The sequence below is a fragment of the Nonomuraea jiangxiensis genome, from assembly GCF_900099965.1.
Lineage (GTDB): Bacteria > Actinomycetota > Actinomycetes > Streptosporangiales > Streptosporangiaceae > Nonomuraea > Nonomuraea jiangxiensis.
In genome coordinates, this window is record NZ_FNDJ01000007.1 from 94,995 (window position 1) to 210,337 (window position 115,343).

At 70.6% G+C, this 115,343-nt stretch carries 98 protein-coding genes (1 of these 98 only partly in view); 47 read left to right on the forward strand and 51 right to left on the reverse strand.

From position 1 onward, the window contains the following. Window positions 1–594 precede the first annotated feature (594 nt). The 3 genes from BLS95_RS16950 to sigE form a co-directional block, all read right to left on the reverse strand. Window positions 595–1,683: a S1C family serine protease gene (locus tag BLS95_RS16950; protein ID WP_176993231.1), complete on the reverse strand. Its 1,089-nt coding sequence runs from the start codon at window positions 1,681–1,683 to the stop codon at window positions 595–597. A 1,283-nt stretch (window positions 1,684–2,966) separates the two neighbouring features. Further along, entirely contained in the window at window positions 2,967–3,491 is a 525-nt protein-coding gene (locus BLS95_RS16955) for an anti-sigma factor family protein (protein WP_090932241.1), read from the reverse strand. Window position 3,492: 1 nt separating this feature from the next. Further along, window positions 3,493–4,125, reverse strand: coding sequence for an RNA polymerase sigma factor SigE (gene sigE / locus BLS95_RS16960; protein WP_090932243.1), 633 nt, complete (start codon window positions 4,123–4,125; stop codon window positions 3,493–3,495). A 185-nt stretch (window positions 4,126–4,310) separates the two neighbouring features. Here sigE and BLS95_RS16965 point away from each other — a divergent pair, with 185 nt between their 5' ends. Beyond that, on the forward strand, window positions 4,311–4,949 hold the full coding sequence (locus BLS95_RS16965) for an O-methyltransferase (protein ID WP_090932245.1): 639 nt from the start codon (window positions 4,311–4,313) through the stop codon (window positions 4,947–4,949). A gap of 125 nt (window positions 4,950–5,074) precedes the next feature. Here the strand turns inward: BLS95_RS16965 and BLS95_RS16970 are convergent, their stop codons facing one another. Both BLS95_RS16970 and BLS95_RS16975 read right to left on the reverse strand, forming a co-directional pair. Continuing rightward, window positions 5,075–6,484 carry a leucyl aminopeptidase gene (locus BLS95_RS16970; protein ID WP_176993232.1) on the reverse strand — a complete coding sequence of 470 codons (1,410 nt, stop codon included), beginning with the start codon at window positions 6,482–6,484 and terminating at the stop codon, window positions 5,075–5,077. Between the two features lie 79 nt (window positions 6,485–6,563). Continuing rightward, window positions 6,564–6,731, reverse strand: a complete 168-nt coding sequence (locus BLS95_RS16975; protein WP_020545024.1) for a DUF3117 domain-containing protein — start codon at window positions 6,729–6,731, stop codon at window positions 6,564–6,566. Window positions 6,732–6,891: 160 nt separating this feature from the next. Here BLS95_RS16975 and BLS95_RS16980 point away from each other — a divergent pair, with 160 nt between their 5' ends. The 3 genes from BLS95_RS16980 to BLS95_RS16990 are packed head-to-tail and all read left to right on the forward strand — an operon-like array spanning window position 6,892 to window position 10,759. After that, the gene (locus tag BLS95_RS16980; RefSeq protein WP_218135814.1) at window positions 6,892–7,689 is read left to right on the forward strand and encodes a PaaX family transcriptional regulator; all 798 of its coding nucleotides are present in this window, start codon (window positions 6,892–6,894) and stop codon (window positions 7,687–7,689) included. Beyond that, window positions 7,686–8,462, forward strand: a complete 777-nt coding sequence (locus BLS95_RS16985; RefSeq protein WP_090932249.1) for an enoyl-CoA hydratase-related protein — start codon at window positions 7,686–7,688, stop codon at window positions 8,460–8,462. The genes BLS95_RS16980 and BLS95_RS16985 overlap by 4 nt, the downstream gene beginning before the upstream one ends. A gap of 38 nt (window positions 8,463–8,500) precedes the next feature. Beyond that, on the forward strand, window positions 8,501–10,759 hold the full coding sequence (locus tag BLS95_RS16990) for a polysaccharide lyase 8 family protein (protein WP_090932251.1): 2,259 nt from the start codon (window positions 8,501–8,503) through the stop codon (window positions 10,757–10,759). On the opposite strand, the gene BLS95_RS16995 is transcribed toward BLS95_RS16990, so the two are convergent. The 6 genes from BLS95_RS16995 to BLS95_RS17020 form a co-directional block, all read right to left on the reverse strand. Beyond that, window positions 10,719–11,270 (reverse strand): DNA-3-methyladenine glycosylase I, encoded by a 552-nt coding sequence (locus tag BLS95_RS16995; protein WP_090932254.1) that lies wholly within the window; start codon window positions 11,268–11,270, stop codon window positions 10,719–10,721. The genes BLS95_RS16990 and BLS95_RS16995 overlap by 41 nt on opposite strands. Further along, a complete protein-coding gene (locus tag BLS95_RS17000) occupies window positions 11,267–11,941 on the reverse strand; it encodes a hypothetical protein (protein WP_090932256.1) in 675 nt (224 codons plus the stop codon). The genes BLS95_RS16995 and BLS95_RS17000 overlap by 4 nt, the downstream gene beginning before the upstream one ends. 114 nt (window positions 11,942–12,055) lie before the next feature. Next, entirely contained in the window at window positions 12,056–12,640 is a 585-nt protein-coding gene (locus BLS95_RS17005; RefSeq protein ID WP_090932258.1) for an LOG family protein, read from the reverse strand. A gap of 10 nt (window positions 12,641–12,650) precedes the next feature. Next, on the reverse strand, window positions 12,651–13,448 hold the full coding sequence (locus tag BLS95_RS17010; RefSeq protein WP_090932260.1) for an LOG family protein: 798 nt from the start codon (window positions 13,446–13,448) through the stop codon (window positions 12,651–12,653). A gap of 214 nt (window positions 13,449–13,662) precedes the next feature. After that, the gene (dapE, locus tag BLS95_RS17015) at window positions 13,663–14,718 is read right to left on the reverse strand and encodes a succinyl-diaminopimelate desuccinylase (protein WP_090932262.1); all 1,056 of its coding nucleotides are present in this window, start codon (window positions 14,716–14,718) and stop codon (window positions 13,663–13,665) included. Continuing rightward, entirely contained in the window at window positions 14,718–15,551 is an 834-nt protein-coding gene (locus BLS95_RS17020) for a 2,3,4,5-tetrahydropyridine-2,6-dicarboxylate N-succinyltransferase (protein WP_090932264.1), read from the reverse strand. The genes dapE and BLS95_RS17020 overlap by 1 nt, the downstream gene beginning before the upstream one ends. A gap of 43 nt (window positions 15,552–15,594) precedes the next feature. Here BLS95_RS17020 and BLS95_RS17025 point away from each other — a divergent pair, with 43 nt between their 5' ends. After that, window positions 15,595–16,404, forward strand: coding sequence for a hypothetical protein (locus BLS95_RS17025; RefSeq protein ID WP_090932266.1), 810 nt, complete (start codon window positions 15,595–15,597; stop codon window positions 16,402–16,404). 14 nt (window positions 16,405–16,418) lie between these two features. Here BLS95_RS17025 and BLS95_RS17030 read toward each other — a convergent pair whose 3' ends face one another. The 3 genes from BLS95_RS17030 to fdxA form a co-directional block, all read right to left on the reverse strand. Next, window positions 16,419–17,078, reverse strand: a complete 660-nt coding sequence (locus BLS95_RS17030; RefSeq protein ID WP_245765102.1) for a DUF4178 domain-containing protein — start codon at window positions 17,076–17,078, stop codon at window positions 16,419–16,421. A 109-nt stretch (window positions 17,079–17,187) separates the two neighbouring features. After that, window positions 17,188–18,258, reverse strand: a complete 1,071-nt coding sequence (gene dapC / locus BLS95_RS17035) for a succinyldiaminopimelate transaminase (protein WP_090932268.1) — start codon at window positions 18,256–18,258, stop codon at window positions 17,188–17,190. Window positions 18,259–18,352: 94 nt separating this feature from the next. Continuing rightward, a complete protein-coding gene (gene fdxA, locus BLS95_RS17040; RefSeq protein WP_090932270.1) occupies window positions 18,353–18,679 on the reverse strand; it encodes a ferredoxin in 327 nt (108 codons plus the stop codon). 106 nt (window positions 18,680–18,785) lie between these two features. Here fdxA and BLS95_RS59825 point away from each other — a divergent pair, with 106 nt between their 5' ends. The 8 genes from BLS95_RS59825 (at window position 18,786) to BLS95_RS17080 (ending at window position 31,328) form a co-directional block, all read left to right on the forward strand. Next, complete coding sequence (locus BLS95_RS59825) at window positions 18,786–19,016, forward strand: putative acetyltransferase (protein ID WP_090932272.1); 231 nt, start codon at window positions 18,786–18,788, stop codon at window positions 19,014–19,016. Between the two features lie 17 nt (window positions 19,017–19,033). Then, window positions 19,034–20,104, forward strand: a complete 1,071-nt coding sequence (locus tag BLS95_RS17050; RefSeq protein WP_245765103.1) for an ABC transporter substrate-binding protein — start codon at window positions 19,034–19,036, stop codon at window positions 20,102–20,104. 112 nt (window positions 20,105–20,216) lie between these two features. Then, the gene (locus BLS95_RS17055; RefSeq protein WP_090932274.1) at window positions 20,217–20,993 is read left to right on the forward strand and encodes a class I SAM-dependent methyltransferase; all 777 of its coding nucleotides are present in this window, start codon (window positions 20,217–20,219) and stop codon (window positions 20,991–20,993) included. A 112-nt stretch (window positions 20,994–21,105) separates the two neighbouring features. Further along, a complete protein-coding gene (locus BLS95_RS17060) occupies window positions 21,106–23,481 on the forward strand; it encodes a hypothetical protein (protein ID WP_143043746.1) in 2,376 nt (791 codons plus the stop codon). 4 nt (window positions 23,482–23,485) lie between these two features. Continuing rightward, window positions 23,486–25,333 (forward strand): UvrD-helicase domain-containing protein, encoded by a 1,848-nt coding sequence (locus BLS95_RS17065; protein ID WP_090932279.1) that lies wholly within the window; start codon window positions 23,486–23,488, stop codon window positions 25,331–25,333. Window positions 25,334–25,381: 48 nt separating this feature from the next. Next, complete coding sequence (locus tag BLS95_RS17070; RefSeq protein WP_090932281.1) at window positions 25,382–27,226, forward strand: sigma factor-like helix-turn-helix DNA-binding protein; 1,845 nt, start codon at window positions 25,382–25,384, stop codon at window positions 27,224–27,226. A gap of 60 nt (window positions 27,227–27,286) precedes the next feature. Continuing rightward, window positions 27,287–28,648 carry a cysteine--tRNA ligase gene (cysS, locus tag BLS95_RS17075; RefSeq protein ID WP_090932283.1) on the forward strand — a complete coding sequence of 454 codons (1,362 nt, stop codon included), beginning with the start codon at window positions 27,287–27,289 and terminating at the stop codon, window positions 28,646–28,648. Between the two features lie 193 nt (window positions 28,649–28,841). Further along, window positions 28,842–31,328, forward strand: coding sequence for a penicillin acylase family protein (locus BLS95_RS17080; protein WP_090932749.1), 2,487 nt, complete (start codon window positions 28,842–28,844; stop codon window positions 31,326–31,328). Between the two features lie 84 nt (window positions 31,329–31,412). Here the strand turns inward: BLS95_RS17080 and BLS95_RS17085 are convergent, their stop codons facing one another. After that, window positions 31,413–31,835, reverse strand: a complete 423-nt coding sequence (locus tag BLS95_RS17085; protein ID WP_090932285.1) for a hypothetical protein — start codon at window positions 31,833–31,835, stop codon at window positions 31,413–31,415. 11 nt (window positions 31,836–31,846) lie between these two features. On the opposite strand from BLS95_RS17085, the gene BLS95_RS17090 reads away from it, so the two are divergent. Continuing rightward, the gene (locus BLS95_RS17090; RefSeq protein WP_143043747.1) at window positions 31,847–32,863 is read left to right on the forward strand and encodes a hypothetical protein; all 1,017 of its coding nucleotides are present in this window, start codon (window positions 31,847–31,849) and stop codon (window positions 32,861–32,863) included. Window positions 32,864–32,946: 83 nt separating this feature from the next. Here the strand turns inward: BLS95_RS17090 and BLS95_RS17095 are convergent, their stop codons facing one another. From BLS95_RS17095 to mshB, 3 genes are read right to left on the reverse strand one after another with little or no spacing between them, the layout of a single operon-like run. After that, the gene (locus BLS95_RS17095; RefSeq protein ID WP_176993233.1) at window positions 32,947–33,441 is read right to left on the reverse strand and encodes a flavin reductase family protein; all 495 of its coding nucleotides are present in this window, start codon (window positions 33,439–33,441) and stop codon (window positions 32,947–32,949) included. A gap of 17 nt (window positions 33,442–33,458) precedes the next feature. Further along, a complete protein-coding gene (locus BLS95_RS17100) occupies window positions 33,459–33,872 on the reverse strand; it encodes a DUF6113 family protein (RefSeq protein WP_090932289.1) in 414 nt (137 codons plus the stop codon). Window positions 33,873–33,883: 11 nt separating this feature from the next. Beyond that, entirely contained in the window at window positions 33,884–34,789 is a 906-nt protein-coding gene (gene mshB, locus BLS95_RS17105; protein WP_090932291.1) for an N-acetyl-1-D-myo-inositol-2-amino-2-deoxy-alpha-D-glucopyranoside deacetylase, read from the reverse strand. Window positions 34,790–34,832: 43 nt separating this feature from the next. On the opposite strand from mshB, the gene BLS95_RS17110 reads away from it, so the two are divergent. After that, window positions 34,833–36,920 (forward strand): S9 family peptidase, encoded by a 2,088-nt coding sequence (locus BLS95_RS17110; RefSeq protein WP_090932293.1) that lies wholly within the window; start codon window positions 34,833–34,835, stop codon window positions 36,918–36,920. Window positions 36,921–37,419: 499 nt separating this feature from the next. Continuing rightward, complete coding sequence (locus BLS95_RS17120; protein ID WP_143043748.1) at window positions 37,420–39,012, forward strand: alpha/beta fold hydrolase; 1,593 nt, start codon at window positions 37,420–37,422, stop codon at window positions 39,010–39,012. A 428-nt stretch (window positions 39,013–39,440) separates the two neighbouring features. On the opposite strand, the gene BLS95_RS17125 is transcribed toward BLS95_RS17120, so the two are convergent. Continuing rightward, complete coding sequence (locus tag BLS95_RS17125) at window positions 39,441–41,201, reverse strand: ABC transporter ATP-binding protein (RefSeq protein WP_090932299.1); 1,761 nt, start codon at window positions 41,199–41,201, stop codon at window positions 39,441–39,443. Between the two features lie 3 nt (window positions 41,202–41,204). Beyond that, window positions 41,205–42,893: an ABC transporter ATP-binding protein gene (locus BLS95_RS17130; protein ID WP_090932301.1), complete on the reverse strand. Its 1,689-nt coding sequence runs from the start codon at window positions 42,891–42,893 to the stop codon at window positions 41,205–41,207. 407 nt (window positions 42,894–43,300) lie between these two features. Between BLS95_RS17130 and BLS95_RS17135 the strand changes: the two genes are divergently transcribed. After that, window positions 43,301–43,921, forward strand: a complete 621-nt coding sequence (locus tag BLS95_RS17135; RefSeq protein WP_090932303.1) for a phosphotransferase — start codon at window positions 43,301–43,303, stop codon at window positions 43,919–43,921. A gap of 73 nt (window positions 43,922–43,994) precedes the next feature. Here the strand turns inward: BLS95_RS17135 and BLS95_RS17140 are convergent, their stop codons facing one another. Genes BLS95_RS17140 through BLS95_RS17155 form a run of 4 tightly spaced genes read right to left on the reverse strand, consistent with a single transcriptional unit; the run spans window position 43,995 to window position 47,902 of the window. Further along, window positions 43,995–44,654, reverse strand: a complete 660-nt coding sequence (locus BLS95_RS17140) for a phosphotransferase (RefSeq protein ID WP_090932754.1) — start codon at window positions 44,652–44,654, stop codon at window positions 43,995–43,997. A 10-nt stretch (window positions 44,655–44,664) separates the two neighbouring features. Then, window positions 44,665–45,246, reverse strand: coding sequence for a DUF305 domain-containing protein (locus BLS95_RS17145; RefSeq protein WP_090932305.1), 582 nt, complete (start codon window positions 45,244–45,246; stop codon window positions 44,665–44,667). 56 nt (window positions 45,247–45,302) lie between these two features. After that, on the reverse strand, window positions 45,303–46,148 hold the full coding sequence (locus tag BLS95_RS17150; RefSeq protein WP_176993234.1) for a DUF1996 domain-containing protein: 846 nt from the start codon (window positions 46,146–46,148) through the stop codon (window positions 45,303–45,305). Between the two features lie 17 nt (window positions 46,149–46,165). Next, window positions 46,166–47,902, reverse strand: a complete 1,737-nt coding sequence (locus BLS95_RS17155) for a discoidin domain-containing protein (RefSeq protein WP_090932309.1) — start codon at window positions 47,900–47,902, stop codon at window positions 46,166–46,168. A gap of 404 nt (window positions 47,903–48,306) precedes the next feature. On the opposite strand from BLS95_RS17155, the gene BLS95_RS17160 reads away from it, so the two are divergent. After that, on the forward strand, window positions 48,307–49,776 hold the full coding sequence (locus tag BLS95_RS17160) for an AAA family ATPase (RefSeq protein WP_090932311.1): 1,470 nt from the start codon (window positions 48,307–48,309) through the stop codon (window positions 49,774–49,776). A gap of 38 nt (window positions 49,777–49,814) precedes the next feature. On the opposite strand, the gene BLS95_RS17165 is transcribed toward BLS95_RS17160, so the two are convergent. After that, complete coding sequence (locus tag BLS95_RS17165; RefSeq protein WP_090932313.1) at window positions 49,815–50,447, reverse strand: TetR/AcrR family transcriptional regulator; 633 nt, start codon at window positions 50,445–50,447, stop codon at window positions 49,815–49,817. Between the two features lie 78 nt (window positions 50,448–50,525). Here BLS95_RS17165 and BLS95_RS17170 point away from each other — a divergent pair, with 78 nt between their 5' ends. Together BLS95_RS17170 and BLS95_RS17175 are read left to right on the forward strand one after the other, a co-directional pair. Next, window positions 50,526–51,935 carry a DHA2 family efflux MFS transporter permease subunit gene (locus BLS95_RS17170; protein ID WP_090932316.1) on the forward strand — a complete coding sequence of 470 codons (1,410 nt, stop codon included), beginning with the start codon at window positions 50,526–50,528 and terminating at the stop codon, window positions 51,933–51,935. After that, entirely contained in the window at window positions 51,932–52,747 is an 816-nt protein-coding gene (locus BLS95_RS17175; protein WP_090932317.1) for an SDR family NAD(P)-dependent oxidoreductase, read from the forward strand. The genes BLS95_RS17170 and BLS95_RS17175 overlap by 4 nt, the downstream gene beginning before the upstream one ends. An 11-nt stretch (window positions 52,748–52,758) precedes the next feature. Here the strand turns inward: BLS95_RS17175 and BLS95_RS17180 are convergent, their stop codons facing one another. Beyond that, window positions 52,759–53,913 (reverse strand): RtcB family protein, encoded by a 1,155-nt coding sequence (locus BLS95_RS17180; RefSeq protein ID WP_090932319.1) that lies wholly within the window; start codon window positions 53,911–53,913, stop codon window positions 52,759–52,761. Window positions 53,914–54,425: 512 nt separating this feature from the next. Between BLS95_RS17180 and BLS95_RS17190 the strand changes: the two genes are divergently transcribed. Then, window positions 54,426–55,727, forward strand: a complete 1,302-nt coding sequence (locus BLS95_RS17190; protein WP_090932321.1) for an AAA family ATPase — start codon at window positions 54,426–54,428, stop codon at window positions 55,725–55,727. Continuing rightward, window positions 55,724–56,434 carry an HNH endonuclease family protein gene (locus tag BLS95_RS17195; protein WP_245765104.1) on the forward strand — a complete coding sequence of 237 codons (711 nt, stop codon included), beginning with the start codon at window positions 55,724–55,726 and terminating at the stop codon, window positions 56,432–56,434. The genes BLS95_RS17190 and BLS95_RS17195 overlap by 4 nt, the downstream gene beginning before the upstream one ends. 438 nt (window positions 56,435–56,872) lie before the next feature. Here BLS95_RS17195 and BLS95_RS17200 read toward each other — a convergent pair whose 3' ends face one another. Genes BLS95_RS17200 through BLS95_RS17210 form a run of 3 tightly spaced genes read right to left on the reverse strand, consistent with a single transcriptional unit; the run spans window position 56,873 to window position 60,278 of the window. Then, window positions 56,873–57,613, reverse strand: a complete 741-nt coding sequence (locus BLS95_RS17200; protein WP_090932323.1) for a succinate dehydrogenase/fumarate reductase iron-sulfur subunit — start codon at window positions 57,611–57,613, stop codon at window positions 56,873–56,875. Next, complete coding sequence (locus tag BLS95_RS17205; RefSeq protein ID WP_090932325.1) at window positions 57,610–59,535, reverse strand: fumarate reductase/succinate dehydrogenase flavoprotein subunit; 1,926 nt, start codon at window positions 59,533–59,535, stop codon at window positions 57,610–57,612. The genes BLS95_RS17200 and BLS95_RS17205 overlap by 4 nt, the downstream gene beginning before the upstream one ends. Beyond that, the gene (locus BLS95_RS17210) at window positions 59,532–60,278 is read right to left on the reverse strand and encodes a succinate dehydrogenase cytochrome b subunit (protein WP_090932327.1); all 747 of its coding nucleotides are present in this window, start codon (window positions 60,276–60,278) and stop codon (window positions 59,532–59,534) included. The genes BLS95_RS17205 and BLS95_RS17210 overlap by 4 nt, the downstream gene beginning before the upstream one ends. A 135-nt stretch (window positions 60,279–60,413) precedes the next feature. On the opposite strand from BLS95_RS17210, the gene BLS95_RS17215 reads away from it, so the two are divergent. From BLS95_RS17215 to BLS95_RS17245, 7 genes are all read left to right on the forward strand, one after another. Further along, on the forward strand, window positions 60,414–61,343 hold the full coding sequence (locus BLS95_RS17215; protein WP_090932329.1) for a LysR family transcriptional regulator: 930 nt from the start codon (window positions 60,414–60,416) through the stop codon (window positions 61,341–61,343). Between the two features lie 33 nt (window positions 61,344–61,376). Next, a complete protein-coding gene (locus BLS95_RS17220) occupies window positions 61,377–62,507 on the forward strand; it encodes a PP2C family protein-serine/threonine phosphatase (RefSeq protein WP_090932331.1) in 1,131 nt (376 codons plus the stop codon). Further along, window positions 62,504–63,685 (forward strand): sensor histidine kinase, encoded by a 1,182-nt coding sequence (locus BLS95_RS17225; RefSeq protein WP_090932332.1) that lies wholly within the window; start codon window positions 62,504–62,506, stop codon window positions 63,683–63,685. The genes BLS95_RS17220 and BLS95_RS17225 overlap by 4 nt, the downstream gene beginning before the upstream one ends. Beyond that, complete coding sequence (locus tag BLS95_RS17230) at window positions 63,678–64,127, forward strand: response regulator (RefSeq protein WP_090932334.1); 450 nt, start codon at window positions 63,678–63,680, stop codon at window positions 64,125–64,127. The genes BLS95_RS17225 and BLS95_RS17230 overlap by 8 nt, the downstream gene beginning before the upstream one ends. Before the next feature lie 192 nt (window positions 64,128–64,319). Continuing rightward, a complete protein-coding gene (locus BLS95_RS17235; RefSeq protein ID WP_090932336.1) occupies window positions 64,320–65,108 on the forward strand; it encodes a hypothetical protein in 789 nt (262 codons plus the stop codon). 12 nt (window positions 65,109–65,120) lie between these two features. Then, window positions 65,121–67,025 (forward strand): fumarate reductase/succinate dehydrogenase flavoprotein subunit, encoded by a 1,905-nt coding sequence (locus BLS95_RS17240; RefSeq protein WP_090932338.1) that lies wholly within the window; start codon window positions 65,121–65,123, stop codon window positions 67,023–67,025. Then, window positions 67,022–67,774 carry a succinate dehydrogenase/fumarate reductase iron-sulfur subunit gene (locus BLS95_RS17245; RefSeq protein WP_090932340.1) on the forward strand — a complete coding sequence of 251 codons (753 nt, stop codon included), beginning with the start codon at window positions 67,022–67,024 and terminating at the stop codon, window positions 67,772–67,774. Before BLS95_RS17240 ends, BLS95_RS17245 begins: the two co-directional genes overlap by 4 nt. A 63-nt stretch (window positions 67,775–67,837) precedes the next feature. On the opposite strand, the gene BLS95_RS17250 is transcribed toward BLS95_RS17245, so the two are convergent. The 11 genes from BLS95_RS17250 to BLS95_RS17300 form a co-directional block, all read right to left on the reverse strand. Continuing rightward, entirely contained in the window at window positions 67,838–69,181 is a 1,344-nt protein-coding gene (locus BLS95_RS17250; protein WP_090932342.1) for a hypothetical protein, read from the reverse strand. Window positions 69,182–69,281: 100 nt separating this feature from the next. Beyond that, window positions 69,282–71,039, reverse strand: coding sequence for a hypothetical protein (locus tag BLS95_RS55715; protein ID WP_176993235.1), 1,758 nt, complete (start codon window positions 71,037–71,039; stop codon window positions 69,282–69,284). 62 nt (window positions 71,040–71,101) lie between these two features. Beyond that, window positions 71,102–71,497 (reverse strand): (deoxy)nucleoside triphosphate pyrophosphohydrolase, encoded by a 396-nt coding sequence (locus tag BLS95_RS17260; protein WP_090932346.1) that lies wholly within the window; start codon window positions 71,495–71,497, stop codon window positions 71,102–71,104. Between the two features lie 13 nt (window positions 71,498–71,510). After that, a complete protein-coding gene (locus tag BLS95_RS17265; RefSeq protein WP_090932348.1) occupies window positions 71,511–72,605 on the reverse strand; it encodes a C40 family peptidase in 1,095 nt (364 codons plus the stop codon). Continuing rightward, window positions 72,602–73,225 carry a hypothetical protein gene (locus BLS95_RS17270; RefSeq protein WP_090932350.1) on the reverse strand — a complete coding sequence of 208 codons (624 nt, stop codon included), beginning with the start codon at window positions 73,223–73,225 and terminating at the stop codon, window positions 72,602–72,604. The genes BLS95_RS17265 and BLS95_RS17270 overlap by 4 nt, the downstream gene beginning before the upstream one ends. 3 nt (window positions 73,226–73,228) lie before the next feature. Next, a complete protein-coding gene (locus BLS95_RS17275) occupies window positions 73,229–75,565 on the reverse strand; it encodes a type IV secretion system protein (protein WP_090932352.1) in 2,337 nt (778 codons plus the stop codon). Beyond that, on the reverse strand, window positions 75,562–78,039 hold the full coding sequence (locus BLS95_RS17280; RefSeq protein ID WP_090932354.1) for an ATP-binding protein: 2,478 nt from the start codon (window positions 78,037–78,039) through the stop codon (window positions 75,562–75,564). Before BLS95_RS17280 ends, BLS95_RS17275 begins: the two co-directional genes overlap by 4 nt. Window positions 78,040–78,086: 47 nt before the next feature. After that, window positions 78,087–80,870 carry a conjugal transfer protein gene (locus BLS95_RS17285; protein ID WP_176993236.1) on the reverse strand — a complete coding sequence of 928 codons (2,784 nt, stop codon included), beginning with the start codon at window positions 80,868–80,870 and terminating at the stop codon, window positions 78,087–78,089. A 54-nt stretch (window positions 80,871–80,924) separates the two neighbouring features. Continuing rightward, entirely contained in the window at window positions 80,925–81,176 is a 252-nt protein-coding gene (locus BLS95_RS17290; RefSeq protein WP_245765132.1) for a hypothetical protein, read from the reverse strand. A gap of 81 nt (window positions 81,177–81,257) precedes the next feature. Next, complete coding sequence (locus BLS95_RS17295) at window positions 81,258–82,010, reverse strand: conjugal transfer protein (RefSeq protein ID WP_245765106.1); 753 nt, start codon at window positions 82,008–82,010, stop codon at window positions 81,258–81,260. 611 nt (window positions 82,011–82,621) lie between these two features. Continuing rightward, complete coding sequence (locus BLS95_RS17300; protein ID WP_090932362.1) at window positions 82,622–82,921, reverse strand: hypothetical protein; 300 nt, start codon at window positions 82,919–82,921, stop codon at window positions 82,622–82,624. A gap of 191 nt (window positions 82,922–83,112) precedes the next feature. Here BLS95_RS17300 and BLS95_RS17305 point away from each other — a divergent pair, with 191 nt between their 5' ends. After that, window positions 83,113–83,325, forward strand: a complete 213-nt coding sequence (locus tag BLS95_RS17305) for a hypothetical protein (protein WP_090932364.1) — start codon at window positions 83,113–83,115, stop codon at window positions 83,323–83,325. Window positions 83,326–83,339: 14 nt separating this feature from the next. Here BLS95_RS17305 and ychF read toward each other — a convergent pair whose 3' ends face one another. Continuing rightward, a complete protein-coding gene (gene ychF / locus BLS95_RS17310) occupies window positions 83,340–84,416 on the reverse strand; it encodes a redox-regulated ATPase YchF (protein WP_090932758.1) in 1,077 nt (358 codons plus the stop codon). Window positions 84,417–84,557: 141 nt separating this feature from the next. Here ychF and BLS95_RS17315 point away from each other — a divergent pair, with 141 nt between their 5' ends. Then, window positions 84,558–85,829, forward strand: coding sequence for a DNA recombination protein RmuC (locus tag BLS95_RS17315; RefSeq protein WP_090932366.1), 1,272 nt, complete (start codon window positions 84,558–84,560; stop codon window positions 85,827–85,829). A gap of 16 nt (window positions 85,830–85,845) precedes the next feature. Continuing rightward, the gene (locus BLS95_RS17320) at window positions 85,846–86,358 is read left to right on the forward strand and encodes a DUF6542 domain-containing protein (protein ID WP_090932370.1); all 513 of its coding nucleotides are present in this window, start codon (window positions 85,846–85,848) and stop codon (window positions 86,356–86,358) included. A 13-nt stretch (window positions 86,359–86,371) separates the two neighbouring features. On the opposite strand, the gene BLS95_RS17325 is transcribed toward BLS95_RS17320, so the two are convergent. Beyond that, entirely contained in the window at window positions 86,372–87,337 is a 966-nt protein-coding gene (locus BLS95_RS17325) for a 4-hydroxy-3-methylbut-2-enyl diphosphate reductase (RefSeq protein WP_090932371.1), read from the reverse strand. 101 nt (window positions 87,338–87,438) lie between these two features. On the opposite strand from BLS95_RS17325, the gene BLS95_RS17330 reads away from it, so the two are divergent. Together BLS95_RS17330 and xseA are read left to right on the forward strand one after the other, a co-directional pair. Next, a complete protein-coding gene (locus BLS95_RS17330; protein WP_090932373.1) occupies window positions 87,439–88,452 on the forward strand; it encodes a hypothetical protein in 1,014 nt (337 codons plus the stop codon). A gap of 26 nt (window positions 88,453–88,478) precedes the next feature. After that, window positions 88,479–89,702 carry an exodeoxyribonuclease VII large subunit gene (xseA, locus tag BLS95_RS17335; protein WP_090932375.1) on the forward strand — a complete coding sequence of 408 codons (1,224 nt, stop codon included), beginning with the start codon at window positions 88,479–88,481 and terminating at the stop codon, window positions 89,700–89,702. A 34-nt stretch (window positions 89,703–89,736) separates the two neighbouring features. Here the strand turns inward: xseA and BLS95_RS17340 are convergent, their stop codons facing one another. The 3 genes from BLS95_RS17340 to BLS95_RS17350 are packed head-to-tail and all read right to left on the reverse strand — an operon-like array spanning window position 89,737 to window position 91,161. Beyond that, the gene (locus tag BLS95_RS17340) at window positions 89,737–89,973 is read right to left on the reverse strand and encodes an exodeoxyribonuclease VII small subunit (protein WP_090932377.1); all 237 of its coding nucleotides are present in this window, start codon (window positions 89,971–89,973) and stop codon (window positions 89,737–89,739) included. Window positions 89,974–90,010: 37 nt separating this feature from the next. After that, complete coding sequence (locus BLS95_RS17345; RefSeq protein ID WP_090932379.1) at window positions 90,011–90,541, reverse strand: DUF4245 domain-containing protein; 531 nt, start codon at window positions 90,539–90,541, stop codon at window positions 90,011–90,013. A gap of 11 nt (window positions 90,542–90,552) precedes the next feature. Further along, complete coding sequence (locus BLS95_RS17350) at window positions 90,553–91,161, reverse strand: TetR/AcrR family transcriptional regulator (protein ID WP_090932381.1); 609 nt, start codon at window positions 91,159–91,161, stop codon at window positions 90,553–90,555. A gap of 254 nt (window positions 91,162–91,415) precedes the next feature. Between BLS95_RS17350 and glpX the strand changes: the two genes are divergently transcribed. Then, the gene (gene glpX, locus BLS95_RS17355; protein ID WP_090932383.1) at window positions 91,416–92,453 is read left to right on the forward strand and encodes a class II fructose-bisphosphatase; all 1,038 of its coding nucleotides are present in this window, start codon (window positions 91,416–91,418) and stop codon (window positions 92,451–92,453) included. Window positions 92,454–92,493: 40 nt separating this feature from the next. On the opposite strand, the gene BLS95_RS17360 is transcribed toward glpX, so the two are convergent. After that, the gene (locus tag BLS95_RS17360) at window positions 92,494–93,144 is read right to left on the reverse strand and encodes a DUF1707 SHOCT-like domain-containing protein (RefSeq protein ID WP_143043752.1); all 651 of its coding nucleotides are present in this window, start codon (window positions 93,142–93,144) and stop codon (window positions 92,494–92,496) included. Window positions 93,145–93,333: 189 nt separating this feature from the next. Here BLS95_RS17360 and BLS95_RS17365 point away from each other — a divergent pair, with 189 nt between their 5' ends. Beyond that, window positions 93,334–94,044, forward strand: a complete 711-nt coding sequence (locus BLS95_RS17365; RefSeq protein ID WP_176993237.1) for a DUF998 domain-containing protein — start codon at window positions 93,334–93,336, stop codon at window positions 94,042–94,044. Between the two features lie 75 nt (window positions 94,045–94,119). Beyond that, window positions 94,120–95,277 carry an MFS transporter gene (locus BLS95_RS17370; RefSeq protein WP_090932389.1) on the forward strand — a complete coding sequence of 386 codons (1,158 nt, stop codon included), beginning with the start codon at window positions 94,120–94,122 and terminating at the stop codon, window positions 95,275–95,277. A gap of 29 nt (window positions 95,278–95,306) precedes the next feature. Here BLS95_RS17370 and BLS95_RS17375 read toward each other — a convergent pair whose 3' ends face one another. Further along, window positions 95,307–96,269, reverse strand: coding sequence for a Gfo/Idh/MocA family protein (locus BLS95_RS17375; protein WP_090932391.1), 963 nt, complete (start codon window positions 96,267–96,269; stop codon window positions 95,307–95,309). Between the two features lie 63 nt (window positions 96,270–96,332). Then, on the reverse strand, window positions 96,333–97,751 hold the full coding sequence (pdxR, locus tag BLS95_RS17380; RefSeq protein WP_090932392.1) for a MocR-like pyridoxine biosynthesis transcription factor PdxR: 1,419 nt from the start codon (window positions 97,749–97,751) through the stop codon (window positions 96,333–96,335). Between the two features lie 68 nt (window positions 97,752–97,819). Here pdxR and BLS95_RS17385 point away from each other — a divergent pair, with 68 nt between their 5' ends. Both BLS95_RS17385 and BLS95_RS17390 read left to right on the forward strand, forming a co-directional pair. Then, entirely contained in the window at window positions 97,820–98,695 is an 876-nt protein-coding gene (locus BLS95_RS17385) for a DMT family transporter (RefSeq protein WP_090932395.1), read from the forward strand. Between the two features lie 212 nt (window positions 98,696–98,907). Continuing rightward, on the forward strand, window positions 98,908–100,560 hold the full coding sequence (locus BLS95_RS17390) for a fumarate hydratase (RefSeq protein WP_090932397.1): 1,653 nt from the start codon (window positions 98,908–98,910) through the stop codon (window positions 100,558–100,560). A gap of 1,179 nt (window positions 100,561–101,739) precedes the next feature. Here the strand turns inward: BLS95_RS17390 and BLS95_RS17395 are convergent. Beyond that, window positions 101,740–102,246, reverse strand: coding sequence for a GNAT family N-acetyltransferase (locus BLS95_RS17395; RefSeq protein WP_090932399.1), 507 nt, complete (start codon window positions 102,244–102,246; stop codon window positions 101,740–101,742). Continuing rightward, a complete protein-coding gene (locus BLS95_RS57915; protein WP_090932401.1) occupies window positions 102,243–102,431 on the reverse strand; it encodes a DUF5999 family protein in 189 nt (62 codons plus the stop codon). The genes BLS95_RS17395 and BLS95_RS57915 overlap by 4 nt, the downstream gene beginning before the upstream one ends. A 968-nt stretch (window positions 102,432–103,399) precedes the next feature. Here BLS95_RS57915 and BLS95_RS17405 point away from each other — a divergent pair. The 3 genes from BLS95_RS17405 (at window position 103,400) to BLS95_RS17415 (ending at window position 107,878) form a co-directional block, all read left to right on the forward strand. Further along, window positions 103,400–104,512 carry a serine/threonine-protein kinase gene (locus BLS95_RS17405; protein WP_090932403.1) on the forward strand — a complete coding sequence of 371 codons (1,113 nt, stop codon included), beginning with the start codon at window positions 103,400–103,402 and terminating at the stop codon, window positions 104,510–104,512. Window positions 104,513–104,547: 35 nt separating this feature from the next. Next, on the forward strand, window positions 104,548–106,413 hold the full coding sequence (locus BLS95_RS17410; RefSeq protein WP_090932405.1) for a serine/threonine-protein kinase: 1,866 nt from the start codon (window positions 104,548–104,550) through the stop codon (window positions 106,411–106,413). Window positions 106,414–106,492: 79 nt separating this feature from the next. After that, window positions 106,493–107,878: a class II fumarate hydratase gene (locus tag BLS95_RS17415; protein WP_090932407.1), complete on the forward strand. Its 1,386-nt coding sequence runs from the start codon at window positions 106,493–106,495 to the stop codon at window positions 107,876–107,878. Between the two features lie 68 nt (window positions 107,879–107,946). Here the strand turns inward: BLS95_RS17415 and trpD are convergent, their stop codons facing one another. Then, window positions 107,947–108,996: an anthranilate phosphoribosyltransferase gene (trpD, locus tag BLS95_RS17420; protein ID WP_090932409.1), complete on the reverse strand. Its 1,050-nt coding sequence runs from the start codon at window positions 108,994–108,996 to the stop codon at window positions 107,947–107,949. Window positions 108,997–109,251: 255 nt separating this feature from the next. Here trpD and BLS95_RS17425 point away from each other — a divergent pair, with 255 nt between their 5' ends. The 5 genes in view from BLS95_RS17425 to BLS95_RS17445 are tightly spaced (at most 55 nt apart) and all read left to right on the forward strand, a layout consistent with a single transcriptional unit that may run on beyond the window. After that, window positions 109,252–110,004, forward strand: a complete 753-nt coding sequence (locus tag BLS95_RS17425; RefSeq protein ID WP_176993238.1) for a 3-hydroxybutyrate dehydrogenase — start codon at window positions 109,252–109,254, stop codon at window positions 110,002–110,004. A 28-nt stretch (window positions 110,005–110,032) separates the two neighbouring features. Beyond that, window positions 110,033–111,931 (forward strand): helix-turn-helix domain-containing protein, encoded by a 1,899-nt coding sequence (locus BLS95_RS17430; protein ID WP_090932413.1) that lies wholly within the window; start codon window positions 110,033–110,035, stop codon window positions 111,929–111,931. A 55-nt stretch (window positions 111,932–111,986) separates the two neighbouring features. Further along, complete coding sequence (locus BLS95_RS17435; protein WP_176993239.1) at window positions 111,987–113,261, forward strand: MFS transporter; 1,275 nt, start codon at window positions 111,987–111,989, stop codon at window positions 113,259–113,261. After that, window positions 113,258–114,262: an alpha/beta fold hydrolase gene (locus BLS95_RS17440; protein WP_090932416.1), complete on the forward strand. Its 1,005-nt coding sequence runs from the start codon at window positions 113,258–113,260 to the stop codon at window positions 114,260–114,262. The genes BLS95_RS17435 and BLS95_RS17440 overlap by 4 nt, the downstream gene beginning before the upstream one ends. Beyond that, window positions 114,263–115,343, forward strand: partial view of an alpha/beta hydrolase family protein gene (locus tag BLS95_RS17445; protein ID WP_090932419.1) — the 5' portion only. The gene runs 62 nt beyond the window's last position; the window shows 1,081 of its 1,143 coding nt (coding positions 1–1,081); the start codon lies at window positions 114,263–114,265; its stop codon lies off the right edge, out of view.

The following is a 115,343-nucleotide window of genomic DNA, read 5'->3' on the forward strand; positions in this document are numbered from 1 at the left end:
CTAACCTGCGGGCCACAGCTAACGCTGGCGCAAGGCCAACGCCCAGCCAGGGCTAACGCGGGGGCGGCTAACCAGGCTAACGACCGGCGCAGAGCTAACCCCGGGGGGCCAAGCTAACGGGCGGCGCAGCGCTCACTGGTGGCGCAGCGCTAACCACAGGGCCACAGCTAACGCCTGGCACAGGGCTAACGCGGGCAGAGCTAACGGGCGGGGCAGGGCTAACCCCGGGAGCAGGGCCAGCACGAGGTGCAGCGCTTACGCGGGGCACGGCTAATGCGGGGAGCACGGCTAACCCTCAGGCACGGCTAACCGGCGGGGTCGGCGGGGCGGCCTACGCCTCTCCCGCCTCCAGCAGCCCATCGCTTGGCCGTCCGCCTTGGAGGCCCATGGTTTACCACCCAGGCGGTCGTGCCCGGCCGTTGCGGTGGGGAAGCGGGGAGGTCGGTAAGCGTCACCCTGGAATGTGGGTGACCAGCGACGGTGGGTGGAGCCCACCGTGCTGGCCGTAAAAACTGGAAGCCCTTCACCCCGTGCGAAGCCGCAAGCCCGTGTGAGGCCGTAAGCCTGTGCGGAGTTGTGGGCGTCGTGGAGGGATCAGGTTGGGGACGGGGTTGGGGTGGGGTCCTCGTCGGCGACGACGGTCAGGGTGGCGGTGTGTTCCTGGCCCGCGCGCTGGTACTTGATGATGATTTTGGCGCCCGGGGACTTGCTGCGGATCAGGGCGATCAGTTCGTTCCCGTCCTGCAGCGCCAGCCCGTCCATCTCAAGGATCACGTCGCCCGCCTTCAGCCCGGCCTTGCCCGCCGGCCCCTTGGCGTCCACCGGCTGCTGCCCGCCGGCGGGCTCCGAGGCGATGCGCACGCCTTGGCCCCGGTATTCCCTGTCCAGGACGATGCCGATCTTGGGGCGCTTGGCCTTGCCGGTGGTGATGAGGTCCTCCGCCACCCGCCGCGTCTGGTTGACCGGGATCGCGAAGCCCAGGCCGATGCTGCCGCTCTGGCTGTTGACCGAACGGCTCAGCGTGGCGATGGCCGAGTTGACCCCGACGACCTCACCCCTGCCGTTCACCAGCGGCCCGCCCGAGTTGCCCGGGTTGATGGCGGCGTCGGTCTGGATGGCGCTGATGTAGGCGGGCTCCTCGTTGCTGGCGCCGGTCTCGTCGCCCGCGATGACCGGGCGGTTGAGCGAGCTGACGATGCCGGTGGTCACCGTGCCCGTCAGGCCCAGCGGGGAGCCGATGGCGATGACCGGGTCGCCGACCACGACCTGGTCGGAGTTGCCGAGGGTGGCCACCGGGGTCCCGAACGACTCCTCCGGCTTGATCACGGCCAGGTCGGAGCCCGGGTCGCGGCCGACGATGCGGGCCGTCGTGGTCTTGCGGTTGCTGAACATGACCCGGATCTCACCGCCCTGGGCGGCCACGGCGACCACGTGGTTGTTGGTCACCACGTAACCGTCCTTGATCAGGAAGCCGGATCCCGACGCACCCTCGGTGCTGGTGCTGTTTCCGGCCTCGATCGAGACGACGCTGGGCAGGACGCGCGACGCCACGCCCGCCACCGAGTCGGGGTCCCGGTTGGTCGCGCCCGTGGGCACGGGGCCCAGGCTGTAGTTCGGGTCGTTACCGGAGCTGCTCGGTCTGGTGAGCAGGTAGGTGCCGACACTTCCGAGGATCGAGGCCACGACGGCGATGAGCGCGGCGATCGTGACGAGCGCGCCGGTGCCCGGTGGGCGTCGCCGTTCCGCGACGTGTGTACCACCCAGGCCATGCGGGCCGTGTGACCCCGTGGGCGGTGGCGCCCAGCCCGCTCCCATGCCGAGCGCCTGCTGCGGCGGCGGGGGCGGCGGCAGAGCAGGTCCGCCACGGGAACCTCCGAACGGGCCGCCCAGCGGACCACTGGGCGGCCCGCCGAAAGGACCGCCCGAAGGAGAACCGCCGGACCCGCCGGAAGGGCCGCCAGGCGTCTCAGGGGACGACTGGCCACCGAAAAAGGGACCATCGAAGGGCCGCGCGCCGCCGTCCGGCGAACCGAAGGAAGGACTCTCGAAGGGCCGCGCGCCGCTGTCCGGGGAGCCGAACGGAGGGCCCTCGAAGGGCTTCGCGCCGCCACCGTCGGGGGCCCCGAACGACGGCCGTTCGAAGGACGGCGTGTCAGATGGCGGGCGTTCGAAGGACAGGCTGTCAGACGGCGGGCGTTCGAAGGACGGGCTGTCAGATGACGCGGTGTCAGACGGCGGGCGTTCGAACGACGGGGGGTCGAAGGAGAAGGAGGGGGTGTCAAAGGAGGGGCGCTCGGACGACGGGCTCTCATACGAACGGGCCCCGCCGTCCGGTGGACCGAACGAGGGACCCTCGTAGGAGCGTGGGCCGCCGTCCGGCGAGCCGAACGCCGACCCGCCATAGAGCGGCCCGGACTGCGTCGTGCCGTCGTCGCCTGGCGGGCCGTAGGAGGGACCGGGCTGCGGCGGGTTGCCTGCCGGCTGGAAAGAGCCTGGCTGCGAGGGGCCGCCGGGGATCGGGAAGGCGTCGGTCCGTGGAGGGTTGCCGGGAGCCGGGGAGTCGTTGGGGGCGGGGAAGAAACCGGGCTGGGGCGAGGCGCCGGATGCGTACGGTGGCGGGCCCGCCCCCTCGGAACGGCCCGACGGGTCACCCCACGACGTGCCGAACGAGGCAGGCGGTTCAGGGCGCCGGCCTGGCTGTTCGGAGGAGTGCTCCGCGGGCAGGAAGTCCGGTCGCCCCTGTGGTTCGGGGGAGTCCGACGGCGTGCGTCCTTCGGTGGGCCGCGTCTCGTCGGTCATGTAAGTCTCACCACTCCTTGACTCGGCCACCGCAATCGTCGCCCCTGCGGCATACGAGGGTCATAAAGCATTTGTCAGGAATCGCCTATGACAAATCCCGAACCCAGATCGTATGCCCCGCGCACCGCTGACTACGCCAATCCGAGTGACCCCGGCATACCAGGGCATCAAGGCGTGGCGGTCGAAGGTGCGCTCGTCGGTGAGGTGCGAGCCTGCTGGAACAGCTCCACGGGCGGGGCCGGGTTGGTCTGGCCGACGCCGCTGGCGGCGAAGAAGGTGCCCAGCGCGACCGCGGCCGAGACCACTCCCACCGCGACATAGGTCGTGCGCCTGCGGCTAGCCCGTCCAGGGCCTGAGCCACCACCGGTCGCGTCCCTGCGCGGGCGGTTGTCCAGCGGGGCGATGCTGTGCGGCCCAGGGATGGGCACCCCACCGAACGTGCGGGAGGGAAAAGGGCGCTCCCTCGGCGGCAGCGGCCCTCCCGGCTCCGCCATCCGGAGCAGGGACATCGTCAGGTCGGCAGGCATCGCGGGGCCGTCGAGCGAGCGCAGGCGCGACTTCAGCGCCCGCATCGACTCGACCTCTCGCCTGCAGTCAGCGCAGAAGGTCAGGTGCGCCAGCGCGCGTTCGCGATCGGTGTGACTGAGCTCGCCGTCGACGAGCGCCGAAACGCGTTCTCCAAGATGAGCCATATCAGACTTCCTCCCCACGGATCACGGTCGGGGGGAGTTGGGTATTACGGGGGGCTCGATGTTCGAGCGCCTCCCGCAACTGCGCCCGGCCACGGTGAATACGGCTTCGGACCGTACCCAGCTTGACGCCGAGCGTGGCCGCGATCTCCTCATAGGACAGGCCCTCGATGTCGCACAGCACGATCGCGGCCCGGAACTCGGGGGCCAGCGAATCGAGGGCGGCCTGGATGTCGGGCTCCAAGTGGGCGTCGTCGAACGCCTGCGCCGGTGACGGCTCGCGACCGCGAAGCCGCTCGGCGGCGTCGTCGGCCAGCCCCTCGAAGCGGATGCGCTGCTTGCGCCGCGCCATGTCGAGGAACAGGTTGGTCGTGATCCGGTGCAGCCACCCCTCGAACGTGCCGGGGGTGTAGCTCGACAGCGACCTGAAGACCCGTACGAAGACCTCCTGGGTGAGGTCCTCGGCATCGTGGACGTTGCCGGTCAGCCGGTATGCCAGTCGATACACGCGTGCGGAGTGAGTCCGCACCACTTCCTCCCATGTGGGAGGAGTCCAGTCAGACGACACGGGAGTATCCGCCTGGTGGTCGCTTTCGTCCACCAGAACTCCTCTCTCTGGGACCACCGCTACCGCCATAGTGCCTGGTTTCGTCCCTTCGTGCGCACTGACTGCCTTCCGGACCGGCAAAGCCCGTTTAAACCTGCAACGCCTTAGGACCCTCTTGAGTTCCCGTCCCGGCGTGTCTCCCCTAGGCTGCGATCGGTGCCAATCACGTGTATGACCTTTTGCGACGATCGCACGAAAGTGGGGGGAGGAGGCCGATGACCAGTCCGGTGGAGGCCACTCTGGCCTATGCGGAGCAGTTCCATCAGGAGGATGAGATCCTGCACGCGGCGCGTCAGCGCGCGCTGGAGGTGGGGGCCACGCCTATCCTTCCCGGCGGTGGGGCTGCGCTTTGCTTCCTGGCCACCGCCGTGAACGCCAAATCCGTGGTCGAGATCGGCACGGGATGCGGCGTCTCGGGTCTGTGGCTGCTGCGCGGCATGCGTACGGACGGCACTCTGACGAGCGTCGACGTCGAGCCCGAGCACCAGCGGCTGGCCCGGCTGGCGTTCGCCGAGGCGGGCTTCTCCGGCGGGCGGGTGCGGCTCATCTCCGGCCGGGCGCTCGACGTGCTGCCGCGGCTGTCGGACGGCGGCTACGACATGGTGTTCGCCGACGGCGCGAAGCAGGAATACGCCGACTATCTGGCCGAGGCGGTCCGGCTGCTCCGCGTGGGCGGCATCGTGGCCTTCGACAACATGTTGTGGCACAACCGCGTGGCCGACCCCGCGCAACGCGACTCCGACACGGTCGCGCTGCGCGAGGTGACCAAGCTGGTGCAGTCGGACGACCGGCTGCGCTCGGTGCTCATGCCCCTGGGCGACGGCCTGCTGGCCGCCATCAAGGTCTCCCGCTAGAGCCGAGCCCGCTAGAGCCCGAGCCGCTAGAGCCGAGCCCGCTAGAGCCCGAGCCGCTAGAGCCGGGCTCCGGAGAGCCCGAGCGGGAGAGCCAAGGGGGACTCACGCGGTCGTCACACGGGCCGTCAGGCCCGGGTGAGCCACTCCAGCAGCAGGCGCACGCCGAACCCGGTGGCGCCCTTGCTCTGCGTGCCCTCGTCGGCCATGCTGCGCCCCACCCCGGCGATGTCGAGATGCGCCCACGGCCGCTTGCCCGCGAACTCCCGCAGGAACAGCGCCGCCGTGATCGACCCCGCGCCATACCTGGACCCGGACTCGACGTTGGTCATGTCGGCGATCGACGACTCCAGCGCGGGCACGTAGTCGTCGATCAGCGGCATCCGCCACAGCCGGTCGTCGCTGGCCTGCCCCGCCTCCACGAGCTGCTTGGCCAGCACGTCGTCGGAGGAGTAGACGGCGCCGATGCTGCGGCCGAGCGCGATGCTGATCGCCCCGGTGAGCGTGGCGATGTCCACGACCGCGTCGGGGTCGAGCTCGGCGTCGGCGTACGCGAGCGCGTCCGCCATCACGAGCCGGCCCTCCGCGTCGGTGTTGAGCACCTCGACCGTGCGACCGCCGTAGTGCTTGATGACGTCGCTGGGACGCTGGGAGGTGCCGGAGGGCATGTTCTCGGCGGCGGCGACCAGGCCGGTGACCCGCACCGGCGCCCCCAGCTCGGCCAGCGCGCCGAGCACCGCGATCACCACGGCCCCGCCCGCCATGTCGGTCTTCATCGCCTTCATGCCCTCGTTCGGCTTGAGCGACAACCCGCCCGAGTCGAACGTGATGCCCTTGCCCACCAGCACCACGTGGCGCTCGGCCGGCTCGGCGGGCGTGTAGGAGAGCTGGATGAGGCGGGGCGGGCTGGCCGAGCCCTGCCCGACGGCCAGGATGCCGCCGAACCCGTCGGCCCGCAGCTGCTCCTCGTCCCACACCCGGACGGCCACTCCCTGCTCGGCGGCGCGCTCGGCCAGCCAGGCAGGGTTCTTGACGGAGGAGGGCGTGTTGGTGAGGTCACGGGTGAGGGCGACCGCCCGCGAGACGGTCCTTGCCCGCCGCACCTGCTCCTCGTCCGCGCCCACCAGCACCAGCGACCGCACGGTCTGCTTGCCCGGTTCGCCGATCTTGAAGGAGTAGGCGGCCAGCAGCGCCGCCTCCGCGAACACCGCGTGGTCGCCGGCCGGCACCACCACGGTCAGCGCCTCCCGGCCCTTGGCCCTGCGGGTGAGAGCGGCGGCCGCCTTGCGCAGGGCGCCGGGGGAACCGTCGCCCACGCCGTAGAGCAGCACGCGGCCCGCGCCACCGGCCCGCGCCACCGGAACGTCGACGATCTCCCCCGCCTCCCCCTTGGCCTCGTAGAGCGCCAGCAGGTCGGGCACCGGCAGGTGCAACTCGATCGCGTGTGCGGGGTTGAGATCGGCGGCGTAGGGAACGGCAAGCAGCTCGGCGTCGTCGGGAACTTCGGCGACCACCGTCGCAGTGGTCTCAATGGGCACGGAAACATCTCCTCGAACATCAGCGACCCTGGCGCCGGACTACGCCAGGGTCGTACAAACAAGTGTCTCTCGGGAGCTCTCAGCCGACGACGTTTTTCAACGCCTCGCCGAGCGCCTTCGCCTCGTCGGCGGAAATCTCCACGACGAGCCGGCCGCCACCTTCGAGGGGGACCCGCATGACAATGCCGCGCCCTTCCTTGGTGACCTCGAGCGGACCATCGCCGGTCCGCGGCTTCATCGCCGCCATGCGTGCATCCCTTCCTGCCTTGGGCTCCCGCGGCCCGCGATTTCCGACCTCCCGTGGGGGGCGGTCGGCGCATTCACGTCTTCTGTGATGTCCTATTCTCCCGCATCGAGAGCGCTCATGGGTAACGATCTCCTCCCAGAATGCGTTGTCGAGCCAGGAGATGGCGGCCAAACTGGACTCCGTGCACGCTCGCGCCGCTCTGTTCGACCTCTATGGAGACCACCTGCGTTCCCGGGGTGGGCAGGCGTCCGTCGCCGCGCTCGTCAGACTTATGAAACCACTGGAAATCGCCGCTCCCGCCGTGCGCACGGCGGTTTCCCGGATGGTGAGACAAGGCTGGCTGCGGCCGATCCGGCTTCCGCAGGGAGCCGGCTACGGGGTCACGCCGAAGTGCGTCAGGCGGCTGGACGAGGCCGCACTGAGAATTTACCGAGCCGGCGCGCTCACCTGGCACGGCCGCTGGCACGTCATCGTGCTGGAGCCGGTGCGTGAACGGCCACGCCGCGAACGCCTCAGGGCCGACCTGACGTTCCTCGGCTACGCGTCGCTGTCAGAGACGACGTGGATCGGTCCACGCTCGTCGATCGAGCTGGACAATCTGCTCGAAGCCGAGGAGGTGCGGGCCGACAGGTTCGACGCGGCTCTCGAAGGCGATCCGCGCGAGCTGGTCTCCCGGGCATGGGATCTGACCGCCATCGGCGAGGCGTATGAGCACTGGCACGCCGACGCTGTCACGCTGATCAGCACGCTGCCCGAGGGAGCACCGGCGGACCAGGTGTTCGCCACACGGAGCAGGCTGGTGCACGGCTGGCGCAACTTCCTGTTCCGCGACCCCGGCCTGCCGCCCGAGCTGCTGCCCGCGGGCTGGCCCGGCGAGAAGGCCAGGGCCTACTTCGAGCAGGAGGCCGCCCGGCTGCTGCCCGCAGCCGCCGCGTTCGTCGACAGGGAGTTGAATTGATCCGCTATGACGTGGCCGAAGCCGTCGCCACCATCACCCTCGACCGCCCCGACGCCATGAACTCGCTGACCGTCGAGACCAAGCAGGCCCTGCTCGACGCGCTGCGCCGCGCGGCGGGCCACCGCGAGGTCAGGGCCGTGCTGCTCACCGGCTCGGGCCGGGCCTTCAGCGCCGGTCAGGACCTGCGCCAGCACGCCGACAACCTGGAGGCGGGCCGCGGCCTGGACGACACCGTCCGGCGGCACTACAACCCGGTCGTCGAGCTGATCGCCACCATGGCCAAGCCGGTGGTGGCCGCGGTCAACGGCGTCGCCGCCGGCGCGGGCGCGTCCCTGGCCTTCGCCTGCGACCTGCGGATCGCCTCGGAGAAGGCCAAGTTCGCGCTGGCGTTCGCGGGCATCGGCCTGGCCCCCGACTCGGGCGCCTCGTGGACGCTGCAGCGCCTGGTCGGCCAGGGCCGCGCCGCCGAGCTGCTGCTGCTCGGCGAGCCGCTCGACGCGGCCCGCGCGCTGGAGCTGGGACTGGTCACCCGTGTGGTCCCGGCCGACGACCTGCTGAAGACCGCCCACGAGCTGTCGGTACGCCTCGCGCACGGCCCCACCCTGGCCTACGCCGCCACCAAGCGGGCGCTGGCCTATTCCGCGACGCACTCGCTGCCCGACTCCCTGGCCGTGGAGGCCGACCTCCAGGACGCCTGCGTGGCCACCAGGGATCACCTGAACGCCACGCATGCCTTCCTCAACAAAGAACGCCCCACCTTCAACGGCGAGTAACGGACCCACGACGCTCCGGATGCGATATTCCTGGCGCCATGCAGCACTCCGACGCCTCACTCGCGCCCGCCCCGCACGACTTCGAGGCCCTGCGCGCCGCCGCCGTCGACCTGCTCACCGGCGGCGCGATCGACGTCGGCGACCCGGCCTACGCCGGGCCGCTGGCCAGGCTGAGCACGACGGCGGCGGACTGGCTGGCCCAGCTCATCCCCGCCGCCCTGTGGCCCGACCTGCCGCTCGAAGGCCGTCCTGGCAACGTCACGGGCAGCTACGCCCGGCTGCGCCTGATCGTCACGGCCTGGGCCACACCGGGCACCGCACTGCACGGTGACGACGCCGTCGTGGCGAAGGTGCTGGACGCGCTCGACCTGCTCCACGACCGCCACTACAACGAGCACCTCCCCGAGACGGGCAACTGGTGGTTCTGGGAAATCGGCACGCCGGCCGAGCTGTCGCGCACGTGCGTGCTGCTCGGCGACCGGCTCGACGCGGGCAGGCTGGGCTCATACCTGGCGGCGATCGACCGGTTCTGCCCGGACGCCGACTGCCGGGCGGGCAATCCGGAGGCCGGCGAGAGCGGTGCGAACCGGGCCGACAAGGCCGCCATCGTGGCCTTCCGCGGGGTGGCAGGGCGCAGCTCCGGCAAGCTCGCGCAGGCCCGCGACGGCCTCTCGGACGTGCGTGGCGGCGGCCGGCACAGCCTGTTCGGCTACGTGGAGTCCGGTGACGGCTTCCACCGCGACGGCTCGTTCATCCAGCACGGCGACGTCGCCTACACCGGCTCCTACGGCCTGTCCCTGCTCACAGCGGTCGCCCAGACGCTCGCGCTGCTGCGCGGATCGCCGTGGGAGGTGACCGACCCGGGGCGGCGGGTGGTGCTGGACGCGGTGGAGGGCTCCTTCGCCCCGTTCGTGCACGACGGGCTGCTGATGGACACGGTCAGGGGGCGGGCCGTCACGCGGCAGGCGTTCTCCGACAGCGTGGCCGGGCACGCCGCGACCGGGGCCGTGCTGCTGCTCGCGCAGAGCGCGGAGGAGCCGTACGCGAGGCGGTTCAAGGAGCTGGCCAAGGGGTGGATCGAACGTGGCGGGGCGCGTCCCTACCTGGACCACGCGGACGTGCCGGAGACGCGGCGGGCGATCGCCGTGCTGGACGACAAGACGCTGGAGGCCGCGCCCGGGCCCGTCGGGCACTTCGTGTTCCCCTCGATGGACCGGGTCGTGCACCGGCGGCCCGGCTGGTCGTTCGCGGTCAGCATGTCCTCGCGGCGCATCGCCGCCTACGAGGCGATCAACGGCGAGAACCCGCACGGCTGGTACACCGGCGACGGCATGACCTACCTCTACGCCGGCGACCCCGGCCACTTCGGCACGGACTTCTGGCCGACGGTGGACCCGCGCCGGCTGCCCGGGATCACGGTCGACACCCGCGCCCGGGAGAACCTGTCCTTCCGCGCCCACCGCCCGGCCAACGCGGTGGCCGGGGGCGCGGTGCTCGACGGCCGCTACGGCGCCGCCGCCATGGAGCTCCTCGGCGACGGCGTGACCCTGCGGGCGCGCAAGTCGTGGTATTTCCTGGACAACGCCGTAGTGGCGCTCGGCAGCGGCATCACCAGCCTCGACGGCCGCGTCATCGAGACCGTGGTGGAAAACCGGGCCACGGACGCGGAGCCGTACTTCGGGGACGGCTGGGCGCATCTGCCGGGCGTGGGCGGCTACGTGTTCGACGGGGCGCACGCCGTCGTGGAGACGCGTACGGGCCGGTGGAGCGACATCAACACGGACGACGACACCGCCGGCGCCCGCGACCCGGTCACGCGGCGCTACGTGACGTTCTGGTTCGACCACGGCCGCGGCCCCGTGGACGAGTCCTACACCTACATCGTGCTGCCGAACGCCACCCGCGAGCGGACCCGGGCCTACCGCGGCCGGCGACCGGTGCGGGTGCTGGTCAACACCCCGCGGGTGCAGGCCGTGCGGACGGGCTCGCTGATGGCGGCCACGTTCTGGGGACCGGCCGAGGTGGCGGGCGTGGGGGCCGACGCGCCGTGCCTGGTGCTCATGCGGCGCACCGGTGAGCGCGTCGCCCTGGCCGTGGCCGACCCGAGCTGGACGGTGGACGTCGTGAGGCTCACGCTCGACCGCCCGGCACGCGGCATCGCCCGGTGCGACGACACCGTCACCGTGGAGCCGGGCAGGCACCCCACCGTCAGCTTCCGGCTCGGCGGGTCGCGCGGGCGCACCCACACCGCCGAGCTCAACGTGTACGCGCCACGCAGCCCTCGAGGTGATCATTGACCAGGCCGATGGCCTGCATCAACGCGTAGGCCGTGGTCGGCCCGACGAACCTGAAGCCGTGCCGCTTCAGCTCCTTGGCCAGCGCCTTGGAGCCCGGGGTGGTGGCCGGCACGTCCGCCATCGTCCTCGGCACCGGCGCGTCCGGGTCGGCGAAGCTCCACACCAGCTCCGACAGGCCGTCCGGCAGGTCGAGCGCCGCCCTGGCGTTGTTGATCGCCGCCTCGATCTTGGCGCGGTTGCGGACGATGCCGACGTCGCCGAGCAGGCGCTCCACGTCCTGCTCGGTGTAGGCGGCGACCTTGGGGATGGAGAAGCGGTCGAACGCGGCGCGGAAGTTTTCCCGCTTGCGCAGGATCGTCAGCCACGACAGGCCCGACTGGAACGCCTCCAGCGCCACCCGCTCGAAGACCTCGTCGTCGCCCTTGAGCGGGCGGCCCCACTCCTCGTCGTGGTAGGTGAGGTAGATCGGACCGCCGCCGGTGGCCCACGAGCAGCGGATGGACTCGGTCACGAACGCTCGTCCCCGTCCTTGCCCACCGTGGCGGCCGCACTCCGGGGCCCGTCCCCGTCCCGGTCCTCAGACTCGGTCGCACCCTCGTCGTCGCGCTCGGCTTCCTCCTCGGGCTCGCCGGACTTTTCGGCCGGGGGGCCGTCGTCCCGGGGTTCGGCGCGCGCGTCGACGTCGGCGCCCGGGGGCACGCGCCACTCCGGGTCCTCCGGCGCGTGGCTCAGCTCCACGTGGCCGTCCCAGTCGACCGCCGTGCCGCTCGCCGTCACGGGGTCGCCCGCCTCAGACAGCTCCCTGGGCGCGGCAGGGGCCTCGGGCTCGTGGTCGGTACGCAGCCCCGCCCCGGGCCCGGCGTAGACCTCCTGGCGCGCGTAGAGCCGGTTGGACAGCAACTCGGAGACCCGCTGCTCCAGCACCGCGATGCGGGTGTCACGCACGCTGATCGCGGTGGCGGCCCTGCGCAGGGTCTCGTCCACGCTGGCGGTGTGATAGCCGACCAGGTTGACCGGCAGATGCAGCGCCATGAAGTCGACCGCCGTGAGCTGCCCCGCCTCCGGCAGGTCGAGAGGCGGCACGTCCGGCGGGAACTCGGTCAGCTCACCGCCCCTACCGAGCGAGACCAGGACCACGCACGCCAAGATGGCGATGGCGGCGATGGCGAGTATGACCAGCACATTGGCATCGTACTCACACCACTGGGGCACGAGGTCCCGCACTTGCCGCGGCCGGTGCGTCTCCGGACGCGGCGGGCACGGTGACCGCGCAGGTCACGATGCCCGCGCGGGCCGTCAGCCGGTGGCCTCGCCGAGTTCCGCGACGCTCGGCCTGACCGGCTGGGGGCGGGCCTCCAGGTGGGTGAACGCCTCCTCGACGGTGGTGGTCCAGGAGATCGCGTCGAAGGCGGCGGCGCGGGTGAAGCCCTCGTCGTACAGGCCGGTCACGAGCTGCCTGAGCGGGACGTACAGGCCCCAGGGGTCGAGGATCACCAGGGGGCGGTCGTGGATGCCGATCACTCGCGCGGTCCAGATCTCGAAGAGCTCCTCCAGCGTGCCGATGCCGCCCGGCAGCACCAGGAACGCGTCGGAGCGGGCGTCCATCAGGCCCTTGCGCTCGCGCATGCCGGGGGTGACGATCAGCTCGTCCGACTCCTCGTCCGCGACCTCGATGTCCACCAGGACCTGCGGGATCACGCCTATCGTGCGTCCGCCGGCGGCGCGGGCGGCCGAGGCGACGGCGCCCATGCAGGAGACCTTGGCGCCGCCGCTGATCAGGGTGTGGCCGCGCTTGGCGAGCTCGGTGCCGACCTGTCCGGCCAGGTCGAGGTATTTCCGGTCGATGTGCTGGCTCGAAGCGCAGAAGACGCAGATGTTCACGGGAGGCAGCCTATTGGGGCTCGGCGTACTGGGCCGCAGCGGCCTCCAGCTCCTCCTGGCGCTGCTTGGAGCGGGCCCGGTCGGCGTCCACGATGATGCGCACGGCCTCGTCCACGTCGTCGGTGACGGAGATCAGGTCGAGGTCCTGGGGGGCGATCTTGCCGGAGCCGAGCAGGGTGGCCTTGATCCATTCGAGCAGCCCGCCCCAGAACTCCGAGCCGAGCAGCACCACGGGGAAGGAGGTGACCTTGTTCGTCTGGACGAGGGTGAGCGCCTCGAACAGCTCGTCGAGCGTGCCGAAGCCGCCGGGCAACGTGATGAAGCCGCAGGAGTATTTGACGAACATGGTCTTGCGCACGAAGAAGTAGCGGAACTCGATGCCAAGGTCCACGTAGTCATTCATGCGCTGCTCGAACGGCAGCTCGATGCCCAGCCCGACCGAGACCGCGCCGTCCACCTCCTGCGCGCCCCGGTTGGCGGCCTCCATGATGCCGGGACCTCCGCCCGTGATCACGGCGTAGCCGGCCTCGGCCAGCGCCCGGCCGAGCGCCTGGCTCGTCTGGTAGTCGGCCGAGCCCTCGGGGGTGCGGGCCGAGCCGAACACCGTGACCGCCGGGGGAAGCTCGGCGAGCTGGCCGAAGCCCTCCACGAACTCGGCCTGGATGCGCAGCACCCGCCACGGGTCCATGTGCACCCAGTCGGAGGGTCCCTGGCGGGCCAGCAGGCGCTCGTCGTGGGTGGAGGTGGGGACCATGCTGCCACGGACGACGGCCTGGCCTTGGCGGCGTTCTGGACGGGGATGTTCCATGCGCGTCACGCTAGTCCTCTTCGCTTACTGCCGCGAAACCCCTGGTAGATGGGGGAAAGCGGCTTCCTGAAAAATCTTGGAAATTGCAGGGAACCAGATTTCGGCCGGCCTGCGTCTAATCGGCGAGGGTGCTGCTCGGGACTGAAAGTGGCTTTCCCCGCCAAATGGCCGGCGAGGAAAGCCACTTTCATGTGGGGGGTCGGTCGAGCGGGGCTCAGGCGGAGAGCCAGTCGAGCATGGCCCGCTCGCTCTCGACGATCTTCGACAGGGAGACGTATTCCCCCTGCTGGTGTGCCAGGTTCGGATCGCCCGGCCCGTAGTTCACGGCGGGAACCCCCAGCGCGGAGAACCGGGCGACGTCCGTCCAGCCTAGTTTGGCCCGCGGGGTGCCGCCGACGGCCGCGGTGAAGGCGGCCGCCACCGGGTGCGTCAGCCCCGGCCTGGCCCCGGGCGCGGCGTCCACGAAGCCGACCTCGAAGCCGTCGAACACCTCCCGTACGTGCTCCTGAGCCTGCTCGATCGACAGGTCGGGGGCGAAGCGGTAGTTGACGGTCACCACGCACAGGTCCGGGATGACGTTGCCCGCCACCCCGCCCCGCACGCCCACCGCGTTCAGCCCCTCGTGGTATTCGAGCCCGTCGACCACCGGCAGCCGCGCCTCGTAGGCGTTCAGCCGGGCCAGCACCGGCTCGATCCCGTGGATGGCGTTGACCCCGAACCACGACCTGGCGCTGTGGGCGCGCTTGCCCGGCACGGTGACCTCGACGCGCAGCGTGCCCTGGCAGCCGCCCTCGATCACGCCGTCGGTCGGCTCCATCAGCACCGCGAAGTCCGCCGCGAGCCAGCCGGGGTGGTCCCTGGCGACCCTGGTCAGACCGTTGCGCTCGGACTCGACCTCCTCGCAGTCGTAGAAGACGTAGGTCACGTCCCGGTTCGGGGCGGGCAGGGTGGCCGCCAGCTTGAGCGCGACCGCCACGCCGGCCTTCATGTCGGAGGTGCCGCACCCGTACAGGAGGTCGCCCTCCACCCGGCTGGGCAGGTTGTCCGCGACCGGGACGGTGTCGAGGTGCCCGGCGATCAGCACCCGCTCGGCCGCGCCGAGGTCGGTACGGGCGACGACCGTCTCCCCTGACCGTTCGACCTTCAGGTGCGGCAGCGCGGTCAGGGCCCGCTCGACCGCGTCGGCCAGCGCCCGCTCCCCGCCGCTCACCGACTCGATGTCCACGATCGCGGCGGTCAGCGCGCGTACGTCCTGCGTCAGATCAAGCATCACGTGTTCACTCCGTGTTCGCGCAGCACCTCGTTGAGCGCCGCCTTGTCGTGCCGTTGCCCCGGCTCCAAGCGCTTGATCACCAGCACGCACGGCAGTCCGAACGTGCCGCCGGGGAAGTCCTTCTGGCGGGTGCCGCCGACGGCCACGCTCCAGTCGGGGACGCGGCCGCGGGCCAGCTCCTCCCCGGTCTGGACGTCGATCACCGGGATGGACGCCGACAGGATCGTTCCAGCGCCGACGACCGCGCCCCGGCCTACCCGGGCGCCCTCGACGATCATCGCCCGGCTGCCGATCAGCACGTCGTCCTCCACGACGACCGGGACGGCGGTGGGCGGCTCCAGCACGCCGCCGATGCCTGAGCCACCGGACAAATGAACATTTTTCCCTATTTGGGCGCAGGACCCGACCGTGGCCCAGGTGTCGACCATCGTGCCGGAGTCCACGTACGCGCCGATGTTCGTGAACGACGGCATCAGCACCACGCCCGGCGCCAGGTAGGAGCCCCAGCGGGCGATCGCGCCCGGCACCACCCGCACCCCGTCGAACGAGCTCTTCAGCGGGTGCCTGTCCTGGTGCTGGAAGTCCCCGACCTGCGTGCGGGCCAGGCCCAGCACCTTGAAGCTGAGCAGGACGGCCCGCTTGGCCCGCTCGTCCACGACCACCTCGCCGTCGACCAGGCGCGCGGCCCTCGCCTGCCCTCTGTCGAGCAGGTCCACCGCACTGACCACGAGGTGGCGTGCCTCTACGTCGGCCGGCGACAGCTCCGCGCGGCGCTCCCACAACTCGTCGACGACCGGGGAGATCGGTGACGAGGTGCTCACGTGACTCATGGCCACGGAGCTTATCCGGCCAGGTAGGTTTCTCAGGGTGCGCATGCGCTTCTCCCGTGGGGTCATCACCATCGCGATCATCGTGGTCGTGCTGGCCGTGGCGGTCTCCGTGGGCCTCTACCACCTGCTGAAACGGGCGACGCCACTGGCCGTGCCCGAGGCGCACTGCACGGTCCGCACGCCCGAGGGCGAGCTCTACCTCTATCCGGAGCAGGCGCAGATCTCGGCCACCATCGCCGCCGTCGCGGCCCGGCGCAGGCTGCCGGAGCGGGCCGTGGTGATCGCGTACGCGACGGCGTTGCAGGAGTCCAAGCTCTACAACCTCGACTACGGCGACCGCGACTCGGTCGGGGTGTTCCAGCAGCGCGAGTCGCAGGGCTGGGGCAGGAAAAAGCAGCTCATGGACCCCGTCTACGCCACCAACAAATTCTTCGCCGCCCTGGTCAAGGTGAAGGACTACCGCAAGATGCCGCTCGCGGAGGCGGCCCAGGAAGTGCAGCGCTCGGCGGGCGGCTACGCGTACGCGCAGCACGAGCAGGACGCCAAGATCCTGGCCGCCGCCTTCACCGGCCGCGTCCCCCAGTCCCTGCACTGCTGGTATCCGCCGGGCAAGGGCTCCCCGCCGCCGCCCCGGGCCGCGGAGGCGCGCAAGCAGCTCTCCAGGGCGCTGGGCAGCATGGCCATCACGACCAAGCGGCGCGGCTGGCTGATCGCCTCGTGGTCGGTGGCGCACGCGGAGAAATACGCGCTGAGCCACGTCGCCTACGGCGGCCTCACCTGGTCCAACGACATGGAGCTCGAAGGCTGGCAGGCCGGCGGCAAGGCGGGCGACCGCGAGGTGGCTCTCTCCTGACCCGCGTCCGCGGGCTATGAGGCGCGGCGGACGATGGAGATCGAGCCCGGCGGGAGCGGCTGGGCGTAGGCCGCCGTCCAGCCGCCGCCCTGGATGCGCTCGAAGGAGAGCAGGCGCCCGTCGGAGGCGCGGTAGTCGGCGAAGTCGAGCAGGCCCCGCTCGGGGGTGCCGGTGTCGCCCTCGCTCCGGAACGCGGCCGTGCCCCGCTCGATCGGGAAGAACTCCACGCCCTCCATGATGAGCATGCTCTTGGCCGGCACCATGCCCTGGGTCGGCACGTCCGTCCAGAGCTGGACCTCCAGGTGCGGCGGATCGCCCGCGTGCACCTCCACGGACAGCCACTGGAAGCGCCGCACGCGGTCACGCAGCAGGTATTCGGTCCACTGCTGGCCCTGCCAGGAGACGTGCATGGCGCCGAGCACGCGCGCGGGAGACCCGTGCACCTCGATCCGGTCGTCGACCCGGATCGTGCGAGGGTCGGTGTAGTCGGAGCCGGCATGCCTGGGCGCGCTCACAGGCGCCGCCAGCGGCGGGGTCTCGACGGGGGCGACCTCGACCGGCGGCGCGCTCGCGCGGCCCTTCCTGTCCTGTCGCAGGGTGGCCAGGAAGGCCCCCAGCAACAGCAGGATGGTGACGATGCTCAGCCCGAGAACGACCATGGAGGTCATGCTCATCGATCAGCTCGCTCCACTCGCGGTCTGCCTCGGCACAAGCCCTTATCAATTTGTTGCAGTCAATTGCTTCACGTCTCAAGCCCGTGCGGGCGGGCTATGACGCGCGATCCTACTGGAGGCGGCGCACTGCCGCACTGATCCGCTCATCGGTCGCGGTGAGCGCGATGCGGATGTGCCGCCCACCTGCCGATCCGTAGAACTCCCCGGGCGCGACCAAAATCCCGATTTCGGAAAGCTTGGCGACCTGATCCCAGGCGTCCTGCCCGTTCGAGGCCCAGAAGTAGAGCCCCGCCGCCGAGTGGTCGATGCTCCACCCCGCCTTCTCCAGCGCGGGCCGCAGCAGGGCGCGGCGGGCGGCGTAGAGCTCGCGCTGCCGGTCGGCGTGCGCGTCGTCGGACAGCGCGACCGTCATCGCGGCCTGGGCCGGCCGGGGCATGAGCATGCCCGCGTGCTTGCGCGTCTCCAGCAGCCGCTTGACCAGGACGGGATCGCCCGTCACGAACCCGGCGCGGTAGCCCGCCAGGTTGGAGCGCTTGGAGAGCGAGTGAACCGCGAGCAGCCCCTCGTGGGAGCCGCCGCAGACGTCGGGGTGCAGGATCGAGACCGGCCGGTCCTCCCAGCCGAGCTCGATGTAGCACTCGTCGGAGGCCACGACCGTGCCGCGCTCGCGGGCCCAGGACACGATCTTGCGCAGGTGCTCGGCCGGCAGCACCCGGCCGGTGGGGTTGGCCGGGGAGTTGACCCAGAGCAGGTCCACGCGCTCGGGGCCGAGGGCGAGCGTGCTGTCGGAGGCGGTGCCCACCGCCCCGGCGAGCCGGGCTCCCACGTCGTAGGTGGGGTAGGCCAGCTCGGGGAAGACCACCCGGCGCGCCCCCAGGTAGGTGGGCAGCCAGGCGACGAACTCCTTGGAGCCGATCACCGGGAGCACGTCCCGCTGGTCGACGGTGACGCCGTGCCGGCGCCGCAGCCACCCCGCCGCGGCCTCGCGCAGCTCCTGGGTGCCGTGGGTGAGCGGGTAGCCGGGGCTGTCGGCCGCCCCGGCCAGTGCGTCCTGGACGATCCGCGGCACCGGATCGACCGGTGTGCCGACCGACAGGTCCACAATGCCCCCGGGGTGGGCCAGCGCGCGCTCTTTGTATGGCTCCAGCCGGTCCCAGGGGAAGTCGGGCAGGTTGTTCACGGTTCTCCAGGGTTGTGCTCAGGGCCGTACGAACGCGCACGCCGACGGGGCGCATCCGGCCCGGATGCCCCCGTACGCGACGTGACTGGACTCGCTAGTGGTCTTCGCCCTGCGGAGGCAGAGCGGCCACCACCGGGTGGTCCTTGTCTATCTTGCCGACCTTCGAGGCGCCACCGGGCGAGCCGAGGTCCTCGAAGAAGTCAACGTTCGCCTTGTAGTAGTCCTTCCACTGCTCGGGAAGGTCGTCCTCATAGAAAATCGCCTCGACGGGGCATACAGGCTCACACGCGCCGCAGTCCACGCACTCGTCGGGGTGGATGTAAAGCATGCGCTCGCCCTCGTAGATGCAATCGACGGGGCACTCCTCGATGCACGCCTTGTCCAGGACGTCCACGCAAGGCTGCGCGATGACGTAGGTCACCTCGAGCTCCTTCTTCTCCGCACCATGGCATGACTTCTGACCGCGGTTTGCTAGGCCCTAGTATTGCCGTGCTTGCCAGCTGGCCGAAACGGAGGGTGGCAAACTCGTGCCCGCGCGCCTTGTCATCAGCATCACAACTCAGGACATAGGTACCCGGATCACCACTCGCAGGCGCGTCCCGGGCGGGTTTCGCGATGCGGTCGGGATCCTGGAGTCCTGGGAGGGTGGTGTGCTCAAAATCCGTAAAAAAGATGGCACGCTGGTGGAGATTTTCGCGGAAACGCTGGTCGCGGCGAAGGTCGTTCCGGCCGCGCCTCCTCGACCTCCACGGAAGTAACGGTAAGTATTCACTCTGTGACCGTACGTACCTGCGCCGCCGCAGCAGCCATCCTCGCCAGCGCCGGATGCGGCGCGTCGTCCACCGAGTCCGATGCGACCGGGGCCAAGAAACTGCCGCCCATCAACGTCCGGGCGGGTTCCATGAAGTCGGGCTTCGGCACGATCGAACGGCTCGTCGAGGCCGCCAAGCGCGAGGGTCAGCTCAACGTGATCGGGCTGCCCCGCGAATGGGTGAACTACGGCGAGGTGATCGACGCTTTCGCCGACAAGTTCGACATCAAGGTCAACGAACTCGAACCGGGCGCGAGCAGCAAACGGGAACTGGACGCCGCCGCGAAACTCAAGCCCGACGTGTTCGACCTGACCATGGACGTGGCCGTCGCCCACGCGGACAAGTTCGCCCCGTACAAGGTGCACGGCTGGCAGGACCTGCCCGACAACATCAAGGACCCGGCCGGCAACTGGTACGCCGCCTACGGCTCCTACATGTCCATCGGGTACGACCCGCGCGCCGTCAAGCCGCCCGCCTCCTTCGCCGACCTGCTCAAGCCCGGCTACCGGGTCGCGCTCGACGGCGACCCGCTGCGCTCGGCCTCGGCGTTCGACGGCGTGATGGCCGCCTCCCTGCGGGGCGGGGTGCCGCAGGCCGCGCAGGGGGTGGACCTGTTCGCCAGGCTCAAGCAGGAGGGCCGGTACACCGACCTGACCAAGGCCAACGCGATCATCGCCTGGGACCACCTCAACGCCGCCCGCAGCGCCCATCACTCCGACGCCTGGCACGTGACGATCCCGAAGGACGCGGCGCTCGGCGACTACCACGTGCAGGCGATCAGCAAGGACGCCCCGCACCCGGCCGCCGCCCGCCTCTGGCAGGAGTTCCTCTTCTCCGACGAGGGCCAGAACCTGCTCCAGAAGGGGTTCGCCCGCCCGGCCCGGAGCGAGGCCATGCAGATGAAGGGCTCGCTCGACGCCGAACAGGCGGCGAAACTGCCCAAGGCGCCCGGCCCGCCGGTGCTGCTGACGATTCCGCAGGCCGACGCGGCGAAGACCTATTTGAAGGAGGAGTGGGCGAAGCGCGTGGGGTGAGACCGATGTGACTTGAAGTGACTTGATATGTCGTAGGGACGATCAGGCTCTAAAGTTAACGGACAGCACGGCCACGGGGGCCCGATGACTGACCGAATGTGAGCTGATCGTCTTGCGATACGACACACCGAGCTTGGAGCGGTGGAACAGTCGCGCCTACGACAGCAGCTTCGGCTATGTCTCGACGCAAGGGGCGCCCCTGGTCGAACTGCTGGATCCGCGCCCGGGCGAGCGCGTGCTCGACCTGGGGTGCGGGACCGGGGTGCTCACCGCGCAGATCGCCTTCAGAGGCGCGGAGGTGCTCGGCATCGACGGCTCCTCCGCGATGATCGAGAAGGCGCTGGCGCAGTATCCCGGGATCAACTTCATCATCGGTGACGGGCACGACTTCAGCGTCGTGGACCCGTACGACGCGGTGTTCTCCAACGCCGCGCTGCACTGGATGAGCCGCGACCCCGTCACCGTGATCGCCAACGTCCGCGAGGCGCTCAGGCCCGGCGGGCGGTTCATCGCGGAGATGGGCGGGGCCGGCAACTGCGCCGAGCTGACCACCGCGATGCTGACCGCGTGGCGCGAATACGGCCTGCGCGAGCCCGACCTGCCGTGGTATTTCCCGACGCCCGCCGAGCACGCCCGCCGGCTGGAGCAGGAGGGCTTCGTGGTCCGGCTGCTCGAATACTTCGATCGGCCCACCCCGCTCGACGAGTGCCCCGGCGGGGCGGCGGACTGGGTGCGCATGTTCGCCGGATCGGTGCTGGAGGGACTCCCGCCGGACATCGTGAATCCCCTGCTCCATCGCGTCAACGAACTGGCCGCGCCGGCGCTTCGCAGGGAGACTGGCTGGATGGCTGACTACGTGCGTCTACGCTTTGCGGCGGTTCGGCGCTGATACGTCGTGCATGATGCGTAGGGCTGATTTGCCGGACTATGGTCTGTTTCGTGGGCGGCGAGATTATGGCTGCACCGCTGCGGCGGCGTGAGGGGCTGGTGAACGGAACGGGATGAACTTCTGTCTAAGCGACCTCGTACCACCGTTGAGGTGGAGCGACGCGTCGACGATCACGCTGCTCACCGGGCAACCGGACCTGCCGGACGCGTGGTGGCGCACCCTGCCCATGCCGCACGTCCTGGCGGCCATCGGCCCCGAGCCGCTGGGTGAGCTGCTGACGGAGATCGCCCTGGAGCACTGGCCGGCGGCGGCGGTGGGTGACGTCCTGCCGGCACTGCACGTGCTGGACCCGGACGAAGCGGACGAGCCCGCGGTCGCCATCGCGCTCGACCGGGCGGGGTCGTGGGTCGGGCTGCTCGCGCTGACCAGCAGGCAACTGGTGGACCAGCCCTTCATCAAGGCACGGCCGGTGTTGAACACCCTGTTCACGGCGGTCTTCACGCGGCTGGCGCACCCGGTGCAGTGGCGGGCGCCCGTCCTCGCCGAGGCGTCCGTCGCGCAGGCGTCCGCGGGACAGGAGGCCGTGAGGCAGCACGAGGCGCCCCGGCGGCTCTACGTCCAGCGGAACGGCGAGCACGCCTACGCCGAGGAGCCCTCGCCCGCCGCCGGAGCGCCTGAGCCGGTCGCTCACGTGCCGGAGCAGGCTCCGGAGGCCGAGGAGCCGGACCACGAGCCGGTCGCGGCCGAGCATGCCGCTGAGCCGGTCGCCGAGGAGGTCCCGCACGAGCCCGTGGCCCAGTTCCCCGCCGTCGCGGCCGAGCCGCACGACACCGGGGAGGAGCCGGCCGCCGAGCACGCCCACGAGCACGCCGACGAGGCCCCCGCCGAGCCTTCCACCGCCGAACCCTCCCCCGCCGAGGCTTCCGCCGAGCCCGCCGTGGACGAGCGCGCCGTGGACGAGCCTGCCGTGGAGGAGCGTGCTCACGACGGGTCCGCCGTCGAGGAACCCGCCGTCGAGGAGCCCGCCGAGGCCGGGCGCGGGCACGCCTTCGCCGCTCATGAGCAGGCCGCTCTCCACGAGGGTGCCGCCGCCCATGAGGACGAGCCGGAGGAGCGGGCCGACGAGGCCGACCAGGCCGGCGAACCTGAGGCCGTCGAGGACGTGCCGCCCGCCAAGGTGCCGGCCGCAGAGGTAGAGGCCGCCGAGGTAGAGCCCGCCGAGGTGGAGGCCGAGGCAGCCGAGCAGGCGCCCGAGTACGACACCGCCGACGAGCCCGCGCCCGAACACGAAGCAGGACCGGTCGCCGAGGGCGCCGGCGAGGACGCCGAGCCGGACCCCGCCGCCGAGCCGGAGATCGCCGAACCCGGGGACGAGGACGAGCCCGGGGAACAGCCCGTGGGGCACGAGCTGCCCGAGCTCATCGAGGCCGCGTTCGCCGGACTTGACGACAAGAGCTGGGCCGTCGCCCAGAACCGGATCTTCACCGACGAGCCCTCCGCCGTCGACCAGCTCGCCAAGCTCTTCGCCGTCCAACCGGCCGAGATCTCCGCCACCGAGTACGAGCTCCGCACCCGTCTGGACCAGTGGCTGGCCAGCGACGAGGCGGCCCCGTACCGCGCCCACCTGGACGAGCTGCGCAGGACGCTCGGCCCGGCGGCGCCCAAGGAGGAGCTCATCGGCGCCGCCGACTGGCACAACGTGGAGATCCGGGCGCTGGAGGTGCCCGCCTGGCAGTTCGTGCTGGCGACGCTCCCGCCCCAGCTCCCCCCGCCGCCGCTCCCCCGGCGCAAGCCGCCGGGGCAGGCGCCGGGGCAGGCGCCGGGGCAGGCGCCGCAGTCGGCTTTCGGGCCGGTCCAGACGCCGCCCGCGGGGCCGCCGCAGTTCCAGGCGTTCACCCCGGTGAAACCACCGGCGGCGGCGGAGGTCAACGGGGAGCCGGAGGAACCGGAGGAGCCCGAAGAGGGCCCGTACCAGCCGCTGAAGGACGTCTCCCAAACCAGACGCTGCTTCCGGCAGCCCGACGGCCGGTGGTGGTTGCGGATCGACGTGACGGCCGAGCAACTGGCCGGGGGCGAGTGTCCGTTGCCGAGCGGGTTCGCGTCGTACCTGGGCCTGTCGCCCGGCGAGACGAAGACGGTCAGGAGCGCCGCGGGAGAGCTGTCGATGGCCTGGCACGGCAGGCCGGTGCTGCAGTCCATCGAACGCCTCCTGGTGGACGTGGGGGCGCGCGAGGGCGGGCACCTGTTCCTGACGCTGTCGGACGAGGGCGTGCTGCGGGCCAGGCACCTGCCGGTCGCCGCGCAGGGCGCGGAGCAGATCACCAAGGCGCTCCGCCTGGTCGGGTACACCGCCCCGGGCGGCACCCGGGAGCAGGCGGCCAGGGTGATCGCCACCAGGATCGGCATGACGGGACCCGTCAACCTGCCAGAGCTGCTCACCAGGCTCCGCGAACGCGGGGACCGCGACCTGCTCGCTCTCTTGGACTGAACCGGTGCCGCGGCTCGCGATCGGCCCTGAGTTTCCCAGGGAGCTCAGCGCACTGGCCCAGCCGGTGCGCAGGGACGCCGTGGTCGCGCTGCGCCGTTTCCTGCTGAACGTGGCCGGCGCCCCGCACCCCGAGCGGGTCAGGGGCGCCCGGGATCCCCGGGCCGCGACGCTGCGCCTGGCCGAGGGGCACCGCGGGGTGGTGGTGCGGCACCGTGACGTCTACTGGCTGCGTACGATCCTGCCCGACCCCGAGGCCTGGTCGTACGCCCGCCGCCACCGCTACGGCGTCAACCCGGCGACCGGCGTCGTCGAGGTGTGGGACGCCGAGGCCCTGGAACGGGTCGAGCCCGCCTTACGCCGCTCGGTCCGGTCGCCGGGGCTGTTCGACCCGATCTGCGACGGCGACCTGCTGGCGCTCGGCCTCGACGTGCACGCCTTGCCGCTGTTCAGGCTGATCACGACCGAGGCCGACGTCGCCGCCCTCGAACCCCTGCTGCCGCCCACCCAGCACGTTCCGCTCGCCGTACTGGCCCGGGGTGGCTCCCTTGCGGAGGCCTGGCGGGAGCTGGACGCCTGGCGCGCCACCCCCGAGGCCGGCACGGGCTCGGCCGGCGACCCGGGCAGGGGGCCGGTCGACACCGAGGACCTGCACGCGGCGCTGCTGCGCAGCCCCGACCGGGCGGCGTTCGTGGCGGACAAGCTGGAGCTCGACCGGGTGCTGGCGGCGCCGGCCTGGTGCACGTTCCCGTACCCGCCGCAGCACCGGCTGGCCAGGGGCGCCCGCTACGAGCAGCCGGCGCTGGTCGTGGGCGGGGCCGGCACCGGCAAGACGGTCATCGCCCTGCACCGCGCCGCCTACCTGGCCGCGCACGGCAGCGGGCCGGTGCTGCTGGTGACGTTCTCGCAGGGGCTGGCCGAGGAGCTGGCCACGCGGCTGGACGTGCTGATCGACGACGAGGTCGTACGCAAGCGGGTCGAGGTGGACAACCCCGAACGCCTGGTGATGCGGATCGTCACCGACGCGGAGGGCCGCCGCCCCTCGCTGGTCGGCCCCGGGGCACGCTCGCTGGCCGAGCTGACGGACGAGGCGACCAGGCTGCTGTCCCGGGCGACCGGAGATCTGCTCGATGACGTGGAGCCGGGGCGCAAGCCGTACCGTCACATCATCGTGGACGAGGCTCAGGACGTCAGCCCGGCGCAGTGGCGGCTGCTGCGGGCGGCGGCGCCGCACGCGCACGACGACCTGTTCGTGGTCGGCGACCCGCACCAGCGGGTCACCGACACGCGGGTGGTGCTCGGCGCGGTCGGCATCCCCGCCGCCCAGCACACGCTCAGCCTCTCCTACCGCCTGCCCCAGGAGCTGCTGTCGTTCGTGGTCAGGCTGCGCGGCGGCGGCCCCACCAGCGGCCTGGTCAAGGGCATGACGGCCATGTACGGGCTACGCGCGGAGCGAAACGGCGAGCGGCCGGTCGTCCGGGCCTACGACACTTTCGAGGCGGAGCTGGCCGGGCTGCGGGCCACGATCGAGTCGTGGCTGGCGGACGGGGTGGCCGCGGAGGAGATGGCCGTCGGCGCCCGCAACCCCCGGCTGGTCCGCGATGCCAAGCAGGCGCTGGACGGCCTGGAGGTGCGGACGGCGACCTTCTCCCATCTCAAGGGACTGGAGTTCGAGCGGGTGGCGCTCATCGGGGTGACGGAGGGCGTGGTGCCGGAGCCACCGCCCGCGGACCCGGACGCTCGCGCTCGTGCCCTGCAACGCGAACGGAGCATACTGTTCGTCGCCTGCACTCGTGCCCGGACCATGCTCTATATCTCCCATTCCGGAAGAGGAAGCCCTTTTCTTCCCCTCTGATCACATAGTCTGAACTGCGGATATAATCCCACTGCCGGTTGGACCTCAATGAACCTCAGCCTCAGCGACCTCGCGCCACCACTGCGCTGGACCTCCCCTGGTCAGATAGCGCCGATCGTGGAGGAGCCCCAGCTGCCCGAGGCCTGGTGGCAGGCGATTCCTCTTGACCGCGCGTGCGCCATCGTGGGGACGCAGACCGTGGCGGGCCACCTCACCGAGCTGGCCGTGGCCTGCTGGGATCACCTGCTGCTCGGTGACATCCTGCCGCTGCTGCGCTTCTCCGACCCCGCCGAGGCCGAGCGCACGCCCGAGATGCTCGGCAAGGACGTGGTACAGAAGCTGTTCACCGGCGTGTTCGAACGGTTGCTCGAACCCTCGCCGGAGACGGCGCCCGCGCCGCCCAGGGCGGACAAGCCGCTGCCCGAGTTGATCGACGAGCTGTTCGGGGCGCTGGACGACCGGCAGCGGGCCATCGCCCGCGACCGCCTGTACGCGGCGCAGCGCGCCACGCTGGACGAGCTGGCGCAGCGGTTCTCGGTGACGCGGGAGCGGATCAGGCAGATCGAGCGCGACCTGCGTGACCATGTGGAGTCCTGGCTGAACGGCCCCGAGGCGAGCGCGCTGGCCGCCCACGTCGTCTGGCTGCGGGGCCGGCTGGGCTCGGCGGTCCCGGCCGACGACCTGCAGACGGCCGTGCCGTGGCACCGGGCCGAGCTGCGCTCGCTGGGGATCCCGGTCTGGCGGTTCGTCCGCACGCTGCTGACCGGCTATGAGCAGGCCGACGATTGGCTGGTGGCGGGCGGGGCCGACGAGCTGCGGGAGAAGACCCGCCAGCTCTTCGCCGACGGGCCGCATTCCCTCGCCGAGGCCGTGGCCATGGTGACCCAGCTCGGCGTGCGCGAGGACGTGGCCGAGCGGTGGATCATGGCGGTGCCCCAGCTCCGGGTGCTGGGCCAGCACGTGGTGCCGTGGCCGCGCAGCATCAACGAGAAGGCCGAGGCGGTGCTGGCGGTGGCGGGCGCGCCGCTGTCGCCCGAGGAGATCCAAGAGCGCATCGGCGAGGACTACAGCCTGGTCGGCATCCGCAACCAGCTCACCGCCGACGAACGTTTCCGCCGGATCGACCGGAACAAGTACGGCCTGACCCGGTGGGGCGGCGACGAATACCTGGGGATCAGGGAGATGATCGCCAGGGAGATCGAGCGGGCCGGCGGCGAGGCCTCCGTGAGCACGATCGTGGCGAACCTGACCTCCCGCTACGACGTGAGCGAGAGCTCGGTGCGGGCATACTCGGGCGGTCCCGGGTTCGAGCGCACGCAGCGGGGCTGGATCCGGGTGGCGGGCACCTCGCCGAGCGGGGAGGCTGAGCCGTACCAGCCGCGCAAGGACGTGTCGCTGACCCGGCGCAGCTTCCGGTCCCGCGACGGGCGCTGGTGGCACCGGGTGGACGTCAACGCCGAGCACCTGCGCGGCTCGGGGTCGCCGCTGCCCACGGGGTTCGCGGCCTACCTGGGCATGGCGCCGGGCGGGCAGCTCACCGCCTCGTCGCCGTCCGGTGACGTGGTCATCAGCTGGCACAACCAGCCCACCATGGGGTCGATCCGCAACGTACTGGCCGATTTCAAGGCGAGCGAGGGCGACCACGTGTTCCTGACCGTGTCGGACGGTGGCGAGCTGCTGACCCGCTACCTGCCCGCCGCCCCCGTCAACCTGCCGCCGGTGAACCGCGCGCTCTACCTCATCGGGATCACCGCCCCCGTCAACTCGGAGATCGAAGGGTTGCGGCTGATCGGGGCCAGGATCGGGGTGTCCGACTACGCCACCAGGGAGGAGATCCTGGAGCGGCTGCGCGAGCGCGGTGACCGGGACATCCTCGGCTTCCTGGGCGGCTGACGCCGGGGTGGGCCGTACGCGGTTCCCCGCGGCGGAGGACGTCGGGATAGGCTCGGCCAGGTGCTGCGGATCTACGACACGCGGGCCCGGCAGGTCGAGGAGATCGCCGCCGGGCGGGCGCTGCGGATTTACACGTGCGGGCCCACCGTCTACCGGCACGCGCACGTGGGCAACCTACGCACCTACCTGATGTCCGACCTGATCAGGCGGGTGCTGGAGCTGCGCCGGGTGCGCGTGCTGGCCTGCCGCAACATCACCGACGTCGGCCACCTCTCCGACCAGGGCGTGGACAAGGTCGTCGCCCAGGCGCAGGCCGAGGAGCGTTCGGTGCGGGAGCTGGCCCGCTCCTACGAGGACGCCTTCGTCGCCGACACCTCCGCGCTCAACCTCCGCCCGCCGGAGCACTCCCCGCGGGCGTCGGAGACGATCGAGCTGATGGTCGAGCTGATCGCCAAGCTGATCGAGCGCGGGAACGCGTACGCGGTGCCGGACGGGTCGGTGTTCTTCGACGTACGGACATTTCCGACTTACGGCGAGATTTCCGGAAATCGGGTGGACGCGCTCAAACCCGCGCACCGCATCGACGCCGTCGATCCCCGCAAGCGCTTCCACGCCGACTGGGCCCTGTGGAAACCGGCCGACGGCGAGCTGAGCTGGGAGACGCCGTGGGGGCGCGGCTTCCCCGGGTGGCACGTGGAGTGCTCGGCCATGTCGCTGCGCTATCTGGGCGCCCGCTTCGAGATCCACACCGGCGGGATCGACCTGCGCTTCCCGCACCATGAGGACGAGCGGGCCCAGTCCGACTCGGTGGCCGGGCACGAGGTGGTGCGGCACTGGGTGCACGGGGAGCACCTGCTGTTCGACGGCCGCAAGATGGCCAAGTCAACGGGCAACGTGGTGCTGCTCTCCGACGTGGTCGCGGCCGGGCTCGACCCGCTCGCGGTACGGCTGGCGTTCCTGGAGCACCGCTACCGGCAGCAGCTCAACCTGACGTGGGACACGCTGCGCGCCGCCGACCGCACGCTGCGCAGGTGGCGCTCGCGGGTGGCCGGGTGGGCGGAGTCCGTCAGCGAGCCCATGGCCGCCGGCCAGGTCCAGCGGATGGAGGCGGCCTTCGAGGACGACCTGGACACGCCGTCGGCCCTGCGGATCCTGCGCGAGCTCGAACGCGACGAGTCGGTGCCGCCCGGGGCCAAGTTCGAGGCGTTCCTGCACGTGGACCAGGTGCTGGCGCTGGACCTGTCGACGGAGATCGGCCGGGCGCCCACGCTGCCCGCGGGGGCGGGCGAGCTGCTGACGGCCCGGGAGCGGGCCCGGGCGACCCAGGACTGGGCCGCGTCCGACCGGCTCCGCGACGAACTGGCCGAACGCGGTGTCCACGTGTCGGACACCCCCGAGGGCCAGACCTGGTCACTCTCCTGAGGGCCGGACCCGGGCTCAGCCCATACGGGCAATGATCTTGCGCGAAGGGTGACGCCCAGCGCCGGCATGCGGTCGGCGCGAGCCTGAGGCGGGGTTCAGAAGGTCTTCATGTGCGGACGGAGGAGTGAGTTCGGGCTGGGAGACTTGAATGCCAGTTCGGCGAATGGAGGTGTCGGTGAGGCCCTACGCGTGGATGCCGCGGCCGTTGCGGTGGTTCGCTCGGGTGGTGACCGTCCTGCTCGCGCTGGCGCTCGTGCTGGCGGGGGTCCTCGTGTACACGGTACGTAAATCGTTCCCACAGGTGGATGGGTCGCTGCGGTTACCGGGTTTGACGGGGAGCGTGGAGATTTATCGTGATAAATCCGGAATCCCGCACATCTACGCCGACACTCCCGCGGACCTGTTCATGGCCCAGGGGTTCGTCCACGCCCAGGACCGCTTCTACGAGATGGACTTCCGCCGCCACACCACCGCCGGGCGGCTCTCCGAGTTGTACGGCTCGTCCACGATCGAGAACGACAAGGCCCTGCGGACCATGGGCTGGCGCCGGGTCGCCCAGGAGGAACTGCCCGGGCTGGCCCAGGAGACCCAGGACCTGCTGGGCGCGTACGCCAAGGGCGTGAACACCTGGCTCGACGCCAACCCGAACGCCTCCGACCGCGGCCTCGAATACTCCATCCTGAAGCTGCAGAACGGCTCCTACCGGCCGGAGAAGTGGACCGCGGTCGACTCCCTGGCATGGCTGAAGGCCATGGCCTGGGACCTGCGCTCCAACCTGGAGGACGAGATCGACCGGGCGCTCGCGCTGACCAAGCTGCCCAAGGAGCGGGTCGAGCAGCTCTACCCCGGCTACCCCTTCGACCGGCACTCCCCCATCGTCACCGCGGGCGCCATCCAGCAGGGCCGCTTCGACCAGCTCGCGGCGCCGCGCCAGCGGGCCTCCACGGCGCTCAACCAGGCCGCCAGAACGCTGGAGGCCGTGCCGGACCTGATGGGCACGCGCGACGGCGACGGCATCGGCTCCAACTCGTGGGTGATCTCCGGGGAGCACACCGCGAGCGGCAAGCCGCTGCTGGCCAACGACCCGCACCTGGCGCCGCAGATGCCCTCCATCTGGTATCAGGTGGGGCTGCACTGCAGGAAGGTCTCGGCGGAGTGCCCGTACGACGTGACGGGGTTCTCCTTCTCCGGCATGCCCGGCGTGGTCATCGGGCACAACGCCAAGGTCGCGTGGGGGTTCACGAACCTGGGTCCCGACGTGGCCGACCTGTTCCTGGAGCAGGTGGACGGGGAGACTTACCTGTACAAGGGCCAGCAGGTCAAGCTGGAGACCCGGCAGGAGCAGATCAAGGTGGCGGGCGGCGCACCCGTCACGATCAAGGTGCGGAGCACCCGGCACGGGCCGCTGATCAACGACGTGATCGCCGGCGCCCAGCCCAGCGGCGAGGCGAACGCGGTGGCGTTGCAGTGGACGGCGCTGACCCCCGGCCGCACCGCCGACGCCGTCTTCGCCCTGAACAAGGCGGGCGACTGGGACGAGTTCAAGGCCGCGGCGGCGCTGTTCGACGTGCCGGCCCAGAACCTGGTCTACGCCGACACCTCCGGCAGGATCGGCTACCAGGCACCCGGGCGCATCCCCGTACGCGCGAACGGCGACGGCACCTGGCCGGTGCCGGGCTGGACCGGCGAGTACGACTGGAACACCGCCCCCATCCCCTACGACCAGCTGCCCTCCGTGGAGGACCCTGCCGAGGGCTTCATCGTCACGGCCAACAACGCCGTCATCGACCCCAGCCGCTACCGGCCGCTGCTGACGAAGGACTGGTCGTACGGCTACCGTTCCCAGCGCATCCGCGACCGCGTCGAGGAGGCCGTCGCGAACGGCAAGGTCGACGCGGGCACCATGGCGGAGATCCAGCAGGACACCTACAACGGGTTCGCGGAGACGCTGGTCCCGGCGCTGATGCGGGTGGACCTGGCGGGGCCGAGCGTCCAGGCCAGGCAACTGCTCGAAAAATGGGACGGGATGCAGGGGCTCGACTCCGCCGCGGCCGCGTACTTCAACGCGGTCTGGCGGCAGGTGCTCGTGCGGACGTTCGACGACGACCTGCCGGCGGCGGCCCGGCCGAGCGGGGGCGACCGCTGGTACGAGGTGATCCGGGGGCTGCTGGACCTGCCGGAGGACCCCTTCTGGGACGACGTGACGACGAAGAACCGCAAGGAGACCCGCGACGACATCCTGCGGCAGGCGATGGCCTCGGCCTACCAGGAGCTCTCCGGCCTGCTGGGGGATGACATCAAGGCGTGGCGTTGGGGTGATCTGCACCAGTTGGAGCTGGTCAACGGCTCGCTGGGGACCTCGGGGATTGCGCCGGTCGAGGCATTGTTCAACCGCGGCCCGCTCGCGCTGCCGGGCGGCAAGGACGCCGTCAACGCCACCGGTTGGAACGTTCAGCGTGACTACTCGGTCAACGCGGTCCCGTCGATGCGCATGATCGTCGACCTGTCGGACCTGGACAAGTCCCGGTGGATCAACCTGACGGGCGCCTCCGGGCACGCCTTCCACGACAACTACTGGGACCAGGCCGAGGCGTGGGCCAGGGGCGATCTGCTGCCGATGCGGTCCAGCGCGAAGGCGGTCAAGAAGGCCGCCGTGCACACCCTCAAGCTGAACCCGTAACCGTCCGCAGGCCCCCGGCCTGGTGCTGTGCTCGGGAGGCGCCCTCGTTCGGGCGCGAGGCCGGGGGCCGCTTCGGGCGTGGGGTCAGCCGCCGTGCCTGGGGCGGCGCCACCGCAGCGGAGCTCGCGGGTAGCCGCCGTCATCCAGGTCGGCCAGCCGCTCGAACAGGTTGTACGACGCCTGGTGGCCGCAGAGCGCGACCGAGACGAGCATGGCGAGAAGGTAGAGCGGGAGCATGGGCAGCCCGACGCACCAGGCCCACTGGGTGGCGTGCCGGCCCTCGTGGCGGAGGAGCCGCTCGTCCAGCCGGTCCCACTTGGTCAGGACGACGTTGCCCACGGTGAAGGCTCCCGCGATGGGAAACCGGTAGCGGTAGCCGACTGCAAGGATGAGACCATTGGGGCCGGATTGCCTGGTCGCGCGGCCGATGACCGAGATCAGCAGACCGAGCGGAGTGGCGAGATTCAAGTAGTTCGCCGCACGCCGGAACCGGAAGCGCCTGTCCATGCGTCTCACCCTTGACCGATCTTGACAAGTTGGATAAGCATCCCAATGTCCTGAAATCTCCCACAAAGAGCAGGATTATGAGATTCTCCATCCTGGGCGCGCTACTCGGCACCGTCGCACTGGCAGGCGCCGGCGGAATTGCGATCACCCAGACGTCAGCGTCCGATCCCCTCCCATCCTCTGACGGCCGCGTCAACGTGCTAGGCGCGCGAGTGGCTTTCACGACCACCGACCCGACCACAGACCCGACCACAGACCCGACCACAGACCCGACCACAGAGCCGACCACCGAGCCGACCACCGAGCCGACTCCGAGTCCGACCCCGACGACGACGCCCACGACCGAGGATTACGCCGCCACGACCAAGGTGGTCAAGCGCAGGGGCGTTTCCTACCTGGATGTCTCCATCACCTCGGCCGGCGCGGCCTTCTTCTCCGTGAAGCAGCGGGTGTGCCGGGGCAGGTCGTGCAAGACGGCCGACACCGACATCCCGGTCACCGCAGGCGAGGGCCAGGCCACGCAGAGGCTTGGCTGGGGCACGTACAAGAAGCGCGGGAAACCGAGCGTCGAGATGATCCCCCTGCCGACGGTCACGGTGACCGAGCAGGTGCCGGTTCCCGGCCCGACGGTGACGTTCACCTGCCAGCCGAGCGTCGAGCCGACGGATCCGACCGCCGTACCGACTGATCCGACGAACGTCCCGACGGACACGGCCTCGCCGCCGGTCACCGAGACCCCGACCGAAACGCCGACAGAGACCCCGACAGAGACCCCCACCGAGACCCCCACCGAGACTCCGACCGAGACCCCCACCGAGACGCCGACCGGCCTTCCCACCGACACTGTGTCCCCGACGGTGGCGCCCACGGAGGAGATCCCCACGTGTCCGCCGGCGGAGCCGACCGGCCTGCCGACCGAGGAGCCCACTGACTTCCCGACGGACACCGCGTCCCCGACCGACACCAGCGTCCCGACCGACACCGCGACCACCGACCCCACGGAAACGGCCACCACTCCCGCCCAGTGACGCGGAGACGTGACCGATGAGCCGGGCCAGGCCCCACGTGCCTGGCCCGGCTCATGCCCGGGGTCCCGCCGCACCGGCGGCCCCTAGAGGCTCTTGTACCGGCCTCCGTGGTAGATCAGCGGCGCGCCCTCGGACGGCGTTCCCAGCGCGGTGACCCCGCCCACGACGATGGAATGGTCCCCGCCGTCGTGTACGGCCGTCGTGGCGCACTCCACCGTGGCGATGGCCCCGTCGAACAGCGCCACCCCCGACTTTCCTCGATGATGCGGCCACCGGGCGAGCTGCCCGTTCAGCGGCCGCCCCCGGTGGGCGTAGAACCGCGAGGCGTCCTCCATGGAGGCGGGCAGCACGGACACGCCCCACACCCCGGCCTCCAGCACCGCGCCGTGAAACCGGGAGACCTTCTCCGCGCAGAACAGCACGAGCAGCGGGTCGAGGGACACGGAGGTTAAGGAGTTGACCGTCATGGCGTGATCCACGTCACCGAGCCTGGTCGTGACGATCGCGACTCCGGTGGCGAAACGGCCGATGACCTTGCGATACGTTTCCGGATCCGCATGCCGCTCGATCGAATGCACGAAATTACTTTATGCCGCTACAGAGGATTCTTCGGATACCCACGCAACAACCATGATCCGCTGCTTGACGAGGGCGAAAGCAAGTAGGCCGCGACGAGCCCCGCCAAGCCCCCGTACAAGTAGAGGTATCCGGCAGCCCCCTGAGCGATCACCAGATCGCCGGACCGGAGTTGCAGCGTGAACGGCATCGTCACCAGCAGCCACCCGACCGCCGTCGTGAAGGCCCCGAGCCGGGCACGCATCAGCTTGCCCGCCGCCAGGCACACCCCGAACAGCGCCAGCACCCACACCCCGGCCGCGACCGGGAGCGGGCCGAACTGCCACACCGGATGCGTGAACCCGCCCACGACTCCCATGACGACCCCGAGCACGAAGAGCATCCCGTACGCCGCCCCGCCCAGGGCCGACTCGGCCTGGCTGCGATGTTCCATGTCGAATGAGGTTAGTCGATGCCCGCGAAAAGATCGTTCTCGCGGGTGTACGGCTCCCCCAGGCCCCCGGCCTCCACGGGCGGCCCGGGCACCGGCGGCCCCGGCACCCCGAGGGCCAGGGTGAAGTGCTCGACCCCCATCGCCTCCTGCCCGACGTTGTTGGACAGGGCGAACCACGGGTCGGTCACGGTGATCTGGGTGGCGTGGGCGCGCATGGCGTCGAGCTTGTGCCGCAGCCACCCGCGGGCGTCGATCTCGGTGGTGACGTCCTCGTCCACGCAGCCGAACGGCATGTCCTCCACGCTCTCCAGCAGGAAGCCGACCTGGGCCACGCTCAGCGCCTCCGCCGAGCGGCGCATGACCGACCTGGGAACGGCCGTGTGGTAGAGCTTGGCGATCTGCCACGGCTCGCCCGTGCCGAAGCCCTCCTTCGCGGCCAGCTCGAACGCCCTGTGCGAGACGCGGTGCGCCTGGATGTGGTCGGGGTGACCGTAGAAGCCGTTGTCGTCGTACGTGACGAGCACCTGGGGGCGTATCTCCCGGATGACCTTGACCAGCTCGCCGGCCGCCTCGTCGAGGTCGGCACGCCAGAACGCGTTCGGGGCATCGTTGCTCGCCACGCCCATCATGCCCGAGTCCCGCCAGCGTCCCGGCCCGCCGAGGAAGCGGTGGTCGGCGACGCCGAGCGCCCGGCAGGCGGCCTCCAACTCGCCGATCCGGTACGGTCCGAGCGCGTCGTCCCGGTCGGCGGCCAGGTGGGCGAGCTCCTCGGGGATGATCTCGCCCTCCTCCCCGAGAGTGCAGGTCACCAGCGTGACGTGGGCGCCCTCGGCGGCGTATTTCGCCATGGTCGCGCCGGTGCCGATCGACTCGTCGTCAGGGTGGGCGTGCACGAGGAGGAGCCGTCGCTCAGTCATGCCCCGAGAGTAACAACGACGGGATTGCTGGCAGGATTGCCCCATGAGTGAAAGCTTCCCCCGTCTGTCTGCCAGGACCCGCCGGTTCACCCTCGGCGTGCCCAGGAGCTTCACGATCTCCCCGGACGGTGGCCGGGTGATCTTCCTGCGCACCATGTCGGGCACGGATTCCGTCACCTGCCTGTGGGAGCTCGACACGGAGACGCACGTCGAGCGACTCGTCGTGGATCCGCGCGGGCTCCTCGCCGACGACGGGGAGGATCTGCCGCCGGAGGAGCGGGCCAGGCGTGAGCGCAGCCGGGAGGCGGCGGGCGGCGTGGTGGCCTACGCCACCGACTCCGGGGTCACCAGGGCCGCGTTCGCGCTGTCCGGCGGGCTGCACGTCGTGGATCTGGCGAGCGGCCAGGTTCGGCGGCTGGAGACGCCGGGGGCGGTCATCGATCCCCGTCTCTCTCCCGACGGGCGGCATGTCGCCTATGTCACCGAGGGCACCCTGCGCGTCCAGGACCTGGTCACGGGCGGGGACCGCGCGCTGGCCACGCCGGAGTCGGAGACGGTGACGTACGGGCTGGCCGAGTTCGTCGCCGCCGAGGAGATGGACCGGATGCGGGGCTACTGGTGGGCGCCGTCGAGCGACGCGCTGCTGGTCGAGCGGGCCGACGAGGCCCCGGTGCGCACCTGGCACATCGCCGACCCGGCCAACCCTGCCCGGCCCGCGACGGTCCAGCGCTATCCGGCCGCCGGCACGCCCAACGCCGTCACCGAGCTCTACGTGCTGGGGCTCGACGGGTCGCGGGTCGCGGTGCCGTACGCGGAGGAATACCTGACGACGGCGGCCTGGGACTCCCACGCGCTGTCGATCGTGACGCTGACCCGCGACCAGCGGACGATGCGGCTGTTCACGGTCGACCCGGCGACCGGCGCGGCCACGCTCGTGCGCGAGGACACCGACCCGGCCTGGGTCGACATCGTCGCGGGCGTGCCCGCGCACCTCGACGACGGCTCGCTCGTCTGGGTGGCCAACTCCGAGGGCGGCCACCGCCTGTTCGTCGGCGACCGACCGGTCACGCCCCCCACGCTGCAGGTGCGGGCCGTGCTCGACGTCGACCACGACAGCGTGCTGTTCAGCGCGAGCGGCGATCCGACCGAGATCCACCTGTGGACCTGGGACGGGCATTCGCTGCTGCCGGTCTCGACCCGTTCCGGGGTGTTCTCGGGGCGGATGTCGGGCGGGGTCGGCGTGCTGACCGAGCAGAGCCTCGACGCCGAGGGCGTGTCCACCACGGTGGTGCGGCGCGACGGCGTGGCGGTGCCGATCCCCTCGGTGGCCGAACGTCCCGGCCTCGACCTGCGCGTCTCCCTCGGCCGTTCCGGCCGTCGCGAGCTGGCCACCGCCGTGGTGCTGCCCTCCTGGCACGAGCAGGGCTCGCGACGGCTGCCGGTGCTCATGGACCCGTACGGCGGGCCGCACGCGCAGCGGGTGCTCAACCGGCGTGGCGCGTTCCTGGAGAGCCAGTGGTTCGCCGAGCAGGGCTTCGCCGTCATCCTCGCCGACGGGCGCGGCACCCCCGGCCGGGGCGTCGACTTCGAGCGGGCCGTGCTCAACGACCTGGCGTCCCCCGCGCTCGATGACCAGATCGACGCCCTGCAAGGCGTGGCCGAGCAATACCCCGACGACCTCGACCTGACGAGGGTGGCCATCCGCGGCTGGTCGTTCGGCGGCTTCCTGGCCGCCCTGGCGGTGCTGCGCCGTCCCGACGTGTTCCACGCGGCGGTGGCCGGTGCGCCGGTGACGGACTGGCGCCTGTACGACACGTGCTACACCGAGCGCTACCTGGGCCACCCGGACGAACAGCCCGAGGTGTACGAGAAGTCCTCACTCTTCGCGGACGCCGCCAAGCTGGAACGCCCGCTGTTCCTGATCCACGGCCTCGCGGACGACAACGTGGTCGCCGCCCACACGCTGCGCCTCTCGTCGGCCCTGCTCGCGGCCGGACGCCAGCACACCGTCCTCCCGCTCTCCGGCGTCACCCACATGACGCCCCAGGAGGTAGTGGCAGAGAACCTGCTCCTGCTCCAGGTGGACTTCCTCAAGAAGTCCCTGGGCGGCCCCTGGCCCGACCACCCCTGACGCCATCCACCTCACCCCCCTGACAGGACCCCTACCACCACCGGAAACCCACCACCACGGGACACCAGCAGGGGACGTCACCAGCACGCGACGCCACCAGCAAGGGACCCCATTAGCACGGGACGCCCTCAGAACGAGACCCCATTAGCACGGGACCGCAGTAGCACGGGGACGCCCTCAGAACGGGACGTCTCTCAGCACGGGGATGCCCCCAGCCTTGGGATGCCCCACCACGGGACATCACCCAGCACGGGGCATCCCTCGGCACCAGGCATCCCTCGGCAGAGCCGTCCCCCAGCACGAGCCGTCCCCCAGGCCACGGCTGGTCCACCTCTCCTGGAGCCCACCAGGACAGGTGTCCAAACGACTAGCCGGCCCTGGGGACCGTCCGTTTCCGGATCGGACCTTGGTCCGTCAACCCGTGGTTTGATCTACCACCACCCAAGACCAAACCCTGGTCCGACGCGAGCCCACCCACCGCTCCGGCATCGTGAGCGGCATGCTGAAACCCCTCACCACCACCCTGACCCTCCTGACCTTGGGCCTAAACCCCCCAGCCGCCACCACAGGAGCCACCGAAACCACGACCACCACCACCGGGACCATCACCACCGGCACCGACACAAGCGCCACCGGCACCATCACCACCAGATCGAGCACCACCAGGACGGGCGCCACCAGGACGGGCACCACTGAAACCGGCGAGGCTGAAACCGTCACCACTGGCGCCACCGGCATCAGGACCACTGCCACCCGGACCACCGGGAGGGCCGCACAAGCATGGACTCCATGCCCCAACGACAAGATCGGCATGGAGTGCACCGACCTCCAGGTCCCCGTTGACTGGCGAAAGCCCGACGGCCGCAAGATCACATTGAAGCTGGGCCGCCTGAAGGCCACCGGCCCCGGCCCTTCCAAGGGCTCGGTCCTGCTGGCCTACGGCGGCCCCGGCGCCCCCGGCATCGCCCTCACCCAGACCGCCGCTGCCAACTGGTGGACCGACCTGCGCAAACGCATGGACATCGTGACGTGGGACACCCGCGGATACGGCGAGCAGCACCAGGGCCTCAGCACCGGCCTGCAGTGTGCCTGGACCCGCATCCCCATCCCCGACTCCCCCGCCGACGACGCCGACTTCGGCCGCCTGTCCGACACCAACCGCGGCTACGCCGAGGCCTGCCGCCTCAAAGACCCCGAGCTGTTCGCCAATATGAGCTCGGCGGACCAGGCCAGGGACATGGAGGCGATCAGAAAGGCCCTGGGCGACGACAAGCTCAACTTCTACGGCGCGTCCTACGCGGGCTTCTACGGCCAGTCCTACGCTCGCCTCTTCCCCGGCAACGTCCGCACGATGGTCCTCGACGGCACGTGGAGCCACAGCGCCCCTGACTGGACCACCGAGCTGGTGGAGATGGCCAAGTCCAACGAGCAGCACATGCAGCGCTTCTTCACCTGGTGCGCCACCAACGACTGCCGGGACATACCCGCCCTCTGGCGCAAAGTGATCGCCCGAGCGGCCCGCACCCCCATCCCCACCAAGACCCCCAACGTGGCCTACAGGACTCGCGACCTCCAGTCGTTCGCCCTGTTCCTGGCCCGCCAGGGCCCCTCGGCCTGGCCCAAGCTGGCCGAGGCCATCCGCAAGTCCGCCGACGGCGACGCCTCCGACTTCGTGCCGGCCAGAGGCGCTCGCTATCCGGACCAGACAACAGGCGTCACCGAATGCACCGACTGGCCCCGCTTCGCCACCCGAAAGGAGCAGATCGCCACTACCAAGCGCGTCCTCCAGGCCGCTCCCAACACCGGCACCGCCAACACCCTGGCCTCCGGAACCCTGAGCTGCATCGGCTGGCCCGTCCCCGTCACCAACCCACCGGCCCCCCTCCCCAAGGGCCTACCGCCCCTGCTCGGCGCAGGCGCCTGGGGCGAGTCAGACGCAGTGGACCGCGTCCTGTCCCAGGTCCCGGGCAGCACCACCATCCACCACGACGGCCCAGGCCACACCCTCTACGGCACCAACCCCTGCGCCCGCACCCACATCAACCGCTACTTCACCAACGCCACCCTCCCCCCAAAGAAAACAGCCTGCTGACCCCCACACCACCCTCCCCCTTAAGCCGCCACGCTGTGCTGGGGGTTGCGGCGCCCAGAGAGGTGTCTGGGGCCCGCTGTGCTGGGCGTGGCTGTGCCGGGGTGATGGTTCTGAGGTGAAGTGCCTGGGGTGATGGTGTCCCGGGGTGATGGTGTCCCGGGGTGATGGTGTCCGGGGTGATGCTGTCCGGGGTGAGGCGGGTGTGGTCAGGCTGGGATGTGGTCAGGCTGGGGTGTGGTCGACTTGGGTGGATCACCGCCAAAGCCCTACACAACGCCGGACGCCCACCCCAACATCAAGAACAGCAAAAGCGGAGCCTTACCGCCAAAGACCTACGCAACGGCGAACGTCGACCCCAACATCAGGAGCGGCGAAAGCGGGGCCTCACCGCCAGGGCCTTGCATGACGGCGTGCGTCGGGTCCCGGTGTCAGGAGTGGGTGGAGGTGGGGGTGCCGTGCCAGCTGGCCCAGAGGGCTGCGTATGAGCCGCCCTCCGCCACCAGCTCCTCGTGCGAGCCCAGCTCGCTGATCCGTCCGTCCTCGACCACGGCCACCCGGTCGGCGTCGTGGGCCGTGTACAGCCGGTGCGCGATGGCGATCACCGTACGCCCGTCCAGGACGGCGGCCAGGGAGCGCTCCAGATGTCTGGCCGCCCGGGGGTCGATGAGCGAGGTGGCCTCGTCCAGTACGAGGGTGTGCGGGTCGGCGAGCACCAGCCGGGCCAGCGCGAGCTGCTGTGCCTGGGCGGGTGAGACGGCCAGTCCTCCGGAGCCCACCTCGGTATCCAGGCCGGACGGCAACCCCTGCACCCAGTCGAGTGCGTCCACCGCCTCAAGCGCCTTCAGCACGGCCGGGTCGTCAGCGTCCGGCCGGGCGATGAGCAGGTTGTCGCGTACGGTCCCCTTGAACACGTGGTGCTCCTGGGTGACCAGCGCGACGTGCCCGCGCAGGTCGTCCAGGGGCAGCTCGACCAGCGGCACCCCGCCGACGGACACGTGCCCCGTACGCGGCCCGTGGATGCCCGCCAGCAACCGCCCCAACGTGGACTTACCGGCCCCCGAGGGCCCCACCATGGCCAGCCGCTCCCCGGGCTGCACGGTGAGCGAGACGCCGTGCAGCACGTCGCGCCCCTCCCGGTAGGCGTACCGGACGTCGGAAGCCTCCAGCGCCTCCCCCGAGGGCTGGGCGGCGGAGGAGGTCGTACGGTCGTCGGGCACGTTGGCCACCCCGAGCAGCCGAGCCATGGCCGCCCCGCCCACCTGCAACTCGTCGATCCACATCAGGAACCTGTCCAGCGGATCGATCAACTGCTGGGCGTAGAGCAGGCCGGTGGCCACCTGGGACAGCTGCACCCACCCGTTGGTGTAGAACAGCCCGCCGACCAGCAGCGTGGCCACCACCGGGATCACGTAGCCCAGCTCCACGGCGGGAAACCACAAAGTACGCAGCCCGAGGGTGTAACGCTCGGCGGAGTAGGAACGCCGGATGTCGTCGTCGGTACGGGTGCGCCGCCGGGCCTGCAACCCGAGCGCCTCCACGGCCCTGGCACCCTCGACGGTCTCGGCCAGGCCCTCCGTCATGTCGGCGTAGGCGGCGTTCTCGCGGAGGTAGCCGTCGCGCGCCCGCTTCAGGTACCACCGGGTGGAGATGTAGATCACCGGCACGGCGATCAGCATGGGCAGCATGAGGGACGGGCTGACCAGCAACAACGCGCCCAGCGTGATCACGAAGGTGACCAGCGCGATCAAGGTCTCGGGCACGGCCAGCCGTACGGTGCGCGACAGCGAGTCCACGTCACGGGACGTCCTGGTGATGAGGTCACCGGACCCGGCCCGTTCGACGGTGGACAGCGGCAGCCCCAGCACCCGTGCCACGAACTCCTCGCGCAACTCGGCCAGCACCCTCTCGCCGAGCCTGGCGGAGGCCAGCACCGCGTACCGCATCAGGGCGCCCTGCAACAGCAGGAAGGCGCCGATGGCGGCGGCCACGACGGCGACGTTGACCTGCCGGCCGTACTGGACGTCCTCCACCAGCGCGCCGAGCTGCCACGGCACGACCAGGCCGGAGACGGCTGCTAGCCCGTGCAGGGTCAGGGCCAGGGCGAGCTGGCGCGGGTATTTCAGGGTCAGCCGCCTGGCGTAGGCACGCACCTGTTTCTGATCGGCGACCGGCAGGATTTCGCGGGCCATGAGTCAGTCCTCCCCACGAGTGACGGTCGCCGCGTATGCGGGCGAGGTGTCGAGCAACTGCCGGTGCGTGCCCTCGGCCAGCATCCGCCCGTCCTCCACGTAGATCACGTGGTCGGCACGGTCGAGCACCAGCGGGCTGGTCGTACAGACCAGCGTGGTCTTGCCGGCACGGGCCTTGCCCAGCCGGTCGGCGATGCGGGCCTCGGTGTGGGCGTCCACGGCGCTGGTGGGCTCGACCAGGATGAGCACCTCGGGATCGGCCAGCAGCGCCCTGACCAGCCGCAACCGCTGCTGCTGCCCGCCGGAGAACTCCCGCCCGGCCTCGGCCACCCGCGCGTCGAACCCGTCGGGCAGGGCCTCGACGATGTCGAGCGCGCAGGCCGCGTGCAGGGCCTGGCGGACCTGCTCGTCGGACGCGCTGCCACGCACGTCGAGCTCGTCGCGCAGCCTCCCGGTGAACAGCCGCGCGCCGTTGTCGGCGACGAGGATCCGCGAGCGTACGTCGGCGACGGGCAGGGCCGCGAGCTCGGTGTCGCCGAAGGTGACGTCGCCGGGCGCGTAGCGGCCGAGCCGGTCGGCGACGGCGATGGCGTCCTCCGGACTGGCGGCGGCCAAGGCGGTGAGGGCGCCGGGCTGGAGGGTGACACCACTGTAGGAGTCGCGCAGCACCCCGCCCTCGCTGCCGGCCGTGCCACCGGTGATCTCGGGCTCGATGGACAGGATGCGGATCACCCGCCCGGCCGCGACATGGCCCTTGGTGATCTTGTCGGCGGCCTCGGTGAGCGTGCGCATGGGCCCGATCAGGAACACCGCGTAGAGATAGAACGCGACGAGTTGCCCGGTTGGGATGTCCCCGGCGACGGCGAACGAGGCCCCGACGCCGGTGACGATCGCGATGAGGACGCCGGGCAGCACGATCTGGGCGCCTTCGAGCACCGACTCGACCCCGGCCACCCGTACGCCCGCCCGCCGCGCCTGCTGCGACTCCTCGTGGTAGCGCTCGGCGAAGACCTGCTCGCCGCCGATGCCGCGCAGCACCCGCAGCCCGGCCACGATGTCGGCGGCCCTGGTGGACAGGTCGCCGGTGAGCTGCCGCTGGTGGTGCTGCCGCCGGTGCAGCGGCCGCAGCAGCGGGCCGACGGCGACGGCCATGAGCGGCACCCCGAACAGCACCAGCAGCCCCAGCGGCAGCGAGGTCGAGATGAGGATCACGGTGACGGTGACGATGGCCACGACCGCGCCGGTGCCGCGCAGCAGGATGTCCATGGAGCTGCCGATATGGGCGATGTCGGAGTTGCCGACGCTGACGACCTCGCCGGTCGAGAGCCGTTTCGGCAGCGTGGCGCCGAGCCTGGCGGCCTGCCTGGTGGTCAGCTGCACCGTACGGTAGGCGGCGGCCAGCCAGTTGTAGACGGCCATGCGATGCCGCATGATCCCGGTGAAGGCCTGCACCAGCCCCAGCCCGAACAGGATCGCCGCCCACCTCACCAGGGCCCCGGTGTCCTTGGCGGTGACGGCCTCGATGCCCTTCCCGAGCACGGCCGGCATCAACGCCTGCACCAGCCACCACAGGGTCGCGAAACTGATGCCCGCGAACAGGGACGGCGCCTGACGCCGTGCGTTCCACCAGAGATAGCGGATCGGGCTGCGGATGTCGGGCACGCCGGGATCGGCGTCGGGAAGGGAGCGCATAGCCTCACCAGCCTGGCCTGTCCGCCCGCTGTCCGGCAAACCATTTTCCCCAGCTAGGAAGCCCGGCGACGCCGTGATCCGAGCTCCTCCCAGCCCACTCGAACGCCCCCGAAACCCCACCCACACGGCCATCCACGCAAGGGCTCAACGAACCCAATATCTACCATCCGCCCCACCAGTGATATCCGCCACACCACACACAGGACAGCGGGAACATGAGGGATCTTTACAAGGTGCACCCGCCGCCCGGGACGATCCTCCCTGGGCCATCCCCGTTCAGCTCCCTCGGGTCCGCGATTTCCGCCTCTTTGGGCCTTTTGTCCCAGCCTTACATCGTGTATCGGTCCTGCCTCCGACCGCGCGCCGGGGCCTCCGGCAGGGCCGCCGGTAGGCCAGAATCGACCCTTGTGAAGCACGGGTACACCAACAGCACGTTCGGCGACGGCACCCTGGTGATCAAGTGTTACCAGGGTCCGGAGGCGGCGTTCAGGCTGAGCACGGAGAGCAGATACCTGCGCCGCCTGCGCGGTCGCCTCCCGGTTCCCCGCGTCCACCAGGTCACCGAGACGAGCCTGACCACCCGCTTCGTCTCCGGCGCCCACGGCCAGGACCTCCTGGACGAGGGCCGCGCCATCGAGGTGCTCACCGAATGCGGCCGCCTGCTGGCCCGCATCCACCGGCTGGGCATCGTGCACGGCGACTACGGCCCCCAGAACCTGCTGTTCGACCCGGCCACGTTCGAGGCGACCGCGATCCTCGACTGGGAGTGGGCCCACCCCGGCCGCCCCATCGAGGACCTGGCGTGGTGCGAGTGGATCGTCCGCAGCCACCACCCGGAGCACGTGCCCCTGCTTCCGCACTTCTTCACCGCGTACGGCGACCTCGTGCCGGAATGGCCGGAACGCCAGGCGGCCATGGTGGAGCGCTGCCACAGCCTGATCGACTTCTGCGCCCGCTGGGAGCCGGGCGGCGGCGGCGAGAAGCTCTGGCGGCAACGCCTGGAGACCACCGCCGCCTGGACGGAGTGACCCCGTCGCCGGCTCTGACCCGGCTGTCGCCCCGACGAGATGACCCTCGTGGACGCGGGCGCCCGAACCGGGCCTACCGCAGCTCCCTGACCAGCGCCACGGCCTGGTCAATGAGCCCCTTCTCCCGCTCGTTCACCCCCCGGTCGGCGGCCCGAAGTGCGCCGGCCCGGTCGAGCGCGCCGGTGAAGTCCATGGCCGCACCGAGCCCGTCCAGCAGTGCGACCAGCCCCGCACGAGCCGCCGGGGCCAGCGCGCTCTCGCCGTCCACCGCCACCTGCGCGAGGATCAACGCCGACATGGCGCAGTCCAGCCCGGGCGGACCCTCCCGGGCGTTGCACCAGTCGATCACCATCGGACCGCGCGGCGTCAGCATCACGTTCTCCGGGTGCAGGTCCAGATGCAGCACCCGGTCCCCGGGGTCGGCGGACACCCGGGCCGGGATCCGGTGCAGCCGCAGGAGCAGCCGCGCGAGCGTGTGCCCGGCTTCCTCGGCCGTGATCGTCCCCTCGATCATGGCCCTGAACATCGTCGGCCCGGACAACCGTGCCATCACCAGATCGGTGACCGGCCCGTCTCCGGGATAGACCTCGGGTACGGGGTAGCCGCGCGCGCCCACGTACGCCATGACCGCGATCTCGCGCCGCGTGTCGATGCCGGACCGGTAGCGGCGCAGCACCCGACCCTCGTCGATCGCGTACACGTCGGCGCTCCGCCCCGACCCCAGTAACTCCATGCGTTCGAGGCTACTGATCGCCGGCCCGCTCCAGCTCGGCCAGCGCGGCGGCGTGGTCACGTTCCATGGCGGCCGCCAGCTTCCGCGCCTCGGGCGCGCCTCCCGAGGTCTGCTCGCCCTTGGCCACCAGTACGAGCTGGTCCAGATGCGCCCGCACCAGCGTGACGAACCGCCGGTCGAAGGCGTCGTCCCGCAGGGCGGTCAGGGCCCGCAGGTCGTCGGCGGTGGGCATGCCCGGCATGTCGTGCTGGGCATGCGGGTTCTCGCCGGTGACCCCGGTCCGCGCGAGCAGAGCCCGCAGGCGCCCGCGCCCGGTCTCGTGCTCCTTCCTGAGCCGGACCGCCAGTTCGGCCAGCTCCCGGTCGCCCGAGCGCTCGGGCACGAGCGCCAGCAACGGCAGCGCACGGGCATGCAGGGCATCGGCGAGCTGCAACCACGCCACATCGGTCGTGGTGAAACGCGCGCCGGAGGCCGTACCAGAGCTCGGGGCGGAAGCCGTACCGGGGGTCGGGGCGGAGGGGGGCGCCCCGGCGGCGGCCGAGCAGCCGAGGAGCAGGACGGACAGCAGCAGGAACACGAAGGCCCGGATCACTGGCGTTCCACTTGATCGGGCCCGGGCGGCCGGGCCGCCCGGGCGAGGGTCATTGCTCAGGACGGCCGGCCGTCGGCGCCGCACTTGATGATCGGCCGGATGCAGTCACGCACCCGGCGCTCCATCTCCGCCGCCGGCCAGGCGTTGAAGAAGTCGCCGTGCATCGTGAATCCGCCACCCGACGCCAACCGGAAGTGCGACGGGTCGCCGCTCACCGGGTAACGGATCACCTGCCGCAGCTTCGGCACCGGTACGGGATGCGAGGCCGGGCACGCCTGGTTCACCGGGTAGGCCATGTGGCTCTTGTGGTCGGCGGAGTCCAGGTCCCGCCCGTTCCAGCACTGCGGGAAGTCCAGGTACGACTCCAGCATCGTGCCCGACGGACAGTTCACGAAGTCCTTAGATGCGCCCACGTGCCCTGCGTGCAGGCACGACCACCGGGAGATCGTCGTGCTGTCCGGCCCGGTGGCCTTGGCGTTGCCCGCCACGATCCGCAACCCCAGCGGCAGCGGCTGGATCTGGGCGGTGATGTCGCTCCGAACGCCCTCACCGAGGTAGTAGAACGTGACGATGGCCGGCTCCACCGGGGCGCCGTCCCGGTAGAGGGTCGGCACCCAGTACGACGACTTGTCCACGGCCGGGTTGCAGTTCGTGGCGCCGTTCAGGAGGTCGTTGAGCTGGGTGTGGGCGTTCGTGACCCGGCTGCCGAAGAAGCTGTGCATGTGTGAGGCGCCCGCTAGGCCGGGGAAGACGATCGGGTCGTCGGGCAGCCGGTGGCTGAACGGGCAGTCGGCGAGGAACTCCGCCACCCGTACGATCGGCACTGCCTGCGCCGGCGCCGGCACGATGGCGAGCAGGCCGAGCAGCAGTGATGAGAGGGCGAGCAGTCGTCTGGCGAGCATGGCGGCTCCCTTGGCGATCATTGGTAAACCCGCACGTAGTCGACGAGCATCCGGGCCGGGAACGGCGTGGCCGCATCGGGTGGCCCCGGCCAGTCGCCGCCGACCGCGAGGTTGAGGATGATGTAGAACGGGTGGTCGAAGATCCACGGACCGCGTGTCTGCTCCACCTGGTCCTTGCTCAGCGTGAGCACCGTCCGCCCGTCGAGCGTGTAGACGATGCCTCTGCTGTCCCAGTTCGCGGCCCAGACATGGAAGTCGTCGGAGAAGTCCGCGCCGTTCGGCAGCGTGTACGGCGCCCCGATGCCGCCCCCGCCGTTGTACGCGGGCGCGTGGACGGTCGAGTAGGACGTCTTCACGTCCTTGCCCAGGACCTCCATGATGTCGATCTCGCCGTTGTACGGCCACGGCCGCCCGGTCAGGAAGTCGGCCCCCATCATCCAGAACGCCGGCCACAATCCGTTGCCCTTGGGCACCCTGATCCGGGCCTCGACGCGGCCGTAGGTGAAGTGGAACTTCGTGCCGGTGTTCATCCTGGCCGAGGTGTACTGGCAGGTGGTGCTGCCGGTCAGCGGATCCCGGGGGCAGGCCGAGCCGGGCGTGGCCTGCTTGCGTGCCTCCATGACCAGTTGTCCCTGGCCGTTCATGGCGGCGTTGTCGTGGTTGGTGTAGTACTCCAGTTCGTTGTTGGGTCCGGTGCCCGGGTCGGCCCGCCACTTGGCGGCGTCGGGCCGGCTGCCGGCCGGGCCGTTGAACTCGTCGCTCCACACCAGGACCGGCGGGTTGGCCGGGTCCCTGGGCGGGGCCGGCGGAGCGGTGGGGTTGCCGCCGGTGCCGTAGACCTGGAACTCCCACAGGCTGTAGCCGTAGGGAGTGGCGCGCTGGGTGCCGTACATGCGGACGTAGCGGCCGGAGCCGCTGACGTTCAGCGTCTGCTTGAAACCGGTGCCCGTCGTGGTGCTGTAGACGGTCGTCCAGGTGGCCGCGTCGGGCGACACCTGGATCTGGAACGACCTGGCGTAGGCCGGATCCCACTGCAGGACGACCCTGCTGATCTGGGCGGTCGCGCCCAGGTCCACGTAGATCCAGCCCGGGTCCACCCAGCCGGTGGTGCCGCTGGTGGCCCACCTGCTGGCCGGGTCGAGGTCGAACGCCCTGGCCGGGGTGCACTCCCAGCAGGCGCCGTCGTGCTGCGAGGTGGAGGCGACGCCGGGCCGGTTGTACGACAGCAGCCGCTCGCCGCCGGAGCCGCCCCCGGTCGTGCCGTAGACCTTGAACTCCCAGAGGCTGTAGTCGTACGGAGTGGCGCGCTGGGTGCCGTACACGCGGACATAGCGGCCGGAGCCGCTGACGGTCAGCGTCTGGTCGCCGCCGGCGCCGGAGGTCGTGGTGTGGAGGTTGGTCCAGGAGGTGCCGTCGGCCGACGCCTGGACCTGGAAGGCGGTGGCGTACGCGGCCTCCCAGGTGAGCTGCACCTGGGAGATGGTCGCGGTGGCACCGAGGTCCACCTGGATCCACTGCGGGTCGGCGAAGGCACTGGACCAGCGGGTGCCCGGGTTGCCGTCGACGGCCGCCGTGGCGGGGAAGGCGGCGTTCTCGGTGGAGGAGGCGGTGACGGGCCTGCCCTGGGACAGCAGGGGGTCGGCGGCGGCGGACGCGATCGGCACCGCGGTGAGGGACAGGGCGAGTAACAGGGTGAGGAGGAGTGCGAGGAGGGTCCCCAGGCGCCGTACGCCTGAGGCGGGGGGTGGACTCACGACGTCTCCGTCCGGGGGTGGGCGGCGATAGTTCGGGGAGCGCTCCCTCAGTGCGAGCGTGCTCGCGTCACTGACCCCTGTCAAGGTCCCGGTTAACCTTCCCGAAACCCCCCTGACTCCCACCGAACCGCCCTCCCCGGAGCCATCGGAGAGCACTAATACCCGTTCACCAGCGCAAATGACATCCCCGCACCCAAGTCCAGCACTCACCTCCCAACATTGAGAAACCTGCGAAATCGCAGCCGCCTTGACCGCGACGACACGCCATCGAGTGACTCATGAGGGAGCGCTCTCCCGCGCGGCCGCGGGGGCCGGACGGGTCACCGGACACGGGCGCGGCTCGCGCCATGTCGAACTATGATAGTTGTGCCTATCATAGTTCAACCTATATTCCCGGAGGGGCGATGCTCAGGAAGCCGGAGCGGCTCTTCGGCCGCGACACCGAGTGGGACGAGCTGGCCGAGTTCGTCTCGTCACCCGCCCCGGGAGCCACCATGGGCCTCGTGTACGGCCGCCGCCGCCAGGGCAAGACCCTCATGCTCGAACTGCTCGCCCAGGAAACCGGTGGCCTGATGTTCGGCGCGACCCAGCAGACCGAGGCACAGAACCTGGCCGACCTGGGCGCCGCCTACGCCGCCCACCGTGGGTTGCGACAGCCGGTCGCGTTCGGCGGCTGGCGGGAGGGGCTCGACGAGCTGCTCCGTCTCGGCGAGGAGCGCGCCACACCCGTGATCATCGACGAGTTCCCCTACCTCGTCTCCGTCACTCCGGCGCTCCCCTCCTATCTGCAGCAGGCGCTCAGCCCGACGGGGCACGCGAAAGAGCGGACCCGTACGCGCCTGATCCTCTGCGGCAGTGCTCTCACGACGATGGCCCAGTTGCTCGGCGGCGGCGCCCCGCTCCGTGGCCGGGCGGTGCTGGAACTGGTGGTGCGGCCCTTCGGGTTTCGCGACGCGAGTGCCTTCTGGGGTTTGACGGATGATCCGGAGCTGGCCTTCCGGGTGCACGCGCTGGTCGGAGGCACACCCGCGTACCTGGAGATGTGCGGCGGTTCCGGGCCGGCCGATCGCGACGGTTTCGAGCGATGGGTGCAGCGAAGATTGCTCAATCCGGCCTCCGCGATGTTCCGCGAGGGCGGACTGTTGCTGCGCGAGGAGCCGTCCATCTCCGATCCCACCTCGTACGCCGCCACGCTGACCGCCATCAGCGCCGGCAACCACCGCCGCTCCGAGATCGCCGCCGCGCTCGGACGCCCGACCAGCGCCATGGCGCACCTGCTCACCGCGCTCCAGAGCATCGGCCTCGTCGAACAGGTCGACGACGCGCTACGGGACAAACGCAGCGTGTTCAAGGTCGCCGAACCGATCGTCCGGCTGCACCAGCTGGTCACGCAACGACGAGAGCCCGAACTGGTCAGCGGCCAGGCCGCCCGGGTCTGGCGGACCAGCGCCGACACGGTCGCCGCCAAGATCTACGGCCCCCACTTCGAGGACCTGGCCAGGCAGTGGTGTTTCCTGCACGCCTCCAGTGACACGCTCAACGGAACGGCGAGCGCCGTACGCCCCAGCGAGATCCCGTGCCGCGCCCACCGCCGGGGACACGAGCTCGACCTTGTCGTGACGGAGACGAGCTCCTTCGCCACCGACCGGATCACCGCGATCGGCGAGGCCAAGGGCACCCTCACACCCATGGACGTGCCGCAGTTGCAGCGGTTGGAGCACCTACGCGCCCTGCTGCCCGACGACAAGGTCGACCAGCAGCCCAAGTTGCTGCTGTTCGCACGCTCGGGATTCACCGACGACCTGGTGGCGCTGGCCCGCGGGCGGGCCGACGTGGAGCTCGTCGACCTGACCCGCCTGTATACGGGGGAATGACCGCGGACACCAGGACGCACCTGTGCACACCCCGCAGGTCAGCCCTCCTGCTCCGGCCCCCAGGCCCGCAGGAAGGTCCGTACGGCCGCCCGCGCCACGGTACGCAGGTCGGCGTCGTCGATCACCCGGGTCCCCATCTGCGTACGGGCCTCCAGCGGGCCGGCGAGCAGGGAGCTGAACTGCTCGGCCGCCAGATCGGGATGGGTCGCGCGTAGCCGGCCGGCCAGGGTGAGCCGGGCCAGCCGGTCGGCCAGCGCCTCGTTGAGCCGCTGCGGACCGTGCTCCTTGACCAGGTCCAGGGCGTCGGGGAACGTGGTGATCTCCGTGTAGAGCAGCCGGCGCAACGCGCACGAGCGCTCGTCGGTGTACGACACCAGCAACCTGTACGCGACGTCGTCGAGCGTGGCCCGCAGGTCGTCACCGGGATCGGCGAGCGGTTCGAGCGCGGCCAGCCGCTCGTTGAGCACGGCCCGCGCGGTGGCCTCCAGCGCGTTCCTGAACAGGGTGGCCTTGTCCGTCATGTGGTTGTAGACCGTGGGCTTGGCCACCCCCGCCGCGTCGGCGATGTCCTGCACGCCGGCCTGCGCGTAGCCCTGGCGGGCGAACACGGCGAACGCGCCCTCCAAGATGGCCTGCCGCTTGTCGATACGCCCCCGCGAGGTCGTCGTCATGCCCCTACTTTACCGGCTGGTTCAACTTCATGGACGCACGGGTTGCGCCCGGACCCATGAGGTAACTAATTTGAACCCATGAGTTCAACGGATCGCCTTGACCGACGTCTCCTGGGAATGATCGGCGTCATCCTGCTCGGCGGGCTGCTGGGCATCCTCAACAGCACGATGGCCGCCGTGGCCACCGACACCCTGGCCACGGTGTTCGGCACCTCGCTGAGCACGATCGGCTGGGCGTCCACCGGCTTCCTGCTGGCCGTCACGGCCACCATCCCCTTCACCACCTGGGCCGTCGACCGCTACGGCGGCCGGCGCCTGTGGCTGGCCGGGCTGCTGCTGTTCCTGGCAGGCTCGCTGGCCGCCGGACTGTCCTGGAACGTCGGCAGCCTGATCGTCTTCCGCGTCGTGCAGGGCTTCGGGGCCGGGCTGCTCGACCCGCTCGTACTGATCCTGCTGGCCCGCGCCGCCGGCCCGCACCGGGCCGGGCGCGTGATGGGGCTGATGGGGGTGGTGCTCTCGCTCGGTCCCGTGCTCGGGCCGATCGCGGGCGGGGCGGTGCTCGGCAGCCTGTCGTGGCGCTGGATGTTCCTGCTCAGCGTGCTGGTCGGGGCCGTCGCCTGGCTCCTCGCCCTGCGCGTCATCCCCGCCGACGACCGGGCCGGCGCCCCGGCGGGCGGCCGGCTCGACGTCATGGGGCTGGCGCTGCTCGGCCCCGGGTTCGCGGCCGTCGTCCTGGCCCTGTCACAGACCGCCGAGCAGGGCGGGATCGCCGCCTGGCAGGCGCTGCTCCCGCTGGGCGCCGGGGTCGCCCTGTTGATCGGGTACGGGGGGCACACGGCCAGGTCCCAGGCCCCGGTGATCGACCTGAGGCTGTTCGCCAACCGGGGCTTCACCGCGAGCGTGACCATCATGGGGCTCGGCGGGATGGCCCTCTACGCCTCCCTGTTCGCCCTGCCCCTGTACTACCAGCAGGCACACGGCCACGACGTACTCGCCGCCGGGCTGCTGATGACGCCGGTCGGGCTGGGCGGCGCCATCGCGATGCCGCTGGCCGGGCGGCTGTCGGACCGGCTCGGCGCGCGCGGGCTGGCCACCGGCGGCGCGGTCCTGGCCGCGCTCAGCGCCTTCGCCTTCACCCAGGTCGAGGCCACCACGCCGGAGGTCTGGACGGTGCTGGCCGCGCTGGGCGTCGGGCTGGGCAGCGGCTGCTTCAGCGCCCCCACGATGGGCTCGCTCTACCGCACGCTGCCACCGCCGCTGGTGGCGCAGGGCAGCTCGGTGCTCTACATGCTCAACCAGCTCGGCGCGGCGCTCGGCATCGCCGTCGTCACGCTCATCATCCAGACCTCGGGCGACGTGGTCGCCGGGCTGCACGGCGTCTACTGGTTCGCGGTCGCCATGATCGTGATCGTACTGGCCGCCATCCCGCTCCTGCCCGGGAGACCACAACCACGGAACACCACGGAAGAGCCGGTGAGGACCTCATGACGAAGAAGACATTGCTGATCACCGGTGGCACCGACGGGATGGGCCGGGCGCTCGCGCGCACCTACCTCGAACGCGGCGACACGGTCGTCATCGTGGGCAGGGACCGGTCCAAGGCGCTGCCAGGAGCCACGTTCATCCCGGCCGATCTGAGCCTGATCAGCGAGAACCAGCGGGTGATCGAGACGGTCAACGCCGAGTTCCCTGCGGTGGACGTGCTCGTGCTGTGCGCGCGATACTTCCGGACGAACCGGTTCGTCACGGCGGACGGCGTGGAAGGCACGTTCGCGCTGGACTACCTCAGCCGCTTCCTGCTCAGCCATGGGCTGAACGGGCCGGGCCTGATCGTCAACGTGTCGGGTCCGGGGCAGCCGACGAACCTCATCCGGTGGCACGATCCCATGCTGGAACGCGCGTACGACGGCGTGACCGCCCAGTTCCAGGCGGGCAAGGCGAACGACCTGCTGGGGGTGGAGTTCGCGGCCCGGCATGGCGGCCGTACGAGGTATGTGCTGATGCATCCCGGCGGGGTGTCGACGAGCCTCGCCGGGGAGTACGACGCGGCGACCGCCGCCCACGTCGCGGCGCTCAAGCGCAACGGGCTGCCGGTCGAGGAGGGGATCAAGCCGATCGTGGCCCTCATCGACGAGCCGCCCGCCGAGCCGCTCAGCGCGTGGGTGCGCGAACGGCGGATCAGCGTGACCACCCCGGCCTTCGACCGCCAGGCGGCGTCCCGCCTGCACGACCTCACGCTGAAGTTGATCACACCGTCCGCCGCGCTACCCCCTGGCACCCCACCAGCGCCCTCATCGTGAAGCGCGCCCGTTCACCCCTTGTAGTTGAAGATCTGCCGCAGCGTGTGCCGTACCTCGACCAGGTCCTGCTGGTCCGCCATGACCTGGTCGATGGACTTGTACGCCTCCGGGTGCTCGTCCACCAGCGCGGCGGCCCGGTCCGCGTTCCAGGTGCGGCCGCTCATCGCCTTGGTCAGCGAGGCGACGGACAGCTCCCGCTTGGCCTTCGTCCGCGACATGCGCCGCCCCGCGCCGTGCGAGCAGGAGTTGTACGACTCCGGGTTCCCCCGCCCGCGCACGATGTACGACCGCGTGCCCATGGAGCCCGGGATCACGCCCTCGTCACCGACGTCGGCCTTGATGGCACCCTTACGGGTGATCCAGAGGGACTTGCCGTAGTGCGTCTCCTGCTGGGTGAAGTTGTGATGGCAGTTGATCGTACGGACCCGCTGCCCCTTGCCGACGACCCGGAACAGGGCGTTGATCAGCACCTTGTCCATCCGCGCCCGCGAGGCCATGGCGTAGTGCTGGGCCCACAGCATGTCCTCGATGTAGGCGGTGAACTCAGGCGTGCTCTGCACGAGGTAGGCCAGGTCCGGGTCCTCCAGGCCGACGGCCTGCTTCTTCATCAGCTTCTTGGCACCGACGATGTGCAACTGGGCGAGCTGGTTGCCGATGCCGCGCGACCCCGAGTGCAGCACCGTCCAGACGTGGTCCCGCTCGTCCAGGCACACCTCGACGAAGTGGTTGCCCGAGCCCAGGGTGCCGAACTGGTCGGCCACCTTCTTGCTCTGCTTGGGCGTGAGATCGGTGTGCGGCAGACCGAGGTCGCTGAGCGCGCGGTCCACCGACGGGTCGTCATGCCCCTTGCCCACCCCGGCGGGGATACGGCGCTCCACCATCGGCATCAGCGCGGCCAGCGTCTCGGGCAGGTCGGCGGCCGTGAGCGTGGTCTCCGTGGCCACCATTCCGCACCCGATGTCCACGCCGACGGCGGCGGGAATGATCGCGTTCTCGGTGGGGATGACCGAGCCGACCGTCGCACCGATGCCGACGTGCGCGTCGGGCATGAGAGCGACGTGTCCGGAGACGAACGGCAGGCGGGCTGTACGGGCGGCCTGCATGATCGCGCCTTCGTCGATCTCGCTGGCCCACGACAGCAGGTTCGGTGCGGGCTGGTTCGGCATAGAAGGAATCTCCTCACTGGTTCTTGATCAGTGTGTCGCCACCAGCAGGGAAATCCCACTTATTTTATCGAATGTGGTGTTTACACCTGTACGCGCCGCGAGCTCGCAGAGCACCCTGGCCCCTTCGACCGCTGCTCTACGCCCAGCCGACCAACGGAATCTCGGCCTCCGAGCACCACATCTTCCGTGCCGACAGCGCCCAGCGCTCCGCCGTCTGATCGACAAGCGTGACCTCGTCAGCGGGACCAGCATGAACGTTCTCACGAAGGCATAGCGGCTCGCAGCCCTGGCATCGCCGTCTCTCACTCGGGGTCGCAGCCTTGGATGCTCTGCATGGCCTGAGCTGATAGCGCTGGGTCAGACGCCTGGCCACTACCGCGTGGTCATCCGGCAGTCTTTGGTTCCTGTGGACGCAAAGATGGATCCAAGCCAGAATGTAGCCCTTAGAAGCTCATCGGCTCGATTCCCGTAGAGTGCGTTGATGACGTGCAGACCCGGGAAGAGGGATCAACATGTATATATCAAAACTTGTCATCCAAAGGGTCCGTGGATTCTCCGGACCCCGGGAGGTGGCGCTCGGCTTTGACAGGCCAGACGGATCCTATGCGGGGTGGACGGTTCTAGCCGGGCGGAATGGCTCCGGGAAGACGACGATCCTTCAGGCGATCGCCCTGGGGATCGTCGGAGATTACTTCATACGAGACTGGGACGTTTGGAGTGGCAGGCAGAAGGGCGAACAGGCACGTATTGGCGTCACGGTCATCCAGGATTCGGAGTTCGACGGTGGGTTGGATTTCGGGGAGCAAGTCTTTGAGTTGCGATGGGATGACGAAGGCCATCCTTATGTTCCTCAGCGGTCCACCGGCTCACATGGGAGAAGGCAGGGGGTAAAGGCCCTCCGCTTTGGTCCGGGTGAAGGATGGTTCTTCGCGGGCTACGGGCCGTTCCGTAGGCTCTCGCCCGCCGCGTTCGGCCACGGAGAATCGTCGCGTTCCGCTATGTACGCTGGATTGCGCACCCTCTTCGACCAGGACGTCAGCCTCGTCGAGGGCGTTGGTTGGCTGATCGAGCAGCATCTGTATCGACTGGAGGGGCGCGCCGGCGCCGCCGAACTGCTGGATGTCGTGCTGTCATTGTTGACCGATGGGATGCTTCCTGACGGCCATACGGTCGTTCGCGTCGACTCCGATGGGTTGTGGCTGCGGAGGGACAATGGTGCGGAGACTCCCCTCCGGCAAATGAGCGAGGGATATCGAACGGTCACGGCTGTCGTTGTCGACATCATCAGGCAGATGCACCTGGCGTACGGCAGTCTGCGGGTCACCTACCAGGGTGATACGCCGACGCTTGCCTATCCAGGTGTGATCCTGATTGATGAGATCGAGAACCATCTCCATGTTGGCTGGCAGAAGAGAATCGGCGAGTGGCTGACGAGCCACTTTCCACTAGTGCAGTTCATCGTGACCACCCACAGCCCGTACGTGTGCCAGACGGCCGATCCAAATGGCCTTATCGCGCTTCCCGGCCCGAACGAACCCAAGTCAGCACACGTGGTCGATCAGAATCTCTATGAGCGGGTCGTGTTCGGCTCCGGCGACGACGCGATCCTGACGGAGCTCTTCGGCGTCGACAGTCCATATTCGACACGGGCTGAAGATATCCGGCGACATCTCGGCGATCTCGAGGACAAGGTCCTGAACGGGTCTGCCTCAGAAGCAGAGATCGAAGAGTATAGAGAGCTCAGCAAAATGCTGGAGAGTTCACTTTCGGCGCGCGTGGACGAAGTATCCTCGCGTCTGGGGAGACAGGATTGATCCGCATCAACCGTGCGAGTCTGGACGCCGACCTGGCACTGAAGCTGTTCACTCGAACGGAACAACTTAAGATCACAGACGCCGGTCCAAGTGCTGCCCGTCGAGCCTGGCGTGGCGCTTCCGTAGAACGAGAGCAGCTTCGTTTGACGCTGCGTCGGATGTCGGCAGCCATAGAGCGGTGCATGTACTGTGGCGACAGTCGAGGCACTGATATCGACCACTTTGAACCGATCAAGTTGTCGCCTTTCCGCACGTTCGACTGGATGAACCACTTGCTGGCGTGCTCATGTTGCAACAGCAATGCCAAGCGGGAGCTGTTTCCGGTCGACAGTGCCGGAGCACCTTTACTCATTGATCCGACCATGGACGACCCTTTTGATCACCTCAGGCTGATTCTGTCGACTGGCACGTATCGGTGGAATACACCCAAGGGGCAGGCGACGATCGAAGTCTTTCAGCTCAACCGCGCAGATCTGCGCAGAGGCAGGGAGCTCGCCTTCCCGCGGTGCCAGGCGATGCTTCGGGACTATCTCCGTCTGCAGAACTCTGGAAACGGGCGGGACGCGGTCAAGATGCTGAACGCCCTCCACGAGCAGCCGTTCGCCGATGTGCTGCACGCAATGTATCGGACCATGACGAATCCTGGCGCGGACATCGTCTTGGGCGGTCCGGAGGTTTTGGAGGCTCTCCACGTATCGCGACCGTAATCCACGCGAATCTCCGCTATGGGCATCGGGATGGGGCCTCAGTGAGCACTTGTAACGTGGTGCCGGTTCAGGCGACCTCTGCGTGAGGAGCCGCATGCCCGCCCCGGTCCTCAGCCGGGGTGACCGGTGCTGGGGTTCGCCGGATCCCGTGGTTCGGCCAGGCAAGGGCATTTGCGAGACGCCAAGGGCGAGGGGTGCGCCGGAGGCGCCTGAATGAGACAGCCTGAGCCCACCCGCGCGAAGCGCTCCTTGCGAAGCCCTTTGTGCAGGGTGGGCATCGGGCGGCCCACAATCCAGGTGGGCAACGGGTGGGACCGATGGCGCCGCAGGCGCGGGGGTTGCGCCGTGAGGCGCCTCGATCAAGGACAGCCTGAGCCACCCCGCGCGAAGCGCTCCGTTGGGAAGCCCTTTGTGCGGGGTGGGTATAGGGCGGTCCGCCTACTTGGTGTTGGCTTTCAGGTAATCGCTGTTCATCTGGGCGATCGCGTCCAGGGGGATGCCCTTCGGGCACACCGCTGTGCATTCGCCCGTGTTGGTGCAGCCGCCGAAGCCCTCCGCGTCCATCTGGTCCACCATGGCCTTGGCCCGGGAGAGGCGTTCGGGCTGGCCCTGCGGGAGCAGGCCCAGGTGGGTGATCTTGGCGGCGGTGAACAGGGAGGCGGAGCCGTTCGGGCAGGCGGCCACGCAGGCGCCGCAGCCGATGCAGGTCGCCGCGTCGAACGCCGCGTCCGCGTCCTCCTTGCGTACCGGGACGCTGTGGGCGTCCGGGGCGGAGCCGGCGGGGACGGAGACGAAGCCGCCCGCCTGGATGATGCGGTCGAACGCGCTGCGGTCCACCACCAGGTCCTTGACCACCGGGAAGGGGGCGGCGCGCCAGGGTTCGATGGTGATCGTGGCGCCGTCCTCGAAGTGGCGCATGTGGAGCTGGCAGGTCGTCGTCGCGCGCTGTTCACCGTGCGCGACACCGTTGATGACCATGCCGCACATGCCGCAGATGCCCTCGCGGCAGTCGTGGTCGAAGGCGATCGGGTCGTCGCCCTCGACGATGAGGCGCTCGTTCAGGACGTCCAGCATCTCCAGGAAGGACATGTCCGGAGAGACATCCTCTACCTGATAAGTCACCATTCGTCCGGCGTCGTCGCGACCGCTCTGCCGCCAGACGCGAAGGGTCAGGTTCACTTGTAGCTCCGCTGGGTCATCTTGACGTACTCGTACTCGAGCGGTTCCTTGTGCAGCACCGGCTCGCCGGAAGCGGTGTACTCCCAGGCGGAGACGTGCGCGAAGTGCTCGTCGTCGCGCAGTGCCTCGCCGTCGGCGTCCTGGGACTCGGCGCGGAAGTGGCCGCCGCAGGACTCCGTACGGACCAGGGCGTCCAGGCACATGAGCTCGGCCAGGTCGAAGAAGTCCGCCACCCGCCCGGCCTTCTCCAGAACCTGGTTCAGCTCCTCGTTCGTGCCGGTCACCTTGACGTTCTCCCAGAACTCCTTGCGCAGCTCGGGGATGCGCTCCAGCGCCTTGCGCAGCGACTCCTCGGTGCGCTCCATGCCGCAGTAGTCCCACATGAGCTTGCCCAGCTCGCGGTGGAAGGAGTCGGGGGTACGGGTGCCGTTCACGGCCAGCAGCCGGTCGATCTTCGTACGGACCCGGATCTCGGCCTCCGCCACGGCCTCGTCGTCCACGTCACCGAAGGGACCAGCAGCCAGATAGTCGCCAATAGTGGTGGGAAGCACGAAATATCCGTCGGCCAGCCCCTGCATCAGCGCCGACGCGCCCAGCCGGTTCGCGCCGTGGTCGGAGAAGTTGGCCTCGCCGATGACGAACAGGCCCGGGATCGTCGACTGCAGGTCGTAGTCCACCCACAGCCCGCCCATCGTGTAGTGCACGGCCGGGTAGATGCGCATCGGCACGTCGTACGGGTTCTCGCCGGTGATCCGCTCGTACATCTCGAACAGGTTCCCGTACTTCTTCTCCACCGCCGGGCGCCCGAGCCGGGCGATGGCGTCCCGGAAGTCGAGATAGACGCCCAGCCCGCCGGGCCCGACCCCGCGGCCCTCGTCGCAGACGTTCTTGGCGGCACGGGAGGCGATGTCCCGGGGGACGAGGTTCCCGAAAGCGGGATAAATCCGCTCCAGGTAGTAGTCGCGTTCCTCGTCCGGAATGTCCCCGGGGGCCCGCGTGTCGTTCATACGCAGCGGCACCCAGACGCGGCCGTCGTTGCGCAGCGACTCCGACATGAGCGTCAGCTTCGACTGGTACTCGCCGGAGACCGGGATGCAGGTCGGGTGGATCTGCGTGTAACAGGGGTTGGCGAAGTACGCCCCGCGCTCGTGCGCCCGCCAGATCGCCGTGGTGTTGCAGCCCTTGGCGTTCGTGGACAGGAAGAACACGTTCCCGTAACCGCCGGTGGCCAGCACCACGGCGTCGGCCAGGTGCCGCTCGATCTCTCCGGTCACCATGTCGCGCACGATGACGCCGCGCGCACGGCCGTCGGCGACGATCAGGTCGAGCATCTCGTGCCGGGTGTGCATGGTCACGGTCCCGGCCGCGACCTGCCGCTCCAGCGCCTGGTAGGCCCCCAGCAGCAGCTGCTGCCCCGTCTGCCCCCGGGCGTAGAACGTACGCGAGACCTGGGCCCCGCCGAACGACCGCGTGTCCAGCAGCCCGCCGTACTCGCGGGCGAACGGCACCCCCTGCGCCACGGCCTGGTCGATGATGTTCACCGAGACCTGGGCCAGGCGGTAGACGTTCGACTCGCGGGAGCGGAAGTCGCCGCCCTTCACGGTGTCGTAGAAGAGCCGGTAGATGCTGTCGCCGTCGCCGCGGTAGTTCTTCGCGGCGTTGATCCCGCCCTGCGCGGCGATGGAGTGCGCGCGGCGCGGCGAGTCCTGGTAGCAGAACGACTTGACGTTGTAGCCGAGCTCGCCCAGCGTCGCGGCGGCCGAACCGCCGGCCAGGCCGGTGCCGACCACGATGACGTTGAGCTTGCGCTTGTTCGCCGGGTTCACCAGCTTCGCGCTGAACTTGCGCTTCTCCCATCGCTCCTCGACGGGCCCGGAAGGAGCCTTGGTGTCCCGGATCTCGGGGCCTTCCGAATACTTCACTTCACAACTCCGAACGTGATCGCGAGGGGCGGGGCCAGGAAGCCGATCACCAGCACCGCCGACAGCAGCCCGGCGCTGAGGCGCAGGGTGCGGTTGCGCGAGCGGTTGGCCCAGCCGAGGGTCTGGAAGGCGCTCCAGACGCCGTGCCGCAGGTGCAGCCCGACCATGACGACGGCCACGAGGTAGATCAGCGTCACCCACCACCGGGACGCGTCGAACCCGGCGACCATCCGGTCGGCCGGGGCGGCGTCGAAGCCCTTGGGGTTCACCACGCCGAAGGTCAGGTCGAGCAGGTGCCAGATGACGAACAGCAGGATCGTGATCCCGCCGAACCGCATGATGTGCGTCGCGTAGCCGGCGGCCTGGGACTTCTTGGCCACGTACTTCACCGGCCTGGCGTGGTGGGCCCGGCGGCTCAGCGAGATCGCGGCCCACATGTGCAGGACGACCGAGACCACGAGCACGATCTCGACGATGGTCAGCAAAGTGCGATACGGCGCGAGCGGCTCCGCCAGCGTACGCAGCGCGTGGGCGTACTCGTTGAAGGAGTCGCGGCCAAGGAAGATCTTGAGATTGCCCAGCATGTGGCCGATCAGGAAGAGCACCATCACGGCACCCGTGACGGCCATCACAACTTTCTTACCGTTGGAGGAGCCCAGGAACCCGCCGCGCTTCCGCGAAGGGGCGGCTCTGGGGGGAGTAACAGGCGCGGTGGCGGCACCGCGTTCTATCGTGGCAGTCACGTCTTCCGAAGCTAGGTTAACCAGGGATGATCCGTCCAAGTCATCACAGGTCTCGTTTCCATAGCCTGCGGCTATGATGCTTGCAACGGGCGGGGGTCGCCCTCGGCCGGGCCCCTGGGGTGCGAGGAATATCACATGCAGTTGCAGCAGCTCGCGTACTTTGTCTCTGTGGCGGAGACCCGGCATTTCACGCAGGCGGCCGAGCGCATGAGAGTCGCCCAGCCGTCGCTCAGCAAGCAGATCAAGGCCCTGGAGGACGATCTGGGCGCTCCGCTGTTCTCCCGGGCGCGCGGCAACGTGACGCTGACCGCGGCCGGTGAGGCGCTGCTGCCGCTGGCCCGCAGGATGCTGGCCGACGCCGACACCGCCAGGCAGGAGGTCGCCGAGCTGGCCGGGCTCAGGCGGGGCCGGGTCCGGCTCGGGGCCACGCCGTCGTTGTGCGCGGGGCTGCTGGCCGACGCGCTGGCCCGCTTCCACCGCGCGTACCCGGGCATCGAGCTGCTGGTCGAGGAGGGCGGATCGCGTGACCTGGTCAGGGCGCTGGCCCGGGGGCAGCTCGACCTGTCGTTGATCATCATGCCGCTGCAGAGCGACGACCCCTCACTGCTGACCCGGGAGATCCTCAAGGAGAACCTGGTGGTCGTCTCGCCCTCCCACGCGCCGGCGAAGCGCACGTACATGGAGATCGGGGAGCTGCGCGGGCGGCAGATGGTGATGTTCCGGCCCGGCTACGACCTGCGGGAGGCGACGCTGGCGGCGTGCCGGCACGCGGGGTTCGAGCCCACGCTCGCGGTGCAGGGCGGGGAGATGGACGCGGTGCTGCGCTTCGTGGAGGCGGGGCTGGGCGTGGCCGTGGTGCCCTCGATGGTGCTCGACGGGCGGCCCGGGCTGGCGGGCACGCCGCTGGCGCCACCGGGGCTCACCCGGACGATCGCGCTGGCCCACCGCAAGGACGTCGAGCCGACCAGGGCCGCGCAGGCGTTCCGCGAGACCTTACTGTCTTTTGTGGTGGAGGCGGGGCATGAGGGCACGCTTCCCCAAGGGGTGGAGCTCATCGCAGAATGAGCACCACCCGGACCGACTTCCCGGAGAGGTGTCGTGACGGCAAATCTTTCAGAAACGCTGACGCTGCTCCTCATCGAAGATGATGACGGCGACGCGCTGCTCGTCGAGGAGCTGCTGAAGCAGGCCGAGGCGCCACCGCGGATCTTCCGGGCGCGCAGTCTGCGGGAGGCCGAGGCCCAGTTCTCCGCCAAGATCCAGTGTGTGGTCGTGGACCTCTCGCTGCCGGACGCGAGCGGGCTGGAGACGCTGGAGAAGGTGCTGGCGCTGGCCCCGCACACGGCCGTGCTGGTGCTGACCGGGCTCAGGGACGTGCACGTGGCGGTCTCCGCCGTGCAGGCCGGCGCACAGGACTACCTGGTCAAGGGAGACATCGACGCGCGGCTGCTGGCCCGGGCCATCCGGTACGCGATCGAGCGCAAACGCGCCGACCAGGCCCAGCTCCGGCTCGTCCAGGCGGAGCTGACGGCCAAGGAGAACTCCCGGCTGGAGAGCGCCCTGCTGCCCGGCCCGCTGCTGCGTACCGACTCCATCGAGCACGTGACCCGTTACCTGCCGGGCAGCGGCGGCACCCTGGCCGGCGACTTCTACGACACCGTCCAGACCCCGGACGGCGCGGTGCACATCGTGATCGGCGACGTCTGCGGGCACGGCCCCGACGAGGCCGCGCTGGGCGTGGCGCTGCGCATCGCCTGGCGCGCGCTGGTGCTGGCCGGGCAGACGGACGACCGCCTGCTGCGCACGCTCGACAGCCTGCTACGGGCCGAGCGGCAGGCTCCTGAGATCTTCACCACGCTCTGCATGGCCACCCTCAGCCCCGACCTGTGCCACGCCAGGATGCACGTGGTGGGCCACCCACCGCCCGTGCTGGTGCGCGCGGGCACCGTCGAGGTGGTCGACGGCGCGCCGTCGGGTCCGCCGCTCGGCATCTTCGCCGACGCCGAGTGGCGGGTGATCGACGTGCCGCTGGGTGAGGAGTGGTCGCTGATGCTCTACACCGACGGCCTGATCGAGGCGGCCGTGGGCGGGAGTGACGAACTGCTCGGCGTGGACGGCCTGCTCGACCTCGTACGCGAGCACGGCACCATCGACCTGGACCGGCTCATCACCGGCGCCGGCACGCTGAGCGACGACCTCGCCGTGGTCCTGGTGCGGAGAAGGACATGAGCATCCACCCGCTGCCCCCGGCCAAGGAGCCCACCGGCCTCGGCAGGCTGCCGGTGGCCCGCTGGTTCCTGGTCATCGGGGCCGTGGCGGGGACCGCGTTCCTGGTGGGGGTCGCGATCATCATGTTCATGAGCGCCCGGACGCGCGAGCTCAACCCGCGTCCCGAGGTGGCCGCGCAGCTCGCACGGCTGAACCTGGCGCTGGTGGTGCTGTTCGTGGTGCTGCTGGCCTGCGGCATCGGACTGGCCGTCATCATCCGCTACGCCGTGCTGAAGCCCATCTCGCAGCTCACCGACCAGGTCCGTACGGTCGCCGCCGGCGACTTCGACCACGCCCTGCACGTCGACCGGCCGGCGGAGCTGGCCGAGCTGTCCAGCCACATCGACTCCATGCGCGCCCGCATCGTGTCGGCCTGGCGCATGGCCGCCGACCAGGCCGACGAGCTGCGCAGGTCGAACGGCGAGCTGGAGCAGTTCGCCTACGTGGCCAGCCACGACCTGCAGGAGCCGCTGCGCAAGGTCGCCAGCTTCACGCAGATGCTGGAGCAGCGTTACGGCTCCCAGCTCGACGAGCGGGCCACGCAGTACATCCACTACGCGGTCGACGGCGCCAAGCGGATGCAGCAGCTGATCAACGACCTGCTCGACTTCTCCAGGGTCGGCCGGATCACCGGCGAGCGAAGCCTGACCGAGACCGGCCAGGCCCTGGACATCGCCCTGGAGAGCCTCTCGGCCGCGATCGAGGACAGCGGGGCCACGGTCACCCGGGACCACCTCCCCCTGGTCAACGGCAACCGGCCGCAGCTCACCCAGCTCTTCCAGAACCTGATCGAGAACGCCATCAAGTTCCGCTCCGCCGACCCGCCCCGCGTCCACCTCGGAGTCACCAGGAACGGCGAGATGTGGGAGTTCACGTGCTCGGACAACGGCATCGGGGTCGAGCCGAAGTACGCCGAACGCATCTTCCTGATCTTCCAGCGCCTCCATCCGCGCGACGTCTATCCAGGCACCGGCATCGGCCTGGCCCTGTGCCGCAAGATCGTCGAGTATCACGGCGGCCGGCTCTGGCTCGACGGCACCGCGACGGGCCCGGGCGCCACGTTCCGCTGGACGCTGCCCGCGGCCACGCTCCCCGTCCACGAGGGCGGGGAAGATCCTTCCGGAGACGACGATGCATGAATGGCGCCCGATCGAGGTGCTCCTGGTGGAGGACGACCAGGGGGACATTCTGCTCACCAAGGAGGCGTTCGACCTCAACAAGGTCCGCAACCGGCTGCACGTGGTCACCGACGGCGAGCAGGCGCTGGCCTACCTGCGCAGGCAGGGCGACTTCGCGGACTCGACACGCCCGGACCTCATCCTGCTCGATCTCAATCTGCCCCGGCTGGGCGGCCTGGAGGTGCTGGCCGAGGTGAAGGCCGACGCCACGCTCCGGACGATCCCGGTGGTGATCTTGACCACATCGGAGGCCGAGGAGGACATTTTGCACAGTTACCGGCTGCATGCGAACGCTTATGTGTCCAAACCGGTAGACTTTGAGCAGTTTATCCGGGTTGTCCGGCAAATAGATGATTTCTTTGTGACTGTGGTGAAGCTCCCGGCTCCGGAATCGGGGGCCTGACGGGCGTACGTGACAGGAATCACAGCGGGTCATCGAAATTGTGAGTGACCCCGCTCACAAAACCCGATGCGGTCGTCGTAACGTATGCCCCACCAACGCGCGCCTGGGCGGATGACGCCGTGCGCGCGCCCTGCGATACGAAAACCCGGACCGACTGCGAGGCAGGGTCCGCGGGAGGTGGAGAGGTCCGCGATGACCCAGACGACACCCGAAGCTCCGGTCAGAAGGCAGCGTGCCCAAGTCAGAGTCCGCACTCTGCGCACGGACAGATGGTGGCTGACACCGCTGCTGACGTTCCTCGGGCTCAGCTTGTTCCTCGTCTACGGTGTGTGGGCGATCATCGACAACAGCTTCTTCGTCGATCCGTACGTGGCGCCGTTCGCCTCGCCCTGCCTGGTCGACGTGGCCTGCCCCGAGGGCGCGCAGCTCTTCGGTTGGACCCCGATCGGCGACTGGTACACCCTGTCACCGGGGCTGTTGATCCTCGGCCTGCCCGGCGGGTTCCGGCTGACCTGCTATTACTACCGCAAGTCGTACTACCGCTCGTTCTGGCTGTCGCCGCCGGCGTGCGCCGTGCAGGAGCCGCACGGCAAGTACACCGGTGAGCGCCGCTTCCCGCTGATCATCCAGAACATCCACCGGTACTTCTTCTACGGCGCCATCGTCATCGGGCTCATCCTGGCCTACGACGCCGTCCTGGCGGTGGTTCACAAGCCGCTGGGCCTGGGCAGCTGGATCCTGGTCGTCAACGCCGTGCTGATCAACGCCTACACGCTGTCGTGCCACTCGTGCCGGCACATCACCGCCGGCAGGCTCAACCACTTCTCCCGTCACCCGCTGCGGTATCGGGCCTGGACGTTCGTGTCCAAGCTCAATGCCAAGCACCAACCCCTCGCGTGGGCCTCGATGTTCTCCGTCATGGGCGCCGACCTGTACGTCCGACTGGTGGCCAAGGGCATCATCGCCTTTCCGTTCGCGTAAGGACCAGCTTCAGTGGATAACTCGCTAAACACAGAGCGTCACGAATACGACGTCATCGTCATCGGCGCGGGCGGTGCCGGCCTGCGGGCCGCGATCGAGGCCCGCCAGCAGGGCAAGAGGACGGCGATCATCTGCAAGTCGCTGTTCGGCAAGGCGCACACCGTCATGGCCGAGGGCGGCGCCGCGGCGGCGATGGGCAACGTCAACTCTGACGACAACTGGATGGTGCACTTCCGTGACACCATGCGCGGCGGCAAGTTCCTCAACAACTGGCGGATGGCCGAGCTGCACGCCAAGGAGGCGCCGGACCGCGTCTACGAGCTGGAGGCCTGGGGCGCGCTCTTCGACCGCACCAAGGACGGCAAGATCAGCCAGCGGAACTTCGGCGGGCACGAATATCCGCGGCTCGCGCACGTGGGCGACCGTACCGGGCTGGAGCTCATCCGTACGCTCCAGCAGCGGGTCGTGGCGCTCCAGCAGGAGGACTACGAGACGCACGGCGACTACGAGGCCTACATCAAGGTCTTCGCCGAGTGTACGGTGACCCGCCTGCTCAAGGACGGCGACCGGATCGCCGGTGCGTTCGCCTACTGGCGCGAGTCCGGAAATTTCGTGCTTTTCGACGCCCCGGCCGTGGTCCTGGCCACCGGCGGCATCGGCAAGTCGTACGTCGTCACCTCCAACTCCTGGGAGTACACCGGCGACGGCCACGCCCTGGCCCTGATGGCCGGCGCGAAGCTGATCAACATGGAGTTCATCCAGTTCCACCCCACCGGGATGGTCTGGCCGCCGTCCGTGCGCGGCATCCTCGTCACCGAGTCCGTCCGCGGCGACGGTGGCGTGCTGCGCAACTCCGAGGGCAAGCGCTTCATGTTCGACTACATCCCCGAGGTCTTCAAGGACAAGTACGCCACCTCCGAGGAGGAGGGCGACCGCTGGTACACCGACCAGGCCAACAACCGGCGCCCGCCGGAGCTGCTGCCGCGTGACGAGGTGGCCAGGGCGATCAACGCCGAGGTGAAGGCCGGTCGCGGCTCGCCCCAGGGCGGCGTCTTCCTCGACGTCTCCACCCGGCTGCCCGCCGAGGAGATCAAGCGGCGGCTGCCGTCGATGCACCACCAGTTCAAGGAGCTGGCCGACGTCGACATCACCGCCGAACCCATGCAGGTGGGCCCGACCTGCCACTACATCATGGGCGGCGTCGAGGTGGACGCCGACAGCGGCGCGGCGGCCGTGCCCGGGCTGTTCGCGGCCGGCGAGGTCTCCGGCGGCATGCACGGCTCCAACCGGCTGGGCGGCAACTCGCTGTCCGACCTGCTGGTGTTCGGGCGCCGGGCGGGCGCGGGCGCGGCGGCGTACGTGGACGAGCTCAAGGCCAGGCCCAAGGTCGCGCCGGAGTCGGTCGAGGAGGCGCGCGAGGAGGCGCTGGCACCGCTGGGCCGGGCCGGCGAGAACCCCTACGAGGTCCACCACGAGCTCCAGCGCACGATGAACGACCTGGTCGGCATCATCCGCAAGGCCGGCGAGATCTCCGAGGCCCTGGGCGTCGTGGAGAAGCTCAGGGAGCGCGTGCGCCTGGTCGGGGCTGCCGGCTCGCGCATCTACAACCCCGGCTGGCACCTCGCGATCGACCTGCGCAACATGGTGCTGGTGTCGGAGTGCGTGGCGCGTGCCGCCCTCCTGCGCGAGGAGAGCCGCGGCGGGCACACCCGCGACGACTTCCCCGCCATGGACCCGGGCTGGCGCCGCAAGCTGCTCGTCTGCTCCAGCGAGGACGGCACGACCGTACAGGTCGAGGAGAAGCTTCAGCCGCCGATGCGCGATGACCTGATCACCTTGTTCGACAGGGACGAGCTGAAGAAATACCTCACCGACGAGGAAATGTCCGAGTTCGACGGGATAGCGAAGAAGTCATGAGCTACAAGGCAAAGTTCAAGGTCTGGCGCGGTGAGGGCGGCGAGGGCAAGCTCGAGGACTTCACCGTCGAGGTGAACGAGGGCGAGGTCGTCCTCGACATCATCCACCGCCTCCAGGCCACCCAGGCACCCGACCTGGCGGTGCGCTGGAACTGCAAGGCGGGCAAGTGCGGCTCGTGCAGCATGGAGATCAACGGCAAGCCGCGACTGGGCTGCATGACCCGGATGTCCACCTTCGAGGAGGACGAGACCATCACGGTCACGCCGATGCGCACCTTCCCGGTGATCAAGGACCTCGTGACCGACGTCTCCTACAACTACCAGAAGGCCCGGGAGGTCCCCTCCTTCACGCCGCCGGAGGGGGTCAGGCCCGGCGAATACCGGATGAAGCAGGTCGATGTCGAGCGCTCGCAGGAGTTCCGCAAGTGCATCGAGTGCTTCATGTGCAACAACGTCTGCCACGTGATCCGCGACCACGAGGAGAACAAGACCAACTTCTCCGGTCCCCGCTTCCTCATGCGGATCGCCGAGCTGGACATGCACCCGTACGACGTGGCCGACCGCCAGGAGGCCGCCCAGGAGCAGCACGGGCTCGGCTACTGCAACATCACCAAGTGCTGCACCGAGGTCTGCCCCGAGCACATCAAGATCACCGACAACGCGCTGATCCCGATGAAGGAGCGCGTGGTGGACCGCAAGTACGACCCGCTGGTGTGGCTGGGCAACAAGATCTTCAAGCGCGCCAAGTAGCGGCGGCTCGCTGAACGCGAAAAGAGCGGGGACCGGCACTCCGGTCCCCGCTCTTTTCGCGTCCTACTTCTTCTTGCGTCCCCAGCGCCGGCGGGTGGAGTCCGGCATCTCCTTGGTCGGCTCCCTGCCGCCGTCGCCGCTCTCCTCCGGGGCCGGGTCCTGCTTCGCCGGCAGCGGCTGGATCGCGGTCGCCCCCTCGTCGGCCGCCAGGTAGGGAGGCGGATCGTAGTCGCGCGGGGCGTCGTCCTGCCCCGGCTTCGGCGCCGGCTCGAACAGCGACCGGCCCGAGGACTGCTGCCAGGGCTCCGAGTCGCCCGGCTCCGCCCAAGCCGCCGCCGGGCCGCCGAGCGGGCGCTCCGGGTCGTCGTCGTACGGGTCGGCGCCGCCCGGCGGGATGTCCGGCGACGGGACCTCCACGGGCTGGATCACCGGCTCGAACGGGTCACGGAACTCGCGCGTCTTCGACGGCGGCTCGTTGTAGGAGTCGAACTCGTCCGGGTGCAGCACCATCGACTCCGGCGGAGCCTCCGGCACCGGCGGCTCGTCCGCGTAACCGTGGTGCGGGTAGGGGTGCGGCTCCTGGTAGACGGCGCCGTACTGGGCCGGGCCGCTCGGATAGGTCTGCACGGGGACGAAGCTGATGATCGGCGCGTACGCCGTGCCGCCGGGATATCCGGGGGCCGGGAAGCCTGCCGTGGCGTACCCGGGACCCGCGGGGTATCCGCCGCCGACGGGCGGCGTGTCCGGCCGGCCGGCCTGGGGCCCCGCCTTGCGTACGGCCGCCGCGTGGGCCATCCGGCGCAACCGCCCCTCGAAGATCAGCACCGCGAAGAGCGCCAGCAGGACCAGCACCAGCGCCGGGATGCTGAGCTGCTGCGTGAGCGTCCGCTGGTCGAACTCCGGCGCCGCCTGGCGCAGCTCCAGGACCTCCTCGGTCGAGGCGGCCTCCGTCTCGCTCGGCGTCACGCTGGGCACCGTCGGCTCGGTGGTCGCGATGGCCGGCAACTGCACGGACGGCTCGGGTGAGGAGGAGGTGGTGGTGGGAGGCACCTCGATGCTCTGCGTGGGCAGCGGCTGCAGGTTCTGCGTCGGGACGCTCGTGCTGACGGGCGGGGGCGTGCTGGTCTTGGTCCTGGTCGGCTTCGGGGACGTGGTCCGCTTCGTGGGACTCGCCGTGACGGTCTTGGTGATCGTCGTCTCCGGCGTGTCCTGCGGCTGCTCGGCAGGCGGCGTGTCCAGCGTCGTGGTCGTGGTGATGGTCACCGTGGTCTCCGGCGCGGCGTCACACACCTCGCCGACGTCACACGGCTGCACCGGATCGTACGCCGCGGACGCGCTCGCGCTCTGCATGATGAAGGGCGTCACCCCCGCACCGGCCAGTCCAAGCGCCAGGACGATTGCGGACATGGCCGTCGCTCGCCTGCGTGCCACCGGAATCCTCCGCCTAAGTCCCTAGAACCATGGTCAAGGGAATACTAGTCGGGTGAAAGTAACGGTAAAGGCTGAACTACAACACCTTTCGCCCCTTACGGCCTCGTTGTACCGTGCCAATCGCCCAGAGCCCGCCTAGGAGCAGCCCGATCCCTCCGGCCGCCAGCACGAAACCCTTCCCTCCCTCCAGCGGGCTCACCCACGCGACGGGCCGCATGGGCCTGGCTCTCCCGGCCGCCTCCCAGGGCAACGGCGCGATTCCCCGTACCGCCTCCTCCCCCGTGGACGGCACCGCCCCGGCAGTGGCCTCCGGCAGGCTGAGCACCTGAGGTGGCGCCCCAGGCACCACCGGCTGCACTCCACCAAGCAACCCCTGCGGCCCCGCCTCGGGCTGCACCCCGGGCACCCCGCCAGGCTGCACCGCCGGCGCCCCACCTGGCTGCACCGCCGGCGCCCCGCCCGGCTGCACCCCCGGCACCGCCCCGGGCAGCGCTCCCACCGCCCCACCGGGCGGCACCCCGACCGCCTCGGGCAACGTCCCCGCCACCCCGGGCGGCATGCCCGCCGTCCCTGGCGACGTCCCCGCCATGCCAGGCAACGTCCCTGCCATCCCTGGCAGCGTCCCTGCCGCCCCTGGCAGCGCCCCTGCCATGCCAGGTAGCGTCCCTGCCGCCCCGCCAGGCTGCGCCCCTCGGGCCACCCCGGAGCGCGCTCCTCGGGCCAATCCGGCGCGCGTTCCTCGGGCCCCGCCGGAGCGGGCCTGCGCGATCCTGCCGGGCTGTGCCTGCGGGGCTGTGCCGGGCTGTGCCTGTGCCGGCAGGCGGGGCCGGGCCTGCTCAGGCGCGCTCGCAAGCGCCTGCTGCGACGCACCGGAGATCGTCTCCTGCGGCACGGCGTTCGGGAACCGCAGGCCACCGCCCCCCGCCACCTCGGGCACACCACCGGCCACCATCCCGCCCGCCACCCTGGGGGTGCGGCCCGATCGTACGGTGGTGGGCCCGGACTGCCGCCCCTGCGCGTCAACCCCCGCTGCGCCGGTCCCGGCGGCGGACGGCTCGCCGAGCGGCCCGGAGTGTGCCTGGGCGCCGTAGCGGTGCTTCGTCGGAACGCGGACCGCCCGGCCGGTGATCGTCGCCGCCTCGCGCGTGAGCGTGGGCGCTTGACCGGGGGATGTCTCCGTCTCGCCAGAGGAATCGGCAACCGTCGCGGCCGAGCCGGCGGCAGTCGCCGTCGCGCCCGTGCCTCCGGCGGATGTCGCCGCCGCCCCCCGCACCCGGCTCACCGCCGACTTGCTCATGGTCGTCAGCCCGTCACCCGAGGGAGCGCGCACCCTGGCCGCCGCCGCGAGCACCACTTTCTCGGCCCCCGCCGGCGCGGTAAGGGTGACATCCACCTCCTGCGCACCGGACGCCTTCCCCAGGGCGCACACCCGCGTCCCGGGCAAGGTGCTCATGGGCTCGGACGTGCCCGCCACGGTCAGCGCCCGCACGGCCAGCGCCCGAGCCGACGCCCCGGCCGCCGCCTCACCGACCCTGCCCACCGCCGCGCCGGCCTTCGGGCTCATGACGCGCTGTGCGGCGCGCGTCGGCGACGGCACGCAGGCCACCTCCGCCAGTGCCTCCACCGGACTGGAGGCCACGGCCACCCGGGCTCCCCTCGCCATCCCGTTCAGCCGCACCCGGAACCGCTGCACGTCCCCGGTCCTGACCCACTTCCCCGTGCCGTCGGTCCCCTGGACCTTCTCCAGCACCAGCGACACCCCCGCCGCCGCCACAGGCACGGAGGGAACCGCCGCCAGGATCAGGGCTCCAGCGACGACCCATCCACGATGCATCTCCCACTCCCCCGCTGCGACATATCACATACAGTAACCATTCTGTCACAGAGAGGGAGGGGTTAATCCAGCTGGAGCAGATTCTCCACGGTCTTCATGATGGTGAGATCGGCTCCGAGCCAGTCGACCTCGTAATACTCGCCGGGGCCCAGCCACCGCAGCGCCAGATGTTCCCTGGCCTCCGGCATCTCCGAGGCCAGCGAGCACAGCCAGACGCGCATGAGGTATCCCTCGGACAGGGGCCAGTCACCGCCGACCCGCTCGCCGACCACGACCTCGACCCCGAGTTCCTCGCGGCACTCCCGGACGAGCGCCTCCTCCTCGCCCTCCCCCGGGTCCACCTTGCCACCGGGGAACTCCCAGCCGCCCGCGAGGGCCGGAGGCTCCGCGCGTTGAGCGGCGAGCACCCGACCGCCCGGACCGACGATCACCGCGGCCACGACCACCACCGTGCTCATACGTTGAGCTTTCTCATAGGGACGAATTCTGCAGGCTCTTGAGCTGCTCGATCACGCCGGGGTTCTGCAAGGGACGGGTGAAGCCCACCCGGTTGGCGCGGGTCTCGTAGCTGGTGACCTTGATCGGCCCGCACAGGCGGCACCGGGCCTCCAGCATCTTGCCCTTGGACACGACCAGCCCGACATGCCCGGGGCTGGTGGCGGACGTGCCGGGGCCGGCGTTGAAGAACACCAGGTCCCCCGGCTGCTCGTCGCCGTCTAAAATCCGGATGCCGAAGGGCCACTGCGTGAACGTCGTACGGGGAATCTGCAGCCCGGCCGCACGGTAGGCGGAGTAGATGACCCCCGAGCAGTCGAACGAGTCGGGCCCCGTCCCGCCCCACAGGTACGGCTTGCCGCGCTGCGCCAGCGCGTACTGGAGGATCTTGGCCACCACCTCGCTGGGCGCGGCGGCGATCAGCGGGTCGTCGCACTCCTCCGAGGCCTGCGGCGGCACCTCCACCGCACCGGACTTGGCGTATTTCCTGGCGATCTCCTCGACCTGGTCGACGTACCACCAGGCCCGGTTGTAGACGAACAGCGCCCGCCGTACGTCCTCGGGCGCCCCGTTGCGCCTGAGCATCTTGGCGGCGCCGAGGATGGCGTCGGCCGGGTTGTACACGTCGCCCACCCCGTCGCCGTCACCGTCGGAGGCGTACCCGTTGAACGTCGACGACATCGGGATCCGCGCCTTGCCACCCCAGGTGGAGATGAGGAACTGCATCGGCCCTGCCGCGCCCGCGTAGTTCGTGCCGCTCTTGACGCCGGGCAGGTTGGACCGGCCGTGGTCGGTCTCGCGCTTGCCCACGGCGGCCAGGATGTTCCACTGGACGCCGACCTCCTCGCCGTACTCCTTGTAGAGATCCAGGTAGTCGGCAGGGATGTCGGCGGTGCCCGTGTCCGAGACCTCCTCCACCTGCGTGGTGTCCTCGCAGTCGGTGGCGAAGCCGCCGTCGGAGATGAAGGACGGGGGCGACATCAGCAACATCGGCGACAGGATGACCGCCACCAGCACCAGCGCCCCGACCAGGCCGATCAGCAGGAAGAGGCGCACCTGTGAGACTCTCACCCGGGGTCACCGTCCTGACCCTGGGTCGCCGGCAGCACCTCGAAGATGCGCCAGTCGGTCCCGAGCTGGCTCACCGTGACCGCGAGGTCGTCAGTGACCTGCTGGTTGCCGCTCTTGGCGGTGACCTGCCTGTTCTCGGTGACCACGAACACGACGGAGCTCTTGTCGATCTGCCTGATCTCCTTCACCTTGCCGGTGGCGGTGGAGACGATCTCGTCGTTGCGGTTCTGCTCGACGGTGCCCGCCGAGGTCATGGTCCTGGTCAGGATGCCGCCGAGCTCCGCCGTGGTGTACGCCTTCAGCCGTTGCGCGTACGCCGCCGGGTCCTCGTCGTACCGGAAGGTGCCGTAGACGGCGGTGAACCGCTCGGCCAGGTCGGCCGCCGCGGCGAGTTGCTCCCTGTTCAGCGGCAGGTAGGAGTAGACGTCGAACGGCGCGGCGCTCGCGGTCGCCAGCGGGGTGCTCGACGGAGCGGGCGCAGTGGCCACCGCGGACGGGACCGGGCCGGCCTCGGGCTCCTCGCCCGAGTCCGGCCACATCGTCAGGTAGATGCCGACCGCGGCGATGACCACGACGATGGCGGCGAAGGCCACCCCCCGCCTGTCACCGGGCTGCGCCATGTTCTAGTCCTTGTCGGGGTTGTTCGGTTTGAGCCAGAAGGGCACAGAAGGGTTGTCGCCTTCGGAGCCGCCGTTGCGGCTGCTGCGCAACCACAGCGGTGGCGCCTCCGAGCCGCGCGAGGACGGCTCGCCGGAGCCGAAGATGCGGGGACCGGGCGAGCTGCCGCCCCTGGGGGCGCCGCCGTTGGACCGGGACCCGCCTCCGGACCGGGATCCGCCGGAGTGCGACCCGCCGGACCTGGAGCCACCGCCGAACAACCCGCCGCCAGAGCCTCCCGACCCGCCCGACCCGCCGCCGAACAGTCCGCCGCCGGAGCGCGTACCGCCCGATCGCGAGCCACCCGAACCACCCGAGCCGCCCGAGCCGCCGAACCTCGACCGTGCCCCGGTGCCGCGCGAGCCCGCCGACGAGCCGCCGCGTGGCGCCCATCCGCCGGACCGGCCGCCGAACCAGCCGTCACCTGAGCCGCCGCCGCTGCCGGAACCACCCGAGCCGGACGCGCTCGACGCCCCGGAGGCTCCGGAGGCTCCGGGCGTGCCGGCCGTCCGTGGCCCGCCCGCCACGCCCGCGCCCCGCGTGCGGGTGGGCGTGCCGCCCAGGTTGAGCGGTGGCGCCATGCCCCGGCGCGGCTCCAGCGGCGCCCTGGCGCCCGCCTTGCCGCCCTGCTGGTCGGTGTCCAGCGGTGCCGCCGTGGCCGGGATCCGGACGCCGGTGGCGGCGCCGTCGCCTTCCTCGGCGCGTACCCGGGCCTGCCCGGTGGCGGCCGCCGCGGTCGCCGCGGCCCCGGCCGGGTTGGCCGTGCTCGCGGCCCTGATGAGGGGCTCCGCCTTGCGCAGGCCCCAGCGGCCGATCCGGGCCGAGGCGACCGGGGGCAGCACGCCCGCCGAGCGTTCGAGCACGGAGGAGCTGGCCGCCTCGCCGAGCATGCGGGTGGTGACCGTGTGCCCGCTCATCGAGGCGAACAGGTGCTGGAACGGCCGCCGGTAGAAGAACACCGCGATCGTCAGCAGGGCCATGAACAGCACCTGCAGCCCCCACGGCATGGCCGTGGAGATGATGAGCGCGTACCCGTACACGAGCACGCTCAGCACGATCGTCAGCACGGCCTGTCTGAGCAGCGTGCCGATGAGCATCTCCACCCAGCGCATGGCGACGATCCGGCCACTGCCCGGATGTACGCCGATCAGCAGGAAGATCGGCCCCAGAATCAGCAGCAGCAGGAAGCCCACCTTGAGCACCAGCAGCGAGACCGCCACCAGGAAGATGAGCGTGCCCGCCACCAGGGCCGCGATGAACGCCCCGACGGCCACGCCGAGCCGGTTGGACCAGTCACGGCCGGAGAAGACGGTGTAGCGGGGGTCGTTCCTGAGCTGGTCGGCCAGCGCCGCGTACTCGGACTGGTGGGCCCCCACGTCGGGGGCCGGCTGGCCGGGGGTCGCCGGCGCGATCGACTGGATCTCCAGCATCTTCCGGCCCCAGTCGCGCACGATCGGCTGCTGCGGGTCGGCGGTGCCGAACAGGCCCACCAGCCAGGGCTTGCAGACCAGGGTGGACCAAAGCGCGTCGGCGTTCTGCTCGACGCCCGGCGTGCCGTTCTGGCCGTAGCCGCCCGCCTTGACCTGCGGCTCGGCCGTGCCGGGCGGCGGCAGGCAGGACGCGCCACCCGCGCCGGGCAGCCCGGAGAAGGCGGAGTTGACGACCTCGCCGGTCTTGTCGGTCACGACCTTGCCCAGCCCGGTGAAGTCGCCGGGCCTGCTGAAGAACCAGATCGCCACGGTGACCGCCAGCACCATCCAGATCACGCCCTCGGCGGTCGTGGTGGCGCGCTTGCGGATCAACCCGTACCAGGCCAGCCAGATCGCCCCGAGGATCACGAGCGGGCGGAGGTAGGGCCAGTACATGGCGTTGGACAGGTTCGTGATGATGTCGTCGACCACGTCCTTGATCGACTGGAGCGGTCCCTCGGTCGCCGCCGCCTGGTAGGTGGTGATCGTCAGTCGGTCGACGGCCTTGGCCGCGGTGAAGATGCCGTTGGCCCACATGTTGCCGAGCACGGCGACGTAGTCGGAGCAGCCCAGCTCGTGGGTGTGCCAGAACTGGCCGCTCATGCCGAACTGGCCGTAGTTGGTGGTCGGCGCCTGCGCCCCGCCCTCGGGGGCCGGCGGCTGGATCATGCCGTCGGTGCCGCCGCCGATCACCTCGGGGGCGAGCGCGCCCGACAGGTCACACGGGGCCGCCGCTGCGGGGGTGGCCAGGCCGCCCACCACCAGCGGTAGTACGAGAAAGCCGGTGACGAGCGCAAGCGCGAGCGCCAGCCGTCGGGATAGTCGGATCTTCATGACCGTACCTCCTGCGCCCTGCCCACGCCCCCTTGAAGATCATCATGCCCGGCCGCGCCGGGTTTGTCGTGTGTCGGGTTCGTGTCGAGCCAACGGAGAAGTTCCTCGGAGATCAGGTCTACTCCGATACGGCCTGCCCTGCCATCCAGATCGCGGAATACGCATTCGCCGTTGCCCAGCGAGCGCAGCACGGCCTTGTGCTCCTCCGACGGTTCCACCCCGAGCAGGGACATGACATGGTCCACCTCCACCCGTTCGGTGGACCGGAACGCGAAGACCGACGAGAGGCAGTTGGTCACCTGCTCGTTCAACAGGTCTCCGGCGTTCTGCGAAACCAGCACAAGAGCGGTGTTGCGGGAGCGGCCCATCCGGCTCACCTCGGGCACCAGCTTGGCGCCCTCGGGCGTGGAGGTGATCGCCCACGCCTCGTCCAGGAAGATGGCCTTCGGGGCACGCCGGTCGAGGCCGTTCATCAGCCGGCGCGCGAACTGGGACACCAGGTAGAGCAGCGCCACCGACAGCCGCTGCTCGTAGGAGTAGTCGTCCCTGGCCGTCGCCACGTCCGGCAGCGTCAGCCCGCCGAGAGTGAACACGGTGGTCCAGCCCTCGGAGTCGATCTGGTCGCCGCCCGAGGGGTCGAAGCACAGCCTGGCCAGGTGCATCTCCGACATGGACCGCAGGACGGCGCCCAGGTTCTTCGAGGCGGGGTCGTCGGCCTGCTCCAGGAAGTCGACGACCTTGCCGAGCGAGGGGTCGGGCGCGTTGGACACCGCGGCCACCGCCTGGATCATCGCCGACTCGCGCTCCTCCGACATGCGCGGCAGCAGCAGCCGCAGCGTCTCGGTGGCCATGGTCTTCTTGGCCGCGATGTCGTCGCCGAACGAGAACGGGTCCAGCAACCCCGGCGCGGCCGAGCCCAGCGGGATGGTCCTGGCCTTGCGGCCCCGCTTCTCCAGCAGCTGCACGAGCGACTCCGCGTCGCCCTTCGGGTCGATCACCGCGACCGTCACGCCCCTGAGCGCCATCTGATAGATCATCAGCAGCGCCAGCGTGGTCTTGCCGCCACCGGGCTCGCCGGTGATCGCGATGGCGGTGGGCCGGTTGCGGGTGGCCGCGAGCAGCGGGTCGAAGTGCACGATGCTGCGGGCCCTGCCGACGGTCTCGCCGATGTACGGGCCGAGCCAGCCCTCGCTGCCGTCGTCGAGCCGGTCGCCCACGTCGACGGTGGCCGTGGCCATGCCGCCCGCGATCGTCCGCAGGGGCTGGCGCTGCGCGTAGGCGTTGACGCGCACCTTCTCGCCCGGCAGCGCCTCGCAGAACAGCGAGAACTGGTCGCCCGTCGAGTTGACCACGTCGATGCCCATGTCGCGGAAGTGCTCGACGACCGCCTCGACCCGCTGCACGCAGATCTCCTCGGTCGGGGCCGCCACGATCAGGCGGTGCCAGCCGTACACGAACGGCAGGCGTTCCTTCGTGATGCCGTGCTCGAGCATGCGGGCCGCGTCGATCTGCTCGGCCAGCGCCAGCGGCGCCTCCGCCCCGGCCTCGCGGATGTGGTGGTCCATGTCACGGGCGTGGGCCAGCTTGCGCGCCACGTCCTTGGACGCCTTGACCGGCGGGATCAGCCGCATCCGCGACGAGATCTCCACCGGGAACGGGAGCTGGTCGGCGAAGTGCATCCACGGCTCGCCGTCCGGGAACGGCATGAGGTCGGGGAAGCGGGCGAACGACAAGTGGGCCACGTACGAGTCGCCCTGCGGCTGCACGATGCGCAGCAGCGACCTGCCGTTGTGGATCTCGCCCTCGACCAGCGCCTCGATCTCGCCCTTGCCCCAGCGCCGCTTCGGACTGGCCGACGGCTGCGGGTCGCCGAGAGCACCCGCCGCCGCGTGCTGGAACAACCACGCCACCTCGACGGAGGTGGCGTGCCTGGCGTAGAGAGAGCTCGACGCGAGCGCCCTACCGAGGCGTTCGGCCTGCTCGGTCCAGCGCCCGATCTCGCTGTCGGGAACGTGGTCGTCGTCCATCCCGAGCGCCTTCTCGGTCTTCTGGTAGAAGCCGAGGAGCTGGGCGAGCACGCCGCTGCCGAGCTGCTTGCCGCGCGGTCCGAGCCGGACGCCTAGAAAGACCTCCTTGGACCAGAAGTCCTTGGCCCAGACGTGCCGGTACATCTCCTCCAGGTAGTCGCGCCAGCCCGGCCCCTCGTCGGACGTGGCGTTGAGCGCCATCGCCCACTCCGCCGCCGGGTAGGTGCGGTGCGCCACCCGCAGGTGGACCTCGGCGTCGGGCATCCTGATCGCCGCCAGCGCGATCGTGATGTTGGTGGCCAGCGCCTCGCGCTCCTCGGGCGTGACGAACTCGTAGCTGACCGTCGGAAGGCGGAAGTACGCCCATGCGCAGGTGTCCGTGAGCAGGATGCGGTCGTCGAAATAGCGCACCGCGAGACGCTGGTGCGCCCGGGACGCCCTGCTCATGCCGCCCCCTCGGCGCATGAACGGGCCAGACCTGCTCGCTTGTTCACTTATCGCTCACCGATTCTCGTGCCCGGGGGGTCACTCGCCAACTCCTCTTCGCTCGGTCGTACGGTCTGTGCCGCAAAGCCCGCGACCACGACACCGGCGAGGGCGAGGTAGGCCCGCCGCCCGGCCGCGCGCAACTGCCCGGGGTCGACCACCTCGGCACCGCCGGGCGCCAGATCGTCCTCCCAGGGGACCCGTACGATGGCCCGGCACCTGCCGCTGGCCACCGACTCCGCCTGCTCGACGTCGGCCATCGAACGCCTGCTCACGCCGTTGACCACCATCACCGCCCGCCTGCGCAGCTCCGCGCAGCCGTGCCCGTCGAGCCACTCGTACGTCATCGCCACCGCCTCGGACGCCTCCTCGCTCGCCGGGACCACGAGTACGAGCTGGTCGGCGTACGGCAGGACCCGGGCGGCCAGCGCGGCTGCCGGGTCGATGACGGCCAGCTTGTAGTGGCGGTCGAGCAGGCGCATGGATTCGCCTAGCCGATGGTCGGAGAACAACGACCGATCCGCGAGCCGCTGCTCGGCGCCCGCGTCGGTGTCCGCGCCGATCACCTCCAGTCCCGAGGCCGTGCGCGTGGTGTACCCGCGCATCGTGAGATAGCCGCTGACCCGGTCGAGCCCGGACAGCAGCGACGTGAGGGTCTCCGGCGTCTCGGGCCGGATCTTGCTGGTCAGGGTGTTGCCGCCGGTGTTGGCGTCGACGGCCACGACCCTGTCGTCGCGGTATCTGGCGAAGGTGTGGCCCAGCATGAGGGCCGTGGTGCTCTGGCCCGCGCCGCCGGTGCAGCCCAGGACGACGATCCGGCGGCTGCCGCCGAACACGCCCCTGGCCCTGGCCTCGTCGACCTCGGACCCGTCGGTCCGCACCCCGCCGCCGCCGACGACCACCTGCGCGATCCGCCGCCAACCGCCGGAGTCCCGTCCCACGACGGACTCGACGCGCCGCACCCGCCCTTCACCTGGCCGCGGACCGGGCACGGGCGCCACGAACTCCTCCCCCGGGCCGTCACCCACGGGAGCCCCGGGCGTCACCCGCTCCCCGACCACCCCGGTCATCGGTACGACCCGGCCGTCATCCATCCCACGCCCGGCCCGCTCCCCACGGCCCCGCCGCGCCTTGTCCCCGCCCCCGGCCCGCCGAGCCTTACCGGCCACACCTTCCGACACATCCGCGACCACGGGCTGCGGCACATCGCCTGCCACGCCCTCCGGCACATCCCCGACCACGGACTGCGGCACATCGCCTGCCACGCCCTCCGGCACATCCCCGACCACGGGCTGGGGCGCATCGCCTGCCGCACGCTCCGACACATCCCCGACCACGGGCTGCGGCGCATCGCCTGCCTCGGGCTGTGGCACATCGCCGACGTCGGCGGTCGGGCTCGCGCTGACGCCGTGTGCGGCCGGGGCCGTCTCGTCGCGGTGCTCTCCCTGCCCGTTCTCGGCCGAACGGCCCTCTCCGGCGGGCGAACCACCCACGACATCACGGTCACCGTCACCGGGCCGGCCACCCTCGCCAGGCACCCCGGCCACCGGACGGGGCAGGGGCTTGGCGTCGGGGTTGAGCGGTGGCCAGAGCTGTTGCGTGCCGGACAGCACCAGCGACGGGCTCAGCCGCGGTGGCTGCCCCTTCCTGTGCTGGTCGCGTGCCACTTCGTCCTCGCCCCGCGGCTCCTCGCCACGATCTTCGGCCGCCTCCGGCCGGACCGGCGCGTCGGCGCTCGCCGCGAGCTTCCGCAGCCGCCGCAGCGCCTCGGTGTCGATCGGCTTGCCGGCCGCGGGCTTACGGCTCTCCGCCGTCCGGATCGGCTCGACCGCCCCACGAGCGACCTCCGCCTCAGCGCCCAGCCGCTCTCCACGCGCGGCCTCCGCCTGTGACGACCGGGCTCCGCGCGCGGCCTCGGTCTCGGTGGCCGGTCCGTCCGCACGCCGCGGTGCAACCTGCTCCAGGTTCGGGGTTTCCTTCCCCACGGCCCCATGCGCGACAGTCTCACGGTCGCCGGTCCCATGGGCGGTCCGGTCGCCGGTCTCAGGCTCCGGTTCGACGGCGCCGCGCCCGGCGCCGAGCGCCTGGCTCACGAGGTCGTCGTCGCCGCGCACGACGGTCAGCGGTGCTTCCTGAAGGCGCTCAGGGCGGCCGGAAAGGCCCTTCTCACGGCGTACGGGCTCCCCCGCGGTCTCTGGTGCCGGGGGCGGGGCCGACTGGCGTACCCGGGATCTCAGGGCGGGAGCCGTGCCCCGGCGAGTCCCCCAGCGGGTGGTGGCCGGCGCGGCGACGGGGGCCGTCGCGGCGGCTGCGGCAGCGGCGGCGACGGCCGGGCGCACCTGGCGGGGCCCGGCGACCCGCTGGCCCTCACGCCTGGGCTGCTTCTGGCGCGCCTTGCGCGGCGCCTTCGCCTTGGCCCGGGCGGGAGCGATGCGCCACACGCGGCCGGCGAACGCGACGGTCTCCGGCTCGGACGCGGGCGCGAGGCGGCACCAGGTCTTCGGCTGGCCGAGGTAGCGAAGCTGGGACTCCAGAAGCTCGGTAAGACGCTTGCCCTCGATGACGGGACGGGTGGACAACCAGGTCACGATCCCGGGCGGCACCAGGAACAGCACATGCCAGGGCATCTCCACCGGCACGCCGACCAGGACCAACAGGAGCGACCACGGCACGAACACCCCGACGAAGACGCCGATCCAGACGATGGGCAGCGGCATCGGCAGCCGTAGGTCGTACAGCTTGTAGAGCCGCTTCTCTATCCGCCAGATGTTCGTATACGTGGGCAGGTCCACGCGGTCCTCCTCTCCACCCGCTCGTTCATGACCGCCGCGGAGCGGTCTCAACCCTCACTTGACGCCCAGTGCGCCGGCGATCGCCCTCGCCGTCACCTCAATGATGTTGGGAACGTAGAAGATCACTCCGATGGCCACAGCAAGTATGAGGAACTGTACGAACCGCGTGATCTCACGGGTGAAGAGGAAGAAGAGCGCGACCACCGACACCACGACCAGGAACAACGGGGCGAAGAACGCGCGCAGGAAGTTGGCGAGTCCCCCGGGGTCTATGCCGGTCGGCGGCGCCGTCGGCGTCGGAGACATCTCGATCAAGGTGAGCACTACGGTCTTCAAGGTCACTTCTTGTCCTCCCGGGGGGTACCGAACAGCAGCGCGGCCGTGCTTCTATCCAACGACGCGACCCGCGCCACGAATGTCCGCGACGAACCACTTGTCGCCCTGCTTCTCGACGGTCAGGCGATAGGCCTGCTCCAGCCGCCCGCCGACCGCCGCTGGGTCGGTGGCGTCGGGAGTGGCAGGGACCTCGCCGTTCGGCACGGACCACACCACCACCGCCTGGATCTCTCGGGTGGCACCCCCCACAGGCACCACGACTTGCTTGAGCTCGGCGAAGGTGAAGGTGCCGCCGAAGCTCGGCAGGCTCTTGCCCGCGGCCACGTAGCGCTGGAGCCCCGGGGCGCCGGAGGCGTAGTCAGTGAAGAAGCCCTCAAGTTGCGGTTTGAGCTCGGCCGTGGCCGCCTCGTCGATCTCCGGCGGGGCGAGCTGCGGAACTTCGGCGGGAGCCGGGGCGGGCAGCACCGCCGGCCGGCCGACGACCGCGAACCGCCTGCCGCCGTCGTCGCCCGAGTAGTAGATCGGGACGGACAGCATCAGCCTGCGCGGGCCGGTCTGGAAGGCCACGCTGACCACGGCGTTGTTCGCGTCGGACGCCTCGATGTCGTAGGGCTGGATCGCGACCGCGGCCATCTGGCCGTAGCCGTCCCACCCCATTTGCGAGTCCATGCCCTCGGCCAGGAACGCCGCCAGCTTACGTGACCTGCTCGCCGCGTCGTCCGGGTTGAAATTCAGATAGACCCCCGCGAACTGGGCCGCGAAAGCCATGCCCCGTTCGGCGGGGAATCCATGGTTGACCTGCACCTGCTCAGTTGGTGCCGCGGTCTCTTGCTGGGTAAATCGCTCAAATGGGGCACGAACCCCATTCACCACGATAACTAGAATAAGCGCCCAAAGAATGACGCGGCCGGTCCACACCAGCCAGCGTCCGCCGCCGCCCGACCACCCGCCACGACGCGGCCGGCGGGGTGGCGGCGCGTCGAAGTCAGCCGTGTCCGGGCGCGCGGAAAGCTCGGGGCCGCCAGCGATCCGAGGATCGTGCTGGACGGTAGACCTACGAGCCATCACGCCTCCGCTCGCGCCGATCCCCCCGGCTGGCGCGGTGTCGTCCGTTGCCGATCCCCATCATCCGCGGTGAAGTAGTCACACTATCCGGTCTCCGCCATTCTTCCAGAAAGCCACGCCCATGCTCAGGCATGACAGGCCCGACGGCAAACCGGGCACGTATGACACGCCGTAGCGCCGATTCCTGTGAGTTCCCGGTGGAAACACCATTTGACCTGGACAGACGCCTAAAATCGCATAGCCGGGCGGCCATGGTTCCCTGTCCAAACCAGGCATGGACGCTCAGCTACCTGCGCAATTGGTATGGCTCGCGAGCGTAAGAGCGCAAGATCACCGGCCCCGCCTCGCCCTCAGGCGGGCTCCGGATCCTGTGAGGAGCGCGGCTGCCTCCTGCTGTGCAGGTCCACCACGGTCGGCTGCACCGACCGCTCCAGGGAGCCGCGCAGCTCCGTCAGCATCTCGGCCGCGTCCCGTTCACGCATGAGGCTCACCATCTCGTTGCGCTCGTCGACCTTCCTGCGCAGGTACGCCTCACGGTTGACGCGCAGACCGTACATGAGCTCGACCCTGATGAGGGCCAGTTCCTCCTCGAGACTGATGCCGGCCAGCGTGGGTGCCTGGCGTCGTCTCCGGATGATGCGACGGATCATGGGGCCTCCCGAGTCAGCGTGAACGCCGTGACGATTCGACGCGCAGGAGCCCAAAGTGGTTGTCGCATCAGTTGTCCCGGCATCAATCGTCCTACGACTCCCGGGAACCACGAGTGACGAGCCTGCGCCGCCGTCCACCGCCAGTAACGTAGCGTATCGATGGACGACTCTCAGTGATTGGACCGCCGGGAATGCCACTGCCGACCACGATCATGACCACCGCCACAGCGGCCCTGCTCACCGTGGGCGCGCTGACCGCGTACGCACCCACGGCGTACGCCGCGCCCGCCTGGGTCACCGACGGCGAGTGCACCGACGACGGCGGCGAGATCGTCCCCGTGGGCCGCGGCAAGGCGATCTGCCGCGGCGGCGTGTGGGATCAGGAGCAGATCCACTTCAGCTGACGCCCGCCCGCCGCTCAGACGTTGAAGCGGAACTCCACCACGTCGCCGTCGCGCATGACGTAGTCCTTGCCCTCGATGCGGGCCTTGCCCGCCGAACGGGCGTTGGCGATGGAGCCCGCCTCGACCAGGTCGCCGAAGGAGACCACCTCGGCCTTGATGAAACCGCGCTGGAAGTCGGTGTGGATCACCCCGGCCGCCTCGGGCGCGGTGGCGCCCTTGCGGATCGTCCAGGCCCTGGTCTCCTTCGGCCCGGCCGTGAGGTAGGTCTGCAGGCCGAGCGTCTCGAAGCCGACCCTGGCGAGCTGGCGCAGCCCCGACTCCTCCTGGCCCACCGACTGCAGCAGCTCCAGCGCCTCCTCCTCGTCGAGCTCGACCAGCTCCGACTCGATCTTGGCGTCGAGGAACACGGCCTCGGCCGGGGCGACCAGCGTGGAGAGCTGCTCCCTGAGCGCCGAGTCGGTCAGCTCGTCGGCGTCGAGGTTGAACACGTACAGGAACGGCTTGGCCGTCAGCAGGTGCAGCTCGCGCAGCTCTTCGCTGTCGAGGCCGCTCTCGAAGATGGTCTTGCCGGTCTCCAGCACCCGCAGGGCGCCCTCCGCGGCCTCCAGCGCGACCTTCTTGTCCTTGTTGTTGCGCGCCTCCTTCTGCAGGCGCGGGACGGCCTTCTCGACCGTCTGCAGGTCGGCCATGATCAACTCGGTGTTGATGGTCTCGATGTCCCGTTTGGGGGAGATCTCGCCGTCCACGTGGGTGACGTCCGGGTCGGAGAAGACGCGGATGACCTGGCAGATCGCGTCGGTGTCGCGGATGTTGGCGAGGAACTGGTTGCCCCTTCCCTGCCCCTCCGAAGCCCCCTTGACCAGGCCCGCGATGTCCACGAACTCGACCTTGGCGGGCAGGACGCGGGCCGAGCCGAAGATCTCGGCCAGCACGGGCAGGCGGTCGTCGGGCACACCCACGATGCCCACGTTGGGCTCGATGGTGGCGAACGGGTAGTTCGCGGCGAGTGCGTTGCCGGACTTGGTCAGCGCGTTGAAGAGCGTGGACTTACCGACGTTGGGCAGGCCGACGATGCCGATGGAGAGACTCACGAAGCCAGAGTTTACTTGCTCGGCGCGTCCGGACCGGTCCTGGGACGTGAGCCCCCAGGTGCGCTCCGGGCGGAACAGAAGCGGAACGCCCATGCGTGTCGGAAAGATACGCGCCAGGAAGCTCCTGCAATCATCGATCAAGTGGATGTCGTCTCGCTGCTCATAGGTCTCGCCGTCGGGTTGGTCGTCGGATTCCTCCTGGCCAGGACACGGACGGCGGTGCGGGTGGCCGAGGCGGACGCGCGGGCCAGATCGGCCACCGAGAAGCTGGCCTACGTCGAGGGGCAGCTGGCCGAGCGTTTCCAGGCCCTGTCCACCCGCGCCCTCGACGCGAACAACGTGCGCTTCCTGGAGCTGGCCGAGACCAGGTTCGCGGCCGGCCGCGCCGAGGCGGCGGGCGATCTCGACCAGCGCAAGCAGGCCGTCGAGCACCTCGTCGAGCCGCTCAAGGACGCCCTGGCCCGGGTGGAGTCCCAGCTCCGCGACACCGAGTCCGGCCAGCGCGCGGCGCGGGCGGAGCTGGCCAAGCAGATGGAGTTCGTACGCCAGAGCCACGAGCAGCTGCGTTCCCAGACCACGGCCCTGGTCAGGGCCCTGCAACGGCCCGAGGCCCGCGGCCGGTGGGGCGAGCTGCAGCTGCGCAGGGTCGCCGAGATCGCCGGGATGCAGCACTACTGCGACTTCGAGGAGCAGGTCACCGAGGGCTCCATGCGCCCCGACATGGTCGTCCGGCTGGCCGGGGGCAAGAACATCGTGGTCGACTCCAAGGTGTCGCTGGCGGCCTACCTGGAGGCCGCGGAGGCGGCGGACGAGTCGCTGGCCACCGTACGGCTCGACGCGCACGCCAGGCACGTACGCGAGCACATCGACCGGCTGGCGGCCAAGTCCTACTGGCAGGGGTTCAATCCGTCGCCGGAGTTCGTGGTGCTGTTCATCCCCGGTGAGGCGTTCCTGGCACCGGCGCTCGAACGCGATCCCGGGATGCTGGAATACGCCATGACGCGCCGGGTGCACATCGCCACGCCGACGACGCTGATCACGATGTTGCGCACCGCGCACTACGCCTGGCAGCAGGCCGCGCTGAGCGAGAACGCGCGGGCGGTGTTCGAGCTGGGCAAGGAGCTGTACGAACGGCTGTCGTCCCTGGGCCGGAACGTCGAGTCGCTGGGCAGGGCCCTGACGCGGGCGGTGGAGGCGTACAACAAGTCGGTCGGCTCGCTCGAAAGCCGCGTCCTGGTCACCGCGCGCAAGCTGCACGATCTGGGCGTCGTGGACGGCGAGCTGGAGTCCCCCGAGATGCTCGACGGCCTGCCCAGGCCCCTGGCCTCCCCCGAGCTGCTGGAAACCTCTTCTGGCGCAACGTCACCTCTCGTCTCCCACGCGAACGGTAAGTTGGCCAACGGGTCGCAATAAATTGGGGGGTGGGTCAGTGGGTGAGAAGGGCAGGCGTCCCGCAGTCAGGCTGACCGCTCGCGGCGCCATCGCACTCGCCCTGGTCGCCACCTTGGCCGGATATGTGCTGACGGCCCTGCTCGACGTCGAATACGTGGTCGGGGCCGCGTTCGTGCTGGCGAGCCTGCTGGGGGTCGTCCTGGTCAACCGCCGCGAGCTGCTGTCGCTGGTGGTGACGCCGCCGCTGGTGTTCTTCTGCGCCACGCTGTTCGTGGAGCTGGGGCGGGCGTTCGGGTCGGTGTCGATCGTGCAGTCGCTGGCGCTCGGGCTCTACACGTCGCTGACGCGGGGCGCGCCGTGGTTGTTCGCGGGCTCGGCGCTCGTGCTGGGCGTCGCCTGGCGGCGCGGGCTCCGCGACAACGTACGGGAGCTGCGGGAGGAGCTGAAGGCGGGCGCGGCGGAGGTGCCACGCCCGCGCCAGCCTTTCGTGCCCGAGCCCGAGGGCTATTTCGAGCCCAAGGTCTATGGCACCCCGCGCGGGGACGACTGAGCGGGCCCTGCCGCTACGACGCCCGCAGGTCCTTGCGCAACTCGTGGGGCAGGGCGAAGCGCATGCTCTCCTGCACCGGCTCCACCTCGGTCACGTCGTCGAACCCATGCTTCGCCAGGTGCGCCAGCACCTCCCGGACCAGCTCCTCCGGCACCGAGGCCCCGCTGGTCACGCCGACCGTGGTGACCCCGTCGAGCCAGCCGTCCTGGATGAACGAGGCGTCGTCGACCAGATAGGACGCCTGCGCGCCGTAGTCCTTGGCCACCTCCACCAGCCGCTTGGAGTTGGAGGAGTTTTCCGAGCCGACCACGATGACCAGCTCCGACTCCGCGGCGATCTCCTTGACCGCCACCTGCCGGTTTTGCGTGGCGTAGCAGATGTCGTCGCTCGGCGGGTCGATCAGCGCGGGGAAACGCTCCTTGAGCCGGGCGACGGTCTCGGTGGTCTCGTCGACCGACAGCGTGGTCTGGGACAGCCACACCAGCTTGTCGGGGTCTTTCACCTGGATATTGCCGACCGCGTCGAGGCCGTCGACGAGCTGGATGTGGTCGGGGGCCTCGCCCGAGGTGCCCTCGACCTCCTCGTGACCCTCGTGCCCGATCAGCAGAATGTCGTAGTCCTGCGCGGCGAACCTCTTCGCCTCGTTGTGCACCTTGGTGACCAGGGGGCAGGTGGCGTCGATCGTCCGCAGGCCGCGCTGCTTGGCCTCGCCGTGGACCGCGGGCGAGACGCCGTGGGCGGAGAAGACGACGATCTCTCCCTCCGGCACCTCCTCGGTCTCCTCGACGAAGATGGCGCCCCTGGCCTCCAGCGTCTTGACGACGTGGGTGTTGTGGACGATCTGCTTGCGTACGTAGATCGGGGCACCATACTGCTCCAGAGCCTTCTCGACCGCTACCACGGCTCGATCGACTCCGGCGCAATATCCCCGTGGCTTGGCTACGAGGACTCGGCGGGAAGTGGGGGTCTGGGGCTCCATACTTCTTATGCTACGTGGAGCGGCCATGCGGCCCGCGCGTGCGTGGTTGCCCGCGGTTTGCCAGACTGGCCGTCCAATACTGACCTCCCAGGGAGACGTTCATGTCCTTCAGCGACGTGATACGCAACATCACTAGAACCGTTACCAACAAGGACGAGCTCAAGGAGAAGGCCAAGGACCTGCCGCTTCTTGTCGTTCAGACCACGCTCAGTGCCGCCGGGCAGGCGTTGCTGCTGGTGGACCGGGTGAAAAACTCGATCAAGGGCCTGGGCGGGAAGGAGCGCCAGGAGGAGTACGACTCCCGGCCCTCCGCCGCCGACCAGGTCGCGACGGCCCCGCCCGAGGCGAAGGCCGACGAGAAGGGGGAGGAGGACAAGCCCGCGCGCAGGGAGCCGGTCATCTTCGCCCCGCGGCCCGGCTCGGCCGAGCCGAACGGGGTCGCCAAGACCAAGCCGGACCCGGTCATCTTCGCTCCGGCGAGCAAGACCGAGAACGCGCCCGAGTCCGCCCCCAAGGCCGACACCACCACCGCCACGGTCACCGACCCGAAGCCCACGGTGACGGAAGAGGCCGAACCGAAGTCCGCGCCCAAGGCCGAACCCAAGGCCGAGCCAGCGCCCGTCGCCGAGGCGCCCACCACCGAAGCGCCCGCAGCCGAAGCGCCGGAGACCAAGGCCGCCAAGGTCACCGCGCCGGCGGCCGAGGCCGCGCCCGTCGCCGAGCCGAAGGCCGACGTGACGGAACAGGCGGAGCCCAAGGCCGCCGTGACCGAGCAGGCCGAGCCGGTGACCGCGCCCGCGCCCGTCGCCGAAGCGCCCGCCGCCGAAGCCAAGCCCGCCACGACCGCCAAAGCCACCAAGCCCGCCAAACCCGCCAAGGCCACCAAGCCCGTGGCCGCTCAGGCGCCCGCCGCTGAGGTGTCCGCTGCCGGGGAGTTGGCTGAGCCGTTGCCCGGGTTCTCCGGGCTGACCGTCGCCTCCCTGCGGGCCAGGATGCGGGGCAAGACCGCCGAGCAGATCGGTGACTACCTCGCCTACGAGCAGGCGACGACGGCGCGTCCCGAGGTCATCCGGATGTTCGAGAACCGCCTGGCCAAGCTGCAGGCCGGAGAATAGTCCGGCCCACCGCGTAGTCTTCCGCCATGACCTCGAAGACCTCGCCCGAGTCACCCCTGCCGATCCGTACGGTCCTGCAGATGGTGGGCGGCTGGATCGGCAGACTCGGCACGGTCTGGGTCGAGGGTCAGATCACCGACCTGAGCGCCCGTGGCGGCACGGTGTTCCTGACCCTGCGTGACCCGGTGGCCAACGTGTCCGCCCGGGTCACCGCCCCGCGCGGCGTCTACGAGGCGAGCGTGCCCCGCCCGACCGACGGCGCCAGGGTGGTGCTGCACGTCAAGCCCGATTTCTGGGTCAACAAGGGCTCGTTCGCGTTCACGGCGCTGGAGATCCGCCCGGTCGGTGTGGGCGAGCTGATGGCCCGGCTGGAGCGGCTGCGGCAGTTGCTGGCGGCCGAGGGGCTGTTCAACTCCGACAGGAAGCGGCGGCTGCCGTTCCTGCCCGCCACGATCGGCCTCATCTGCGGCCGCGACTCCGCCGCCGAGCGCGACGTGCTGGAAAACTCCAGGCGGCGCTGGCCCGCCGTGCGCTTCAAGGTGGAGGAGGTGGCCGTCCAGGGGCCCTACGCGGTCGGCGAGGTGACCGAGGCGCTGCGCAAGCTGGACGCCGACTCCGACGTCGACGTGATCGTCGTGGCCCGCGGTGGCGGCTCTCTGGAGGACCTCCTGCCGTTCTCCGACGAGACGCTCGTACGCGCGGTGGCCGGCTGCCGCACCCCCGTGGTGAGCGCGATCGGCCACGAGCAGGACAGCCCGCTGCTCGACCTGGTGGCCGACGTACGCGCGTCCACTCCCACCGACGCGGCCAAGAAGGTCGTCCCCGACGTGGGTGAGCAGCTCACGCTGGTGCGCCAGCTGCGCGACCGGGGACGCAGGGTGCTGAACGGCTGGCTCGATCGCGAGATGTCCTGGCTGACGTCGGTGCGCTCGCGTCCCTCGCTGGCCGACCCGGTGCGCGAGCTGGAGCGCAGGGCCGAGCAGGCCGAGGCGCTGCGCGACCGGGCAAGGCGCTCGCTGTCCGGCTCGCTCGACCGCGCCACCGACGACCTCGGCCACCTGCGGGCCCGCCTGGTCGCCCTGTCCCCCGCGGCGACGCTGGAGCGCGGCTACGCGATCGTCCAGCACCCGTCGGGCGAGGTGGTCCGGCTGGCCAAGGACGTCGCCCCCGGCGCGCCCCTGACCATCCGCCTCAGCGACGACCGCCTGTCGGTACGCGTCGAGCAACCCGGCCTGGACGGGGAGGCATGACCTGACCCGCGAACGGGCCGAAGCGGGGTGGTGGTCAGAACGGGGCGTCGTTGGAGTGGCCCGCGCCGGGCTCGGAGCGGCGGGCCATGGCGGCGGCCAGCTTGACCCTGGCGCCCTGCAGCCACTCCTCGCACACGGCCGCCAGCTTCTCCCCGCGCTCCCACAGCTCGATCGACTGCTCCAGGGTCAGCCCGCCGGTCTCCAGGCGGCGCACCACCTCGGTCAACTCCTCGCGGGCCTGCTCGTATGAGGGCGCCTTCTCGTCTGCCACGGTAACCACCCTAGACGTGCCGGCCGACATCCGCGGATCAGCCACGGGGCCGCTGCTGGAGCACTCCCGCCAGCTGGGCCAGCTCCGGCCAGTCGGCCGTACCGGTGATCACCAGGGTCACCTCGGGCGACATCCGCACGAGCGAGCGCTGGTTCTTGTCCTCGCGGTAGCGGCGCTCCCACGTCGCCCCGCCGACCTGCTGCGTGCCGATGGTCTTGTCGGTGTTGGCCATGCGGCTGGCGAATCCGGCGGCCGGCTGCTCGTTGCTCTGCGCGAACATCGCGTGCTGCCGCTCGGCCGTGGCGTAGCCGATGGTGAGGACCTGCGCGCCGTTCTCACCCTTGGCGATCTTGTTGCTGTTGGAGATCCAGTTGGCCGGGTCGCGCTGCGGGGCCCACACGCCGTACGGCACCGAGTGGCCGAAGTTGGCGACGGTGATCGAGTAGTCGAGCCGCGGGATGTGCTCCTCCCGGCTCTGCGGCGCGATCAGCAGAAACAGGCCTGCCCCCGCCAGGCAGACGAACAGCGCCACCGCGTAGCCGTAGAACCCCTGTGTGAACCGTCGCACACTTGGCGAGATTACCCGTTGCCGGGGGCGGTCGCCGACGTGGCCGGGCGGATCTGCCCGATGATGGCCAGGACGTCCTCGGCCAGGACCCGGTCGCCCGAGCTCACCACCTCGGACACGGCCGCGGCCAGCGCCCCGGTGATCACCACGGCGAGCGCCGTCTCGTCCTCGAACAGCGCCGCGTTGCGCTGCGCCCACGTACGCAGCCGGTCGCGCATGACCACGTCGAAGCCGGGCGGCCCGTCGCCGCTCAGGAACAGCGCGGCCAGCTCGCGATCCTCCAGGCACCCGTCCAGATAGGCGCGGGCGGCGCTGACGAACACCCGCATCGGGTCGGTCTCACCGGCGGCGCGGGCCGCGCGGGCGGCGTGCTTGGTCCGCTGGGTCAGCGTGGCCTGGAAATCCTCGAACAACGTCAGGTAGAGGTCGGCCTTGCCGGAGAAGTGGTGGTAGAGGCTGCCCACACTGGCCTCGGCCCGTGCCACCACGTCGGTCACGCCCGCCTCGGCGAAACCCTTGGAGACGAACACCGCCCTGGCGGCGGCGAGCAGCGAGCTGCGCGTGGCAGCGCCGCGCTCGGACGTGCGCGGCTGCGGAACCGCGTTCTCCACATCGCTCATTCGGGATCTCCTCCACGGCGGGGCGCCATGCTCCATGGTGAAGGCAAGATCCTTGGCACGCACCCGGTATGACGCAAATCCGTTCGCCGTTGTGCATGGCGACCATGTCGAAGTTTACCGATGTCATCCTCGACCGGCCCGCGTCCCGCCGAACCGGTCACAACGGGCCGGAGCGCGGCAGATTAACCCCCTCCGGCCGGGAAAAGAGAGCCCTCTACGATCGAGGTAGACGTCCCACGAGGAGGCCACTCATCATGTCCGATCAGACATCGGTCCCGGCGGAGCTCGCCACGGGCGAGCACGCTCCCGATCGCAACCTGGCGATGGAGCTCGTCCGCGTCACGGAGGCGGCCGCGATGGCAGCGGCCCGGTGGGTCGGCCGAGGTGACAAGAACGGCGCGGACGGGGCCGCGGTCAACGCCATGCGCCAGTTGATCAACACGGTTTCGATGAACGGTGTGGTGGTCATCGGTGAGGGCGAGAAGGACCACGCCCCGATGTTGTACAACGGCGAGCGCGTCGGCGACGGCAGCGGCCCTGACTGTGACGTGGCCGTGGACCCCATCGACGGCACCAGGCTGACGGCGCTGGGCATGCCCGACGCGGTGTCGGTGATCGCGGTGAGCGAGCGGGGCTCGATGTACGACCCGTCGGCCGTGTTCTACATGGAGAAGCTGGTCACCGGCCCCGAGGCGGCCGACGTGGTGGACATCGAGGCGCCGGTGGCCGCCAACATCAACGCGGTGGCCAGGGCCAAGCACTGCTCGGCGTCCGACGTGACGGTGGTCGTGCTGGACAGGCCCCGGCACGAGCGGCTGGTGAAGGAGATCAGGGAGACCGGGGCGCGTATCAAGTTCATCACCGACGGCGACGTGGCCGGCGCGATCATGGCGGCCCGCGCGGGCACCGGCATCGACCTGATGCTGGGCATCGGCGGCACGCCGGAAGGCATCGTGGCCGCGTGCGCGCTCAAGTGTCTGGGCGGGGTGATCCAGGGCAAGCTCTGGCCGCGCGACGACGCGGAGCGGAGCAGGGCCCTGGCCGCCGGGCACGACCTCGGCCAGGTGCTCACCACCAACGACCTCGTCCGCTCCGACGACGTGTTCTTCGCGGCCACCGGGATCACGCACGGCGAGCTCATGCGGGGTGTGCGGTTCAGGGCGGGGTCGGCGGCGGTGACCCAGTCCCTGGTGATGCGCGGGCGCTCGGGCACGATCCGCAGGATCGAGAGCGAGCACCAGCTCTGGAAGCTGCGGGCGTACAGCGCGATCAACTTCGACACCGCGGGCTGATCGAAGACGCTACTGGAAGACCGCCGCGGGGCCGCCGGAGTCAGCGGCGGCGCTTGCGGCGGGGCGGTTCCTTGACCTTGACCTCGCCCGCGAAGTTGGTGGTGTGGACCTCGACCACGGGCGCGCCCGGCTCCGTCGGCTGCTTGGTCAGGCGGACCGTCTTGTCCTTGGCGACCCGGACCACCTCCAGCCCCTCGGGCACGTGGATCTCCAGGCCCCCGAAGACGAGCGTGGCGTTGATGATGATCCGCCGGTTCTGCAGGATCGCGTCGCGGAGGTCGAGCGTGGTCGTGCCGAACATGGCCGTCACCCCGAGCTCGGCCGGCACGACCCAGCGCCCGCCGCGCTGCTCCTTCTTGAAGATGGCCGACACGGGACGGCCGTCGAGGTTGAGCGGCTGCTCGTCGGCGGGCAGCAGGTCGGCGGTGAGCTCGGCCAGCTCGCCCAGCGTGCGCGCGGCGTAGAGCACGCCGAGCCGCTCCTCCAGCTCGTCGAGGGTGAGCCGGCCGTCGGCGTGGGCGTCCTGCAGCACCTGCGCGATGCGCTCACGGTCGGCGTCGGAGGCGCGTAGCTCGTGGGTCTGCGGCACGTCGCCGCTCACCGGAGGACGGCGCGCCGACACGATCTCCTCTGCCAGGCGCTCCCCGACTTCCTGCAGCTTCGGCAACCACGATCCAGCGCGTTCGTTCACACATCCGACGATAACCGGCGCGGGCCGGATTCGCTCGTCCCGAACGAACCCGCATCAGCTGATTCGCGGCAGAAGTCCGGGGACCTCCTCCTCCAGCTCCACGTTCACTTCGGCGTGGCGGTCGAGCCATCCGCCATCATGGAACCTCGGGCCTCCCTCCGCCGTTGATCTACGAAAGGGAGGTTGTGCGTGCATCGACCGGCGCGATGGGGCCTCGGCGCGGCAGGCGCGGGCATAGCGGTGATCCTCGGCCTGGATCTGACGAGCCTCGGCGAGATGGACCCGTTCAGGCGGACCATCAGCGAGCACGGCCTGGGCCAGGACGGCTGGATCTTCGGACTCGGGGTGGCCCTGCTGGCGGCGGGCTCGCTGGCCATCGCGGTCTCGCTGGCCCGCCAACGGCTGGCCGGGGTCGTCGGTACGGTCGCGCTCCTGGGCTGGAGCGCCGGGTTGCTCGTGACGGCCTGGTTCGAGAAGCACGACTGGGCGGTCGGGCCGAGCGTGAGCGGCAACATCCACCGGGTGGGCAGCTTCGTGGCCTTCCTCAGCCTGCCGCTGGCGGTGGTGGTCATCGCCGGGCCGTGGCGCGGGCGCGGGCGCGGGCGTTCGCGGGCCGGGCTGGTGGCGTTCGGGTTCGGGATCTGCTCGGTGTTGTGGGTGGTGGGCATCGGCACGGCGATGCTCGTCGGGGCGAGCAACGGGTTGTCCTGGTGGCGGGTCATGCCGCTGGGACTGGTGGAGCGCGGGCTGGCCATCACCGAGGTGGCCGCGCTGCTGGCGCTGGGCGTGTGGGCGGCCGCCGGGCGGCTGGGCGGCGGCGAGCGGGCCGGGCCGGGTGCGGAGCCGAGCGCGGACGGGACGCGGAGTGCGCCTGCCGTGGAGGGGCGCGCCTCGTCGTGAGGCTGGCGCGGGGGCTTGGCAGCCGTTAACCTGACCCAGCCTCATGTTTGATGTCCCCCGGTCAAGGAGGCCACCGTGCCGTCCTTACGCGATCGCCAGGCCCGGCGCGCCACGTACGTCGTCTACGGCGTACAGGGGCTGTCGTTCGCCTCGCTGCTCATCCAGGTCGCCAACCTCCAGGCCAAACATGGGCTCGACGAGGGCGCGCTGACGGTCCTGCTGCTGATCGTGCCCGTGTTCGCGGGGGTCGGCAGCGTGGCGGCGGGCGCGTTCGCGAACCGGTTCGGCAGTAGGGTGCTGCTCCGGGTGGCGCAGCCGGTGCTGGCCGTGGCCGTGGTGCTCGCCGGGCTGGCGCCGAACGTGCCGCTGCTCGTGCCGGTGCTGCTGCTGTTCGGGCTGACGGTGGGCGCGGTGGACGCCGGCATGAACATGCAGGGCGTGGCGGTCGAACGCAGGTACGGCGTCGAGGTCCTGAACGGCTTCCACAGCGTGTGGAGCGTGTTCGGCATGGCCGGCGCGCTGTGGGCGGCGGTCGCCGCCGACCTCCCGCTGCCGATCGTCATGGCGCTCCCGATGGTCCTGGCGGTGGCGGCCTCCCTCCACGCCGGCCCGAACCTGTGCACCGCCGAGGAGGAGAAGGCGCCCGACCCCGCGGTGGCCCCCACCGGCCGCTTCCCGTGGCGGCCGATCATCCCGCTCTGCCTGGCCATGGCCTTCCTGTACGTCGGCGACGCCGCCGTGTCCAACTTCAACACCGTGTTCATGAAGGACGTACTGGAGGCAGGACCACGGGTGATCCCGCTGGCGTACGTGGCCTACCAGGCGACCACGCTGGCCGTCAGGCTCGGCGGCGACCTGCTGGTCAGACGGTACGGCCCCGCCGCCATCGTGCGGATCGGCGGCCTGATCGCCACCGCCGGATTCCTCGGCGTCGTGCTGGCCCCGAGCCAGCCGCTGGGCATCGTCGCGTTCGGGCTGACCGGGATGGGGCTGGCGGTGGTCGCGCCGCAGTCGTTCTCGGCGGCCGGCAGGCTCGACCCGGCCGGGACCGGGGTGGCCATCGCCCGGGTGAACCTCTTCAACTACGTCGGCTTCATCGTCGGCGCGGCCCTGGTGGGCGGCATCGCGAGCGCCACGGACATGCGGGTGGGGTTCGCCGCGCCGCTGGTGCTGGCCGCCGCGATCATCGCGCTGGCGCCGGGCTTCCAGCCCAGGCAGGCCACCCCCGCCTGAACAGCGCGGTCACGGGCTGGGGGCCGCCTTCATCGCCGCACCTCCGCGACCTCGACGGTACGGCGTTCGCTCAGCGACAGGTCGGCGGCCTCGGCCACGTACAGGGCCTCCAACGCCTCCTCGATCGAGCACAGGCCGTCCCCGGACGTCTCCCCGGCGACGGCACAACTCCTCAGGAAGCCGTCGATCTCGTCGCGGTAGGCGGTCTCGAAGCGGGTGACGAAGTCCGGCCAGGGCCGCTCCCGGCTCGGCGGGCCCTCGGTCGTGTGCAGGGGGGCGCGCGGGCCGAGGCCCACGGCCTGGGTGCGCCGGGTGCCGGCCAGCTCCATGCGCACGTCGTAACCGCCGCCGTTGTAGCGGGAGCCCTGCAGGGTGGCCAGCGTGCCGTCGTCCAGCGTGAGCAGCGCGGCGCTGGTGTCCACGTCGCCCGCGGCGGCGAAGAACGCGGCGCCGCGGTTGGCGCCGGCCGCGTGGACCGACGTGACCTCGCGGCCGGTCACCCAGCGCAGGATGTCGAAGTCGTGAATGTGGCAGTCGCGGAAGATGCCGCCCGAGGTCGCGATGTACTCGGCGGGCGGCGGCGCGGGGTCGGCGGTGACCAGGTGGACGCGGTGCAGCTCACCCAGCTCCCCGTCGCGCACCGCGCGTGCCGCCGCCACGTATCCCGGGTCGAACCTGCGCTGGAACCCGATCCGCACCCGGTTGCCCGCGCTCGCTTCCAGCACCTTGACGGTCTCGGCCACCGTGCCCGCGACCGGCTTCTCGCAGAAGACCGGGATGCCACTTTCGCAGGCCCTGATGATGAGCTCGGCGTGGGTGCCCGTCGGGGTGGCGATGACCACGGCGTCCGACTCGAACGGGTCGCCCGGTCTGCCGTACGGCGACGTACGCACGGGGTCGGCCACGACGAGCTCGTCCACCAGCGGATGCGCGGCCAGGGTGGCGGCGTGGAAGGCCCCGATCCGGCCCAGGCCCAGCAGTCCCACACGCATGGCGTCTCCCGTCTGGATGAAGCGGTCATCCCCTGCGTCTCTTTTTAAGCGACCCTTTCTCCCTCAGTCAACACTTTGTCCAGACATTCTGACCTTCAAGCCTTTGACCGCCTCGGCTGCCTTGTGCACCGGCAACCGGGCGAACCCGACCACCACCGCCGCCGCACCCGGCGACTCGCGCATCGGCGTCACCGGCTCGGCCTGCAGGCCGACCTCCAGCGCCGTCCTGGCCGTCTCGTGCGCGTCCCAGTCGTCCGGCAACTCCAGGTAGACGTGCAGGCCCGCGTCGATGCCCCTGATCTGGATCTTGGGCAGCTCCTCGGCCAGCGCGCCGACCAGGGCGTCCCGGCGCCGCCGGTATTCCCTGCGCATCCGGCGCAGGTGCTTGTCATAGCCGCCCGTACGCAGGAAGTGGGCCAGCGCGTACTGCTCGATGACCGGCGAACCCAGATCCAGCTCGCCCCGCGCCCGGCGGATCGCCTCGGCCAGCTCGGCGGGCGCCGCCACCCAGCCCAGGCGCAGGCCGGGGGCCAGTGCCTTGCTGACGCTGCCGGAGAGGACCACCCGATCGGGGGCCAGCCCCTGAAGACAGCCGACGGGGTCGCGGTCGAAGCGGAACTCGGCGTCGTAGTCGTCCTCCAGGATCACCCGGTTGCCCGCGTGCGCCCACTCCATCAGGGCCGCCCGCCGCGCCGGGGAGAGCACCACGCCTGTCGGGTACTGGTGCGCGGGCGTGACCAGCACGGCGTCGCCCGCCAGCCGCCGCACGTCCAGGCCCTGCTCGTCCACGGGCACCGGGACGAGATGCGCGCCCGCCCGCCGCAGCAGCGGGATCTGGCGCTGGCTCGTCGGGTCCTCCACCGCCAGCCGCAGCGGGCGCTGCTGGGCGAGGACGTGCAGGACCAGGCTGAGCCCCTGCGCCACGCCGCCCACGATGACGAGGTTCTGTGGGCGCACGTCCGCCGCCCTGACCCGCCTGAGGTAGCTCGCCAGCTCTTCTCGCAGCTCAGGCACGCCGCCGGGGTCCCCGTAGTCGAGGGCGTCGGAGGGTACGGTGGTCAAAACGTGCCTCACGGCCGCGAGCCAGCGTTCACGGGGGAAGTGGCTGAGGTCGGGGGAGGTTGGACGATGACCGTAGTAGGGCGCGCGCCCGGGGGTGCCCGCCGGCCTGCGCACCGGCCTGGGCCCCAGCGGCGCGCGCGACGATGTGCGCTGGGTGGAGTTCGCACGGGTGGCGGTCTTCGGGGTGACCTGGGTGCCGACACCCACCCTGGAGACCAGGAAACCCTCGGCGACGAGCTGCTCGTACGCCTCCACCACCACGCCCCTGGACACCTGGAGATCGGTGGCGAGGTCGCGGGTGGCGGGCAGGCGGGTGCCAGGGGTGAGCCGCCCGCCCCGGATGGAGTCGCGCAACTCGGAGGCGATCTGCCCGGCAATCCCCCCCTTATCGCGATTTATCTGGATATGGAGGTCGGCCATATTGGTCCTGTCGTCGGGCGGGACATTGGACTGTTTGTACGAACCATTGTCTCCCTAGCATCCTTCGCATGAAAAACGGAATCGTGGGCGCCGCCTCGGCCATGTTCCTCGTCGGGACCCTGGCCGGAGTCTCGGGACTGGTGGACGGCTATCCCCTCTACGGCGGTCAAGCGGTGCGGTATCTCGTGGCAGCGGTCGTTCTGCTCCTCATAACGCGAGCGCTCGGCCTGCGGTTCGTGCGCATGACGGCGCGCGAGACGCTCTGCCTCGGCGGGCTCACCCTGCTCGGCCTGGTGCTCTTCAATGTCTGCGTGATCGAGTCCACCCGCGACTCCGGCCCCACGCTGGTCGGTACGGTCCTCGGCACCGTGCCACTGGCCCTGGCGCTGGCCGGCGGGCGGCCCCGGCCCCGGCTGCTCGTCGCGGCCGGCGTGGTGGTGGCCGGGGCGACGCTGGCCACGGGACTCGGCAGCGGCACCGCCACCGGCCTGCTGTGGGCGCTCGGGGCGCTGGTGGGCGAGGTGGCCTTCTCCCTGCTGGCGATCCCGCTGCTGCCCAAGCTGGGGGCGATCCGGGTGTCGGCCTATTCGACGACGCTGGCCGTACCGATGCTGGCCCTGATCGGGCTGGCCGACGCGGGCACGGGCATGCTCCGCGTGCCCACGACCGCGGAAGCGCTCGGCTTCGCCTACATGGCGCTCGTGATCACGGTCGGCGCGTTCTTCCTCTGGTACACCTCGCTGCCCAAGCTGGGTCCCGGCCGGGCCGGGCTGTTCGCGGGGCTGATCCCGGTGGGGGCGATCGTCACGGGGACGGTGCTCGGGGTCGCCATGCCGACCACGTACGACCTGGTGGGCGCGGGGCTGGTGATCATGGGGATCCTGCTGGGCCTCACCGCCGAACGGTCCGGGGCGCGGGCGGCCGTCTCGCCGTCCGAGGCGTGACCTTCCGAGGCGTAATCTTGGACAACGTGACCCCCTCCGCGCCCCGAAACGAGCGGCGTCCCAGGCCCGCTTCCGCCCCCCGACGGGTGCCCGGCGATCACTTGCCCCGCATGGCCGGTCAATAGTATCGGTCAGCACTGACCGAAATCCGAAAGGAGGAAGCGCGGGCACCAGGCTCGGACACGAAGTCCGGAGACCTCCGCGCGGACTTGATGGGCGAGTTCGACTACACCGACCTGCTTCCGCTTGGCGCCGATGAGACGGAATATCGGCTGATCACATCGGAGGGGGTGCGGAAGGTCGAAGCGGCCGGGCGTACGTTCCTCGAAGTCGAGCCGGAGGCGTTGCGGCTGCTGACCGAGACGGCGATCCACGACATCTCCCACTTCCTGCGGGCCTCCCACCTCGCCCAGCTCAGGAAGATCGTGGACGACCCCGAGTCCAGCGGCAACGATCGGTTCGTCGCGCTCGACCTGCTGAAGAACGCCTCCATCTCGGCCGGCGGTGTGCTGCCGATGTGCCAGGACACCGGCACGGCGATCGTCATGGGCAAGCGCGGCCGCCACGTGCTGACCGACGGCAACGACGCCGAGCACGTCTCGCGCGGCGTGTACGACGCCTACACCCGCCTCAACCTGCGTTACTCCCAGATGGCCCCGCTCACCATGTGGGAGGAGAAGAACACCGGCGACAACCTGCCGGCCCAGGTCGAGATCTACGCCGAGGACCCGCACGGCCACCCCGACGAGTACAAACTGCTGTTCATGGCCAAGGGCGGCGGCTCGGCCAACAAGTCGTTCCTGTACCAGGAGACCAAGGCCGTGCTCAACGAGAAGCGCATGATGGCCTTCCTGGAGGAGAAGATCCGCTCGCTGGGCACGGCGGCGTGCCCGCCGTACCACCTGGCCGTGGTCGTGGGCGGCACCTCTGCCGAATACGCCCTCAAGACCGCCAAATATGCCAGCGCCCGCTATCTCGACTCGATCCCGACTGAGGGCTCGGCGTCCGGGCACGGGTTCAGGGACCTGGAGATGGAGGCCAAGGTCTTCGAGCTGACGCAGAAGCTGGGCATCGGGGCGCAGTTCGGCGGCAAATACTTCTGTCACGACGTACGCGTGATCCGCCTGCCCCGGCACGGGGCCTCCTGCCCGGTCGCCATCGCCGTCTCCTGCTCGGCCGACCGGCAGGCGCTGGCCAAGATCACGCCGGAGGGCGTGTTCCTGGAGAAGCTGGAGACCGACCCGGCCCGTTTCCTGCCGGAGACCACGGACGAGCACCTCTCCGACGACGTCATCCAGATAGACCTCAACCGCCCGATGCCGGAAATCCTCGCCGAGCTGACGAAATATCCCGTTAAAACCCGCCTCTCCCTCACGGGCCCGCTCGTCGTCGCCCGCGACATCGCCCACGCCAAGATCTCCGAGCTGCTGGACAACGGCGGCGAGATGCCCCAATACCTCAAGGACCACGCCGTCTACTACGCGGGCCCGGCCAAGACCCCCGAGGGTTACGCCTCGGGCTCGTTCGGCCCGACGACCGCCGGGCGGATGGACTCGTACGTGGACCGGTTCCAGGCGGCCGGCGGCTCGATGGTGATGCTGGCCAAGGGCAACCGCTCGAAGCAGGTCACCGAGTCGTGCGCGAAGCACGGCGGCTTCTACCTGGGCTCGATCGGCGGCCCGGCGGCCCGGCTGGCGCAGGACTGCATCAAGAAGGTGGAGGTGCTCGAATACCCGGAGCTGGGGATGGAGGCGGTGTGGAAGATCGAGGTGGTCGACTTCCCGGCGTTCATCGTCGTGGACGACAAGGGTGACGACTTCTTCACCGACCGCACCGGCCCAGTCCTGACCATCGGCCGCCGCTGACCCCACCCCCACCCCCGGGGCCACCACGGCCGCCAACCCTGCCCACCGCCGCCCTTCCCGCCACGAGCCCTCAACCCCCGTCGGTTCACCGACACGGACGGCCGGGTCGACCGTGACTGACACGGTCGGCCGGGTCGGCCCTAGCACCGCCTAATGGCAGGCCGACCCGCCAACTCCCCACCCACGCCCAGGCCCCCGCACTCCGCAGGACCTGGGCGCCGAAGGCGTAACGCGGTATCGCCGTGAGCGCAGCCACCGATGGCGCGGCGGTGATGGTCCGGGGACACGGCCGCCGCTGTGAAGCAGCACAGCGGCCGTGCGGGGCCGTGCGGGGCCGTGCGGGGCCGTGCGGGAGGGCCGGTGTGGACGGCGTGTCGCCAGAGGGCCGCCCTAGGGACGGACACGCGGGAGACGGCGAGACACGCCGTCTCCGGGGACGACCCCGGGGCAGGCCGCAGACGGCCCGGGCGCAGGCCACGGGCTTGCGCGAGGCGAACCGGTCAACGGCTGTGCCGTGCAAAACGTGCCCCGGGGCCGCAAACCGCTCATGCGGGCGAATCGGGAGGGCAGCTCATGGGGCGGCTTGTGCGGGCGACTCGTGGCCGGCTCGTGCGGACGGCTCGTGCGGACGGCTCGTGCGGACGGCTCGTGCGAGCGGCTCGTGCGGACGGCTCGTGCGGACGGCTCGTGCGGACGGCTCGTGCGAGCGGCTCGTGCGGGCAACTCGTGACGGCGGCTCGTGCGGGCGGCTCATGAGGGCAGCTCATGGGCGGCTCGTGCGGGCAACTCGTGGGGGCGGCGGCTCGTCCGGCCGGCTCGTGGGGTGGATCGGGAGGGGAGCTCATGGGACGGCTTATGCAGGCGACTCGTGGCCAGCTCGTGCGGACGGCTCGTGCGAGCGGCTCGTGCGGGCAACTCGTGACGGCGGCTCGTGCGGGCGGCTCATGGGCGGCTTGTGCGGGCAACTCGTGACGGCGGCTCATGAGGGCAGCTCATGGGGGCGGCTCGTAGAGGCGGTGGCTCGTGCGGACCCTGTAGCCGTGCTCGGGGGACAGCCCGGGGGCTGCAAGGGCGTGGGAGGGCGCCGTGGAGGGCGTGTCGGAAGGGGCGTCGCTGAAGGGCGCGCGGGGAGCGGGGGGGTAGGTCGTCGCCCGGGGAGCAAGGCGGGGCGCGGTTTGGTCAGGCGGTGAAAGGGGTCGGGTAGGCGATGGTGCCGCTGGGGACGGGCCGGGAGCCGTCCAGGGCGAGGGCCATCATGGCCTCGTCGGGGGCGTCGAAAGGGGCCCGGATGCCGAAGATCGAGGCACGGCTGAAGCCGAAGCGCGGGTAGTAGTCGGGGTGGCCGAGGACCAGTACGAGGCTCTCCCCCATGGCATGGGCCGCGGCGAGCCCCGCGGCGATGGCGGCGGAACCGGCGCCGCGCCGCTGGTGGGCGGGCAGCACGGCGCAGGGCGCGAGGGCGAGTGCGGGGCTGCCGTCGACGTGGCAGCGGGTGAACAGAGCATGTCCGGCTACGATCCCGTCGAGCTCGGCCACGAGGGACAGGCCGGGTATCCAGGCGGGATCCTTCCGGAGCGCGTCGACCAGGTCGGCTTCGAGCGCCGAGTCGAAGGCCGCGAGGTTGATCTCGCGGATCACCGGCACGTCGCGCTCTTCCTCCGCCCTGGTGAGCCAGGGGAGCGTCACGCGGCGACCGGCGCGCGGTGCGGCGCCACGACGGAGCCGTCGGGCAGCAGCAGGCCGGTGTCATCGAACAGCACGACACCGTTGCAAAGGAGGCTCCAACCCTGGTCAGGGTGGGCCGCGATCACATGCGAGGCCTCACGGTCGGGAGAATCGGCACTCGGGCAAGCGGGGTAGTGACTGCACATCGCGCACCTCTCAGATTGCGCTCCAGATTGCGGGTTTTCAAAAGGGCAGCGAACGCCCTGACGGAGTGCGAAGATCCAGCGTGGCTCTGGTCGGTCGGTTGGGCCGGCGGCGAACCTGGGTCTGGCGCATCTTCATCACGTCCTTCTTCAATGGTCGGTCGTCAGTGGTGGAACCGTGGTGCTCGACCTCAGTGTGACTCGCGATACTGACAGTTTTCCGACGTCCCTGAGGGTTTACCTTCTTGCTTGGCTCAACGATGCCCCCGTCCCCTTACGACGTCCTTACAACTCGCTGACGGGGCCCGGTGGTTCCTGTCAGCAAGACTGCCGTACACGTGAAGTTCCCCTACTAGGCATCATGCACATTTATTGGCGACGTGAGTGTGCCGATCGGCACAGGGCGGCGATGAGCTGGGAGGACGCACGCCAAAAAACTCGGCGAAGATGCGGGCGCGGGCGGCGGTAAGCCACCGGCGCGCGGCGACCCAACTGACCCTCAGCACATTGCCAAGGCAAGGCCTGGATCATAAATCTGATGCAATTGAGAGTGAGTAGCGACAGCGCAACCGCATCCCGTCAGGCGCCAGGCAAGCCTACGTCAGGTGTGTCAACGACACCCTCGACGCCACGCCGTGGCCCGCCTGCCGGGCTCGCCCTCGCCACCTCGGTCATACGTGTGAGCCCTGGCGACGTCACCATGGACTCGACCACCGTGGCGGTATGGTCATGAGCACGATCTTGGTGCTAACGTTCGGTGCCCGCGGGTACGTCTGCCGCCCGCGGTGCCGCGCACGTCCACCCCCCGCCGTACCGAGTGCCACACCGAGTGACCGTGGGCCTCGCCACCTGGCCCAATGCGGCCGGGAGGAGCGCTGACGTGACGAGTCAGGCGGGTTGACTTAAGTTCGCAACATTTTATCGGCCCCGCCTCTACTGGTCGGTTTACACAAATAGGTAAGCTGCCTGGCATGCGTGCGCCCTCCGGTTACCTACTCGCCGCGCGCTACCGGCTCGTGGAGCCGGTTGGTCGGGGCGGCATGGGCACCGTTTGGCGGGCACATGACGAGCTGCTCCACCGGGACGTGGCGGTCAAGGAAGTGCGGCTGCCGTCCGTGCTGGACGAGGAGCTGCGCGCCGAGCTGTGCGCGCGTACCGAACGTGAGGGCCGGGCCACCGCGATGGTCGCGCACCCTTCGGTGATCACCGTCTTCGACGTGGTCACGGAAGACGACCGGCCGTGGATCGTGATGGAGCTGCTGCACGCCAAATCCCTGGAGCAGCTCATTCAGGAGCAGGGACCGCTCCACCCGCGCCGGGCGGCCGAGATCGGCCGGCAGATCCTCGGGGCGCTGCGTGCCGTGCACGCCAAGGGCATCCTGCACCGCGACGTCAAGCCGAGCAACGTACTGGTGACCGAGGATCGCGCGGTGCTCACCGACTTCGGGCTGGCCGCGCTCGAAGGTGACGTTTCCATCACCCAGGCGGGCATCGTGCTGGGGTCCGCGGGATACATCGCTCCAGAGCGGGTGCTCGGCTCGAAGGCCAGTCCCGCCGGCGACCTGTGGTCGCTCGGGGCGACCCTCTACACCGCCGTCGAGGGCCGGGGGCTGCACGGCCGCCGTACGGCCGCCGCCGCGCTCGCGGCCCTGACCAGCGGCGAGCCGATCCCGATGTCCAAGGCCGGGCCGCTGGCCCCGGTGCTCGACGCGCTGCTCAGGATCGACCCGCAGACCAGGCTCGACTCCGTACGCGCCTCGCTCATGCTGGCCAGGGTGGCCGCGGGCGGTTCGGCGGAGGAGCCGCTGGCCCCGCGCAAGCCCGTACGCCCCATGCCGCAGCCCGGCCCGCCACCCTCCGTCGCGCGCAGGCCCACGCACCGCGGGCTGCACCGGGCCGAGACGGCGACAACGGCCGTGGCCATGCCCGCGGCGCGGCAGGAGCGCAAGCCGGGCGAAGGCGTCCACCGGAAACGAGTTCAAGATCGACCAACACCGTCCGCTTATGCCCGTTTCAAAGCTACGGTGATAAAGTTGTGCCTTCCTCGAAGGTTCTGGCCCAGAGAACTTCGCAAGCGAGGGTAAAGCACTTCCCAAGCGAGAATCGATATCTTCTTCGTATGCCGGAACAGCAGAACCGCCTGCTCGCGGAGCGTTACGAGCTCGTCGTCCCCCTCGGCCGGGGCACGATGGGCACCGTGTGGCGCGCCCGTGACCGCGCGCTCGGGCGCGAGGTGGCGGTCAAGGAAATCCGCCAGGATCCCGGGCTCACCGAGGAACAGCGGGCCGAACTCCGCGAACGCATGGTGCGCGAGGGCCGCATCGCCGCGCGCATCAGCCATCCGTCCGTCGCCTCCATCCACGACGTGCTGATCCACGACAACAGCCCGTGGATCATCATGGAGCTCATCGAGGCCCGCTCGCTGGAGCAGGTGATCGACGAGGAGGGGCCGTTGCCACCGCGTCTGGTGGCGGAGATCGGGGTCGATCTGCTGGGGGCGCTGCGCGCCGCGCACGCCCAGGGCATCACGCACCGCGACGTCAAGCCGGGCAACGTGCTCATCACCGAGCACGGCCGGGTGGTGCTGACCGATTTCGGCATCGCCAAGGCCGAGGGCGACTCCCGGCTCACGAAGACGGGCATGGTGATCGGTTCTCCCGGCTACACCGCGCCGGAACGTGCCAGGGGTGAGTACACCGGGCCCGAGTCCGACATCTGGTCCCTCGGGGCCACGCTCTACTTCGCCGTCGAGGGGCGGCCCGCGTACGAACGGGCCACGATCGCGGAGACGCTGGCGGCGCTGCTCACGGAGAGCGCCGACCCGCCCACGCAGGCGGGGCAGTTGCGGCCCGTCCTGAACGGGCTGCTCAACAAGGACTATCGGCAGCGGCTCGGTGCTGCCCAGGCGGAGACCATGCTGCGGATGGTCGCCGACACTCCGACGAGCGAGATGCCGGTGCTCTCGGCCGAGGCTCTCATGGCGCAGGAGGCCGTTATGCCCGATCCGTTCGCCGCCGCCCCGAAGCCCACCCCGGGCCGGCCCTCCGGTCCCCAGAGCCCCGCTCCCGCCCGTCCAGGACCGCAGGACGGGCCCGGCGGCCCGTTGCAGGGCGGACCAGGACACCCCGGCCAGGGACAGGCGCCCGGCAGGCCGGGCGGGCCGGTGCCGGCCGCTCCCGGAACGCAGGGCGGGCCGGTGCCGGCCGCTCCCGGAACGCAGGGCGGGCCGGTGCCCGCCGGTCCAGGAATGCAGGGCGGACCGGGGCAGCACCCGCAGGGAGGACAGCGTCCGGCGTCCGGGCCGCAAGGGCCGATGCGCGGCCCGAGCGCGCCCACCGTGCCGCAGGCCGCCACGCCCGGACGTCCGGACCGGCAGCAGTTCGGCTCGCAGGCTCCCGGAGCCCCCACCCGCGACACCCCCGGCAACGGCCCCGCTGGGCAGGGCTTCGGTCAGGGACCCGGCGGGCCCGGGCCGCACCCGGGCGGCCCGCAGACGGCGGGTGGCCGTGGCGCGCAGGGCGGTCCCGGCGCCCAGGGAGCCGGTCCGTACGGCCCCGGCCCCCAGGGCATGAGCCCGTACGGCGGGCCGCAGGGCCCCGAGGCGGGCTACGACCCCAACCAGACCGTCAGTATCGCCCGGCCCAAGTTCCCCGCGGGCCCGGAGCAGGGACGGCCGCCGCAGGGGCCGGATGACGAGACCGCCGTCACCACCCGCCTCCGCACCCCGCAGAGCGGTTCCCCGGGGCAGCAGGTGTATCCCGTGCCCGCGCCGCCCGCGATGGACCGGCCGCCGCTGCCGCAGGCCCCCCAGGAGAGCCGGCAACAGAACCAGCAGGGTGGCCTCGGTACGGACCTGTTCGCCATCGCGGGGGAGCCCGAGCAGCGACCGGCGGGCAACCGCAACGGCATGCTCGTGCTCATGGCGGTGGCCGCCGCCGCGGCCGTCGTGATCGCCGTGCTCATCGTGGCCCTCATTTCGAGCTGACCGCCCCGGAGACTCGTTCCGGCCGGTGCCCGAAGGGTGCCGTCCGGCCGGGTGGACGGTCGTGCCTCAGACTGGAGTCATGAGCGAGTTCAGAATCGAACATGACTCGATGGGCGAGGTACGCGTGCCCGCCGGTGCCAGGTGGCGCGCCCAGACCCAGCGGGCAGTGGAGAACTTCCCGGTCTCGGGCCGGCCGCTGGAGCCGTCCCACATCGCCGCCCTCGCCCTGATCAAGGCGGTGGCCGCCGAGGTCAACAGCGAGCTCGGCGTGATCGACAAGGACATGGCCGAGGCCATCGCCCAGGCCGCCGCCGACGTCGCCGAGAACGAGTACGACGCCCACTTCCCGATCGACGTCTTCCAGACCGGCTCGGGCACCTCGTCCAACATGAACGCCAACGAGGTGATCGCGACGCTGGCCGAGGAGCGGCTGGGCCGTCCGGTGCACCCCAACGACCACGTGAACGCCTCCCAGTCCTCGAACGACGTCTTCCCCACCTCGATCCACGTGGCGGCGGCGACCGAGGTGAGCTACCACCTGCTGCCCTCGCTCAGGCACCTGGCGGAGGCGCTGCGGGAGAAGTCGATCGAGTTCGCAGGGGTGGTGAAGTCGGGACGCACCCACCTGATGGACGCCACGCCGGTGACGCTCGGCCAGGAGTTCGGCGCGTACGCCACCCAGATCGAGCACGGGGTCGCCCGCGTCGCGACGGCGCTGGACCGCGTGCTGGAGCTGCCGCTGGGCGGCACCGCGGTGGGCACCGGCATCAACACCCCGCCGGGTTTCGCCCAGGAGGCCATCGCCAGGCTGCGCGAGGCGACGACCCTCCAGTTCCGTGAGGCCGCCGACCACTTCGAGGCCCAGAGCGCGCAGGACTCCATCGTCGAGCTGTCGGGGCAGCTCAAGGTGGTGGCGGTGTCGCTCACCAAGATCGCCAACGACCTCCGCTGGATGGGCTCGGGCCCGCGGGCCGGGCTCGGCGAGATCAACCTGCCCGACCTGCAGCCCGGCTCCTCGATCATGCCCGGCAAGGTCAACCCGGTGATCCCCGAGGCCACGGCCATGGTCGCGGCGCAGGTCATCGGCAACGACGCGGCGATCACGTTCGCCGGCGCGTCCGGGAACTTCGAGCTGAACGTGCAGCTCCCGGTCATCGCCCGCAACATCCTGGAGTCGATCAGGCTGCTGGCGAACGTCTCCCGCCTGCTCGCCGACCGCTGCGTCAGCGGCATCACGGCGAACGCGGAGCGCCTGCGCGAGTACGCGGAGTCGTCCCCGTCGATCGTGACGCCGCTGAACAGGTACGTCGGCTACGAGGAGGCGGCCAAGATCGCCAAGCAGGCCCTGGCGGAGCGCAAGACCATCAGGGAGGTCGTCATCGAGCGCGGCCACGTGGCCGACGGCGCCCTCACGGAGGAGCAGCTCGACGCCGCCCTCGACGTGCTCTCCATGACCAGGCCGTAACGACGTGACCAGCCCTGACGCCGTGGCCAGGCCCGGCGAGGCTCGCCGGGCGAGCCGCAGGGCCGGGCCTAACCGGCGGCGGCGGCGCGGGTGGCCTGGGCCCAGCGGGTGAGCAGGGACAGGGCAGCGCCGGAGTCGACGGCGTCCACGGCCCGCTTGTAGGCGGCGGCCAGGGCCGGCGTGAGCTCGGACGCGGGCGGGGTGCCGTCGGCCGCCACCACGGCGGCGGCCGCGTTCAGCAGGACGATGTCCCGTACCGGCCCGTGCTCGCCCGCGAGGACCGCCCGCGCCACACCCGCGTTGTGCGCGGCGTCGCCGCCACGCAGGTCCTCGGGGCGGGCCCGCGGGATCGACAGGTCCGCGGGGTCGAAGGCGGCCGGTGTCACGGCGCCCCGGCGGACCACCCACACCGAGGAGGGACCGCAGGTGGTGAGCTCGTCGAGCCCGTCGTCGCCCCTGAAGACGAGCGCGGAGGCGCCGCGTTCCGCCAGCACCCCGGCGATGACCGGCGCCAGGACCGGGTGGTAGACCCCGACCGCCTGGGCGTGCGGCAGGGCGGGGTTGGTGAGCGGGCCCAGGAAGTTGAAGACCGTGGGCACGCCCAGCTCGCGGCGCGGCTTCGAGGTCCGTTTCAGCGCGGGGTTGAACACGGGCGCGAAGCAGAACGTGATGCCGACCTCGTCCGCGACCCTCGCCACCGCGGCCGGCGCCAGGTCGATGACCACGCCGAGCGCCTCCAGCACGTCGGCGGAGCCCGCCATGGAGGAGGCCGCGCGGCCCCCGTGCTTGACCACCTTCACGCCGGCGGCGGCGGCCACGACGGCGGCCATGGTGGAGATGTTCACGGTGTTGGCCCGGTCGCCGCCGGTGCCGACGAGGTCCACCAGGTCGCCGGGGATCCTGATCGCGGCCGCCCGGCGGAGCATGCCGTCGGCCAGCCCGGACACCTCCGCCACGCTCTCGCCCTTGGCCCGCAGCGCGACGGCGAACGCGGCGATCTGGGCGTCGGTCGCCGCCCCTGACATGATCTGCTCCATCGCCCAGGCGGCCTGGTGCGTGGTGAGGGACACGCCGTCGAGCAGCGTGCCGAGCAGTCGTGGCCAGGTGGTGTTGATCATGCTGGGCTCCCCTTGTCGTCAGTGCTCGACGGGGGGCCACCACAAGTCGAACGGCCGCCTCGCCGAGGCGGCCGTGCGTATGTCGCTGGATGGTCCGCCTAGGAGGCGGGCCACCACGAGAACGAATACGCGATCATGAGGCCAACATAGCAGATCCCCCGGAGGCCGCGGATTCGCGCAACCACATATGGCGATACTGATCTATGTCGCCCGCACCCATGCGTCCAGGTACGGTCACCGCTTATGGTTCGGGGTATGGCGAAGGAGCTGACGGGGCGGACCGCGCTGGTGACGGGGGCAGGGAGCGGCATCGGGGCGGCCTGCGCCCGGCGGCTGGCCGCGGCGGGCGCCAGGGTGCTGGTCGTGGACCTGCGGGCCGAGCCCGCCGAGAAGGTGGCCGCCGACATCGACGGGCTGGCCGTGGTGGCCGATCTGGGCGATCCCGGGTTCGTGGCGGCGCTGCCGGACGAGCCCGTCGACATCGTGGTGAACAACGCCGGGTTCCAGCACGTGGCGCCGATCGAGGAGTTCCCGCCCGAGGTGTTCGCCACGATGCTCAGGGTGATGGTGGAGGCGCCGTTCCTGATCGCCCGCAAGGTGCTGCCCGGCATGTACGCCAGGGGCTGGGGACGGTTCGTGAACATCTCGTCGGTGCACGGGCTGCGGGCCTCGCCGTACAAGTCGGCGTACACGACGGCCAAGCACGCGCTGGAGGGCTTCTCCAAGGTCGTCGCGCTCGAAGGGGCGGCGCACGGGGTGACCTCGACCTGCGTCTGCCCCGCCTACGTGCGGACCGGGCTGGTCGAGGCGCAGATCGCCGACCAGGCCAAAGTGCACGGCATCGCCCCGGAAGAGGTCGTGGAGAACATCATGCTGCAGCCCGCCGCCATCAAGCGGCTGATCGAGCCCGAGGAGGTGGCGGAGCTGGTCGCATACCTGTGCGGGCCGAGCGGAGGGTTCATCAGCGGCGTGTCCCTGCCCATCGACGGCGGCTGGACGGCGCGATAGTGCCCCGGCCCGGCGGCGGAGCGGCGCTGTGACCACCCGCTTCCTCGAACTGCTGGCCAGGGAGGCCTCGGCGGTGGAGTTCGAGGGGCCGATCATCCAGGCCAGGGCGGCGGGGGCGGACGCGGCCGCGATCGAGGCGCTGGAGCAGGCCAAGGTCGAGGCGCTCAAGGTGCGCGACCTGCTCAGGAGGCGGGCCAGGCGGGAGGCCGAGCTGTCGGCGCTCTACGACACGGCCGGCGACCTGGCCGCGCTGCGCGACCTCGACGCCGTGCTGGAGGCGATCGTGCACCGGGCCAGGCAGTTGCTGGCCACCGACACCGCCTACCTCACGCTGCACGACCCCGAGCGTGGCGACACGTACATGCGGGTCACCGACGGGACGATCTCGGCCAAGTTCCGGGGGCTGCGGCTGCCCATGGGGGCGGGGCTGGGCGGGCTGGTGGCACAGACGGCCACGCCGTACGCGACCGCCGACTACTTCGCCGACGCCCGCTTCCGCCACAAGGACGACATCGACGAGGCCGTGCAGGAGGAGGGCCTGGTCGCGATTCTGGGCGTGCCGCTGCGGCTGGGCCAGCGGGTGATCGGCGTGCTGATGGCGGCCAACCGCAGCGCGCGGCCGTTCCACCAGGAGGAGGTGGCGCTGCTGGCCAGCCTGGCCGCGCACGCCGCCGTCGCGATCGACAACGCCCGGCTGCTGCAGGAGACCAGGAACGCGCTGGAGGAGCTCTCCCAGACCCACCGGGCGCTGCGGGAGCACGGGGAGGCCGTGGAGCGGGCGGCGATGGCGCACGACCGGATGACCTCGCTGGTGCTGCGCGGCGGCGGGATCGAGGACGTGGCGGCCGTGGTGACCGACGTGCTGGGCGGGTCGCTGGCGGTGCTCGACGACCTGGGCGCACCGATCACGGGCGACGTGGGCCAGGTGGACGCGGGGGTGTTCGAGGCGGCGCAGGCGTCCAGGGCGCTGGGACGTACCGTGCGCAGGGGCGACCTGCTGATCGCCTCGGTGGACGTCGGCGGGGAGCCGCTGTGCACGCTCATCCTGCGCAGCGACGACGCCGACGAGCGCATCCTGGAGCGGGCCGCGCTGGTGTGCGCGCTGCTGCTGCTGTTCCGCAGGAGCGTGGCGGAGGCCGAGGGGCGGGTCAGGGGCGAGCTGCTGGACGACCTGATCGCGCGGCCGGACTCACCCGGCCTGACCGAGCACGCCCGCCGGCTGGGCGTGGACCTGTCGGCGCCGCACGTCGTCGTGGTGGTGCGACATGAGGGCCAGCGGGAGCGGGCCGCCTTCTGGGCCTCCTCGCAGGCCGCGCTGCGGCACGGGCTGGCCGCCGGCCGGGCGGGCGAGGTGGTGCTGCTGCTGCCGGGCGAGGACGCGGGCCGCCTCGCCCAGCGGGTGGCCGCCGAGCTGTCGGCGTCGCTGCACGTGCCGGCGACGGCGGGCGCGTCCGGGGTCAGACCGGGCGGCCCCGATCCGGGATCGTCCCACCAGGCGCGGGCGGGCCGCGGTACTCGGGCGGGTGACGTGGCCGCCGCCTACCGCGAGGCGCGCCGGTGCGCGGAGGCATTGATCGCGCTCGGGCGGGCCGGGGACGGCGCCAGCGCGGCCGAGCTGGGCTTCGTGGGCCTGCTCGTCGGCGAAGGCCGCGACGTGCGCGGTTTCGTGGGCGAGGCGCTCGGCGCCGTCATCGACTACGACACCCGCCGGGGCACCGCGCTCGCCGACACGCTGGCCGCCTACTTCGGCTCGGGCTGCTCGCCCTCCCGTACGGCCGAGAGCATGCACATCCACGTCAACACCGTCACGCAGCGGCTCGACCGGATCGGCAAGCTGCTCGGCGACGGCTGGATGGAGCCGGAGCGGGCGCTGGAGATTCAGCTCGCGCTCCGCCTGCACCGGCTGGGCCACACATCCATTGCCTAGACTGTGGGCTCCGGCCCCATATGAGTGATGCCGGTCACTCCTTACCGTGACCGGCATGGCCACTTCCATCAAGAAGATCGTCGCCGCGAGCCTGATCGGCACCACCATCGAGTGGTACGACTTCTTCCTGTACGGCTCGGCAGCCGCGCTCGTGTTCAACAAGCTCTTCTTCCCCGAGTCCGATCCGCTGACCGGCACGTTGTTGTCGTTCCTCACCTATGCCGTGGGATTCGTCGCCCGCCCGCTCGGCGGCCTGATCTTCGGCCACTTCGGCGACCGGATGGGGCGCAAGACGCTGCTGGTCGTCAGCCTGCTGCTGATGGGCGCGGCGACGTTCCTGATCGGCTGCCTGCCGACGTACGAGACCCTGGGCCCGGCGGCGGCGCTGCTGCTGACGGCGCTGCGGCTGGTGCAGGGCTTCGCGCTGGGCGGCGAGTGGGGCGGCGCGGTGCTGATCGTCTCCGAGCACGGCGACACCAAGCGCCGCGGCTTCTGGGCCTCCTGGCCGCAGGCCGGAGCGCCGGGCGGGAACCTGCTGGCCACCGGCGTGCTGGCGGTGCTGGCCGCCTGGCAGTCGGAGGAGGCGTTCCTGTCGTGGGGGTGGCGAGTGCCGTTCCTGCTGTCCGGGGTGCTGGTGCTGATCGGGCTCTGGATCCGGTTGTCGATCAGCGAGTCGCCGGTGTTCCAGCAGGCCGAGCCCGAGGAGCGGGCGCCGATCGTGGGCGTGCTGCGCGACCACTGGCGGAACGTGATCGTGGCCATCGGGGCCCGGCTGGCGGAGAACATCTCCTTCTACCTGCTGACCGTCTTCGTCATCACGTACGCCAAGGAAGTCGGGATCGCGAACTCCACGGTGCTGAACGCCGTACTGATCTCCTCGGCCATCCACTTCGTCACGATCCCGATGTGGGGCGCGCTGTCGGACCGCGTCGGCCGCCGCCCGATCTACCTGGCGGGCGCCGCCGGCATCGGGGTGTGGATCTTCGCCTTCTTCCCGCTGGTGGACACCGGCAACTTCCTGGCGATCACCCTCGCCGTGACCGTCGGCCTGCTCTTCCACGGCATGATGTACGGCCCGCAGGCGGCCTTCTTCTCCGAGTTGTTCGGCACCAGGACCCGCTACACCGGCGTCTCCATCGGCGCGCAGTTGTCGGCGATCGTGGCCGGGGCGCTGGCCCCGCTCATCGCGGTCGCGCTGCTGCAGGCCTATTCGAGCAGCGTGCCCATCTCCGTCTACCTTGGGCTGGCGGCGGTGCTCACTCTGATCGCCGTCTACGCCGCCCGCGAGACCCAGGGCCGCGACCTGGCCGAGAGGATGCACGCACAATGAAGATCACCACGCCGAGGCTCACGCACCACGTCCTGACCGTCGAGGGCAGGACCACCGGGGAGCCCGTGCTGTTCGTGCACGGGAACGTCTCCTCCAGCGCCTTCTGGCGCGACACCATGGCGGCGCTGCCGGAGCGTTACCGCCCGCTGGCGGCCGACCTGCGCGGCTTCGGGGAGAGCGACCCGGCTCCGGTGGACGCCACCCGGGGCGTGCGCGACTGGTCCGACGACCTGGCCGAGCTGGCCGAGTCGCAGGGCCTGACGGGGCTGCACCTGGTGGGCTGGAGCCTGGGCGGCGGCGTCGTCCTGCAGTTCCTGCGTGACCACCCGGCCCTCGTCCGGAGCCTCACGCTGGTCAACCCGGTCTCCCCGTACGGCTACGGCGGCACGGAGGGCCCCGACGGCCGGCTGACCCACCCCGACGGCACGGGCGCGGGCGCCGCGGCCGCCAACCCGGATTTCGTGGCCCGGCTCAAGGCGGGCGACATGTCGGATGAATCCCCCACATCACCCCGCAACGTCTTCCGCACCTCCTACGTGAAGACCCCCGACGGCATCGCCGACGAGGACTTCTACGTACGCTCGATGCTCACCACCCGCGTGGGCGAGCACAACTACCCTGGCGACCCCGTCACCTCCGCCGCCTGGCCCGGCGTGGCCCCCGGCAAGCACGGCGTGCTCAACGCCCTGGCCCCCACCCACTTCCGGCTGGACGACCTGCACGAGATCGACCCCAAGCCGCCCATCCTGTGGATCAGGGGCGCCGACGACGTGATCGTCTCCGACGCGTCCCTGTTCGACCTGGCCCACCTGGGCGCGCTGGGCGTCGTGCCCGGCTCCCCCGGCACCCCGGCCCAGCCCATGGTGACCCAGACCAGGGCCGTGCTGGAGCGGTACGGCAACTACCGGGAGGCCGTGCTGGACGACTGCGGCCACAGCCCGCACCTGGAGCACCCGGCCGAGTTCCGGCGGCTGCTCACCGATCACTTCGGAGAGGCATAGATGATCGTCGCACTCACGCTGGTGGCCGGCCTGTTGACGGCGCCCCACCAGCTCACCGTCCCGGGCGCCGAGCGGCAGGTCGTGGCCTCGCTCGCCGACTTAACCACGGCGGGCACCACGCAGACCGGCCACACCGACCCCGCGGACTGGGCCGGGCTGCACTCGGCCGCCACGGTCAACCCGACGGGCGTGCCCGGCATCCAGATCGACGGCTACTTCCCCGACACCTCCACCACCAACGCCACGCACGGCTGGAACCACGACTCCCAGTTCGTGATCAGGCTCCCGAAGAAGTGGAACGGCGGCCTGGTCGTCAGCGGCACCCCGGGCAACAGGGAGCAGTACGCCAACGACTACACGATCTCCGACTGGGTCCTGGCCAAGGGTTACGCGTTCGCCTCGACCGACAAGGGCAACGTGGGCGCGGCCTTCTACGAGGACGGCCGCCGCCCCGGCGACGCCATCGCCGAGTGGAACGACCGCGTCACCCAGCTCACCGTGGCCGCCAAGGCGGTGGTCAGGCAGCAGTACGGCAAGCAGCCCAAGCGCACCTTCGTGGCCGGCATCTCCAACGGCGGCTACCTGGTCCGGTGGCAGCTGGAGAACCGCGGCTGGCTCTACGACGGCGGCGTGGACTGGGAGGGCACCCTCTGGCGGGTCAAGGGCGACAACCTGCTGAACTTTCTGCCGCCCGCGCTGAAGGCGTACCCGGACGAGGCGGGGGTGCGGGCGGCCGGGTTCGCGGCGGGCTCGGAGTTCCTGTGGCCGTTCCACCGGCAGTACTACTGGGAGCTGACCCAGCAGCTCTACCAGAAGGAGCTGGACCCGTCCTACCAGGGCGCGCCGGCCGACTACGACTACGACGCGCGCAAGCCGTACGCGGCCGTGGCGAAGATCGCGCTGACCGGCCGGATCACCAAGCCGCTGATCACCCTGCACGGCACGCTCGACACGCTGCTGCCCATCTCCCGCGACTCCGACGTCTACGCGAAGATGGTCGGCCCGCACCGGCCGTTCCGCTATTACCGGGTCGAGGGCGGCAACCACCTGGACAGCCTGGTGGACGCCTACCCCGACCGGC

Coding starts and splice junctions, on each gene's coding strand:
- BLS95_RS17110 (WP_090932293.1), top strand. CDS start 34,833: ATGAGTGAAAGCTTCCCCCGTCTGTCTGCCAGGACCCGCCGGTTCACC.
- BLS95_RS17250 (WP_090932342.1), bottom strand. CDS start 69,181: ATGTCCGCAATCGTCCTGGCGCTTGGACTGGCCGGTGCGGGGGTGACG.
- BLS95_RS17440 (WP_090932416.1), top strand. CDS start 113,258: ATGAAGATCACCACGCCGAGGCTCACGCACCACGTCCTGACCGTCGAG.
- BLS95_RS17290 (WP_245765132.1), bottom strand. CDS start 81,176: ATGTCTCCGACGCCGACGGCGCCGCCGACCGGCATAGACCCCGGGGGA.
- BLS95_RS17190 (WP_090932321.1), top strand. CDS start 54,426: ATGTATATATCAAAACTTGTCATCCAAAGGGTCCGTGGATTCTCCGGA.
- BLS95_RS17375 (WP_090932391.1), bottom strand. CDS start 96,269: ATGCGTGTGGGACTGCTGGGCCTGGGCCGGATCGGGGCCTTCCACGCC.
- BLS95_RS16980 (WP_218135814.1), top strand. CDS start 6,892: ATGGCGGCCAAACTGGACTCCGTGCACGCTCGCGCCGCTCTGTTCGAC.
- BLS95_RS17260 (WP_090932346.1), bottom strand. CDS start 71,497: ATGAGCACGGTGGTGGTCGTGGCCGCGGTGATCGTCGGTCCGGGCGGT.
- BLS95_RS17140 (WP_090932754.1), bottom strand. CDS start 44,654: ATGGAGTTACTGGGGTCGGGGCGGAGCGCCGACGTGTACGCGATCGAC.
- BLS95_RS17120 (WP_143043748.1), top strand. CDS start 37,420: ATGCTGAAACCCCTCACCACCACCCTGACCCTCCTGACCTTGGGCCTA.
- BLS95_RS17130 (WP_090932301.1), bottom strand. CDS start 42,893: ATGCGCTCCCTTCCCGACGCCGATCCCGGCGTGCCCGACATCCGCAGC.
- BLS95_RS17330 (WP_090932373.1), top strand. CDS start 87,439: ATGTCCTTCAGCGACGTGATACGCAACATCACTAGAACCGTTACCAAC.
- BLS95_RS17020 (WP_090932264.1), bottom strand. CDS start 15,551: ATGAGTCACGTGAGCACCTCGTCACCGATCTCCCCGGTCGTCGACGAG.
- BLS95_RS17425 (WP_176993238.1), top strand. CDS start 109,252: ATGGCGAAGGAGCTGACGGGGCGGACCGCGCTGGTGACGGGGGCAGGG.
- BLS95_RS17100 (WP_090932289.1), bottom strand. CDS start 33,872: ATGGAACATCGCAGCCAGGCCGAGTCGGCCCTGGGCGGGGCGGCGTAC.
- BLS95_RS17180 (WP_090932319.1), bottom strand. CDS start 53,913: ATGCCGAACCAGCCCGCACCGAACCTGCTGTCGTGGGCCAGCGAGATC.
- BLS95_RS17305 (WP_090932364.1), top strand. CDS start 83,113: ATGCCACTGCCGACCACGATCATGACCACCGCCACAGCGGCCCTGCTC.
- BLS95_RS17300 (WP_090932362.1), bottom strand. CDS start 82,921: ATGATCCGTCGCATCATCCGGAGACGACGCCAGGCACCCACGCTGGCC.
- BLS95_RS17150 (WP_176993234.1), bottom strand. CDS start 46,148: ATGCTCGCCAGACGACTGCTCGCCCTCTCATCACTGCTGCTCGGCCTG.
- BLS95_RS17280 (WP_090932354.1), bottom strand. CDS start 78,039: ATGAGCAGGGCGTCCCGGGCGCACCAGCGTCTCGCGGTGCGCTATTTC.
- xseA (WP_090932375.1), top strand. CDS start 88,479: ATGACCTCGAAGACCTCGCCCGAGTCACCCCTGCCGATCCGTACGGTC.
- BLS95_RS17405 (WP_090932403.1), top strand. CDS start 103,400: ATGCGTGCGCCCTCCGGTTACCTACTCGCCGCGCGCTACCGGCTCGTG.
- BLS95_RS17175 (WP_090932317.1), top strand. CDS start 51,932: ATGACGAAGAAGACATTGCTGATCACCGGTGGCACCGACGGGATGGGC.
- BLS95_RS17415 (WP_090932407.1), top strand. CDS start 106,493: ATGAGCGAGTTCAGAATCGAACATGACTCGATGGGCGAGGTACGCGTG.
- BLS95_RS16965 (WP_090932245.1), top strand. CDS start 4,311: ATGACCAGTCCGGTGGAGGCCACTCTGGCCTATGCGGAGCAGTTCCAT.
- BLS95_RS17325 (WP_090932371.1), bottom strand. CDS start 87,337: ATGGAGCCCCAGACCCCCACTTCCCGCCGAGTCCTCGTAGCCAAGCCA.
- BLS95_RS17350 (WP_090932381.1), bottom strand. CDS start 91,161: ATGAGCGATGTGGAGAACGCGGTTCCGCAGCCGCGCACGTCCGAGCGC.
- BLS95_RS57915 (WP_090932401.1), bottom strand. CDS start 102,431: ATGTGCAGTCACTACCCCGCTTGCCCGAGTGCCGATTCTCCCGACCGT.
- BLS95_RS55715 (WP_176993235.1), bottom strand. CDS start 71,039: ATGCATCGTGGATGGGTCGTCGCTGGAGCCCTGATCCTGGCGGCGGTT.
- sigE (WP_090932243.1), bottom strand. CDS start 4,125: ATGGCGGTAGCGGTGGTCCCAGAGAGAGGAGTTCTGGTGGACGAAAGC.
- BLS95_RS17275 (WP_090932352.1), bottom strand. CDS start 75,565: ATGAAGATCCGACTATCCCGACGGCTGGCGCTCGCGCTTGCGCTCGTC.
- BLS95_RS17125 (WP_090932299.1), bottom strand. CDS start 41,201: ATGGCCCGCGAAATCCTGCCGGTCGCCGATCAGAAACAGGTGCGTGCC.
- glpX (WP_090932383.1), top strand. CDS start 91,416: ATGTCCGATCAGACATCGGTCCCGGCGGAGCTCGCCACGGGCGAGCAC.
- BLS95_RS17070 (WP_090932281.1), top strand. CDS start 25,382: ATGAACCTCAGCCTCAGCGACCTCGCGCCACCACTGCGCTGGACCTCC.
- mshB (WP_090932291.1), bottom strand. CDS start 34,789: ATGACTGAGCGACGGCTCCTCCTCGTGCACGCCCACCCTGACGACGAG.
- BLS95_RS17410 (WP_090932405.1), top strand. CDS start 104,548: ATGCCGGAACAGCAGAACCGCCTGCTCGCGGAGCGTTACGAGCTCGTC.
- BLS95_RS16990 (WP_090932251.1), top strand. CDS start 8,501: ATGCAGCACTCCGACGCCTCACTCGCGCCCGCCCCGCACGACTTCGAG.
- BLS95_RS17270 (WP_090932350.1), bottom strand. CDS start 73,225: ATGGCGCAGCCCGGTGACAGGCGGGGGGTGGCCTTCGCCGCCATCGTC.
- dapE (WP_090932262.1), bottom strand. CDS start 14,718: ATGCTTGATCTGACGCAGGACGTACGCGCGCTGACCGCCGCGATCGTG.
- BLS95_RS17390 (WP_090932397.1), top strand. CDS start 98,908: ATGGGCGAGTTCGACTACACCGACCTGCTTCCGCTTGGCGCCGATGAG.
- BLS95_RS17225 (WP_090932332.1), top strand. CDS start 62,504: ATGAGCATCCACCCGCTGCCCCCGGCCAAGGAGCCCACCGGCCTCGGC.
- BLS95_RS17010 (WP_090932260.1), bottom strand. CDS start 13,448: ATGGAACATCCCCGTCCAGAACGCCGCCAAGGCCAGGCCGTCGTCCGT.
- BLS95_RS16955 (WP_090932241.1), bottom strand. CDS start 3,491: ATGGCTCATCTTGGAGAACGCGTTTCGGCGCTCGTCGACGGCGAGCTC.
- BLS95_RS16975 (WP_020545024.1), bottom strand. CDS start 6,731: ATGGCGGCGATGAAGCCGCGGACCGGCGATGGTCCGCTCGAGGTCACC.
- BLS95_RS17030 (WP_245765102.1), bottom strand. CDS start 17,078: ATGAGCATGACCTCCATGGTCGTTCTCGGGCTGAGCATCGTCACCATC.
- BLS95_RS17230 (WP_090932334.1), top strand. CDS start 63,678: ATGCATGAATGGCGCCCGATCGAGGTGCTCCTGGTGGAGGACGACCAG.
- BLS95_RS17215 (WP_090932329.1), top strand. CDS start 60,414: ATGCAGTTGCAGCAGCTCGCGTACTTTGTCTCTGTGGCGGAGACCCGG.
- BLS95_RS17085 (WP_090932285.1), bottom strand. CDS start 31,835: ATGGACAGGCGCTTCCGGTTCCGGCGTGCGGCGAACTACTTGAATCTC.
- BLS95_RS17160 (WP_090932311.1), top strand. CDS start 48,307: ATGCTCAGGAAGCCGGAGCGGCTCTTCGGCCGCGACACCGAGTGGGAC.
- BLS95_RS17235 (WP_090932336.1), top strand. CDS start 64,320: ATGACCCAGACGACACCCGAAGCTCCGGTCAGAAGGCAGCGTGCCCAA.
- BLS95_RS17385 (WP_090932395.1), top strand. CDS start 97,820: ATGAAAAACGGAATCGTGGGCGCCGCCTCGGCCATGTTCCTCGTCGGG.
- BLS95_RS17165 (WP_090932313.1), bottom strand. CDS start 50,447: ATGACGACGACCTCGCGGGGGCGTATCGACAAGCGGCAGGCCATCTTG.
- BLS95_RS17025 (WP_090932266.1), top strand. CDS start 15,595: ATGCGCTTCTCCCGTGGGGTCATCACCATCGCGATCATCGTGGTCGTG.
- BLS95_RS17060 (WP_143043746.1), top strand. CDS start 21,106: ATGAACTTCTGTCTAAGCGACCTCGTACCACCGTTGAGGTGGAGCGAC.
- trpD (WP_090932409.1), bottom strand. CDS start 108,996: ATGATCAACACCACCTGGCCACGACTGCTCGGCACGCTGCTCGACGGC.
- BLS95_RS17435 (WP_176993239.1), top strand. CDS start 111,987: ATGGCCACTTCCATCAAGAAGATCGTCGCCGCGAGCCTGATCGGCACC.
- BLS95_RS17170 (WP_090932316.1), top strand. CDS start 50,526: ATGAGTTCAACGGATCGCCTTGACCGACGTCTCCTGGGAATGATCGGC.
- BLS95_RS17080 (WP_090932749.1), top strand. CDS start 28,842: ATGCCGCGGCCGTTGCGGTGGTTCGCTCGGGTGGTGACCGTCCTGCTC.
- BLS95_RS17245 (WP_090932340.1), top strand. CDS start 67,022: ATGAGCTACAAGGCAAAGTTCAAGGTCTGGCGCGGTGAGGGCGGCGAG.
- pdxR (WP_090932392.1), bottom strand. CDS start 97,751: ATGGCCGACCTCCATATCCAGATAAATCGCGATAAGGGGGGGATTGCC.